Annotated in this window: 120 protein-coding genes and 3 pseudogenes (2 of these 123 only partly in view); 66 read left to right on the top strand and 57 right to left on the bottom strand. The window is 65.6% G+C overall.

Annotated elements, in window-relative coordinates; translation table 11 throughout:
* A protein-coding gene (locus tag MAAFP003_RS14810; RefSeq protein WP_096288073.1) for a class I SAM-dependent methyltransferase crosses the window boundary here: on the top strand, positions 1–616 show its 3' portion. 428 nt of this gene lie to the left of the window's left edge; 616 of the gene's 1044 nt are visible here — the last part of the coding sequence; the start codon falls outside the window, past its left edge; its stop codon occupies positions 614–616.
* Positions 617–635: 19 nt separating this feature from the next.
* On the opposite strand, the gene MAAFP003_RS14805 is transcribed toward MAAFP003_RS14810, so the two are convergent.
* Complete coding sequence (locus tag MAAFP003_RS14805) at positions 636–2147, bottom strand: FAD-dependent oxidoreductase (RefSeq protein ID WP_096288071.1); 1512 nt, start codon at positions 2145–2147, stop codon at positions 636–638.
* Positions 2148–2205: 58 nt separating this feature from the next.
* A complete protein-coding gene (locus tag MAAFP003_RS14800) occupies positions 2206–2976 on the bottom strand; it encodes an ATP synthase subunit B family protein (RefSeq protein ID WP_096288069.1) in 771 nt (256 codons plus the stop codon).
* Positions 2977–3100: 124 nt separating this feature from the next.
* On the opposite strand from MAAFP003_RS14800, the gene MAAFP003_RS14795 reads away from it, so the two are divergent.
* From MAAFP003_RS14795 to katG, 3 genes are all read left to right on the top strand, one after another.
* Positions 3101–4360, top strand: a complete 1260-nt coding sequence (locus tag MAAFP003_RS14795) for a L,D-transpeptidase (RefSeq protein ID WP_096291165.1) — start codon at positions 3101–3103, stop codon at positions 4358–4360.
* 72 nt (positions 4361–4432) lie between these two features.
* Positions 4433–4873 (top strand): Fur family transcriptional regulator, encoded by a 441-nt coding sequence (locus tag MAAFP003_RS14790; RefSeq protein ID WP_103175410.1) that lies wholly within the window; start codon positions 4433–4435, stop codon positions 4871–4873.
* Positions 4874–4922: 49 nt separating this feature from the next.
* Positions 4923–7163 (top strand): catalase/peroxidase HPI, encoded by a 2241-nt coding sequence (gene katG / locus MAAFP003_RS14785; RefSeq protein ID WP_096288065.1) that lies wholly within the window; start codon positions 4923–4925, stop codon positions 7161–7163.
* Positions 7164–7243: 80 nt separating this feature from the next.
* Here the strand turns inward: katG and MAAFP003_RS14780 are convergent, their stop codons facing one another.
* A complete protein-coding gene (locus tag MAAFP003_RS14780; RefSeq protein WP_096288063.1) occupies positions 7244–7804 on the bottom strand; it encodes a carboxymuconolactone decarboxylase family protein in 561 nt (186 codons plus the stop codon).
* A 38-nt stretch (positions 7805–7842) separates the two neighbouring features.
* On the opposite strand from MAAFP003_RS14780, the gene MAAFP003_RS14775 reads away from it, so the two are divergent.
* Positions 7843–8178: a winged helix-turn-helix transcriptional regulator gene (locus MAAFP003_RS14775; RefSeq protein WP_096288061.1), complete on the top strand. Its 336-nt coding sequence runs from the start codon at positions 7843–7845 to the stop codon at positions 8176–8178.
* Between the two features lie 110 nt (positions 8179–8288).
* Positions 8289–9164 (top strand): alpha/beta fold hydrolase, encoded by an 876-nt coding sequence (locus MAAFP003_RS14770; RefSeq protein ID WP_096288059.1) that lies wholly within the window; start codon positions 8289–8291, stop codon positions 9162–9164.
* Positions 9165–9171: 7 nt separating this feature from the next.
* Here MAAFP003_RS14770 and MAAFP003_RS14765 read toward each other — a convergent pair whose 3' ends face one another.
* From MAAFP003_RS14765 to MAAFP003_RS14745, 6 genes and pseudogenes are all read right to left on the bottom strand, one after another.
* On the bottom strand, positions 9172–9963 hold the full coding sequence (locus tag MAAFP003_RS14765; RefSeq protein WP_096288057.1) for a DUF1906 domain-containing protein: 792 nt from the start codon (positions 9961–9963) through the stop codon (positions 9172–9174).
* 22 nt (positions 9964–9985) lie between these two features.
* Entirely contained in the window at positions 9986–10393 is a 408-nt protein-coding gene (locus MAAFP003_RS29635) for an alpha/beta hydrolase (protein ID WP_243394046.1), read from the bottom strand.
* 87 nt (positions 10394–10480) lie between these two features.
* A complete protein-coding gene (locus MAAFP003_RS29630) occupies positions 10481–10777 on the bottom strand; it encodes an alpha/beta hydrolase (protein WP_243394044.1) in 297 nt (98 codons plus the stop codon).
* A gap of 90 nt (positions 10778–10867) precedes the next feature.
* Positions 10868–12421 carry a GMC family oxidoreductase gene (locus tag MAAFP003_RS14755; RefSeq protein ID WP_096288055.1) on the bottom strand — a complete coding sequence of 518 codons (1554 nt, stop codon included), beginning with the start codon at positions 12419–12421 and terminating at the stop codon, positions 10868–10870.
* A gap of 145 nt (positions 12422–12566) precedes the next feature.
* Positions 12567–12989, bottom strand: a pseudogene (locus MAAFP003_RS14750) (SRPBCC family protein).
* A gap of 1 nt (position 12990) precedes the next feature.
* On the bottom strand, positions 12991–13803 hold the full coding sequence (locus tag MAAFP003_RS14745; RefSeq protein ID WP_096288053.1) for an SDR family NAD(P)-dependent oxidoreductase: 813 nt from the start codon (positions 13801–13803) through the stop codon (positions 12991–12993).
* A 66-nt stretch (positions 13804–13869) separates the two neighbouring features.
* Between MAAFP003_RS14745 and MAAFP003_RS14740 the strand changes: the two genes are divergently transcribed.
* The 4 genes from MAAFP003_RS14740 (at position 13870) to MAAFP003_RS14725 (ending at position 17882) form a co-directional block, all read left to right on the top strand.
* On the top strand, positions 13870–14493 hold the full coding sequence (locus MAAFP003_RS14740; protein ID WP_096288051.1) for a TetR/AcrR family transcriptional regulator: 624 nt from the start codon (positions 13870–13872) through the stop codon (positions 14491–14493).
* A 317-nt stretch (positions 14494–14810) separates the two neighbouring features.
* Positions 14811–16067: an MMP alpha-(1->4)-mannosyltransferase gene (locus MAAFP003_RS14735; RefSeq protein ID WP_096288049.1), complete on the top strand. Its 1257-nt coding sequence runs from the start codon at positions 14811–14813 to the stop codon at positions 16065–16067.
* Complete coding sequence (locus MAAFP003_RS14730) at positions 16061–16819, top strand: class I SAM-dependent methyltransferase (protein ID WP_096288047.1); 759 nt, start codon at positions 16061–16063, stop codon at positions 16817–16819. Before MAAFP003_RS14735 ends, MAAFP003_RS14730 begins: the two co-directional genes overlap by 7 nt.
* A complete protein-coding gene (locus MAAFP003_RS14725) occupies positions 16806–17882 on the top strand; it encodes an MMP endo-(1,4)-3-O-methyl-alpha-D-mannosidase (RefSeq protein WP_096288045.1) in 1077 nt (358 codons plus the stop codon). Before MAAFP003_RS14730 ends, MAAFP003_RS14725 begins: the two co-directional genes overlap by 14 nt.
* Here the strand turns inward: MAAFP003_RS14725 and MAAFP003_RS14720 are convergent.
* Positions 17863–18546 carry a class I SAM-dependent methyltransferase gene (locus tag MAAFP003_RS14720; RefSeq protein ID WP_096288043.1) on the bottom strand — a complete coding sequence of 228 codons (684 nt, stop codon included), beginning with the start codon at positions 18544–18546 and terminating at the stop codon, positions 17863–17865. The genes MAAFP003_RS14725 and MAAFP003_RS14720 overlap by 20 nt on opposite strands.
* Before the next feature lie 161 nt (positions 18547–18707).
* On the opposite strand from MAAFP003_RS14720, the gene MAAFP003_RS14715 reads away from it, so the two are divergent.
* Entirely contained in the window at positions 18708–19352 is a 645-nt protein-coding gene (locus MAAFP003_RS14715) for a cutinase family protein (protein ID WP_096291164.1), read from the top strand.
* Here the strand turns inward: MAAFP003_RS14715 and MAAFP003_RS14710 are convergent.
* Positions 19349–20137: a glycerophosphodiester phosphodiesterase family protein gene (locus MAAFP003_RS14710; protein ID WP_096288041.1), complete on the bottom strand. Its 789-nt coding sequence runs from the start codon at positions 20135–20137 to the stop codon at positions 19349–19351. The genes MAAFP003_RS14715 and MAAFP003_RS14710 overlap by 4 nt on opposite strands.
* Before the next feature lie 159 nt (positions 20138–20296).
* On the opposite strand from MAAFP003_RS14710, the gene MAAFP003_RS14705 reads away from it, so the two are divergent.
* Both MAAFP003_RS14705 and MAAFP003_RS14700 read left to right on the top strand, forming a co-directional pair.
* Complete coding sequence (locus MAAFP003_RS14705) at positions 20297–20935, top strand: carboxymuconolactone decarboxylase family protein (protein WP_096288039.1); 639 nt, start codon at positions 20297–20299, stop codon at positions 20933–20935.
* A gap of 5 nt (positions 20936–20940) precedes the next feature.
* Positions 20941–21630 (top strand): GntR family transcriptional regulator, encoded by a 690-nt coding sequence (locus MAAFP003_RS14700; protein WP_096288037.1) that lies wholly within the window; start codon positions 20941–20943, stop codon positions 21628–21630.
* Between the two features lie 29 nt (positions 21631–21659).
* On the opposite strand, the gene MAAFP003_RS14695 is transcribed toward MAAFP003_RS14700, so the two are convergent.
* Positions 21660–21860 carry a hypothetical protein gene (locus tag MAAFP003_RS14695; protein ID WP_096288035.1) on the bottom strand — a complete coding sequence of 67 codons (201 nt, stop codon included), beginning with the start codon at positions 21858–21860 and terminating at the stop codon, positions 21660–21662.
* Between the two features lie 8 nt (positions 21861–21868).
* Complete coding sequence (locus MAAFP003_RS14690) at positions 21869–22246, bottom strand: hypothetical protein (protein ID WP_096288033.1); 378 nt, start codon at positions 22244–22246, stop codon at positions 21869–21871.
* Between the two features lie 80 nt (positions 22247–22326).
* Here MAAFP003_RS14690 and MAAFP003_RS29385 point away from each other — a divergent pair, with 80 nt between their 5' ends.
* Both MAAFP003_RS29385 and MAAFP003_RS14680 read left to right on the top strand, forming a co-directional pair.
* On the top strand, positions 22327–22530 hold the full coding sequence (locus MAAFP003_RS29385) for a hypothetical protein (protein WP_207768536.1): 204 nt from the start codon (positions 22327–22329) through the stop codon (positions 22528–22530).
* Between the two features lie 366 nt (positions 22531–22896).
* Positions 22897–23724, top strand: a complete 828-nt coding sequence (locus MAAFP003_RS14680; RefSeq protein WP_096288029.1) for a glycoside hydrolase family 16 protein — start codon at positions 22897–22899, stop codon at positions 23722–23724.
* 9 nt (positions 23725–23733) lie between these two features.
* On the opposite strand, the gene MAAFP003_RS14675 is transcribed toward MAAFP003_RS14680, so the two are convergent.
* The 3 genes from MAAFP003_RS14675 to MAAFP003_RS14665 all read right to left on the bottom strand — a co-directional run bounded on the left by MAAFP003_RS14675 (position 23734) and on the right by MAAFP003_RS14665 (position 26289).
* Positions 23734–24393 (bottom strand): hypothetical protein, encoded by a 660-nt coding sequence (locus MAAFP003_RS14675; protein ID WP_096288027.1) that lies wholly within the window; start codon positions 24391–24393, stop codon positions 23734–23736.
* A gap of 46 nt (positions 24394–24439) precedes the next feature.
* Positions 24440–25291, bottom strand: coding sequence for a TIGR03619 family F420-dependent LLM class oxidoreductase (locus MAAFP003_RS14670; RefSeq protein WP_096288025.1), 852 nt, complete (start codon positions 25289–25291; stop codon positions 24440–24442).
* A gap of 158 nt (positions 25292–25449) precedes the next feature.
* Complete coding sequence (locus MAAFP003_RS14665; RefSeq protein ID WP_096288023.1) at positions 25450–26289, bottom strand: class I SAM-dependent methyltransferase; 840 nt, start codon at positions 26287–26289, stop codon at positions 25450–25452.
* A gap of 44 nt (positions 26290–26333) precedes the next feature.
* Here MAAFP003_RS14665 and MAAFP003_RS14660 point away from each other — a divergent pair, with 44 nt between their 5' ends.
* Positions 26334–27347, top strand: coding sequence for an NADP-dependent oxidoreductase (locus MAAFP003_RS14660; protein WP_096288021.1), 1014 nt, complete (start codon positions 26334–26336; stop codon positions 27345–27347).
* Here the strand turns inward: MAAFP003_RS14660 and MAAFP003_RS14655 are convergent.
* Positions 27331–27546 carry a hypothetical protein gene (locus tag MAAFP003_RS14655; protein ID WP_096288019.1) on the bottom strand — a complete coding sequence of 72 codons (216 nt, stop codon included), beginning with the start codon at positions 27544–27546 and terminating at the stop codon, positions 27331–27333. The genes MAAFP003_RS14660 and MAAFP003_RS14655 overlap by 17 nt on opposite strands.
* Before the next feature lie 131 nt (positions 27547–27677).
* Here MAAFP003_RS14655 and MAAFP003_RS14650 point away from each other — a divergent pair, with 131 nt between their 5' ends.
* Together MAAFP003_RS14650 and MAAFP003_RS14645 are read left to right on the top strand one after the other, a co-directional pair.
* On the top strand, positions 27678–29144 hold the full coding sequence (locus MAAFP003_RS14650) for an amino acid permease (protein WP_096288017.1): 1467 nt from the start codon (positions 27678–27680) through the stop codon (positions 29142–29144).
* 99 nt (positions 29145–29243) lie between these two features.
* Positions 29244–29498 carry a hypothetical protein gene (locus tag MAAFP003_RS14645; RefSeq protein WP_096291163.1) on the top strand — a complete coding sequence of 85 codons (255 nt, stop codon included), beginning with the start codon at positions 29244–29246 and terminating at the stop codon, positions 29496–29498.
* Positions 29499–29562: 64 nt separating this feature from the next.
* On the opposite strand, the gene MAAFP003_RS14640 is transcribed toward MAAFP003_RS14645, so the two are convergent.
* The 4 genes from MAAFP003_RS14640 to MAAFP003_RS14625 all read right to left on the bottom strand — a co-directional run bounded on the left by MAAFP003_RS14640 (position 29563) and on the right by MAAFP003_RS14625 (position 33355).
* Positions 29563–31017, bottom strand: coding sequence for an aldehyde dehydrogenase family protein (locus MAAFP003_RS14640; protein WP_096288015.1), 1455 nt, complete (start codon positions 31015–31017; stop codon positions 29563–29565).
* 124 nt (positions 31018–31141) lie between these two features.
* Positions 31142–31612, bottom strand: coding sequence for a hypothetical protein (locus MAAFP003_RS14635; RefSeq protein WP_096288013.1), 471 nt, complete (start codon positions 31610–31612; stop codon positions 31142–31144).
* An 83-nt stretch (positions 31613–31695) separates the two neighbouring features.
* Positions 31696–32556 carry a lysophospholipid acyltransferase family protein gene (locus MAAFP003_RS14630; protein ID WP_096288011.1) on the bottom strand — a complete coding sequence of 287 codons (861 nt, stop codon included), beginning with the start codon at positions 32554–32556 and terminating at the stop codon, positions 31696–31698.
* On the bottom strand, positions 32549–33355 hold the full coding sequence (locus MAAFP003_RS14625; protein ID WP_096288009.1) for a class I SAM-dependent methyltransferase: 807 nt from the start codon (positions 33353–33355) through the stop codon (positions 32549–32551). Before MAAFP003_RS14625 ends, MAAFP003_RS14630 begins: the two co-directional genes overlap by 8 nt.
* 70 nt (positions 33356–33425) lie before the next feature.
* Between MAAFP003_RS14625 and MAAFP003_RS14620 the strand changes: the two genes are divergently transcribed.
* Both MAAFP003_RS14620 and MAAFP003_RS14615 read left to right on the top strand, forming a co-directional pair.
* Entirely contained in the window at positions 33426–33992 is a 567-nt protein-coding gene (locus MAAFP003_RS14620; RefSeq protein WP_096291162.1) for a TetR/AcrR family transcriptional regulator, read from the top strand.
* Positions 33993–34011: 19 nt separating this feature from the next.
* Positions 34012–35319, top strand: a complete 1308-nt coding sequence (locus MAAFP003_RS14615) for a hydroxyacid-oxoacid transhydrogenase (protein ID WP_096288007.1) — start codon at positions 34012–34014, stop codon at positions 35317–35319.
* 6 nt (positions 35320–35325) lie between these two features.
* On the opposite strand, the gene MAAFP003_RS14610 is transcribed toward MAAFP003_RS14615, so the two are convergent.
* Positions 35326–36228 carry an NAD-dependent epimerase/dehydratase family protein gene (locus tag MAAFP003_RS14610; RefSeq protein ID WP_096288005.1) on the bottom strand — a complete coding sequence of 301 codons (903 nt, stop codon included), beginning with the start codon at positions 36226–36228 and terminating at the stop codon, positions 35326–35328.
* Between the two features lie 59 nt (positions 36229–36287).
* Here MAAFP003_RS14610 and MAAFP003_RS14605 point away from each other — a divergent pair, with 59 nt between their 5' ends.
* Positions 36288–37109 carry an alpha/beta fold hydrolase gene (locus MAAFP003_RS14605; protein ID WP_096288002.1) on the top strand — a complete coding sequence of 274 codons (822 nt, stop codon included), beginning with the start codon at positions 36288–36290 and terminating at the stop codon, positions 37107–37109.
* A 118-nt stretch (positions 37110–37227) separates the two neighbouring features.
* Positions 37228–38016: a PE domain-containing protein gene (locus MAAFP003_RS14600; RefSeq protein ID WP_096288000.1), complete on the top strand. Its 789-nt coding sequence runs from the start codon at positions 37228–37230 to the stop codon at positions 38014–38016.
* 11 nt (positions 38017–38027) lie between these two features.
* On the opposite strand, the gene MAAFP003_RS14595 is transcribed toward MAAFP003_RS14600, so the two are convergent.
* Both MAAFP003_RS14595 and MAAFP003_RS14590 read right to left on the bottom strand, forming a co-directional pair.
* Positions 38028–39212: an acyl-CoA dehydrogenase family protein gene (locus tag MAAFP003_RS14595; protein ID WP_096287998.1), complete on the bottom strand. Its 1185-nt coding sequence runs from the start codon at positions 39210–39212 to the stop codon at positions 38028–38030.
* Between the two features lie 101 nt (positions 39213–39313).
* Complete coding sequence (locus tag MAAFP003_RS14590; protein WP_096287996.1) at positions 39314–39760, bottom strand: winged helix-turn-helix transcriptional regulator; 447 nt, start codon at positions 39758–39760, stop codon at positions 39314–39316.
* A gap of 88 nt (positions 39761–39848) precedes the next feature.
* Between MAAFP003_RS14590 and MAAFP003_RS14585 the strand changes: the two genes are divergently transcribed.
* The 3 genes from MAAFP003_RS14585 to MAAFP003_RS14575 all read left to right on the top strand — a co-directional run bounded on the left by MAAFP003_RS14585 (position 39849) and on the right by MAAFP003_RS14575 (position 42073).
* On the top strand, positions 39849–40724 hold the full coding sequence (locus tag MAAFP003_RS14585; protein ID WP_096287994.1) for an alpha/beta fold hydrolase: 876 nt from the start codon (positions 39849–39851) through the stop codon (positions 40722–40724).
* Between the two features lie 21 nt (positions 40725–40745).
* On the top strand, positions 40746–41126 hold the full coding sequence (locus tag MAAFP003_RS14580; protein ID WP_096287992.1) for an NYN domain-containing protein: 381 nt from the start codon (positions 40746–40748) through the stop codon (positions 41124–41126).
* Positions 41127–41203: 77 nt separating this feature from the next.
* Positions 41204–42073: an NAD(P)H-dependent flavin oxidoreductase gene (locus MAAFP003_RS14575; RefSeq protein WP_243394138.1), complete on the top strand. Its 870-nt coding sequence runs from the start codon at positions 41204–41206 to the stop codon at positions 42071–42073.
* On the opposite strand, the gene MAAFP003_RS14570 is transcribed toward MAAFP003_RS14575, so the two are convergent.
* Together MAAFP003_RS14570 and tpx are read right to left on the bottom strand one after the other, a co-directional pair.
* Positions 42070–42381 carry a DUF4333 domain-containing protein gene (locus MAAFP003_RS14570; protein WP_243394041.1) on the bottom strand — a complete coding sequence of 104 codons (312 nt, stop codon included), beginning with the start codon at positions 42379–42381 and terminating at the stop codon, positions 42070–42072. The two genes, MAAFP003_RS14575 and MAAFP003_RS14570, sit on opposite strands and share 4 nt — an antisense overlap.
* Before the next feature lie 170 nt (positions 42382–42551).
* Entirely contained in the window at positions 42552–43049 is a 498-nt protein-coding gene (gene tpx / locus MAAFP003_RS14565) for a thiol peroxidase (RefSeq protein ID WP_096287988.1), read from the bottom strand.
* A 109-nt stretch (positions 43050–43158) separates the two neighbouring features.
* Here tpx and MAAFP003_RS14560 point away from each other — a divergent pair, with 109 nt between their 5' ends.
* Together MAAFP003_RS14560 and MAAFP003_RS14555 are read left to right on the top strand one after the other, a co-directional pair.
* Positions 43159–44109, top strand: coding sequence for a GlxA family transcriptional regulator (locus MAAFP003_RS14560; protein WP_096287986.1), 951 nt, complete (start codon positions 43159–43161; stop codon positions 44107–44109).
* Between the two features lie 18 nt (positions 44110–44127).
* Positions 44128–44883 (top strand): DJ-1/PfpI family protein, encoded by a 756-nt coding sequence (locus MAAFP003_RS14555; RefSeq protein ID WP_096287985.1) that lies wholly within the window; start codon positions 44128–44130, stop codon positions 44881–44883.
* Here MAAFP003_RS14555 and MAAFP003_RS14550 read toward each other — a convergent pair.
* Positions 44880–45359 carry a nuclear transport factor 2 family protein gene (locus tag MAAFP003_RS14550; RefSeq protein ID WP_096287983.1) on the bottom strand — a complete coding sequence of 160 codons (480 nt, stop codon included), beginning with the start codon at positions 45357–45359 and terminating at the stop codon, positions 44880–44882. The two genes, MAAFP003_RS14555 and MAAFP003_RS14550, sit on opposite strands and share 4 nt — an antisense overlap.
* Positions 45360–45417: 58 nt before the next feature.
* On the opposite strand from MAAFP003_RS14550, the gene MAAFP003_RS14545 reads away from it, so the two are divergent.
* Complete coding sequence (locus MAAFP003_RS14545; RefSeq protein WP_096287981.1) at positions 45418–46185, top strand: SDR family oxidoreductase; 768 nt, start codon at positions 45418–45420, stop codon at positions 46183–46185.
* Positions 46186–46192: 7 nt separating this feature from the next.
* On the opposite strand, the gene MAAFP003_RS14540 is transcribed toward MAAFP003_RS14545, so the two are convergent.
* From MAAFP003_RS14540 to MAAFP003_RS14515, 6 genes are all read right to left on the bottom strand, one after another.
* On the bottom strand, positions 46193–46870 hold the full coding sequence (locus tag MAAFP003_RS14540) for a YqjF family protein (protein WP_423790917.1): 678 nt from the start codon (positions 46868–46870) through the stop codon (positions 46193–46195).
* 108 nt (positions 46871–46978) lie between these two features.
* Positions 46979–47341: a SpoIIAA family protein gene (locus tag MAAFP003_RS14535; protein WP_096291160.1), complete on the bottom strand. Its 363-nt coding sequence runs from the start codon at positions 47339–47341 to the stop codon at positions 46979–46981.
* Between the two features lie 117 nt (positions 47342–47458).
* Complete coding sequence (locus tag MAAFP003_RS14530; RefSeq protein ID WP_096287977.1) at positions 47459–48115, bottom strand: hypothetical protein; 657 nt, start codon at positions 48113–48115, stop codon at positions 47459–47461.
* 66 nt (positions 48116–48181) lie between these two features.
* Positions 48182–48919 carry a GAP family protein gene (locus MAAFP003_RS14525; RefSeq protein ID WP_243394040.1) on the bottom strand — a complete coding sequence of 246 codons (738 nt, stop codon included), beginning with the start codon at positions 48917–48919 and terminating at the stop codon, positions 48182–48184.
* Positions 48897–51224 (bottom strand): arylsulfatase, encoded by a 2328-nt coding sequence (locus MAAFP003_RS14520; protein ID WP_096287975.1) that lies wholly within the window; start codon positions 51222–51224, stop codon positions 48897–48899. Before MAAFP003_RS14520 ends, MAAFP003_RS14525 begins: the two co-directional genes overlap by 23 nt.
* Positions 51225–51357: 133 nt before the next feature.
* Positions 51358–53181, bottom strand: a complete 1824-nt coding sequence (locus tag MAAFP003_RS14515) for a fatty acyl-AMP ligase (RefSeq protein WP_096287973.1) — start codon at positions 53179–53181, stop codon at positions 51358–51360.
* A 95-nt stretch (positions 53182–53276) separates the two neighbouring features.
* Between MAAFP003_RS14515 and MAAFP003_RS14510 the strand changes: the two genes are divergently transcribed.
* The 3 genes from MAAFP003_RS14510 to MAAFP003_RS14500 all read left to right on the top strand — a co-directional run bounded on the left by MAAFP003_RS14510 (position 53277) and on the right by MAAFP003_RS14500 (position 56737).
* On the top strand, positions 53277–53654 hold the full coding sequence (locus tag MAAFP003_RS14510) for a hypothetical protein (RefSeq protein ID WP_096287971.1): 378 nt from the start codon (positions 53277–53279) through the stop codon (positions 53652–53654).
* Between the two features lie 96 nt (positions 53655–53750).
* Positions 53751–55157: a TIGR00366 family protein gene (locus MAAFP003_RS14505; protein ID WP_096287969.1), complete on the top strand. Its 1407-nt coding sequence runs from the start codon at positions 53751–53753 to the stop codon at positions 55155–55157.
* The gene (locus tag MAAFP003_RS14500) at positions 55154–56737 is read left to right on the top strand and encodes an allophanate hydrolase (protein ID WP_096287968.1); all 1584 of its coding nucleotides are present in this window, start codon (positions 55154–55156) and stop codon (positions 56735–56737) included. The genes MAAFP003_RS14505 and MAAFP003_RS14500 overlap by 4 nt, the downstream gene beginning before the upstream one ends.
* A 4-nt stretch (positions 56738–56741) precedes the next feature.
* On the opposite strand, the gene MAAFP003_RS14495 is transcribed toward MAAFP003_RS14500, so the two are convergent.
* Entirely contained in the window at positions 56742–57845 is a 1104-nt protein-coding gene (locus MAAFP003_RS14495) for a serine hydrolase domain-containing protein (protein ID WP_096287966.1), read from the bottom strand.
* Positions 57846–58020: 175 nt separating this feature from the next.
* Between MAAFP003_RS14495 and MAAFP003_RS14490 the strand changes: the two genes are divergently transcribed.
* Positions 58021–58467, top strand: coding sequence for an SRPBCC family protein (locus MAAFP003_RS14490; protein WP_096287964.1), 447 nt, complete (start codon positions 58021–58023; stop codon positions 58465–58467).
* A gap of 14 nt (positions 58468–58481) precedes the next feature.
* On the opposite strand, the gene MAAFP003_RS14485 is transcribed toward MAAFP003_RS14490, so the two are convergent.
* Complete coding sequence (locus MAAFP003_RS14485) at positions 58482–58778, bottom strand: hypothetical protein (RefSeq protein WP_096287962.1); 297 nt, start codon at positions 58776–58778, stop codon at positions 58482–58484.
* Positions 58779–58903: 125 nt separating this feature from the next.
* On the opposite strand from MAAFP003_RS14485, the gene MAAFP003_RS14480 reads away from it, so the two are divergent.
* Positions 58904–60478, top strand: coding sequence for an FAD-dependent monooxygenase (locus tag MAAFP003_RS14480; protein ID WP_096287960.1), 1575 nt, complete (start codon positions 58904–58906; stop codon positions 60476–60478).
* Here the strand turns inward: MAAFP003_RS14480 and MAAFP003_RS14475 are convergent.
* From MAAFP003_RS14475 to aceA, 4 genes are all read right to left on the bottom strand, one after another.
* The gene (locus MAAFP003_RS14475; RefSeq protein ID WP_096287958.1) at positions 60462–61628 is read right to left on the bottom strand and encodes an LLM class flavin-dependent oxidoreductase; all 1167 of its coding nucleotides are present in this window, start codon (positions 61626–61628) and stop codon (positions 60462–60464) included. The genes MAAFP003_RS14480 and MAAFP003_RS14475 overlap by 17 nt on opposite strands.
* Before the next feature lie 185 nt (positions 61629–61813).
* A complete protein-coding gene (locus tag MAAFP003_RS29165; protein ID WP_165796407.1) occupies positions 61814–62200 on the bottom strand; it encodes a hypothetical protein in 387 nt (128 codons plus the stop codon).
* A gap of 141 nt (positions 62201–62341) precedes the next feature.
* Positions 62342–62572 carry a hypothetical protein gene (locus MAAFP003_RS14465; RefSeq protein WP_133160860.1) on the bottom strand — a complete coding sequence of 77 codons (231 nt, stop codon included), beginning with the start codon at positions 62570–62572 and terminating at the stop codon, positions 62342–62344.
* 259 nt (positions 62573–62831) lie between these two features.
* Positions 62832–65132, bottom strand: a complete 2301-nt coding sequence (gene aceA, locus MAAFP003_RS14460) for an isocitrate lyase ICL2 (RefSeq protein WP_096287954.1) — start codon at positions 65130–65132, stop codon at positions 62832–62834.
* Positions 65133–65447: 315 nt separating this feature from the next.
* On the opposite strand from aceA, the gene MAAFP003_RS14455 reads away from it, so the two are divergent.
* A complete protein-coding gene (locus MAAFP003_RS14455; RefSeq protein WP_096287952.1) occupies positions 65448–65822 on the top strand; it encodes a hypothetical protein in 375 nt (124 codons plus the stop codon).
* Here MAAFP003_RS14455 and MAAFP003_RS14450 read toward each other — a convergent pair.
* Complete coding sequence (locus MAAFP003_RS14450; protein WP_096287950.1) at positions 65819–66529, bottom strand: MBL fold metallo-hydrolase; 711 nt, start codon at positions 66527–66529, stop codon at positions 65819–65821. The two genes, MAAFP003_RS14455 and MAAFP003_RS14450, sit on opposite strands and share 4 nt — an antisense overlap.
* 53 nt (positions 66530–66582) lie before the next feature.
* Here MAAFP003_RS14450 and MAAFP003_RS30020 point away from each other — a divergent pair.
* The 3 genes and pseudogenes from MAAFP003_RS30020 to MAAFP003_RS14435 all read left to right on the top strand — a co-directional run.
* Positions 66583–66693: pseudogene (locus MAAFP003_RS30020) on the top strand (transcriptional regulator); the annotation flags it as partial.
* A 91-nt stretch (positions 66694–66784) separates the two neighbouring features.
* Positions 66785–67228 carry an SRPBCC family protein gene (locus tag MAAFP003_RS14440; RefSeq protein WP_096287948.1) on the top strand — a complete coding sequence of 148 codons (444 nt, stop codon included), beginning with the start codon at positions 66785–66787 and terminating at the stop codon, positions 67226–67228.
* A gap of 45 nt (positions 67229–67273) precedes the next feature.
* Positions 67274–67819: a YbhB/YbcL family Raf kinase inhibitor-like protein gene (locus MAAFP003_RS14435; protein ID WP_096287946.1), complete on the top strand. Its 546-nt coding sequence runs from the start codon at positions 67274–67276 to the stop codon at positions 67817–67819.
* Positions 67820–67823: 4 nt separating this feature from the next.
* On the opposite strand, the gene MAAFP003_RS14430 is transcribed toward MAAFP003_RS14435, so the two are convergent.
* Positions 67824–69389, bottom strand: a complete 1566-nt coding sequence (locus MAAFP003_RS14430; RefSeq protein ID WP_096287944.1) for a phytoene desaturase family protein — start codon at positions 69387–69389, stop codon at positions 67824–67826.
* A 112-nt stretch (positions 69390–69501) separates the two neighbouring features.
* Between MAAFP003_RS14430 and MAAFP003_RS14425 the strand changes: the two genes are divergently transcribed.
* Positions 69502–70101, top strand: a complete 600-nt coding sequence (locus MAAFP003_RS14425) for a TetR/AcrR family transcriptional regulator (protein ID WP_096291158.1) — start codon at positions 69502–69504, stop codon at positions 70099–70101.
* 58 nt (positions 70102–70159) lie between these two features.
* Here MAAFP003_RS14425 and MAAFP003_RS14420 read toward each other — a convergent pair whose 3' ends face one another.
* Positions 70160–71035 (bottom strand): LysR family transcriptional regulator, encoded by an 876-nt coding sequence (locus MAAFP003_RS14420; protein WP_096287942.1) that lies wholly within the window; start codon positions 71033–71035, stop codon positions 70160–70162.
* A gap of 95 nt (positions 71036–71130) precedes the next feature.
* Between MAAFP003_RS14420 and MAAFP003_RS14415 the strand changes: the two genes are divergently transcribed.
* Together MAAFP003_RS14415 and MAAFP003_RS14410 are read left to right on the top strand one after the other, a co-directional pair.
* Complete coding sequence (locus MAAFP003_RS14415) at positions 71131–71523, top strand: tautomerase family protein (RefSeq protein ID WP_096287940.1); 393 nt, start codon at positions 71131–71133, stop codon at positions 71521–71523.
* On the top strand, positions 71520–72479 hold the full coding sequence (locus tag MAAFP003_RS14410; RefSeq protein WP_096287938.1) for an NAD(P)H-dependent flavin oxidoreductase: 960 nt from the start codon (positions 71520–71522) through the stop codon (positions 72477–72479). The genes MAAFP003_RS14415 and MAAFP003_RS14410 overlap by 4 nt, the downstream gene beginning before the upstream one ends.
* Here the strand turns inward: MAAFP003_RS14410 and MAAFP003_RS14405 are convergent.
* From MAAFP003_RS14405 to MAAFP003_RS14395, 3 genes are read right to left on the bottom strand one after another with little or no spacing between them, the layout of a single operon-like run.
* Complete coding sequence (locus MAAFP003_RS14405) at positions 72476–73189, bottom strand: hypothetical protein (RefSeq protein ID WP_096287936.1); 714 nt, start codon at positions 73187–73189, stop codon at positions 72476–72478. The two genes, MAAFP003_RS14410 and MAAFP003_RS14405, sit on opposite strands and share 4 nt — an antisense overlap.
* 8 nt (positions 73190–73197) lie before the next feature.
* Positions 73198–74643 (bottom strand): class I adenylate-forming enzyme family protein, encoded by a 1446-nt coding sequence (locus MAAFP003_RS14400; protein WP_096287934.1) that lies wholly within the window; start codon positions 74641–74643, stop codon positions 73198–73200.
* A 7-nt stretch (positions 74644–74650) separates the two neighbouring features.
* Entirely contained in the window at positions 74651–75340 is a 690-nt protein-coding gene (locus tag MAAFP003_RS14395; protein ID WP_243394137.1) for a hypothetical protein, read from the bottom strand.
* Positions 75341–75534: 194 nt separating this feature from the next.
* Between MAAFP003_RS14395 and MAAFP003_RS14390 the strand changes: the two genes are divergently transcribed.
* The 5 genes from MAAFP003_RS14390 (at position 75535) to MAAFP003_RS14370 (ending at position 78761) form a co-directional block, all read left to right on the top strand.
* The gene (locus MAAFP003_RS14390; protein WP_096287932.1) at positions 75535–76017 is read left to right on the top strand and encodes a carboxymuconolactone decarboxylase family protein; all 483 of its coding nucleotides are present in this window, start codon (positions 75535–75537) and stop codon (positions 76015–76017) included.
* An 18-nt stretch (positions 76018–76035) separates the two neighbouring features.
* The gene (locus MAAFP003_RS14385; RefSeq protein WP_096287930.1) at positions 76036–76665 is read left to right on the top strand and encodes a nitroreductase family protein; all 630 of its coding nucleotides are present in this window, start codon (positions 76036–76038) and stop codon (positions 76663–76665) included.
* A complete protein-coding gene (locus tag MAAFP003_RS14380; RefSeq protein WP_096287928.1) occupies positions 76665–77159 on the top strand; it encodes an SRPBCC family protein in 495 nt (164 codons plus the stop codon). Before MAAFP003_RS14385 ends, MAAFP003_RS14380 begins: the two co-directional genes overlap by 1 nt.
* 70 nt (positions 77160–77229) lie before the next feature.
* A complete protein-coding gene (locus tag MAAFP003_RS14375; protein WP_096287926.1) occupies positions 77230–77793 on the top strand; it encodes an Rv1352/Rv1906c domain-containing protein in 564 nt (187 codons plus the stop codon).
* Between the two features lie 2 nt (positions 77794–77795).
* A complete protein-coding gene (locus MAAFP003_RS14370; RefSeq protein WP_096287924.1) occupies positions 77796–78761 on the top strand; it encodes an FAD-dependent oxidoreductase in 966 nt (321 codons plus the stop codon).
* Here the strand turns inward: MAAFP003_RS14370 and MAAFP003_RS14365 are convergent.
* A complete protein-coding gene (locus MAAFP003_RS14365; RefSeq protein WP_096287922.1) occupies positions 78745–79164 on the bottom strand; it encodes an anti-sigma factor antagonist in 420 nt (139 codons plus the stop codon). The genes MAAFP003_RS14370 and MAAFP003_RS14365 overlap by 17 nt on opposite strands.
* A 251-nt stretch (positions 79165–79415) precedes the next feature.
* On the opposite strand from MAAFP003_RS14365, the gene MAAFP003_RS14360 reads away from it, so the two are divergent.
* A complete protein-coding gene (locus MAAFP003_RS14360; protein WP_096287920.1) occupies positions 79416–80198 on the top strand; it encodes an enoyl-CoA hydratase/isomerase family protein in 783 nt (260 codons plus the stop codon).
* Between the two features lie 4 nt (positions 80199–80202).
* Here MAAFP003_RS14360 and MAAFP003_RS14355 read toward each other — a convergent pair whose 3' ends face one another.
* Together MAAFP003_RS14355 and MAAFP003_RS14350 are read right to left on the bottom strand one after the other, a co-directional pair.
* A complete protein-coding gene (locus MAAFP003_RS14355) occupies positions 80203–80604 on the bottom strand; it encodes a phage holin family protein (RefSeq protein WP_096287918.1) in 402 nt (133 codons plus the stop codon).
* A gap of 71 nt (positions 80605–80675) precedes the next feature.
* Positions 80676–81743, bottom strand: coding sequence for an amidohydrolase family protein (locus tag MAAFP003_RS14350; protein ID WP_096287916.1), 1068 nt, complete (start codon positions 81741–81743; stop codon positions 80676–80678).
* Positions 81744–81799: 56 nt separating this feature from the next.
* On the opposite strand from MAAFP003_RS14350, the gene MAAFP003_RS14345 reads away from it, so the two are divergent.
* Positions 81800–83071 (top strand): MFS transporter, encoded by a 1272-nt coding sequence (locus MAAFP003_RS14345; protein WP_165796406.1) that lies wholly within the window; start codon positions 81800–81802, stop codon positions 83069–83071.
* A gap of 1 nt (position 83072) precedes the next feature.
* Here MAAFP003_RS14345 and MAAFP003_RS14340 read toward each other — a convergent pair whose 3' ends face one another.
* Together MAAFP003_RS14340 and MAAFP003_RS14335 are read right to left on the bottom strand one after the other, a co-directional pair.
* Positions 83073–84359 carry a competence/damage-inducible protein A gene (locus MAAFP003_RS14340; protein WP_480212826.1) on the bottom strand — a complete coding sequence of 429 codons (1287 nt, stop codon included), beginning with the start codon at positions 84357–84359 and terminating at the stop codon, positions 83073–83075.
* A gap of 54 nt (positions 84360–84413) precedes the next feature.
* The gene (locus tag MAAFP003_RS14335) at positions 84414–84719 is read right to left on the bottom strand and encodes an MTH1187 family thiamine-binding protein (protein ID WP_096287912.1); all 306 of its coding nucleotides are present in this window, start codon (positions 84717–84719) and stop codon (positions 84414–84416) included.
* Between the two features lie 38 nt (positions 84720–84757).
* Between MAAFP003_RS14335 and dtd the strand changes: the two genes are divergently transcribed.
* Genes dtd through MAAFP003_RS14320 form a run of 3 tightly spaced genes read left to right on the top strand, consistent with a single transcriptional unit; the run spans position 84758 to position 86967 of the window.
* Positions 84758–85189 carry a D-aminoacyl-tRNA deacylase gene (gene dtd / locus MAAFP003_RS14330; protein WP_096287911.1) on the top strand — a complete coding sequence of 144 codons (432 nt, stop codon included), beginning with the start codon at positions 84758–84760 and terminating at the stop codon, positions 85187–85189.
* Positions 85190–85243: 54 nt separating this feature from the next.
* Positions 85244–86167 (top strand): class I SAM-dependent methyltransferase, encoded by a 924-nt coding sequence (locus MAAFP003_RS14325; RefSeq protein ID WP_096287909.1) that lies wholly within the window; start codon positions 85244–85246, stop codon positions 86165–86167.
* A 23-nt stretch (positions 86168–86190) separates the two neighbouring features.
* Positions 86191–86967, top strand: coding sequence for an HAD-IB family hydrolase (locus tag MAAFP003_RS14320; RefSeq protein WP_096287907.1), 777 nt, complete (start codon positions 86191–86193; stop codon positions 86965–86967).
* On the opposite strand, the gene MAAFP003_RS14315 is transcribed toward MAAFP003_RS14320, so the two are convergent.
* Both MAAFP003_RS14315 and MAAFP003_RS14310 read right to left on the bottom strand, forming a co-directional pair.
* Positions 86964–87989 (bottom strand): alcohol dehydrogenase catalytic domain-containing protein, encoded by a 1026-nt coding sequence (locus MAAFP003_RS14315; RefSeq protein ID WP_096287905.1) that lies wholly within the window; start codon positions 87987–87989, stop codon positions 86964–86966. The two genes, MAAFP003_RS14320 and MAAFP003_RS14315, sit on opposite strands and share 4 nt — an antisense overlap.
* Before the next feature lie 27 nt (positions 87990–88016).
* A complete protein-coding gene (locus tag MAAFP003_RS14310) occupies positions 88017–89957 on the bottom strand; it encodes a flavin-containing monooxygenase (RefSeq protein WP_096287903.1) in 1941 nt (646 codons plus the stop codon).
* A 246-nt stretch (positions 89958–90203) separates the two neighbouring features.
* Here MAAFP003_RS14310 and pstS point away from each other — a divergent pair, with 246 nt between their 5' ends.
* The 3 genes from pstS to MAAFP003_RS14295 all read left to right on the top strand — a co-directional run bounded on the left by pstS (position 90204) and on the right by MAAFP003_RS14295 (position 93094).
* Positions 90204–91313, top strand: a complete 1110-nt coding sequence (gene pstS, locus MAAFP003_RS14305; protein ID WP_096287901.1) for a phosphate ABC transporter substrate-binding protein PstS — start codon at positions 90204–90206, stop codon at positions 91311–91313.
* A gap of 68 nt (positions 91314–91381) precedes the next feature.
* On the top strand, positions 91382–91846 hold the full coding sequence (locus tag MAAFP003_RS14300; protein WP_096291155.1) for a hypothetical protein: 465 nt from the start codon (positions 91382–91384) through the stop codon (positions 91844–91846).
* Between the two features lie 117 nt (positions 91847–91963).
* Positions 91964–93094 carry a nitronate monooxygenase gene (locus tag MAAFP003_RS14295; RefSeq protein ID WP_096287899.1) on the top strand — a complete coding sequence of 377 codons (1131 nt, stop codon included), beginning with the start codon at positions 91964–91966 and terminating at the stop codon, positions 93092–93094.
* A 17-nt stretch (positions 93095–93111) separates the two neighbouring features.
* On the opposite strand, the gene MAAFP003_RS14290 is transcribed toward MAAFP003_RS14295, so the two are convergent.
* On the bottom strand, positions 93112–93336 hold the full coding sequence (locus tag MAAFP003_RS14290; protein ID WP_096287897.1) for an Rv1893 family protein: 225 nt from the start codon (positions 93334–93336) through the stop codon (positions 93112–93114).
* 136 nt (positions 93337–93472) lie between these two features.
* Positions 93473–93871: a hypothetical protein gene (locus tag MAAFP003_RS14285; RefSeq protein WP_096287895.1), complete on the bottom strand. Its 399-nt coding sequence runs from the start codon at positions 93869–93871 to the stop codon at positions 93473–93475.
* 300 nt (positions 93872–94171) lie between these two features.
* Here MAAFP003_RS14285 and MAAFP003_RS14280 point away from each other — a divergent pair, with 300 nt between their 5' ends.
* The 4 genes from MAAFP003_RS14280 (at position 94172) to MAAFP003_RS14265 (ending at position 98077) form a co-directional block, all read left to right on the top strand.
* Positions 94172–95449 (top strand): cytochrome P450, encoded by a 1278-nt coding sequence (locus MAAFP003_RS14280; RefSeq protein ID WP_096287893.1) that lies wholly within the window; start codon positions 94172–94174, stop codon positions 95447–95449.
* A gap of 26 nt (positions 95450–95475) precedes the next feature.
* Positions 95476–96489: an alcohol dehydrogenase catalytic domain-containing protein gene (locus MAAFP003_RS14275; RefSeq protein ID WP_096287891.1), complete on the top strand. Its 1014-nt coding sequence runs from the start codon at positions 95476–95478 to the stop codon at positions 96487–96489.
* Positions 96490–96502: 13 nt separating this feature from the next.
* Positions 96503–97051, top strand: a complete 549-nt coding sequence (locus MAAFP003_RS14270) for a YceI family protein (protein WP_096287889.1) — start codon at positions 96503–96505, stop codon at positions 97049–97051.
* A 96-nt stretch (positions 97052–97147) separates the two neighbouring features.
* Positions 97148–98077 (top strand): class I SAM-dependent methyltransferase, encoded by a 930-nt coding sequence (locus tag MAAFP003_RS14265; protein ID WP_096287887.1) that lies wholly within the window; start codon positions 97148–97150, stop codon positions 98075–98077.
* 4 nt (positions 98078–98081) lie between these two features.
* Here the strand turns inward: MAAFP003_RS14265 and MAAFP003_RS14260 are convergent, their stop codons facing one another.
* On the bottom strand, positions 98082–99206 hold the full coding sequence (locus MAAFP003_RS14260; RefSeq protein WP_096291154.1) for a DUF7159 family protein: 1125 nt from the start codon (positions 99204–99206) through the stop codon (positions 98082–98084).
* A 638-nt stretch (positions 99207–99844) separates the two neighbouring features.
* On the opposite strand from MAAFP003_RS14260, the gene MAAFP003_RS14255 reads away from it, so the two are divergent.
* From MAAFP003_RS14255 to MAAFP003_RS14225, 7 genes are all read left to right on the top strand, one after another.
* Complete coding sequence (locus MAAFP003_RS14255; protein ID WP_096287885.1) at positions 99845–100834, top strand: esterase family protein; 990 nt, start codon at positions 99845–99847, stop codon at positions 100832–100834.
* A gap of 13 nt (positions 100835–100847) precedes the next feature.
* Positions 100848–101435: a chorismate mutase gene (locus MAAFP003_RS14250; protein ID WP_096287883.1), complete on the top strand. Its 588-nt coding sequence runs from the start codon at positions 100848–100850 to the stop codon at positions 101433–101435.
* A 133-nt stretch (positions 101436–101568) separates the two neighbouring features.
* On the top strand, positions 101569–101979 hold the full coding sequence (rpfC, locus tag MAAFP003_RS14245) for a resuscitation-promoting factor RpfC (RefSeq protein WP_165796405.1): 411 nt from the start codon (positions 101569–101571) through the stop codon (positions 101977–101979).
* 37 nt (positions 101980–102016) lie between these two features.
* On the top strand, positions 102017–102490 hold the full coding sequence (locus tag MAAFP003_RS14240; RefSeq protein WP_165796404.1) for an SRPBCC family protein: 474 nt from the start codon (positions 102017–102019) through the stop codon (positions 102488–102490).
* A complete protein-coding gene (locus tag MAAFP003_RS14235) occupies positions 102491–103324 on the top strand; it encodes an SDR family oxidoreductase (protein ID WP_096287881.1) in 834 nt (277 codons plus the stop codon). It begins immediately after the preceding gene.
* A 10-nt stretch (positions 103325–103334) separates the two neighbouring features.
* The gene (locus MAAFP003_RS14230) at positions 103335–103751 is read left to right on the top strand and encodes a lipoprotein LpqH (protein ID WP_096287879.1); all 417 of its coding nucleotides are present in this window, start codon (positions 103335–103337) and stop codon (positions 103749–103751) included.
* 53 nt (positions 103752–103804) lie between these two features.
* Positions 103805–105127, top strand: coding sequence for a cytochrome P450 (locus tag MAAFP003_RS14225; protein ID WP_096287877.1), 1323 nt, complete (start codon positions 103805–103807; stop codon positions 105125–105127).
* On the opposite strand, the pseudogene MAAFP003_RS14220 reads toward MAAFP003_RS14225, so the two are convergent.
* Positions 105124–105501: pseudogene (locus tag MAAFP003_RS14220) on the bottom strand (dienelactone hydrolase family protein); the annotation flags it as partial. The gene MAAFP003_RS14225 and the pseudogene MAAFP003_RS14220 sit on opposite strands and share 4 nt — an antisense overlap.
* Positions 105502–105641: 140 nt before the next feature.
* Between MAAFP003_RS14220 and MAAFP003_RS14215 the strand changes: the two are divergent.
* Positions 105642–106085 carry a limonene-1,2-epoxide hydrolase family protein gene (locus tag MAAFP003_RS14215; RefSeq protein ID WP_096287873.1) on the top strand — a complete coding sequence of 148 codons (444 nt, stop codon included), beginning with the start codon at positions 105642–105644 and terminating at the stop codon, positions 106083–106085.
* A gap of 1735 nt (positions 106086–107820) precedes the next feature.
* A complete protein-coding gene (locus MAAFP003_RS14210; RefSeq protein ID WP_096287871.1) occupies positions 107821–107994 on the top strand; it encodes a 5'-phosphate oxidase in 174 nt (57 codons plus the stop codon).
* A gap of 1022 nt (positions 107995–109016) precedes the next feature.
* Here MAAFP003_RS14210 and MAAFP003_RS28845 read toward each other — a convergent pair.
* A protein-coding gene (locus MAAFP003_RS28845) for an adenylate/guanylate cyclase domain-containing protein (protein WP_207768535.1) crosses the window boundary here: on the bottom strand, positions 109017–109915 show its end. The gene runs 1036 nt beyond the window's last position; only the last 899 of its 1935 coding nucleotides appear in the window; its start codon lies beyond the right edge, outside the window; its stop codon occupies positions 109017–109019.

Below are 109915 nucleotides of genomic sequence, written 5' to 3'. Positions count from 1 at the left end.
TCCCAGCACCTGTCGGATACTCGACGTTGGCGCCGGCACGGGGCGAAATGCCCTCGCCCTGGCCAAGCGCGGTCACCCGGTCGACGCGGTAGAGCTGGCCGGGAAATTCGCCGACATCATTCGTACCGAAGCCAAACGAATTTCGGTTGATATCAACGTCATCCAAAGCGATGTGTTCGTGGCGATGGAGGGCGTTAGCGGCGACTTTCAGCTGGTGGTGTTCTCCGAGGTGGTCCCGGACTTCCGGACGCCACAGGAGTTGGGCGGCATGTTCGAACTGGCCGCGCAGTGTCTGGCCGCCGGTGGATGTTTGGTGTTCAACGCGTTTCTGCCGCGCGAGGGCTACACGCCCGACGACGCCGCCCGACAACTCGGGCAGCAATGCCACACCATGATCTTCACCCGCGACGAGGTCAGCAAAGCCGCGGCCGGATTGTCGCTTGAACTCGTTTCCGACGAGTCGGCATACGAGTACGAGAAAGCCCATCTGCCGGAAGGCGCCTGGCCGCCCACGGCCTGGTTCGACGGATGGGCCAGTGGCCAAGACATTTTCGATGTCGAGCGGGAGGATTCCCCCATCGAATTGCGGTGGCTCGTATACCGGAAAGTGGGTTGAGCCAGTGTGACGAGCCGTGTCAATGCGATGCGGTCAAGTCTCTGGTGGCGGGCCCTTCCAGCAGCGTGCCGTCCGGCGCGAATCGCGACCCGTGCAGCGGGCACTCCCAGGCCTTGTCGGCGTCGTTCCAATTCACTATCCCGCCAAGGTGGGGGCAGACCGGCGAAACGCGGTGTTCGGTACCGTTGACGCGGCTCCTGGCCTCCAACTGCCATGGGAGTCCGCTTACCACGCCGCCCTCGTCGGGACCGGGGCTGCGCCGGCCGATCCGAGTAGCCGGGGTGATCCAGCCTTTCGCCAAATCGAATCCCACCTCGAGGTTGGCCTGTATGGCCGTGGGCAGGCCGGTCAGCTCGTGCGGGCTCCAGCTGGCGAACGCGCGCGCCCAGTCCATCCGGCCGCCCAAAATGCGGCTGGTCAGCGCCAGCGCCGCGGCGGCGCCGTTGGTCATGCCCCACTTGTTGAAACCCGTTGCGATATAGATGGATTCGTTATTCGGCAGGATCGGGCCTACGTATGGCAGATGGTCGATCGGCGTGTAATCCTGTGCCGACCAGAAATGAGTCTGCTCGGCGCCCGGAAAGTGTTTGAGTGTCCACGACGAGAGTTCGTCGAGGGCCTTGGCCGGACTCTTTTTGCGACCCACGGTGTGTCCGGCGCCCCCGACGATCAACAGCTCCCCGTCGGAGACGGGTGCGTACCGCACCGAACGTGTCGGTGAGTCGGTGGAAATCATCATCGGGCGGGTGATGTCGCCGGGCACCCTGAACGCCAGGCAGTACGACCGGCTGGGCTTCACTCGCGCGAAATATCCGCCGCGATCGAGGATGGGGATCCCGGTGGCGAGGATCAATTTCCCGGCCTCGAGTTCGATGTCGCGCTGTGCGGCGTCGTTCACCTGCACATGCCCCTTGCCGCCGCGACTCGACACCCGCCGGACCCTGGTGTGCTCTACCAGTCGTCCGCCGCGGTCGAGCAGCTCGGCGGCCAACGCGTCCAGGAACTCCATCGGATTGAACTGCACCTGGTTGGGCAGCCGCACCCCGCCGTGGTACGGAAACGGCACGTCGGCATCGTCGGCCCACTCGACAGGCAGGCCAACCGCCTGGCACGCCTCCAGTTCCAAACGCGCCGACGGCACCCCCTTGGCGGACTGGGCGTAGGTGTAGGCGTCCTCGCGTTGCACGGCGATGCCACGCGACCGGCAATGCTCGACTATCCAATCCTGGCCCTCCCGGTTGCCTTCCACGTAGGCGCGGGCCAGCTCCTTGCCGTGCCGGGGCAACGCCTTCGACAGATGGGTGCCCTGCAGCAGGCTGATCTTGGCGGTGGTGTTTCCGGTGGCGCAGGCGCCGACGCTGCGCGCCTCCACCACCATCACCTCTTTGCCGGCACGGGCCAGCAGGACACCCGTCATCAGACCGGTGATGCCGGCGCCCACCACGATGATGTCGGCGGAGCGGGACCCGTCGTCGAGTTGGCTCGCAGTCCACGGCGGTTGGGTTCGATCGGCAAGCCACAGAGAAGTCATGGCAGGCCTGATACCCGGCGTTGCCACCCGGAAACGCGGCCGCGGCTCGGAGTCGTGGCTAGCTTCGCTGCAGGTGCGCTTTCGCTTCGCGGAGTAGTTCGGCGGCATCGTGGCTGGCTTGTTGCGCTTTGTCGTAGTTCTTTTCGGCGCGGTCGAGTTCGCGTTCCGCCCGGCGGAGATCGGCAAGCACCTCGTCACGACGCTCGCGGGCCGTCTGCCGTTCGGATTTCGACTGCGCCAGCTTGTCGTCGGCGTCGGCCTTTTCGCGCTCGGCGGTGGCGACCGCCGCGGCGAGTTCCTCCCGTCGGCGGTCAACCCTTTTCTCGCGGCCCTTCTCGGGCGATTTGGCGGGTGACGGTTCTGCGTCATCGCCGTACGCACCGAATCCCGACCATTGTTCGGGGCGGTCCAGTCGCCCCAGTCGCGCCCTGACCTCGGGATCGGCGATCGCGGCCTGCAGTGTGCTCGTGACGTCCTCACGCACCGCGGCGGACGCGCTGACGCCGGCCTGGTCAAAGGCGGACCGAACCAGGCCCTGGATCAGCCGGTGTTGCTCGCCGGACAGCTCGCGGATGCGGTGGCCATCCATCGCGGCATGCGCGGAACGCAGCCTGTCGCCCAGGTCGGCAATGCGCCGCGCGACGTCCTTGTCGCGGATCGCAAGTTGATTGACCACCCAGGCCGCGGTGGTCGGTTTGCGGCTGGCCGAGATCCGTTTGGCGGCGGCCTCGTCGCCTCGGCGCCGAGCGGCGGCGGACAATTCGGTGCGCTGGGCCGTGAACCCACTGGGCCGCACCGAATACAGCGCGTCGAGTTCGTCGTCGGCCATCACGCCATGATCTCTCGCAGACGTTTCAGGACGCGCCGGTGGGGCTACTTGTTACGCAACGTTGTTTCCGCGCGGGTTCAACCTCGAGCCGGCTGATGAGTAAGCCCCAAGGATGCGCATCCAGATGAACCCCAGGAACGGTGCCGAATTTTTGCGGCGGCTTCGACCGGCGCACCGGATCTTGTTGTGCGTATTCGTCGTCGTTGGACTTTGCGCCACGATCCAGATCGCCGCCTCACCCCGATGCCCGAACTGCACTACGAAAGCTACTGATGCTCTGGCGATTTCGTTTACTCCGGGTGTCAACGCGCGAGATGTCGATCCGGTTTCTCCGGTGCAGGTGAAGGTCGAGAACGGGACGCTCACCGAGGTCCGCATGGTCAATGAAGCCGGCAGGTCCATCGCGGGAGTGATGACGCCGGACAACACCGTCTGGAAGCCGACCGCCCCGTTGGGCTACGGACGTACCTACACGCTCAATGCCAGCGGCCGCAGCCGGGGTGGCGTTGTGGCGAACCAGGTTTCGTCGTTCTCCACCCTGCGGCCGTCGAATCAGACAAAGGTCTCGTTCACCACCACCTCCGAGGCTGCGCTGCGCGACGGCGGTACCTACGGCGTCGGGACTGTCGTGGTCGCGCACTTCGACGAAAAGATCTCTGATCGCGCGGCTGCCGAGCGTCAGCTGAAAGTGACGACCAACCCGGCGGTTGCGGGCTCGTGGTACTGGATCGACGGGCAGCACGCCCATTGGCGGCCGGAACACTACTACGCACCTGGCACTACCGTCACCGCCGAAGCCAAGGTTTACGGAATCGCTTTGGGCGACGGCCTATTCGGGCAGGAAGACACCCGGGTGTCGTTCCGGATCGGTGACGCGCATGTGTCGATCGCCGATGACGCCACCAAAACGGTGAGCGTCTTCGACAACGGGGCACTGGTCCGCACGATGCCCACCTCCATGGGAATGGGTGGCGAGGAGAAGGTCGGAGCGCAAACAATTTCGCTGTGGACCCCACCGGGCACCTACACCGTGCTCGACAAGGGCAACCCCGTCGTGATGGACTCGTCAACCTTTGGGCTGCCGAAGAACTCACGTCTCGGTTATCGGGAGACCATCAACTACGCGACCCGAATCAGCATCGACGGCATCTATCTGCACCAGCTCGACGCCACGGTATGGGCCCAGGGGCACACCGATACCTCGCACGGATGCCTGAACCTCAACGGTGACAATGCGAAATGGTTCTACGACTTCTCCGTACCCGGGGACGTGGTGGAGATCCGCAACACCGGAGGGCCACCGTTGCAGCTGACTCAAAACGGCGATTGGACGCTGAGCTGGGACCAGTGGCGTGACGGCAGCGCCATCAAGCCGACTTCCTGACGTCAAATTTTTACGGGGTGTTGCCCCGAGAAACTCTTGACCGAATCCAGATAAGCGGGGCATATTGGCGGTGTGTCGTCAATGTCGGACTACGCGGAGCGGCTGCGTTCGGCCGAGCTGCGTGTGACCCGGCCCAGGATCGCCGTCCTGGAAGCGGTGCACGCCCATCCTCATGCCGACACCGAGACGATCTTCTCCTCGGTGCGGATCGGTCTTCCCGACGTCTCACGCCAAGCCGTGTACGACGTGCTCAATGCCCTGACGGCGGTGGGCCTGGTCCGGCGCATCCAGCCGTCGGGGCTGGTCGCTCGGTACGAATCCCGGGTCGGCGACAACCACCACCACGTCGTGTGCCGATCCTGCGGGGTGATCGCCGACGTCGACTGCGCGGTCGGTGATGCCCCGTGCCTGACGCCAACAGACGACGACAACGCTCTCGACGGCTTCGTGCTCGACGAAGCCGAAGTCATCTATTGGGGCCTGTGCCCCGACTGTTCGACCGCCGATTCCTGATCACAGGTCGTGATCACAGCCCAATCACCCACCACTGGAAAGGAATGCTGTGTCATCAGATATCTCCGAGAGTCGCCCGCCGCAGCCGGACGCCGATACGTCCAGCAAGAGCGAAAGCGAGAACCCGGCAATTCCCTCGCCCAAGCCCAAGGGCGACGCTCCCCTGACCAACCAGGACTGGTGGCCCAACCAGATCGACGTATCGAGGCTGCACCCGCACTCGCCTCAGGCCAACCCGCTCGGTGATGACTTCGACTACGCCGAGGAGTTCGCCAAGCTCGACGTCGAAGCGGTCAAGGCTGACCTGATCTCGGTGTTGACCACCTCTCAGGACTGGTGGCCCGCCGACTACGGCCACTACGGCGGCTTCTTCATCCGGATGAGTTGGCACGCCGCCGGTACCTACCGCATCTTCGACGGCCGCGGTGGTGGCGGTCAGGGCATGCAGCGCTTCGCCCCGCTGAACAGCTGGCCGGACAACGCAAGCCTGGACAAGGCCCGCCGGCTGCTATGGCCGGTCAAAAAGAAGCACGGCAACAAGATCTCGTGGGCGGACCTGCTGCTGCTGGCCGGCAACGTGGCTCTGGAATCCATGGGGTTCAAGACCTTTGGTTTTGCCTTCGGTCGTGAAGACGTGTGGGAGCCCGAAGAGATCCTGTTCGGTGAAGAGGACGAGTGGCTTGGCACCAATAAGCGCTACTCCGACAAGCGTGCCCTCGCGCAGCCCTACGGTGCCACCACGATGGGTCTCATCTATGTGAATCCCGAAGGGCCCGAGGGCAAGCCGGATCCGGTCGCCGCGGCGATCGACATCCGCGAGACCTTCGGCCGGATGGCGATGAACGACGAAGAGACGGCCGCGCTGATCGTCGGTGGCCACAGCTTCGGCAAGACCCACGGCGCCGGTGACGCCGACCTGGTCGGCCCCGAGCCGGAGGCCGCCCCGATCGAACAACAGGGCTTGGGCTGGAAGAGCTCCTACGGCAGCGGCGTGGGCAAGGACGCGATCACCAGTGGCCTGGAAGTCGTCTGGACGCCCACCCCGACCAAGTGGGACAACACATTCCTGGAGACGCTGTACGGCTACGAGTGGGAGCTGGTGAAGAGCCCGGCCGGAGCGTGGCAGTACCAGGCCAAGGACGGCGCCGGCGCGGGCACCATCCCCGACCCATTCGGCGGGCCGGGCCGGGCGCCGACGATGCTGGTCACCGACGTCTCGCTGCGTGAGGACCCGATCTACCGCGAGATCACCCAGCGGTGGCTGAAGAACCCCGACGAACTGGCCGAGGCGTTCGCCAAGGCCTGGTACAAACTGCTGCACCGCGACATGGGACCGATCTCGCGTTACCTCGGCCCCTGGATTCCCGAGCCACAGTTGTGGCAGGACCCGGTTCCGGAGGTTGACCACAAGCTCGTCGACGACAAGGACGTGGCCGGCCTGAAGAAGAAGGTGCTCGAATCAGGCCTGTCGGTGCCCCAGTTGGTCAAGACCGCCTGGGCGGCGGCCGGCAGCTACCGCAACACCGACAAGCGCGGTGGTGCCAATGGCGCGCGTATTCGCCTTGAGCCGCAACGGAATTGGGAAGTCAACGAGCCTTCAGAGCTGGGCCAGGTGTTGCCGGTGCTGGAAAAGATCCAGCAGGACTTCAACGCCTCAGCCTCGGGCGGCAAGAAGATCTCACTGGCTGACCTCATCGTGCTGGCCGGCTCCGCCGCGGTCGAGAAGGCGGCCAAGGAGGCCGGGTACGACATCGCGGTGCACTTCGCGCCGGGCCGCACCGACGCCACCCAGGAGAACACCGACGTGGAGTCGTTCGCGGTGCTCGAACCGCGTGCTGACGGGTTCCGCAACTATGCCCGGCCGGGCGAGAAGGCCCCGCTGGAGCAGCTTCTGCTGGAGCGGGCCTACCTGCTCGGTGTGACCGGTCCGGAGTTGACGGTGCTCGTCGGCGGCTTGCGGGCTCTTGGTGCCAACCACGGCGGCAACAAGCACGGCGTGTTCACCGACAAGCCGGGCGCGTTGACCAACGACTTCTTCGTCAACCTGCTCGACATGGGCACGGCGTGGAAGCCGTCGGAGACTCAGGAGAACGTCTACGAGGGCCGCGATCGGGCCTCGGGGGCGCTGAAGTGGACCGCAACCGCCAACGACCTGGTGTTCGGGTCGAACTCCGTGCTGCGCGCGCTGGTCGAGGTTTACGCCCAGGACGACAACGCGGGCAAGTTCGTCGAGGACTTCGTCGCCGCGTGGGTCAAGGTCATGAACAACGATCGGTACGACCTGAAGTGACCTGATCGTCAGCACGAAGCGACACCCCGCGGGCCGCCCAGCTCGCGGGGTGTCGTCATTTCCAACCCCGAAATGGGCGGCTACGTTGGAAAGGCGCGGGCACCGACTTCGAGCGGCAGACGCAGGGCATTCACGAGATAGCTGACCGTCCGGTAGGCGCCGGCGAGCATCAGCAGCTCCAAGATGGCCTCGTCGCTGTGGTAGCTGCTCAGCTCCGCCCACAAATCGTCGTCGACGGTGCAGTTGCGGTGCAGGCTGTCGCAGAGGCGGATCAGGACGCGATCGCCATCCTCCCAGCCCTCATCCTCGGGTGTCCCGGACGTCAGCGACGCGATCTGGCCCTCGGTCAGGCCCGCCTTGGCCGCGAACGTGGTCACGTGCACTCCCCACTCGTATTCGGCACCGCAGGCCGCGGTGACCCTGTCGATGACGATCTCGCGCTGCCGAATCGTCAGATGCCCGCGGTCAAGCAGGCCGGAGTTGAAGAATTTGAAGAAGAGTCGGTGGTCGCGGGCCAACGTGGTGAAGAGCACCAGCGGCGGCCTGCCGTGCATGATGGCGTCGATGGCCTGCTGGATGTCGGCTGGGAATGGCGGCGAGGCGGGCGCAATGCGTGCGCTACGATTTCTATAGCGAGTCATGCTGGCACTCTACGCGCGGGTGCTTCAAAATATGGAGCATGTCCACTCCGCGGTTCGGGTCGCCAGTGCGGGGGTCGTCCACCGGACGGCCAATCATGGTCGCCTTCGATGCCCTCGGCCGACGTGGCGCGCTGCGCATCTTGTGGGAATTGCGTTCCGGTCCGTTGACCTTTCGTGGCCTTCAGGCGGCGTCCGAGATGAATCCCGGCTCCCTCAATGCCCGCCTCAAGGAACTGCGGGCGCTGGACATCCTGGATCACTCCGGCGGCGGCTACCACCTCACCGATCAAGGGCTGTCACTCATGGCGGCGTTGAAACCGCTCCAAGCCTGGGCCGACGACTGGGCGCGGCGGACCGACATTTGCCCGCAGTGAGGCCTGCCACACTATTACCCGTCAGTAACCTACGAAGGCGTAAGTTGCGTATTCTTGGGTAATCGCCGGTGTATCCAACTACCACCAAGGCTGGGGCAAACGGTCTGATTATGAGCGAATTGAGCTACCTCGAACTTCACGGCGACCGGATCGCTTACCGCGAAGCCGGCCACGGCCACGCGCTGCTGCTGATCCACGGAATGGCGGGCAGCTCGGCCACCTGGCGGGCGATCATCCCGCAGCTCGCCAAAAAATACCGCGTCATCGCGCCTGACCTGCTGGGTCACGGCGAGTCGGCAAAGCCGCGCGGCGACTACTCGCTGGGCGCATTCGCGGTCTCGCTGCGTGATCTGCTCGACGAACTCGGCGTGTCTCGTGCCACCGTGGTCGGGCAGTCGCTCGGCGGCGGCATCGCGATGCAGTTCACCCATCAGCACCGCGACTACTGCGAGCGCCTGGCGCTGATCGGCAGCGGCGGCCTCGGCCCGGAACTCAGTCCGGTGCTGCGGATGCTGTCCGCGCCCGGTGCGGAGTTGCTGTTGCCCGTCGTGGCGCCGCGACCGGTGTTGAACCTTGGCAACAAGCTGGGGTCATGGCTGACCTCGGCCGGCATCCGCGCGCCGCGAGCCGGTGAGATGTGGCAGGCGTACTGCTCACTGTCGGATGCGCGGACCCGCCAGGCGTTCCTGCGTACTTTGCGCTCCGTCGTGGACTACCGCGGTCAGGCCGTCAGCGCGCTCAACAAGCTGCACGTCGCCGCCGGCTTGCCCACGGTGTTGATCTGGGGCGACCAGGACCGGATCATTCCCGTCGCGCACGCCTACGCCGCCCATGACGCGCTGGATGGCAGCCGTCTCGAGGTACTCGAAGGCGTCGGGCACTTCCCGCACGTCGAGGCGCCGGTGGCCGTGGCGGACATCCTGGAGAACTTCATCGCCTCGACGACGCCCCAGGCGACCAACAATTCGGTGCCGCTGGGCATGTAGGGACGGCTCAGCGGCCGAGATCCCACTGTCCGTAGTCGGCCGCGAGGACGTCGTCCACATCGACGTTGATCCCGCCCAGCAGCGGGCCGGGGTTCGAAGGGCTGTTGACGACCGCTTGGTACAGCACCGCCATCGGCTCGCGCTGGCCGTGCGACCATGACCGGGTTTGCCACGCCCAGCGGTGCCCCGCGCTGGACGAGTTGCCGATCACCCCGTCCCTGATAGCCCACCCACACGCGTTGTAGTGGCCGTAGATACCGGTGCGGCCCACGCCGAGGACCGAGTTGATTCCCCGAAACCATTCGACGGCAAGGCCATTCCAGGTGTTCTGGTCGATATCGTCGTCGACGCTGAAGAAGATCGGCGCCGAGTTCGGTCCCCCTGCCGCGGCATGCAGCTGCTGAGCCGTTTGAGCGTCCGCGACACCGCCGTCGTGTCCGCGGGTCAGATCCGACGGAGTCGCCGGCCATCCGGGCTTGCCGTATTGGAAGTTGCTGACGATGTGCAGGCCCGCGGCGCGCAACGAGTCCGCGTACTCGCGGGTGAGGGGCTTGGCCTCGAAATGGGCTCCCGGCCGCTCCGCGGAGACGTAGTTGATCACGCCGGCGTACCCCGCCGCCTTGATCTCCTCGGGTGCGATCCTTTTCTCCGCAAAGTCGATCAGCTGGATGTCGGCGGCTGACGCCTGCCGCACGCCGAACGGCGTTGCCAGCGGCGCCAGACTCAGCAGCGCCGGTGACAACGCGTACTTGAGGGCGTCGCGTCGTGAAAGAGATCGTGGCGCAGCCGAATCGGGCACGGCGCGATCGTAGCAAAGCCGGCTACAGTCCCTGTTCTTTCAGCCAGGACACGATGTGGCCGGCAAGGGTCGGCCACTCGGGTTCCAGCGTCACGCTGTGCCCCATGTCGGGGATGATCGTCGCTCGGGTGCCATAGGCCTTTGCCGTCTTGTGCACGACGGAGGGAGGATAAATCTCGTCGTGCTCTCCCCCGAGCACCAGCACGGGCGTCTTCACTCGTGTGGTCTTGACGAGGTTGAGGGCGACCATGTCGCCGATGATCGCACGCGTGCTGTCCGGCTGGAGACGCGCCACGCTTTCGGCTACCAGGGATTCCGGCGTCGTCGGCGCGAAGAGCAGCCCGCGCGCACCCGCCAGTGTCCCACCGTACATGTCGGCGGGCCGGCCGCTGACGGCGAATTTCTGGCAGCCCCAAGGGTGTTTGCGCATTGCCCGCAGCAGGGTGCGCAGGTGTCCGCGTGGCGGTGCGGCGGCCAGCAGGACACCCGCGGGGGCGTCGTTGTTTTCCAGGTACTTCTACACGATAAATCCACCCATCGAGTGCCCGATCAGGATCGCTTGCGGTGCAAGTCTTTTGGCAATCGAGGTGAGGTCTTCGACGTAGTCCGAGATCGAGCACAGGCGAAGGGGTTTGTCCGCTGGACTCGAGCCATGGCCCCGAAGGCTGGGTGCCAAGACGCGAAACCCGCGGTCGGCGAAGTAGTCCAGAAGGTGCACGTCCCAGCTCCATCCACCCTGGAATGCGCCATGCACGAAAAGCAACGGGTGAGGGTGCTCCTTGCTGGGCTGACCCTTGTCGATGACTTCTAACATGATTTCGAATTCCTATCGAGGCGTTGACGATTGGTCGTCAGGGATTCGTTGCAGTATGCGCGGCGGACTGGTTTGCGGCCCGACATGATGTCAGAGCCGATGTTCGGCCTTGATGAACTGCGCGGCGCGCTCGCCGATCACGACGCAGGGTGCCATCGTGTTGCCGGTGGTTATGCGCGGCATGATCGACGCGTCGGCGACGCGCAGATTCTCGAAGCCGTAGACGTGGAGCCGCCCGTCGACCACCGACATCGAGTCGCGGCCCATCTTCGCCGTTCCCGATTCGTGCCAATAAGTGGTCACCGCATTGCGCAAATACGTTTCCAGCTCGTCGCCGGTCAGGTTCCCCGGCATGACTTCCCTGGTCACAAACGGCCGCAGCTCAGCGGAATTGCCGATTTCGCGCAGGGTTTCGATGCAGGCGATCCCCGTCTTGACATCGTGTGGATCCGACAGCGCGTTCGCTTCGATCCGAATCGGGTCGTGCGGATCGGGCCCGGTGAGTCGCACCCGGCCGCGGCTTTTCGGATGCGTGAGTGAGCCGAACAGAGTCCATCCATTCTGCGGGACAACGTATTTCGTGGTGTTCTCTGGCGTGGCCATCGGCAACGCGCCCAGGCAAGCGAAGAGATCCGGTCCATCGACGTCGCCGAGTCCGGAGTTCCAGAACAATGCCGCCCCCGCCTGGGTGCTGGCTTGGTAGTCCTCGGGAAACTCCCATACGCAGCCGAACCCGTAGTGGTCTTGAAAGTTGTGTCCCACCCCGGGCAGGTGCTGACGGACCCTGACCCCGACGCGGTGCAGCTCGTCGGAGTCGCCTACACCGGACCGCATCAGCACCTTGGGGGTGTGCATCGCCCCGAGGGACAACACCACCTCGGTGTCCGCGGTGATGTGGTGGACGGCACCGTCGTGGATCACTTCGACGCCGGTGGCCCGCTCGTCCTGGAAGGTCACCCGCGTCACCAGGGCATGCGGCACGACGGTCAGGTTCGGCTTCTCAAGATGGGGCGCCGTGTAGGTGCGGTAAACGGAGAGGCGCTTTCCACCGCGGTATCTCACGTCGGAGATCGCGGCACCGCGCATTTCTTCCATCAGCCGGCCGTTGGGGCTCTGATAGGTCGGAATCCCCAGTGTCCTAGCGGCTTTCACGACCGTTGTCGCGACCGGATGGACGTCGGGCGTCGGCTGCACGAAGACCGGCCCTCCGATCCCGCGATAATTCGGCTCACCCGTGCCGTGCCAGTCCTCGAGGTGCCGATACAAATCCAGCACCGGCTCGTAACCCCAGGCCGGTTCCCCGGATTCGGACGCGAAAAGGTCCCAGTCGCTGCGGTGTCCGCGCGCCCAGATCATCACGTTGATGCTGGAACCGCCGCCGAGCACCTTGCCCATCGAAAACGGGATCGAGCGGCCGTTCAGCCCCGGATCGGGCTCCGAGGCAAATGCCCAGTCGCGATCGGTGCCCAGGTTCAGTGGCCACTGGTTGGCCTCGGTGACGCTGGGCGCGTCATCGCTGCCGCCGGCCTCCAAGAGCAAGACGGTCACATCGGGGTTCTCCGCCAATCGTGCGGCGATGACCGAACCCGACGATCCCGCCCCGCACACGATGAAGTGATAGCGCGGACCTAATACAGCATTCACGATGGCTCCTACCGGATCGCTGGGTATAGCTTCCAATGTCTAGCCACGCGCGGACGAAACGGATGGTTCACCCGTGTCGCGAATTACCGCGTGACTGAACCTGATTCGGAGCACTCGTCGATAAGGTTGCCTGGCGTGAGGTGAATTATCGGCGTTCAGCGGCTTTCACGAGGCGATTGGCAAGAAAGCCGACCACGCCGCGCAGCAATACGCGCACGATTTGTCCCGTGCCGTGCAAACGTTCAGCGAAGGATCCCGTCCGGCGGAGGTCGGTGCCCCCCCGCGAGGTTGGGTGTCAGCAGCATCTCGGCCTGCTAGCCGCGTGCGGGCAATGGTGGTCCGATCTGCAGGTAAACGTGCCGGCGGTCCTGTTCGTAGGCGATCGTTTCTTCTCGCATCAGCATCGGCCATCCACCCACTTTGCGCACCGCGCCGATGCCGGCCGGCGCCGGATCGCCTTGCCGTTGCCAACTCGATTGCACGATAAGCGGTTTCGCCCATTCAGACCAGTGGCGGCCGATGCGCTTGTCGTTCGGTTGATCTCGAATGTGAACACTTTGCCGGCGATCTCAGCGGTTCGCATGCGTCGTCGCGGCCGCGGGCCGCAGCATCCGGGCGCTGATCAAGGCCGAAAGCCAGCCGGGTGAGAAGCGGCCCCCGGCGGTCATGATCCGGTTGCGCCACCCGGGAACCGCGACGGCGCGGCCTCGGTCGAGCGCGCGCAGGCCGGCGGCCACCACCGGTTCGGGTTCGGCCAGGTGCCGGTAGATCGCGGTGTGCGAGACATCCGATCCCAGCGCATCGACGAATCCCGTCCGGGTCGGTCCAGGGCACAACGCGGTCACCGTGACGCCCGCCCCGCGGGTTTCGGCCCACAGGGCCTGGCTGAGTGACAGCACGAACGCCTTCGAGGCGCCGTAGGTCGCCTGATAGGTCCCGGGCTGAAACGCGATGGTGGAGGCGACGTTGAGAATGCCGCCGCGACCGCGCGCGACCATGCCGGGCAGCACCGCGTGGGTGAGCCGAACCAGCGCGTCGACATTCACCGCCACCAGCTCGTGCTCGCGGTCGGCGTGCAGTTCCGCGAAGCGGCCGTAGGTGCCGAACCCGGCGTTGTTGACCAGCACCTCGATCGTCCGCCCCGACAGGCGGGCCGCGAGGGCAGCGACGCCGGCCTCGGTGCCGAGGTCGCCGACGACCAGTTCGACCTCGACGGGGCCTGCCTGACGGACCCGCTGCGCGACCGCGTTGAGCCGGTCCTCGTCACGTCCGGCAAGTAGTAATGACAAGCCGCGCCTGGCCAGCTGGTCGGCGAAGACCGCGCCGAAACCGGAGCTTGCACCCGTGATCACCGCCCAGCCGGTTCTTGGTTGAGATGACATTTTCGCTCTCTCCTTTCGGAAATGTGAATGCAATTAACATAGATCAACCATGTTAATGTCGTCAACATGTCCGGAAAGAAGTCCCTCACGGTGGCCAAGGCGCGCCGGGACAGCTACCACCACGGTGACCTCAAACGAGCGCTGACCAGTGCCGCGCTGTCGCTGGTGGCCGAGCGGGGGCCGAAGGGTTTCACCTTGACCGAGGCGGCCCGGCGGGCGGGCGTCAGCGCCGCGGCGCCATACCGGCACTTCACCGACAAGGCCCACCTGCTGGCTACCGTTGCCGAGCAGGGGTTTATCGATCTCCACGCCACATTGACCGCCGGCGCCGATATCGCGTCAGGGCCAACCGACAGGCTGATCGAAATCGGTCGCGCTTACGTCCGCTGGGCAATCGGGCATCCGGACCAGTATCGGGTGATGTTCGGCGCGGATACCGACAAAACCAAGCATCCGAGCTTGGCTGTCGCCGCAGGTCAAGCGTTCGGAGTCCTGCTCGACGCGATCGCGGGATGCCAAGCGGCCGGGTTGCTGCGCGGCCGGGCGCCGCGCGAGGTGGCAGGACCGCTGTGGTCGCTCGTGCATGGCATCGCATCCCTTGCCATCGAGGGCGAGCTACGGAATGTCGAGATCGACCAAGACCCCGAGGACATGGTCGCCGACGCCCTGTCCGACCTGTTCGATCGCTGAACGACGGCGCCAGTGGCTGGCATCCCAGCAAACAAGGCCGCCGTCGGGTCCGGGACCGCGCCGACCATTGGCTCACAACATGTTCCGACTCTCGGTGGGCTCCACATGACCGGGAACAGTTATTCAGCGGACCTCGCCGTCGGGCGAAAATCGCCGCTACCTAGTATTGAAGGGCACCGATGGCGCGTTGCGTCGATTAGCTGATCGAACTATAGTCTGGACACATGTCCAGTTTGCTGTCACGGAGTTCGGGAGCCCGTTGATCGCAATGGATTCGGCGCCCTCCGCGTTCGTTAACCAGCAAAGAAGAGTTGAGTATGCGAATTGCCTTGCTGTCCTACCGTAGTAAGACCCATTGCGGCGGACAGGGCGTCTACATACGACATCTCAGCCACGGTCTTGTAGAACTCGGTCACGATGTCGAGATCTTCTCCGGGCCGCCGTATCCGGAACTGCTCGATCCGCGGGTGCGGCTGACCGAGGTGCCGAGCCTCGATATGTACCGAGAGCCCGACCCGTTCCGGATCCCCCGGCCCAGCGAGATCCACGATTCGATCGATCTCCGGGAACTTCTGACCGTGTGGACGGCGGGCTTTCCCGAACCGCGGACTTTCACGCTGCGCGTCGCGCGCCTGTTGGCCGAGCGCGCATCCGAATTCGACGTCGTTCACGACAATCAGAGTCTGGGAACCGGCCTGTTGACCATCGCGGCCACCGGAATGCCGGTGGTGGCCACGGTGCACCACCCCATCACCCGGGATCGGGTGCTCGACGTCGCCGCAGCCAAGTGGTGGCGAAAGCCGTTGGTACGCCGCTGGTACGGCTTCCTGGACATGCAGCAACAAGTGGCGCGTCGGATTCCGGAGCTCTTGACGGTCTCGTCGTCGTCGGCCGCCGACATCGTCTCCGATTTCGGTGTGTTGCCCGAGCAACTCCACGTGGTGCCGTTGGGCGTGAACACCGAGCTGTTCAAACCAGGTTCGGGTCCACGCCAGCGCGGCCGGGTGATCGCGATCGCCAGCGCCGACACGCCGCTGAAGGGCGTCAGCACCCTGCTGCACGCGGTCGCCAAGACTCGGGTGAACCGCGATGTCGAGCTGCGGCTCGTCGCCAAGGTGGAACCCAATGGGCCCACCCACAAGCTCATCGCAGAACTGGGGATCTCGGACATCGTCCACATCACCAGCGGGCTCACCGACGCCGAACTGGCCGCCCTGTTCGCCTCGGCCGAGGTCGCCTGCATACCGTCGCTCTACGAAGGGTTTTCGCTGCCCGCCGTAGAGGCGATGTCGAGTGGTCCCCCGATCGTCGCGAGCCGGGTAGGCGCGCTCCCCGGGGTGCTCGGGACCGACGGCGCCTGCGCCGAACTGGCCCCGCCCGCCGACGTCGACGCGCTGACCCGCGCACTCGGCGAGCTCCTCGACTCGCCGGAAAAGCGCCGTAGCCTTGGCAAGGCGGGGCGGGCACGCGCAGTCAGCGGGTTCAGCTGGGAAGCCGTCGCCGCACAGACCGTGCGGATCTATGAGCGCGCGATCGCACGAGGTGCCCTCACCGAAGGCGAACTGCAGTGCTGACAGTCGATTTCGATCGGCTCGGCATCGGGCCGTCCAGCAAGGTGATCGACGTAGGATGCGGGGCCGGTCGGCATGCGTTCGAGGCGTACCGCCGCGGTGCCGACATCATCGCGTTCGACCGCGACGAGGCGGAGTTGAAATCCGTGGAGACCATTCTTCGGGCGATGGCCGACAACGGCGAAGCGCCCGCCGCGACAACGGCGGAAGCGGTCGTCGGCGACGCGTTGAGCTTGCCGTATTCAGACGAGACATTCGACTGCGTCATCGCATCCGAGATTCTGGAACATGTCACCCAAGACGACGCGGCGATCGCGGAATTGGTCCGGGTGCTCAAAGTCGGTGGCACGCTGGCAGTCTCCGTGCCCCGCTGGCTTCCCGAACAAGTGTGCTGGCTGCTGTCCGACGAATATCACGCGAATCTGGGCGGCCACATTCGCATCTACCGGGCCAGTGAACTGCGGGACAAGATCGCCGCCAATGGCCTGGAGTTAACGCATTCGCATCATGCGCATGCGCTACATGCGCCGTTCTGGTGGCTGAAATGTGCTGTTGGAGTTGAAAATACCGACCATCCTGCGGTGACCGCCTACCACAAGCTTCTGGTGTGGGACCTGATGCAGCGCCCGAGGCTCACCCGGTTCGCGGAGTCGGTGCTCAACCCGCTCGTGGGCAAGAGCGTGGCGATGTACTTCATCAAAGCGCAGAAGTCGGGAACCGAAGCAACCCTGGGGTATTCAGTTGCGTCGATCTAGCCCGCCGGCCGTTCCGGGTGTGTTGAGTCCGGAGCAGTGTCGCCAGACAGCCCTGTCCATCGCCGCCGAGCAGGAGTCATCGGGTGCCCTCCCCTGGTTCCACGGCGGTCACACCGACCCGTGGGATCACGTCGAATCGGCCATGGCGCTCACCGCGGCCGGATTACTGGAACCGGCCCGAGCTGCCTATGAGTGGAGTCGGCGTAATCAGCGGCCGGACGGATCCTGGCCGCTGCAATTCCGTTCGGGAACGATCGAAGACGCCAACAGCGACAGCAATTTCTGCGCCTACATCGCCACCGGCGTCTGGCATTACGTGTTGGTCACCGGTGACAAGTCGTTCGCCACCTCGATGTGGCCGATGGTGCACAAGGCCATCGACTTCGTCATCGACCTGCAGGTCGGTTACGGCGAGATCTGTTGGGCGCGAAGCGAAACCGGCCCGGTGCGCGAAGCTCTGCTCACCGGTTGCGCCAGCGTTTATCACAGCATCCGCTGCGCATTGGCGCTGGCCGCTCTGGTGAGCGATCCCCAACCCGAATGGGAGCTGGCGTTAGGCCGGCTGGGCCATGCGCTGGTCGCGCATCCTGAGGCGTTCACCGAAAAAGACCGCTACTCGATGGACTGGTACTACCCGATCCTCGGCAGCGCGCTGCGGGGCCCGGCCGCCGCCGCCCGCATCAAGCACCGCTGGGACGACTTCGTCGTCGACGGCCTCGGCATCCGCTGCGTCGACGACCGGCCGTGGGTGACCGGCGCCGAGACCTGCGAGCTGGTCATGGCGCTCGAGGCGATGGGTCAACGATCGGTCGCGCACCGGCAATTCGCCGCAATGCAGCATCTGCGTGAAAAAGACGGCTCGTACTGGACGGGCTTGGTATTCGCCGACGGGAAGCGCTGGCCCGAGGAGCGCACGGCGTGGACGGGTGCGGCGGTGATCTTGGCGGCAGATGCGCTGTCGGACACCACCGGAGGTGCCGGGATCTTCCGCGGCCACAACCTGCCGCTGGGTCTGCAGACCGACTTCGATTGCGAGTGCGTGGTTACCGGCCCGGGTCGGTAATTTCGATCGGATCGCCCACCTGACCGCTGGTGCGTTCGAGGACCCGCAGCGAGCCCAGCGCGGAGATTTCTCGGAATTGACCGGAATCTATTGCGCGGCAATAGATGTAATATGGTGGCCGCCCGCCGTCCTTTGGATCGGGAAACACGTCGTGGATGACCAGGGCCCCGCCGACTTGCACCCACTTCGCCCATCCGTCGAAGTCCTCGGTGGCCGCGGCCTCGGAGTGGCCACCGTCGATGAACAAAAACCGCAGCGGTGACTGCCACCCGCGGGCCGCCACCGGCGACTTGCCCACGATGGCGACCACATGGTCGTCCAGTCCGGCGGCGTCGAGCGTGCGACGAAACGTCGGCAGCGTGTCGAACAGTCCGGTGACCTCGTCGACCAGGGAGGCATCGTGGTATTCCCAGCCGGCCTGATGTTCCTCGGAGCCATGATGATGGTCCACCGTGTACAGCACACCGGCCGTCTGCTGTGCCGCTGCACCGAGCAGCAAGGTGGATTTGCCGCAGTAGGTACCGATCTCGACACCGACACCGCCGTCCAGATACCGCAGCGCCGCGTCATAGAGGGCGCGCCCTTCGTCGTCTGGCATGAAGCCGGTGACCTGTTCGGCCAATGCGAACAAGCGCTCGGGCGCGCTTGTGTTGGTATTGCTCATCAGCTGAACCTATCGTCCGGCGTGCGTCGGCCCACAGCGTGGTCAGAGTCGGTATGCCGAGCCGTTCACCCTGCCAGGCGCAGGCGCCGAGTTCGTCTTAACATCGTGCTGTGCGCGCTTTACTTCCCTTCAAATCGTGTGGTGTGTGCCTGGCGGCGGTCATGATCGCGGGCGCACTGATATCGGCTCCGGCGGTGCTGCCCTTCCGGACGCCGGGTGCCGTGCCGTCGGCGGCGGCCAGCTGTCCTCAGGTTCAGGTGGTGTTCGCCCGCGGCCGCTACGAATCGCCGGGGCCGGGTCAACTCGGCAACGCGTTCATCAACGCGCTGCAATCCAAGGTCGGCAACAAGAGCTTCGGCTCGTATGCCGTCAAGTATCCCGCCGATACGCAGGTCGACATCGGCGCCAACGACATGAGCCACCACATCCAGGACATGGCCGGCAACTGCCCGGACACCCGGCTGGTCTTGGGCGGCTACTCGCTGGGTGCGGCGGTGACCGATGTGGTGCTGGCCGCGCCGATCGGCGCGTTCGGGTTCGACAGCCCACTGCCCGCCGGGATGGATCAGCACATCGCCGCCGTCGCGTTGTTCGGCAACGGCAGCCAGTGGGTGGGTCCGATCACGAACTTCAACCCGACCTACAACGACCGGACCATCGAGTTGTGCCACGGCGCCGACCCGATCTGCAATCCGGCCGACCCGAACACCTGGAAAGAGAACTGGCCGCAGCACTTGGCCGGCGCGTATATCGACGCCGGCATGGCCAACCAGGCCGCCGACTTCGTCGCGGGCAAGCTCAACTAGAGCCACTCGCCGCGGGCGATCAGCACGTCGCGCAGCAGGTCGGCGCGATCGGTGATGATGCCGTCCACGCCGATGTCGAGGAGGGCGTGCATGGCCGACGGGTCGTCGATCGTCCACGCGTGGATCTGTCGTCCCGAGGCGTGAGCGGCCCGGACCAGGGTCGGCGTGATCACCGGCAGCCGACCCAGTCGCGGCGGCAGTTGTAGGCAATCGCTGTCGTGCAGCAGCCGCCAGGCGTACGCGCGGCCGGCCGGTGTTTTCGCGGCCGTGAGTGCGGCGAACGCCAGCGTGCCCGCCGAACTCGCCACCCGTTTGGACAGCAGGCTCAGCGCCCGCCGCCTTCGCCGGTCGGAGAACGACGTCACCAGCACCCGGTCGTGTGCGTTCAGCCGCTCGATCACCTCGACTGTCGGTTCGATGGCCGACTCGGCTTTGATATCGATATTGACCCGCATCTGCGGCAGCGCGACCAGGAGCTCCTCCAGCGCCGGGATGGTCTGCCCCGCACCAAGGTCCGCCGTGCGGGCTTCCCGCCACGCAAGGCGGTCGATCGTTTCCGGTAGCCCGGACCGCGCCGGGAGTCGGCGGTCGTGCAGGATCACCGCCATACCGTCTCGGGTGGCACGCACGTCGGTCTCGATGTAGCGGAATCCGAGCTTGGCAGCCTCGTCAAACGCACCCATGGTGTTCATCGGAAACTTGAACGACGTGAATCCCCTGTGTGCCATGGCGATTCGCCCAGTGCTGCGAAGATACTCGCATGCTGGCCCGCCACCGTGACTCATGGCGCTAAGGCTACGTCGCACGACCGGGATGGGCCGGGGAAAGTTGCCGATCTGGGCTGGACTGTACGCAATCTGGGGTGCAGCCGAGCCGCGAAGTGCATTGACGTGGCCGCTGAGGCTGGGATTGAATGCAATCTGCCCCCGCCGAGAGGACCCGCAATGCCGCGCCTTAATCCCGTTCCCAGAGGTGAGGTCGATGACGAGTTCACGCTCAAGATGTACGACTTCATGTTCGGCGATCGTGACCCCGTGGCTCAACCGGGCGCCGTCGGCGGTACACCCGGGAATTGGTGGACGGTGATGGCGCAGTCCCCCGCCGCGCTGCGCCATGCGGTGCGGGGCTTTCGCCTGTACCGCGAAGAGGTCAGCATCCGGCCCGATCATCGTGAGCTGGGCCAGGTCAGGGCGGGCTGGGTGGTTGGTAGCCAGTTCGTTTACTCCCAGCATTGCAAGGCGTGCCGGTCGGCGGGGATATCCGAGGAGAAGATCGCTGCGATCCCGTCGTGGCAGACCGCCGACTGCTTTGATCACGCCGAGCGCCTGCTGCTTGCCTATACGGATTGCCTTGCGGGCCAGCAGGGTCGGGTGCCCGAGCAGTTGTTCACCCGACTGCGCGAAGTATTCACCGACACCGAGATTCTGGAATTTACTTACACCACAACCATGTACGTCATGCACGCGATCATGTCGCGGGCGCTGCGCCTGGAGTTCGACGACGTCGACGACCCGATTGTGGAGGTCGACGACCCCGAAGGTGGTGGCGTGCTCGACATCGGCGCCGCGACGTCCGGGGGGTGACTGAGATGACCGAGATCGACGGCCGGTCGGACGTGGCTTACCGGCTGATCCGTCGCGCGATCGCCGAAGGTGACTTCGAGCCCGGTTCCCGGCTGGTCGAACAGCGAATCGGCGAGATGTTCGATCTATCCCGTACCCCGGTACGAGAAGCATTGCGCGCCTTGGCCGCCGATGGCCTGGTTGTCATCGAGCGTAACCGGGGCGCGGTGGTGGCGACGATGTCCGAGGCCGACATCCGCGACCATTACGAGCTGCGCGCCAGGCTGGAATCGCTGGCTGCCGAGCGTGCCGCGGCCCGGATGGATGCCGAGGGAATCGCAGCCCTCGACGCGGCGATCGCGGACTTCGACGCGGGAATCGAGTTGGTGTCGAGCGGCTCGTTGGATACGGGTTTGCGCCGAATCACGACCGCCAACAGTGCGTTTCATCATTGCGTTGTCGAGGGTTCGGGCCATCGAAGGTTGTCCGTGCTGCTCGTGCACGCGGTCGATATTCCGTTGGTATATCAGGTGTTCCGTAACCAATCGCGGGGCGATATGGAACGCTCCAACCTGTTCCATCGAATGGTGCGCGACGCGATCGCGGCCGGCGAACCCGAGCGGGCCGGGGCGCTCATGGCCGAGCACATCATGCAGGGCCGCGACTGCGTTCTGGCGTTGACATCGCACGCGTATCCCGAAGCCCATGCCTTGTGATCGACATCAGGCGTGCGGTGACGCGCACCTCAGGCTTCGTAGGTGACGCGGTACCAGTGCCTGACCGGCTTGTGGCTCGTGTCGGCCTGGCCCGTGTCCGTCGCGCTCACCACGTTGACGTCGCTCGCGTCGGGATTATGGGCTTCGATGTAGCGCTCCAGCTCGTGAATGACGCCGCTGTGCGGCTGATGTGGATTGGCCAGCGCCCGGGCTCGGTGTGTTTGCGGCACACCGAGAATTATGCCGACGTACTCTTCGATGTGCAGTATTCTCTATTGCCTTGTCGTGCAAGCTGATTAGCGGCCTTGGGCACCCGAAGGCCGAGGTAACCGAGTGCCAGCCCGGCTCCGATTTCGCCGGCGGCGGTAAGCGCGGCACTGCCTAAACCAGCGCAGGACGCGAATCGGGTCGCCGATCGATGTTGTCGCAGAACCAGCACCAACGCGACAACGACGAAAACGCCCTGGATCATCCCGCCGACCATGACCGCGGGCGGAGATGCCGGCATCCCGCGTCGAAAACGATCGATGCCGTGCGGTCCGAATGCCGCAACGAACGCAATCATCGCGACAGTGAGGGCGCGGTCCGCTTGCGGCGGATTCGAGTTGTCGGACATCTTTGTCTCCCAAAACTGTCTACTACAGATGGTAGTAGATCGGGCCACGCAGGTAAATAGGTTGGGGTCAAAGAAAGGCAATGCCGACGGTTTCGGCATCGATTTACGGATCCCGCGGCGGTGACGTGTTCGTGATTGCGCTGCGGGCCCCGCCCGATCATTCGGTATTGGGCCGCCCGAATGATTTACGCGGGAGTATCGCCGCTGGAATAAACCGTGAAGTGACGGCCACCGACCGCGACTGCGTGGTCGATCTCGGCCGCACCTCGGCGGGCCCGAAATGACGGGTGACGACGCATGGATTCGGCGCGTTCGCGCTCACGTCGCCGAGCTGCGATCCAAGCGGGGTGTGACTGCAGAAAAATAACCGTCGAACCTGGTGCATTCGCCATGATCGCCAGCTCCTCTCAGCGCCACCGACTCAACCGCAAAGCGACGGATGTGTTATGTGTTCGTGTCCAGGATGCCCAGGCAATCCTGAGACCAAACCAAGCGTGATCATGAGAATTGGCCGTGAATTCATCCCAAATCCTGAGCTGCTGCCGTTCCGCCGTCCGTTTCGGGCGACAGCTATCCAAATGCTAACGACGGCCACCGACACAATTCCTGTTTCGACCCGGTACCACCCGGGCTGCTATCGTCGCTTGCTTATGCCTGAGATGGACCGTCGCCGGATGATGCTGACGACCGGGATCGGCGTGCTTGCCGCCGCGCTCCCCATCCCTGAGGCCAGGGCTTATTCGGGGCGGACCCGACCGCCCAACGCGCCCAGTGGGCAGGCCGGAAACTACATCTTCTCCGACGAGTTCGATGGTCCGGCCGGTTCGGCCCCCGACCCGTCGAAGTGGGCTGTCGCGAAAGCCCGCGAGACGATCAAAGACCCGACGTATTGGGAGCTGCCCGAGCACATCGGGCAGTACCGCGACGACCGCAAAAACGTGTTCGTCGACGGCAACTCCAACCTGGTCCTGCGTGCCGCGAAAGATGGCCCCACCTACTTCAGCGGCAAGGTGCAAAGCCTGTGGCGTGGCGGCGTCGGCCACACCTGGGAAACCCGGGTCAAACTCAACTGCCTGACCCCCGGCGCCTGGCCCGCTTACTGGCTGGGCAATGACGATCAGGGCGAGATCGACGTGATGGAGTGGTACGGCAACGGCAGCTGGCCGTCTGCGACCACCGTCCACGCCAAGGCGAACGGCGGCGAGTGGAAGACCCATAACATCGCGGTCGACAGCGCCTGGCATACCTGGCGATGCCAGTGGGACGAGGCCGGCATCAGGTTCTGGAAGGACTATTCCGACGGAGCCCAGCCGTATTTCGACGTGCCCGCCAGCTCGCTGCCGGATTGGCCGTTCAACGGTCCTGGATACACGGTGTATCCAGTGTTCAACCTCGCCGTTGCCGGCTCCGGCGGTGGCGATCCCGGGCCCGGCAGCTACCCCGCCGACATGCTCGTCGACTACATACGCGTCTGGTAGCCGGGCGCGTCAGCCGGGGATGCGGTCCCCGGCGAACCATGCGCTCGCGACCGCGCGGGTCTGTGGTGGCGGAAGGTGCGGGTTTCCCGCGCCCAGCTGACCGATTTTGACCGTCCACGTCGGTCCGGTGCGGTCGTCGATACAGGACTTTGCGTCCGGGAGGCACAGCACCGCGGGATTGGGGCCGCCGTTGCTGCACCCGTAGCCGGCGACGTAGCCGTCGTCGCGCCCACCCCAGGCCCCGCCGTTGCGCAGCAAGCAGCGGGTGCCGTCGTCGAGAACGAGCGCATACGGTTCCGGTGAGGCAGGCGGGTGCACCGGCGGGAGTTGGCCGTTATAGGCGACCCGATGCAAAAGCTGTTCCCAGGGATCGTCCACGCACAGCAGCGATCCCGGCGTCGACGGCCAACAGGTTGCGGCACCGGCCACGCTCGGTGAGCACGCGTAGACGTCGTCCGCCATTGCCGCGGGTGACGCCACGCAGTCGCTCACCACTGCGAGGTTCCCGTCGGGCGGGGTCTCGTGAAAGCCGTTGACGGGCTGCCCCTTGGACCCGACGGCCACCGTGGTGATCTGCTGGGTGGGTGGCGGATCGGCAGCTGCCGGTCCGGCGAACCCGAACATCGCCAGGACGGCGATCGGCACCACAGCAACTCGAGATGCGGTCATCCGGCTAACAATCCCCTACGCGCGCCGCCATGGAAAGGGTGGCGCGCTAGATTGCCGCGATCGGCCGGATGCCGGAATCGAAAGCCAGGCAGCGTTGTAGCAATGCTTCGGTTGGCGGCTGGCGGAAGGCCAGCACCATCTGCTCGCAACCGAGCGAGTCGAACTCCGGCAACAACGCCAGCTGTTCATCCACCTGCCCGGCTTCGGCCGGATGCAGCGACAGCTGTGCCGAGCGCAGGATCTCGGCCGGCGCGCGCTGCATTTCGGCACACGCCTCGTCGAGCTGGGCGTTGACCGCACCCCATCGCTGCGGCCCCTCGTGTCCGGGCATGTTCCACATGTCGGCGTGACGCGCGACCACGCGCAGCATCTTCGGCTCGCTCCCGCCGATCACGATCGGCGGGTGTGGCTGCTGAACAGGTTTGGGCTCGCACAGCGCGTCCTCGAGGGTGAAGAACTGCCCGTTGAAGGTGACCGAGTCCTGCGTCCAGAGCATGCGAAGTACGGTCAGTGCCTCGTCGACCATCGCGACGCGGGTGCCGGGGCCGGGGAACTCGATTCCGTACGCGCGATGTTCGTCCGCGATCCAGCCGGCGCCAATCCCGAAATAGAGGCGTCCACCCGAAATGTGGTCGACGGTGACCGCCATGTTGGCCATCACCGCCAGGTTCCGGAACGTCACGCTGGACACCAGGCAGCCGATTCGCGCCCGCTTGGTGACCGCGGCCATCGCGGCGAGGGAGGTCCAGCCCTCGTAATTCGGATCGGTGTTTTCCCGTGGTCCGTAGAAATGGTCGTAATCCCAAACTGCTTCGAAACCCAGGCGATCCGCCGTGCGCCACAACTGCTCGAGCTCGCAGTATTGGAAGCTCAGGTCGAATTTGACCGCGATCTGCATATGGCGATCCTAAGATCGGCGGCGCACTTTGGCAGGGCGAACAGTTCGCATTCCGTTCTTGTCCCCCGCTCGTAAGATGCCAGACGGGCTGGATTAATGAGATGCCCGATCGGTGCGCCAGAAACGCGCCGAATCGGTTGCGCAGGTGGCTCGTTGGTTCAGTGCGTCAGCAGGGCCGCGGCACTCCACGGCCTGCTGCCGGGGTGGCGCGGATCTGGTTGGGGCAGCCGTGCCGCCAGACGCATGATCATCGGCAAGCGGCGGAAGCGGTGGGCGGCAACAAGCAGCGATTCCACTTCGACGGTGCGCCAGCCCAGCTCTTCGAAATAGGCCACGCCATTTTCCGGGGCGAATAGGAACGGCGCATTTTCCAGGATGCCCGGCATCTTCTTGTTCATCATCTTTCGCAGACCGGGACCGGCGAAGTCGAGCATCCACCAGGCCACCTCGGGCCGGGAGATCGCCTGCGACAGCGAGACGACGTCGGCCTCGTCGAGATACACCACGAGGCCCTCGGTCAGCACCAAAGCCTTCCGCGCGCCGTCGAGCGCGTCATCGAGGAATGCGTCCCGGGCTCGCGGGTCGGCGAGGTCGACCGCCGTACGGCTCAACCGGCATCGCGGTGTCTGATCGGCGAGCACTTGTGTCTTCTCCGCGAGCAACGCCGGTAAATCCGCCTCAACCCACCCGAAATCGGCGGGAAGATCCAACCGATATGGCCGGGTGTCCAAGCCGGCCGCCAGATTCAACACCCGGTCGCAACCGTTGGCGATGGCCTCGGTGATCGCGTCGTCGATCAGTTTGGTGCGCGCGACCAGCCACCACCCATTGCGCGTCGACCGGGGCAGGTTGGCGACGATTGCGCGGCCGTGTTCACCGGCCAGCATCCCGGCGAGCGAGTCATGAAACAGCGCGTCAGGGCGAGCCGACTCGGTCGCCCGATGCAATGCCGTCCACCGAGCGGTATCGGAAACGTGAGTAATCGTGTGTTCCGCCATAGGTTGGGTTATAGCAGCCACCGCCGTCGGCGTAGCGTGCGCTCATGCCTGATCGAAATCGCCGCTTCCTATTGCGTGAGCGCCCTACCGGACGTATCGGCCCCAACACGTTTGAGCTCAGTGAGGAGGCGATCCCCGGTATCGGGGACGGCGAGGCGCTGGTGCGCGTCGAATGGATCTCGCTCGATCCGACCAACCGGACCTGGATCAATGACACGCCGACCTACCTGCCTCCGGTCGGTATCGGCGAGGTCATGCGTGCGGGCGGGCTCGGCCGCGTCGTCGAATCGAAGAACCCCAACTATTCGGTCGGCCAGATCGTGCAGGGTCTCGTCGGTTGGCAGGACTACGTCGTCGTGTCGGACACAAACCCGTTGTTCGCGGTCGACGTCGCCGAAGGCATCTCCCCCAGCGCCTACATGGGTGCGCTCGGGACGACCGGACTCACCGCATGGGTCGGGATCCGCGATATCGGCAAGCCGCAGCCCGGTGAGACCGTGGTCGTGTCGGCCGCGGCGGGCGCGGTGGGCTCGGTTGCCGGCCAGCTCGCCAAGGCCGACGGCGCGCGTGTGGTCGGGATCGCCGGCGGCCCGGACAAGTGCCGGCTGCTCACCGAGGAACTCGGCTTCGACGCGGCCGTCGACTACCGCGCCGACGACTGGCTCACCCAGCTGCGGGCGGCCACGCCCAACGGCATCGACGTCGACTTCGAGAACGTCGGGGGCGTCATCATGGACGCGGTCTTCGCGCGCCTCAACATTCGCGCGCGGGTGGCGTTGTGCGGCTTGATCTCCGGCTACAACGAGGCAGACCCACCGCCCGGACCGCGCGCATTCGGCAACCTGCTGATCCAGCGCGCGAAGCTGGAGGGCTTCATCGTGCTGGACCACTTGGGCCGCGCACCCGAGGCAACAAGCGAAATCGCCGGGCTGATCGCCGCGGGCAAGCTGACGCCGCTCGAGACCGTGGTGGAGGGTTTCGAACAGCTGCCGACGGCGATCAACATGCTCTTCGACGGCAAAAACGTCGGCAAGCTCATGGTCAAGACGTCGAGTTAGGCCCTAGTGATATCCGGCGGGTGGCGCGGTACGTGTCGTGTGCGGGTAACTGCACGTCCAGCAGGCCGTCGCGCATCAGCGGTTCGCCATCGGCGCCCAGCTCGTTGAGTTCGGCGACGGCGTCGATGGCATGCTGCTGGTCAGACCTCGTGACCCGCTGTCCTGCAACGGTTTTCTTTGCTCGCTGGAACCAGCTCATGCAGCGCAGCGTACGTCAATTGACAATCGGGATGGTCAGGAGCGGGGCGAGACGACAAGAACTATCGTGTTTGGCTACAACATTGGTTAGCTGGTGGCTACCAACAGCTTGGAACCACTAGGACGTGACACATGGCCGAGGACGTCGCCGAGCTCAATTCTGTTGTGCCCCAGCTCCACCGAGGCCTGTCCAACCGTCACATTCAGCTGATCGCGATCGGGGGCACGATCGGGACCGGTCTCTTCATGGGCGCCGGGCGCACCATCTCCCGGGCCGGCCCGTCGGTGGTCTTGGTGTACGCGATCATCGGTTTCTTCCTGTTTTTCGTGCTGCGCGCGATGGGCGAGCTGCTGTTGTCGAACCTGAACTACAAGTCCTTCGTCGACTTCGCGGCCGACCTATTGGGGCCCGCGGCCGGGTTTTTCGTCGGGTGGTCGTACTGGTTCGCTTGGATCGTCACGGGCATCGCGGAACTCGTTGCGATCGCGGGCTACCTACAGTTCTGGTGGCCTGGTCTCCCGGCATGGCTACCGGCGCTGATCGCGTGTGTGCTGATCCTGCTCACCAACCTGTTCAGTGTGCGCAACTTCGGGGAAATCGAATTCTGGTTCGCTCTAATCAAAGTCGCCGCGATCATCGGCGTCATTGTCGTCGGGTCCATCCTGCTGGCCACCAATTTCGTCTCGGCGCAGGGACATCCCGCGACGATCGAAAACCTTTGGAACAACGGCGGATTCTTCGCCACCGGCCTTGCGGGCATGGTCGGCGGATTCCAGATCGCGTTTTTTGCGTTCGTCGGCGTGGAACTCGTCGGTGCCGCGGCGGCCGAAACAGCCAACCCGCGTCGCACCCTGCCGCGCGCGATCAACGCGGTGCCGCTGCGCGTGGCGATCTTCTATATCGCCGGGCTGCTGGTGATCCTCACCGTCGTCGAATGGCGGCGGTTCGACAGCAACCAGTCCCCGTTTGTCGCGATGTTCTCGCTGGCCGGTCTTGGCGGTGCGGCGTCGATCATCAACTTCGTCGTGATCACCGCGGCCTCCTCCTCGGCCAATTCCGGGATGTACTCCACCGGCCGCATGCTCTACGGTCTGGCCGACGAAGGAAGCGCGCCGGCGATTTTCCGCCGTCTGAACCGCGGCGGCGTGCCGGCGTCCGCCCTGTTCGTGACGGCCGCACTGCTGCTGACCGCTATCCCCGTGCTGCACGTCGGCGGCTCGGTGATCGGTGCGTTCACGCTGGTGACAACCATTTCGGCGCTCCTGTTCATGTTCGTCTGGGCGATGATCCTGGTCAGCTACCTGGTCTATCGCCGCCGGCACGCACAGCGGCACGCGGACTCCGCCTTCAAGATGCCCGGAGGGCGGGTGATGTGCTGGGTCGTTCTCGCCTTCTTTGCTTTCGTCACGTGGACGCTGACGACGGAAAAGGACACCGTGATCGCCCTGGCATGGTTTCCCGCGTGGCTCGTGCTGCTCGCTGCCGGATGGCTGGTCATCCGACGCCGCCCGGCCCATGCCGAGCGTTATCGCCAGTTCCTGGTCGAGATGAACGGGCCCGATCGAGGAAGCGGCGCAGGCCGCCTTGGCTGCGCGTGACCGGTGGACCTGTTGTTGGGATCGGTAGCCGGTGTGGGCGGCTGTACTTGCCGCATCGACGCCGCCAAGGAGGCGGCGCCCCACGAAAGGAAGAAGCAAATGAACATCGTGCCGACCGGCATCCAAGAGCAGATCAACCGCGTCGATCGCCAACGGAGCCTGTACATCGGGATCAGCACCGGCCTGGTCGCGGTCTGGAGCCTGTACCGGCTGGTCTGGATGCTCTACATCGGAATGACGTTTGGCTGGTTCTTCGCAGCGATGGCCTTCCAGCTGGTGCTGTGGGGTGTGATCGGCACCGCCGCGGCGGTGACGTCTATCGGATTCCTGACCCGGTACCACAGAGGTTCTTGAAGCTGAGGGGCAGATAGCTCCGAACCCGTCAGGGTTCGGAGCTATCTTGTTGTGGCGCAGTGATTTACAGCTGGGCCCAGACCGACTTCGTCTTGAGGTAGATCTCGAGACCCTCCCTGCCGAACTCGTGGCCCCAGCCGGACTGCTTGTACCCGCCGAACGGTACGTCGTGGTCGAAGACCAACTGGCAGTTCACCTGAACGCTGCCGGCCTGCAGTCTCTTCATGATCCGGTGAGCCCGGCCCAGGTTTTCCGTCCACGCGGTAGCCGCCAGACCGTAGGTCGTGTCGTTGGCCATCGCCACGGCCTCGTCCTCGTCGTCGAACGGCAGGATGCTGACCACCGGCCCGAAGATCTCCTCCTGGTACAACCGCATGGCAGGGTCGACGTTGGTGAGCACCGTCGGGTGCACGAAGTAGCCTTTGCGATCCAGCCGATGGCCGCCGGTGACCACCTCTACGCCGTCCTTGCGGCCCTCCTCGATGTAGCCCATCACCCGGGTCAGCTGCTTCTGGCTGATCAGCGGGCCGCTGACGCAGCCCTCCTCGCTCGGAGCGCCCAGCTTGAACGAGTCAGCCATCATCGAGATTCCTTCCACGACGCGGTCGAACACGCCGCGCTGCACGAAGATTCGCGACCCGCACACGCAACCCTGGCCGGAGTGCACGAAGATGCCGAGCGAGGCCATCATGATCGCCTTGTCGAGATCGGCGTCGTCGAAGATCAGCACCGGCGACTTGCCGCCGAGTTCCAGCGTCACCTTTTTCAGGTTGTCGGCCGACGCCCGCACGATGGCCTTGCCGACCTCCGTCGAGCCGGTGAAGGCGACCTTCTGCACGTCGGGATGCGCGGTGATCGCCGCACCCGCGGTGTGGCCGTATCCGGTCAGCAGGTTGACGACACCGTCGGGCACGCCGGCCTCGTGGATGAGCCTGTCCAGCAGCACCGCCGATAGCGGCGTCTCCTCGGCGGGCTTGACGAGCAGGCTGCCGCCCGCGGCCAGGGCCGGCGCCAGCTTCGCGCACGCATTGAAGATTGGACCGTTCCACGGGAAGATCAGGCCCACCACGCTGTAGGGCTCTTTGAGCGTGTACGCGTGCATGTTGACGTAGGTGTCGGTCGCGATGCCGTCCGTCTTCACGTCGTACGCGACGCCGTTGATCTTCGAACACCAACCGGCGTAATAGCGGAAGAACTCCGAGCAGGTCGACATCTGCAACTGCGCCTGCATCAGCGGCATACCGGTGTTGAGCGAATCGAGTTGGGCGAACTCCTCTGCGTGCTCGTCGATCAATTCGCCGATCCGCCACAGCACTTTCGCCCGTTCGCGGCCCGGAAGGTCGGACCACACACCCGACTCGAACGATGCCTTCGCCCGCCCTGCCGCCTCACCGACCGCGTCTTCGCCGCAGTCGGTGAATTCGGTGATGGTCTCCTCGGTCGCGGGATTGATGATCGCAATGACCTCACCCGATCCGGGGCGCTTGCCCAGGTCGTCCAGTACTGCCTGCAGAGTCATCTGTTCCCTTCCCGATCAACCCTGATCGAGCCCGGCGCTCCCGTGCCCGTGAATGCTGAGCACCTGCTTAGCATTGTGATCGTGGCCCGGTCAAGATTGCGCCGTTTCACCCCCTCGCCGGGGTCTAGCGGTTGGCTGCGCTGATCGCCTCGCGCACCGCCGAAACGCAGCGCAGCGCATCGGGTTCGGGTCCCAGCCCGACGTAGTAACTACCGGCTTGCTCGCCGCCGAAGCCGGTGATCGTGAATCCGGCGGCATCGTCGGAGACCGCCTCGGTGGCCATCGACGTCCGCGACAACGGCAGGGAAATGACCGTGGTCCCGCGCTTAGCCCCTTCGGTGGCCACCAGCAGCTGGGTCGGATGCAGCACCACCGCGGTCCAGTGCTCCTCGTCGGGATCGGCCGGATTGGCGCGTCGCCGCAGCAGCTTGCCGAATGCCGAACTGGCCGGCGGGTTTTCGCTATGCGTCAGCCACACCTGCACATCGTTGAGGTCGACTTGGTGGGAGGCGGCGTGCTCGGCCAACTTGCCGCAAATCGGGCGAGGCAGTTCGACGATTCGCGCCGACCGGGTGTGACGCACATAGAGCGGCATGGGTGCATCATGCCCGTGGGCCAACCCGGTCGCCATTCGCGCCGCGCAGTGTTTCGGGTCGTCTGGACTTCGCCGGGCACGGTTCAGGGTCCGGGTGCGACCGCTTTGCGCCACGCCAGCGGGTTGAGTCCGCGATAGGGATCGCCTTCTCGAAGCTGTCGCAACTCCACCAGGATTTGGTTGAGCGCACGTTGCGTCTGCTTCTTGACGACCTCCACCCAATCGGCCGCACCGATGCCCAGGGGTCTGCTGGTATCGATCGGTGCGCCGAAACGTAGGTACATGCGCTGCGGTCGGGGGATCAGCGTCGGGCCGATCCCCCGCACCAACGGCATCGCCATGTCCGACCGACCGTTGAGCCTACGGCTCAGTGCCGCAGCGAGTTTCGCATAGGCACTATCCCGAGTCGTCAAACTGCGGTAGACGTCGTCGCCGCCGACCAGACCGGCCGGCACGATCGGATAGCCGTTTTCCACGCAGACCCGCGCGAATCCGGAACGTCCCTGCCAGCGCAGCGTGTACTCCTCGCCCTTGAACTTACCGATCTCGCGACCCCCGCCGGGAAACACCAGAACGGTCTGGTCGTGCGTCATCAGTTCGCGGGCGGTGTCGGGTGCGCCCACCACACCCCCGAATGCCGCGATCAGATCGGCGGGTAGCCCACGCATACGGCCGAATTGTCGATCGGCCAGCGGCCGCACCCGGGTGCCGATCGTGCGCCGCACCGCATCGGAGATCAGAAATACTTCGGTGCCCGCCTGAGTGTGGTTGCCTGCCAACAGAAATCGTCCGTCAGCGATCAGGTTTTCGGTGCCGTCGACGTAAGGACGGGAAAGGTCGACGACGGGACGCAGGCGTTCGGTCATCGAATCGAGCACGGTGCGCAGCGTCTGCACCCGCCGATTCGGCGCCATGATGGCCGCCAGGTCGATGTCGTCAGTCATGGTCGGCTGAGCGGGAGAAAACGACGTTGTGTGATGGTGGGCCGAACCGCCTTGGCGAGGGCAGTGTTTGCAGTCTCATGCCGGGATCGGCGGCGAGGCCGAGCTCCTCGAGGGCAGACAGGCTGTACGCGCGCAGAACGCTGATGAAGCCATCGTGCAGGCCGGGCCAAATCCAGGACCATGGCATTAGCGTCAGGTTGACCGGCAGGGCCAGTGCCGGGAAGAGCAGGGTACGCACGGGCGACTGGCGTTTGAGGTCGATCACCAAGAACCGCCCGCCAACCCGCGTCGCCTCGGCGATCGCACGGCACGCGATCGGCGGCGGCAAGTGGTGAAATGCGAGCGCGAATACCACCAGGTCGTAGCTGGCGTCGGGCGCGTCGATCGCGGTGGCGTCGACGACCTTGACGTCGGCTCGCGGGTGGCTGCCCAGCTCCCCGGCGGCGATGTTGTCCACCGAATCAGGATTCACGTCGCTGACGGTGACGGTGGCCGTTGGATGCAGTTCCAAAATCTTTGCCGACAGCTTGCCGTGGCCGGCGCCGAGTTCCAGAATCCGTGGATTCTTGATGTCGGCGACAACCTTCAACGCCGTGCGGGCGTGCTCCTCGTGCTGGTTGCTCAGCGTCCCCAACCGGTCGAGCATCCCGATGACCTTCTGCTTGACGGCGTCCGGCACGTCGTCGCGGTCGAGATACTCCAGCGCATTGGTCTGAAACCGCCGATCCAGCCAAGATGCCCGTGAACCTCCCCTCGGCATCGTCGCAATCGCCTGCTGAAGAACATTCGCCGTTTCCATGGTCGCTCCCTTTCTGGTTCGCTGCGACCACTATAACAAACGAACCGGTTCGTCTGCGTATGATGTTTTCGTGCGCACCAGGACCGAACTCCGCGACGAGATCCTCGCCGCAGCCCGCGCCGAGTTCGCGCAGTACGGGTTGGCCGGTGCGCGCGTCGACCGCATCGCCCGCGCGGCCAGCGCGAGCAAGGAGCGCCTTTACGCGCATTTCGGCGACAAGGAAACCCTCTTCCGGGACGTGGTTGCCACCGACGGTGCCGAGTTCTTCCGGGCCGTCGAGTTACGCCCGGATGCGGTGCCCGAGTTCGTCGGCGGGGTTTTCGATCTCGCCCAGCGCCGGCCCGAACACATCCGGATGATCACCTGGGCACAAATGGAAGGTTTCACGCTCGACAATCCTGAGGTGGACGGCGTACATCCGCCCGAGAAGGCCATCGCCGCCCTGCGGCAAGCGCAGGCCGACGGACACGTCGACCCGGTGTGGGAACCCGAACAGCTCATCGTCCTGTTGTTCGCTATTGGCTTGAGCTGGGCGCACTTTCCGGATCCCGCAGCCGCTACGACGGATCCGGACGTCATCGCCGGGCGCCGCGCCGCCGCCGTCGAAGCGGCCGCCCGCGTCGTCGAACCCAGATAGCGAGTAGATTTCCCTCCCGATGGGATGCTGCGATTTTCCCGCTGTAGCCGACGGCTGCGATTCGGCCTTCACCGTCGACTCTTCCCGCATCACGTTCGGACGCGGCTGTCTCGCGGAGTTGGGCGAGCGGGCCGGGGCGCTGGGCATGCGGCGGGTGGCGCTCTTCTCCGATGCGAGCGTGGCCGGCCTGCCCATCTTCGCCACGGCGCGCGACTCGCTGGTCGCGGCCGGCGTGGACGTGATCACCTACACCGACGTACACGTGGAACCGACGGACGCATCCTTCGCCGAGGCGACCGGTTTCGCCCAGGAGGCCAGGCCCGACGGTTATGTCTCGCTCGGTGGTGGTTCGGTCATCGACACGTGCAAAGCCGCCAACCTCTACGCCACCTACCCCGCGGACTTCCTGGCTTACGTCAACGCCCCGATAGGCGAAGCAACGCCGGTACCCGGACCGCTCAAGCCGCACATCGCCTGCCCCACCACCGCCGGCACCGGCAGCGAGGTCACCGGCATCGCGATCTTCGATCTGCTGTCGCTCACGGTCAAGACCGGAATCGCCTCCCCCGCGTTGCGGCCCACCGAGGCGCTCGTCGACCCCGATTGCACGGCCAGCCTGCCCGCCGGAGTCGTCGCCGCGGCGGGCCTCGACGTGCTGTCGCACGCCTTGGAGTCCTACACCGCGCGTCCCTACGTGCACCGGCCCGCCCCCCCGCGGCCCAGCCTGCGGCCGATGAGTCAGGGCGCCAATCCTTGGAGCGACCTGGGCTGCAGCGAGGCGTTACGAGTGCTGGGCGCCAATTTGGAGCCGGCGGTTCGAGACGCCTCGGACAGCGCGGCGCGTGAGCAGATGATGTGGGCCGCGACGCTGGCAGGGATCGCCTTCGGCAACGCGGGCGTGCACGCGCCGCACGGCATGGCCTACGCGGTTGCCGGGCTGGTGCGTGACTTTCACCCCGCGGGCTACCCGGACGACGAGCCGCTGGTGCCGCACGGCATGTCCGTGATCGTCAACGCGCCCGCGGTATTTCGGTTCACCGCACCGGCCAGCCCGCGACGGCACATCGAGGCGGCCCGGCTGCTGGGCGCCGACACCCGAGACGCCGGAGCCGACGACGCGGGTGAGGTGCTCGCGACCGAACTCATCCGCATCATGCGCGCGGTCGGCATGCCCAACGGGCTTGGTGGGGTGGGCTACACGCCCGCCGACATCACCGCCCTCACTGAAGGCGCCTTCCCGCAGCAGCGCCTGCTGCAGAACGCGCCGCGCGAGATGAGCAAGCCGGTTCTGGCCGATTTATTCGGCTCCGCGATGCGCTACTGGTAGCCGCTCTTACGCGCTGACGAGCTCCGGATGGAACTTGATTGCCATGCGCCGCATGCCGTCACGCCAGTCGACCGTCGCGGCGCCGACGAGCTCGCGCATCCGGCCGGCGTCGGTGGGGTTGCCGCGCAGCGCCTGCTCGCTCTCCTCGAACACCGGCTCCTTGCCGACCAGTGACCCGAGGTAGGCGCACCACTCCTGCAGGCTGACGTTCTGTTCACCGCACCAGTTGAGGGTGGTGGCCGGCACCGATGCCACCTCGAATAGCTTCGGGATGGTGGCGATGATGTCGTCCTCGTGGATCGGGGTGTAACGGGCCGGATCGCCGGCCGGGACCGGAATCGGGATGCCGGCCAGCATCATCTCCATGTGATAGAACGGCCACCCGCCGTTGTCGCCATAGGGGACGTTGAGGCGGGCGATCGTGGTGGGGACATTCAGGGCGCGCGCCATCGTCCGGGCGACGACCTCGCCCGCGATTTTCGAGATGGAATAGGTGGGGAATAACGGCTTGTGGTTGTCACCCAACGCGGCGTCCTCGGTCCGGACTTCGTCGTCCGGTGGGTCGTACACAGCCCCAGATGAGCAGTGCACGAAAGCTTTTGCGCTACTGCAATGCGCCATCAGAAGCCCGACGGATTCGGCGTTGGCGGCCAGATCCGTGTCCCAGTGGCCACTCTTGGCCACCGCGAGATTCAGGACGTAGTCGAAGTCATCTGGCAGACCGGCGAAGTCGCCGGCGGCCAGATTGACCGTCTGGCACCGCACGCCCGCCTTCTCGAGATCCTCGCGGACCGCGGGATTGGTGAACCGGGCGATGCCCCATACTTCGTTGTCGGCTGCCAGCGCCTTGGCGACGGGGGTGGCAACTTGTCCGGTCGGACCGGTGATCAGGATCTTTGAGCCGCGCATGCGCTGATGGTAAGCGACGCTCGCCGGGCCGCGACCATCGGCGTAACGTCGCGCTCGTCATGGCAGATTCGGTGCGGTTCGTCGACGCGAATGGGCTCAGATTCGCCTGTCTCGAGGAGGGCTCAGGCCCCCTCGTGCTGATGCTGCACGGTTTCCCCGACACCGCACATTCGTGGGACCAGCTGCGCCCGGCGATCGCGGCGAAGGGCTATCGCGCGGTGAGTCCGTTCATGCGTGGCTATGACCCCAGCGGGATCCCGGACCGCGACCCCGATCAAGAGACCCTGGCCCGCGATCCGCTGGCATTGATCGAAGCGCTCGGGGCGCGCGACGCCGTCGTGATCGGCCACGATTGGGGAGCCTGCGCTGCCTACGGCGCGGCCGCGCTCGGCCCGGATCGCGTGAAAAAGCTTTTCGTGATCGGTATTCCACATCCGGGCGCGCTCAAACCGACGCTTCGGAAAGTCTGGGGCGTCCGCCATTTCGTGGCCTACAAGCTGCCGGGGGCACCGAACCGCTTCGCGCGCAACGACTTCGCGGCGCTACCCGCCATTTACCGGCGATGGTCTCCGACCTGGAGCCCGGATCCGAGCGAATTCGAGGCCGTGCGCGCCGGCTTCGCGAATCCGGCGAGTCTCAATGCCGCGTTCGGTTACTACCGAAAGCTCTCCCCCATTCCGAGCCCGTCGCTGAAGGCGCGGATCAAGGTGCCGACGGTTGTCTTTGCCGGACTGGATGATCCGGTCGCCGAGCCCTCGGATTATCGGGGTGCCGCCCGGATGTTCGAGGCCGACTACGTCGTCGAGGAGGTTCCCGGCGGGCATTTCATGCACCGAGAACATCCCGAGGAATTCACCGAGCGGTTGTTGACACACCTTTGACCGGATCGCCCTTCGTTGTGTCGGCGAGAATTTGTGCCTTTGGCGGCCGTTCGCCTCGGTAGAATCAATGCAATCCGCCACGGTGCCGGGCGCACACACACCTAGGAGCACGACGCACATGACATCCATGTCGCACGATCCGGCGGTTGCCATCATCGGCGGGCAGTTGACGGCGATGGGCGCCAGCGCCTTGGCTTCCGGAGCCGCCACGGCACCGATGGTGACCGCACTGGTGCCCGCGGGCGCCGAGGAAGTCTCGATGCAGGCCGCGATGGCGTTTGCCGCCGAGGCCAGCAAGACGTTGGCCGCTCACGCCGCCGCCCACCAAGAGATTTCACGGACCGGCGCGGCGCTGGTGAACATCACCCGGATGTATGCCCAGACCGACGCGACCGCCGCAGGTGCCCTACAGACCAACGCGGCGCGCACCACCGCCGTCGAATTCCAAAGCGCCGGCGCGCCCATGTCGAGGTCGTTGGCCAGTCCGGCTCCGGCCACCCGGCTGCTGCGCGCCGAAACTGTGCCCGGCGCGGCCGGGACGCCGGCCCGCACACCGGCATTGGCGAACCTGGTCGAAGGCGCGGCGGTCGCGCCGACCCCCGCGGCCGGCGCGGCCTCGATGCCTACCACGATGAGTGCGGCATCAACACTGCTCAGCGCCGGCAGCGCGCCGCTGAGCACCCTCAGTTCGCTCGGCTCGTCGCTGGGGTCGGTCGGCCAGGGCGGCCTGGGCGGCGCTACCGCCGGCGGTGCATCGACCGGCGGAGCGGCCGCGAGTGCGGCCGGGGCGAGTGGCGCCGCCGCGGGTGGGACCGGGCCGGCACTGGCGTCGTCGTTGACGAACGATGACGGCACCCCGGAGTCCAAAGACGCCGACGGCAAGCAGACGGGTGAGCAGCTGCTCTGAGGCGCCGCCCCTCAGAGCCCCGGCTGATCCTCGATGATGCCCAGCCAGATCTGGGCGGCGTCGATGGCCACCTTCTCGCTGATAAAGGCGTGTTGAGTGCCGGTATAGATGTCGCGGAACGCGCGCTCGAGGCGAGTGCCCTCGCGGATCGAGCTGGTCCCCGCGACGAGGTGGGCCCATTCGGCACACGCTCGGGCCGTATCGGTGGCGTAGACGGCGGCCACCCGCATATCGGCGCGCAACGCCGGGGTGAGGTCGTCGCCCGCGGCCACCGCGGCCTCGGCGGCGGTGAAGGCGTCGAGCACCAGAAGGCGCGCCGCGCGCCAGGCAGCGCGATGGTGCGCCAGGCCCTTCTGGAAGGTGGGGCGGCTGGCCAGAGACGCCGTGTCGCTCATCCGGAATTTGGTGGCGGCAAGTTCCTGCACGTCGTCGAGCATGCTCTTGGCCACGCCCAGCGCCCACGATGCGTGGCCGGCGGCGGTGACCGGCATCAGGCCCATCCGGGTGGCCGGCGACGTCCCGCGGTGCGGCCGCCGGGCGAAGAGCTCGAAGGTGCGGCCGGCCGGCACGAACACGTCGGTAACGCTGTAGTCGTAGGACCCTGTTCCCTTGAGCCCCTGGACATGCCACCCGTCGTTGAAGCTGACCTGGTTTCGTGGCAGCACGGCGACGTGCATCTCGGGCAGGCCTTCGCTGATCCAACGCATCTCGCCGTTGTCCAGCGGCATAAATCCGGCCGCCACGTACTCGGAATGGCCGATGCCGGAACCGAAGCTCCACGAGCCGCTGAGCTGATAGCCGCCGTCGACGACGATCCCCTGCCCGTTGGGAAAGAACTGGCCGCCCATCGTCACGCGGTTGTCGTGGGCGGTGAACACCTCGGCGAAGCCCTCGTCGGGCAGATAGGCCGCCGCGGCGAACGACGACGGCAGGTTGGCGATGCCAATCCACCCGAATGAGCCGTCCTGCCAAGCCATTTCGATCCAGGTATCGATCATCTCGGTAAACGACGGCTCGAGGCCCCCGGCCACCTCGGGGTTAAACGACGACATCAGCCCGCTGGCCCACATCTGGTCCACGATCGGAGTCGAAAGAGTGCGGATTCGCTCGGACTCGGCGGCTTGCTCGGCCACCAGGTCGCGCATGCCGCGAGCCAGCGAAACCACGCGGTCGCTCGTATCGGCTAACGACGTCATCGGCGCTCTCCTGTCGATCCCGGGAACTGATACCGGTGACCGTACCAATTACTCAAAGTGTCTAGCCATCGAAATCGCGTGTTAATGGCGCCGTTAGCGTTTCAGCTAAGCCCGGGGCCCGGGACGGGGTCGACATCGCGCGCGGTCAGGGGGTTGCCGCACACGTCGCAGGCGAGGCTGACGTGCGCCTCGCCCGGGCAGTCGCGATGGCGGAAGTGCACGGGCGGGCCGTCCGGGGCCATGTACCGATCGCCCCAGTCGCGCAGCGCCATCAACACCGGATAGACATCGTGGCCTTTCGGGGTGAGCCGGTACTCCTCGTAATTGCCGTCGCCGGACTTCGTCTTGGCCAAGATCTCGTGCTCGACGAGACGGTCGAGCCGGTCCTGCAGCCTGCTCCGCGAAATACCCAGAGCCGCCTGGAAAGCGTTGAAGCGACGGACCCCGTTGAAGGCTGTCTTGAGGACCAGCAATGTCCACCGATCTCCCAAAACCACCAGCGGCCTGGTGATCGAGCAGGGGAAATCGGCGAGTTCCTCGTAGCGCATGGCACTGATGTTACCCGCGGTGGTTTCAAAAAGAGACCACTCCTGCTAGCGTTTGGTCTCGAATTGAGACTGATCCTCGGGAGGGCGTGTGACCACCGCACTGGAAGATTGGCGGCACGGCGGGCAGACGGTGGTGATGACGCTGCGCGGTGCGCCGCGAAGGGTTTTCGTCCGTCGGGTCGGCCAGGGCACGCCGTTGGTTCTGCTGCATGGGTTTCCCGCGTCGTCGTTCGAATGGTCGGCCATCGAGCCGGCGTTGGCACGACACCACGAGGTGATCAGTTTCGACTTTCTCGGCTACGGCGCGAGCGACAAGCCGCTCGGGCACCGCTACAGCGTGTTCGAACAGGCCGACCTGGCCGAGGCGGTCATCGCCGCATACGCCCCGTCCGCGCCGACGGTGGTCGCCTACGACTACGGCGCGATCGTGGCAACCGAGCTGCTCGCCCGCCGGGACGAAGGGGGCGCCGACATCAAGCGCTGCATCCTTCTCAACGCCGGCCTGTTCGCCGATCGATACCGGCCACGAATCGCGCAGCGCGCCAGCTTGATTCCCGTGGTGGGCGCACTGCTGGCACGTTTGTTCACCGAGTCGCTGTTTGTTCGCACCTGGGGTGAGGTGTTCTCCCCCGCACATCCGCTTGACCGCGAGCGCGCCGTGCTGCACTATCGCGCGTTCCGGGAAAACGATCCCGGACGCGATATTCAGCGAAAGCTGTTGCGTTACATACCAGAACGTGCCGCCAATAAGGTTCGCTTCGAAAGCGCACTCACCCGCACCACCATTCCACTGTCGTTCCTTTGGGGCATGTGTGATCCGGTGTCCGGCGCCGCGATCGCCGAGGAGCTTCGCAGCCGCATGCCGGCGGCCGATCTGATCGAGTACGACGACGCCGGACACTGCCCTCACATCGAGATCCCCGAGACAGTCGCCGCCGACATCCTGGTGCGGAGCACAGATTAGCGACCGCCCTACTGTGGGCTGGTGCGCTGGATCGTCGACGGTATGAACGTCATCGGCGCTCGCCCCGACGGTTGGTGGCGGGATCGTGACGGTGCGATGGCCGCTTTGGTAGACAGATTGGACAGCTGGGCCCGCGCACGAGGAGACACGGTGACGGTGGTGTTTGAGCGGCCGCCTTCGACGGCCATCACATCGACGGCGATCGAGATCGCGCATGCGCCTAAAGCGGCCGCGAACTCGGCCGACGACGAGATCGTCCGACTGGTTCACGCCGACTCCAGACCGGACGAGATCCGGGTCGTCACGTCCGATCGGGCGCTGACCGACCGGGTGCGAAGCCTCGGCGCGTCCGTCTTCGGCGCGCAACGCTTCCGCGAGCTCGTCGATCCGCGGGACCGATGACCGCCGGCCGGGCCGAGCCCGCGACCAACCGAGTCTGCGAACTCGCACGAATCGACATCCCGATCATCCAGGCGCCGATGACCTACATCGCCGGCGCCCAGCTCGCCGCCGCGGTATCCAACGCGGGCGGGCTGGGAATCATCGAGACCACCTCCGATCAGGGGCGGGCCGACATTGCGCGGGTGCACACCCTCACCCGCGGCTCGGTGGGCGCAAACATCGCACTGCTGTTCAACCGTGACCTGACGGTTGTCGACCTGCTCGTCGCCAACGGCATTCGGTTCGTCACCACCTCGGCCGGGAGTCCCAAGCTGTTCACCGAGCGGCTGCACGACGCGGGCATCACCGTGTTCCACGTGGTGGGCACGCTGGAAGCGGCCAAGAAAGCCGTCGACGCCGGCGTGGACGGCCTCGTTGTCGAGGGAGTCGAGGGCGGCGGGTTCAAGAACCGGTTCGGGGCGTCGACGATGGTGCTGCTGCCCTTGGTGGCCGCGCACGTCGATGTCCCGATCGTGGCCGCCGGCGGAATCTGCGACGCCCGATCGATGGCCGCGGCGTTCGTGCTCGGCGCCGAAGCCGTCCAGATGGGCACGCGGTTGCTGGCCTCGGCGGATTCGCCGGTACACGGCAATCTCAAACAAGCCGTCGTGGCGGCCGACGAGACCGGCACCGTGCTGCTGCCGCTCGACGGCAAACGAATGATGCGTGTGATCCGCACTCCGGCCGCCGAAAAGCTGGATGCCTCAGCTTCTTTGGAAGAAGGCGGCGCGGCGTTGCAACGCGTGCAGCGACTGTATTTCGAGGGCGACATGGACGCCAGTGTCGCCAACACCGGTCAGGTCGCCGGCCGGATCGACGACCTGCCACCGGCCGCTGAGATCATCACGCAAATGTGGACCGGATGCCGCGAGGTGCTGACCGCCACCGCCGATCGGCTGCGGCCCTAGCTCGGGTGGGTGTTGACAGCGAAGTCGACCTGCTCGCCGTTGACCTTGGTGATCTTCATGTCGGCGGTGTACTCCTTGCCCTCCGGGCCGGTGAAGTGACAGTCGAACTGGACGCCGACTTTGGCCTCTACACCGTCCGGGCAGTGCACGTCGGCGGGATGAAAGCCGGTCTGCTTGGAGACGACGTCGACCACCGATTGCGCTGCGCCATCGGGTTTGACGGTCGACTTGCTGCTACACCCGGCCAGCGGCACCGCAATCGCGCTGACGAGCACGGCCGCGGACGCGGCTTGGACGAAACGCATCATTGCGCGGTTACTCCCCTGGGTGCCGAGTTTGTGTGCCGAGCCCGCGGCTAACGCGACGGGAATCGACAGGCTAACACGCATCGGTGTCGACACCACTGCTCAGAAGCGGCGAAAGTTCGTCACCGCAACGAATATCCGCAGTACCGGGCAACCCGGAATGCGACCCGAGGCTAGGCGCCCAGCGCTGCCAGCGCGGCGTCGTAGTCCGGCTCCTCGGCGATCTCCGGCACCAGCTGCGCGTAGGCGACATTGCCGTCAGCGCCGATCACCACGACGGCCCGGCCCAACAGGCCGGCCATCGGACCGTCGGCGATCGTGATGCCGTAGTCCTCGCCGAAGCTGTCGCGGAATGCCGAGGCCGTGGTGACGTTCTCGATGCCCTCTGCGCCGCAGAACCGCTTCTGCGCGAACGGCAGGTCCTTGGACACGTTCACCACGGTCGCACCGCCGCCCGCGGCACGCTCGTTGAACTTCCGCACGCTGGTCGCGCACACCGGGGTGTCCACCGACGGAAAGATGTTCAGCAGCACGGACTTACCGCTGAACTGGTCGCTGCTCACGGCGCTCAGGTCGGCGCCGGTCAAGTTGAAGGCCGGGGCTTTGGATCCGACGGCGGGAAGCTCGCCGACAGTGTTGATCGCGTTTCCTCGCAGGGTTATCTGTGCCATGGTCACAGTCTGCCAAGGCCGCTCGGGCGGGGTTGGGTCAGGTCCGATGTCCTAATTCGTGGGGTACTAGGCCTAGACGACATACCTCGGTTCGGCCAACACTGAAGCCATGGTTCGCAAGGTCGTTATCGTCGGCTTTCCGGGTGTGCAGGCACTCGACGTCGTCGGACCCTACGACGTGTTCACCGGCGCGGCGCTGCTGACCGACGGCGGATACGACGTCGTCTTGGCCTCGGTGCGCGGCCGGCCGATCACCACCGGAACCGGCCTCGCGTTCGTCGGTGCCCCGCTGCCCGACCCGGACGACCAGATCGACACGGTCGTGCTGCCCGGCGGCGGTGGCGTCGATGCCGCTCGGCAAGACGCGGACCTGGTGGCCTGGATCAGAGCCGCCGCGGGCAGCGCCCGCCGCGTCGTCACCGTCTGCACAGGCGCCTTCCTCGCCGCCGAGGCCGGGCTGCTGGACGGCTGCCGCGCCACCACCCACTGGGCCTTCGCCGACCGGCTGGCCAGTGAGTTCCCCGCCGTCGTGGTCGACCCCGACCCGATCTTCGTCCGGAGCTCCGAGGTGGTGTGGACGGCCGCGGGTGTAGCCGCGGGTATCGACCTCGCGCTGTCCCTGGTCGAGGATGACCACGGAACCGAGACCGCGCAGACCGTTGCCCGCTGGATGGTGCTGTATCTGCGCCGCCCCGGCGGGCAGACCCAATTCGCGGCGCCGGTATGGGTGCCGCGGGCCAAACGCGTCTGCATCCGCGAGGTGCAGGAGGCCATCGAGGCGCAGCCGGGAGCCGCGCACAGCATCGGCGATCTGGCTCGCCGGGCGACGATGAGCCCGCGGCACTTCACCCGGGTGTTCACCGATGAGGTCGGCGAGGCGCCGGGCCACTACGTCGAACGGGTCCGCACCGAAGCCGCGCGCCGACAGTTGGAAGAAACCGACGACACCGTCGTGGCGATTGCGGCCCGGTGCGGCTTCGGCACCGCAGAAACCATGCGGCGCAACTTTATTCGTCGTATCGGTGTTTCGCCGGACCAGTACCGCAAGACATTCGCGTAATCAGAAAGGACCGCATCGATGACTCAGATCGCCTTCGTGGCTTACCCCGGATTCACCGCGCTGGACATGATCGGCCCGTATGAGGTGCTGCGCAATCTGCCGGGCGCCCAGGTGCGCTTCGTCTGGCACGAATCCGGGCCGATCACCGCGGACTCCGGCGTACTGGTCATCGGTGCCACGCATTCGCTGGCCGAAACGCCCTGGCCCGACGTCATTGTCGTGCCCGGTGGTCCGTCGACTCCGGTGCACGCCCGCGACGAAGTGCTGCTGGACTGGCTGCGCGCGGCACATCAAACCGCGAGCTGGACGGCGTCGGTGTGCTCGGGCTCGGTGATCCTGGCCGCGGCCGGCCTGCTCGAGGGCCGGCGAGCGACATCGCATTGGCTGGCGATCCCGATGCTGAAGGGATTCGGCGCGATCCCGGTCGGCGACGAGCGGGTGGTGCGCCAGGACAACGTCATCACCAGTGCCGGCGTGTCCGCGGGACTCGACCTCGCGTTCTGGCTGGCCGGCGAGATCGGGGGCGAGGGCCGCGCCAGGGCGATCCAGCTCGCGATCGAATACGACCCGCAGCCACCGTTCGACTCCGGTCACCTGTCGAAGGCGTCGCCAACCACGAAAGCCGCTGCCACCGCGCTGCTTTCGAAGGACAGCGCCAAGCCGGCCAACCTCAAGGCGACGACGATGATCGCCTGGGATCAGGCGCTGTCGGCGGTCCGGTCACGCCGGCGCAAGCGACAGCGCGACCTCGCCGCGATTTCCCCGAAGGCCTAGTGCGCGTTGGGTTGCAAGAACTCGGTTGACGCGAACTGCCCGCCCGCTTCCATCCAGGCCGCGACGACACCCGGCGCATCGCGGTTGGGGTTGTAGATGTCTTCCTCGCTGGAGAACAGGCCGTTGCCGGCGTAGACCAGTCGCGTCCAGTTCGGGAACCAGAACGGTTCCCCGTCCGGGTCGGTCGGGTGGTCGAGCAGATTCTTGATCATAATGACGACGGCGTCATTGTCCTCGTCGTAAGCGATCCAGTCGCTGGGAAAGCGCATGTGCGGGAACGGCGCCATCACGGCGACAATCCATTCCCTGACCGCCTCGCGGCCGTGAAAGACGCCGTAGTGGTGTTCGATGTAGACAACGTCCTCAGTGAACAAATCCGCAAAAGGCGCCCAGTCGCCGGACGCGCTGCACCCTTCCGCCACGGTTGTGTAGTGCTCGACGGCTTGCTCGATTTCGGCCCTGCTGAAGTTGCCCATAGCGGACACACTAGAACGGGTTCTGGTTTTACGTGGCTCGTCTGAATAGGGATATCGAATGAGCGTGTTGGAGTTGTTTGATTTGCGCGGCAGGACGGCTCTGGTGACCGGGGCGTCCACCGGTATCGGCAAAAAGGTGGCCGAGGCCTACCTGCAGGCCGGTGCGCAAGTCGCCATTGCGGCACGGCATACCGACGTCTTGGAGACGGTCGCCGGCGAGCTCGCTGCGGCCGGCGACACGGTCGTGCCGATCACCTGTGACGTGACCCGGCCCGATCAGGTGAACCGAATGGTCGACCAGGTGGTCGCGGAGTTGGGCGGCATCGACATCGCCGTCTGCAATGCCGGGATCATCAATCTGAAAGCGATGCTGGACATGTCGCCGGAGGAGTTCCAGGCCATCCAGGATACGAATGTGAACGGTGTATTCCTCACCGCGCAGGCGGCGGCGCGCGCGATGGTCAGCCAGGGCCGTGGCGGCGCCATCATCAACACCGCCTCGATGTCGGGCCACATCATCAACATCCCGCAGCAAGCGGGCCACTACTGCACCTCCAAGGCCGCGGTCATCCACCTGACCAAAGCGATGGCCGTCGAGCTCGCGCCGCACAACATCCGGGTGAACAGCGTCAGCCCGGGCTACATCCTCACCGAGCTCGTCGAACCGATGGCGGAGTATCACCGGCTGTGGGAGCCCAAGATTCCGCTCGGCCGCATCGGCCGGCCGGAGGAACTAGTCGGCCTCTACGTCTACCTGGCCAGCGACGCGTCCAGCTACATGACCGGTTCGGACGTCGTGATCGATGGCGGCTACACGATCCCCTGAGACCTCGTCACCGAACGACGCAGGGACGGCCGAAGCGGGTTCGTACACCTGATGAGTACAGGCCGCGCAATCGGTCGCCGGCGCGCGGCACCGCACTGGCGTCGACCAGTTCGTCGCTGCACTCCAGGATTTGCGCCGCGCGCAGCGGCCACGGTCCGTGCTCGTTGGGCACCCACCAGGTCCGGCCGGCGCGGCGGGTGTGTGCGCCCCAACGGGCGGTGAGCCAGACCTCCAGCGGCGTGGGCTCCACCTCGTCACCGACGGCGACGGTCAGTCGGCTGCGCAGGCCGCGGCGCGGCCACCGCCGCACGCTGTCATAGGTGAGGTGGTTGCCGGCGCGGGTCAACCGCATCCTGGCCCAGGTGTAAGGGACGCCGAGGCCGATCCGGGTGACGGGAACGACGGCCAGTCGAGCGGTTTCCAGCGACCGGAACAGGACGCCGTGGCGACCGGCGTCGTCGATCGAATAGAGCCGGACGTTGGTCTCGGCGAAGCTGCCAAAGTACGGAAGCGGCAGGGCGACACCGACTTTGGTACTCGTCATCATGAACGGGACCAACGCCACATAGGTCAACCCGTCGGCGAATACGTCGGGACGCGTCCCCGGTGGATACAGGCGTGCGACGCTGTCGGGTTTGACCGGCCAGTGCACGAACGTCAGATCGCTCCACTGCTGGTCGAACATGACCGGGCCGGGCAGCGGCGGTGGGTTGACCGGGTAACCGGCCAGCGCGTCGTCGGGCTGCCCGGGTGCGGTCACTTCATCATCGTGACACGCCCGCGGGTCAACGCATCAGGATCCGATCCATTGGCGCGCTTCGTCCGGCTGTCCCGCGGGAAAATGCCGGATCTCGGCTGACACAAAATGCGAGGCCAGACGCTCGGCGACATCCCCCAGGTGCGAATCGGTCACCACCGCAACTTTTTTGACGTGCCGATGATGATCCCGAACGAAGCGGAAGTGGGTGACCATCGACCCAAAACTGTCCCAACCCGGGAACGACGCCGCGTTGACAATCAGGCCGGCCAGGTCGCCATGGGCCTCGATCAGGGGGTCAACGGCTTGCGCCAGGTCGACGAAATCTTGCTTGTCGAGCGCGGCCTTCGGTCGCACCTCCAAGATGGAATTCTCTTTGTCCAGATCGTATTCGATCATGCCCGGCTCCTCGATGATCGTGATGTTGGTCGCCGACGATGGCGATGCCGTCATGATGCCGACCACCGACAGTTGCCGATAAGGGCCCAAAGGCATCACGCTGCCCCTAGAAAGGCCCTATCTCTCAATCTCACCGGAGATTCCGCGCTCGATGCTGGCCTGTGTGGTGGCGGGCAACACGATCAGCCCGTCGAGTTCTTTGCGGGCCGACTCGTAGGCGCTTTGCCGCTCCTGCGGCGCGGCGGCAGCGTCTGAGGCCATCCGCAGCAGGCGCTGGGCGCGTGTGATGCGTTGTTGTTCGTCGCGGGAGAAGTCGTTGCGGCGTCTGCGTATTGCCTCGGCCTCGGCGACGTTGAACGCGGTCACGTAATCCTCGACGGCGACTTGATAGCGCGCGGCGGATTCGCGGTCATCGAGCAGATCCTCGGCCTTGACGGGCCGCAACAGGTCCGCACGCAGCTTGGCCTTGTGAAAAGCGACGGTCAGCGGATCGCGCAGATCCGTCATCAGCGGGAAGTCGAGCAGCTTGGCGACGTCGAGTTCGTACTCCAGCCATCGGGTGTCGGTGCGGTGGTGCTCGTCGAGGATGCGTCGCAGCGATCGCCACTGCGCGGCTTGACTGTTGGCGGTGGGTTCGGGCGGCGGCGCCGTCGGCTCAAGCGCTTCGGGGGCTCGCCGCTTGTTCGCGCCGAAGGCGCGTACCGCGCCCACGGCCAGGCCTACCAGCGGCAGCAGCAGAATGAGGAACTCCGCCAGCCGGATGATCAGACCCATACGGCCAGGATGCCACCACCGGACCGGCGCGGCGGGGACTCCGGCGTCGGTTCTCGGCGTGGCCAGCTACAGAATCCCGAAGCCGTGCAGGGCTTTGATCCCGAACCAGACTCCGAACACCAACCCGACCACGATCATGATGGGCCGGTCGTTGTGTTGAAGCCAGGCCAGCGTCCGGTCCAACACGGGGCGTGACCGTCCCGGGAAGATCGCCGCCAGGCCGACGATGAGCAGGTTGCCGATCGCGGCAAGCGCGACGAACAGGATGTACGAAACGACGTGAGCCGCCCGGCTCAATTCGGCATTGCCGATGACGCTGATCGCGGCCAGGGTGAAGACCCACGCTTTTATCGAGACTGTCACGATCGCTGCCCCGATGAGGAACGCTTGTGTGGGCGATGCCGATGTCAGCATGGTCATCCATTTCGGTGAAGGCGCGTCGGGATCGTCGGCACCAAAGATCGCTCGCGCCATAGTGACCAGGAAAAGCACCGCCACCACCAAAAGGACGGTCGAGACAATCCAGTGGTGGGCGTGATTCGATCCCGCGTCGCGCTTCCCCCAATGCAGGATCGTGCCGAAGATCAGCCCTTGCAGCAGCCGGGTACTGACATGCCCTCCTACCCAGGCTCCGGCAGCCCGGGCGCGGGAAGGGGTGCCCAGCAGCATGATTGTGATGATGAGTTCGATCGGCTCGAAAGCGCTTCCGGCAATCAGCGGAAGAAGACTGCTCCACATGTCGGTCACCGGCGCAGGATAACGAGCGGTCTTAGCGGTACGGCTACTGTGCGCCCAGCGCGGCACGCATTTCCGCCTCCGCGATCGCCTCGGCCAGGTCGGCGGGGTGCGGGCGCACGGTTACGTCGACCCGGTGGATACCGCCGGTGAACTGGAAGCCGTGCCCGTACGGCGCGACCGGTGAGCCGGTGTCGGTGCCCACATCCAGCGTCTCGCCACTCATCGAGAAACGAAACGGCACGGTTTGCTCGACCCGGCCGCCGGCCACCGTGGTCTCGTTGACGAGCAGCGACACCGATGCTCCTCTGCCGAACCCGCCGCCGTCGTAGTCGAAGGAAAGTCCCAGCGTGACTGGACCTTCCGGCAACGGAGCCTGCGCGGCGACCGTCGTCAGCGCATGACCCAGATAGTTGTAGGCGAACTGCGGAATGCCGTCCCGCAGGTACAGCGTCCACCCGCCCATCGCCCCGCCGAGACTGATCACCACCCCGCGCGCGCCGCCCGGCGGGATCTGCAACTGCGCGCGCAGTTCGAACGACGTGCTGGTGTAGCTCAGCGTCGCTGTTTCGGGAATACGCACCTGACCGGCGTAGTACGTGACGGACGTACGATCCGCGAGCAGGCTGGGCCGGTTGGCGGGCAGCGCGCGGGTCAGTGTCGCGTCGTTCAGCGGGTAGACGTCGTATTTGCGCGCTTCGGAGTCGAACACGGCTTTGAGTTCGCTGAGCTTCTCCGGGTATTGCGCGGCCAGGTCGACACCTTGGCTGAAGTCTTCGGTGAGGTCGTAGAGCTCCCAGCGTTCGCCGTCACCAAACTCTCGCTGGCGCTGGGTACGGATCCAAGGAAGCCGCCCATGGAAGCACGACGCGATCCAACCGTGGTGGTACACAGCACGATTGCCGAAGATCTCGAAATACTGCGTAGTGCGCCGGCTTGCCGCGGCGGCGTCGTCGAACGAGTACCGCATGCTGACACCCTCTATCGGCTTCTGCTCGACGCCGTTGACGCGCGTGGGCATGTCGATGCCGGCGGCGTCCAGGATGGTGGGGACGATGTCGATCACGTGATGGAACTGGCTGCGCTGCTCCCCCGCCGCGCTGATCCCTCGTGGCCAGGAGATGGCGAGCCCGTTGCGGGTCCCGCCGAAGTGTGATGCCACTTGCTTCATCCACTGAAACGGCGCGTCGAGCGCCCAGGCCCAGCCGACGTTGTAGTGGTTTTCGCAACGGGGCGTGCCGAAGTCGGCCAGGTGCTGCAGCAGCCATTCGGGGTCTTCGGGCAGGCCGTTCTGGAATGCCGGCGAGCTCCACGCGCCGTGCAACGTCCCCTCCGCCGACGCGCCATTGTCGCCGCACACGTAGATGAATAACGTGTTCTCCCACTGGCCTAACTCGTCGATAGCGTCGACCAGCCGGCCGACTTGGGCATCGGTGTGCGCCAGGAAGCCGGCATAGACCTCCATCAGGCGCCGGGCCACCGGCTTGTACCGGTCGTCATAGTCCGCCCAGGCCGGTATCTGCTCGGGCCGCGGTGTCAGTTTCGCGGTCGCCGGAACGATGCCCATCTCGACCTGGCGGGCAAAAATGCTTTCCCGCAGCGCATCCCAGCCGTCGTCGAATTGGCCCGCGAATCTTTGCGACCATTCCGGCCATACCTGGTGAGGGCTGTGCGTGGCACCAGGCGCGAAGTAGACGAAGAACGGCTTAGACGGGGCGGAGCTGCTCTGTAGCCGGATCCAGTCGATCGCCTTCGCCGCAAGGTCCTCGGTCAGGTGGTAATCGGCACGGCCGAGGTAGGGCTCGACGGGCGTGGTCTGGTCGTAGAGGGCCGGCTCATATTGAGACGTATCACCGCCGAGAAAGCCGTAGAAGCGTTCAAATCCGAGTCCGGTGGGCCAGCGGTCGAACGGACCGGCTGGGCCGGTCTCCCATGTCGGCGTGAAATGCGCCTTACCGAACAGTGCGGTGCCGTAGCCGTTCATCCGCAGAATTTGCGCGATTGTGGCCGTGCTCAGCGGGATTACGCTGTCGTAGCCGGGAAACCCGTAGGCGATCTCGCAGATGGTGCCCATGTGCGCGCTGTGATGGTTTCGACCGGTCAACAGCGCTGCGCGGGTCGGTGAGCATAGGGCGGTGGTGTGAAATTGGTTGTACCGCAACCCGGTATTGGCGACACGATCAAGCGATGGCGTCGGAATCGGGCCGCCGAATGTGGATGCGGCGCCAAATCCGACGTCGTCGAGCAGCACCACGACGACGTTCGGAGCGCCGGGCGGTGGATAGGCGATCGATGGCCGGACGGCGGTGGATTCCGCTATCGATGGATTGACGATTCCGGCGAATTCGTCTTCCACCCGCGGTAGGTCGACCATCGTGCCTCCCTGACTCGCGCCTCGCCGGCGATCATCGAAGTGAGTGAGTTATCGGTCGGGCGAATTGACCGTAATGGGATGCGGGGGCGACCACAATTCCGATGGCAGAATTCACCGGAATTCGGCCCAGTCGTTAACGCCAGGCCCCACCGAGGTATTGAGCGCGGCAGGCCAGGCGTGCCAGCTTCCCACTGGTTGTGCGGGGAATGGCACCGGCCGGCAACAAGCGCACGTCGGAAACGGTCAGGCCATGGCGGTGCGATACCGCGGCCTTGATCGCCTCGATCGCCGGCTGCGGATCGTCGCGGCTGGTGCCCGCCGCGCGCTCGGCGATGATCACCACGCCACCGTCGTCCGGCAGCGCGAAAGCCGTCACGTAGCCGCGTCGCACCATCGGCGACGCCTCGGCGGTGGTGGCCTCGATGTCCTGCGGGTAGTGATTGCGGCCGCCGACGACAACCAGGTCCGCGATGCGGCCGGCGACGTAGAGCTCGCCGTCCAAATACACGGCCAAGTCGCCGGTCCGCAGCCACGAGCGCTCGGCCGCCGACCCTTCGGCGCGGCTGCCCTCGGCCAGCCGCGACCGCAGGTGCGCGTGGAAAGTCCGCTCGGTTTCTTCGGGGCGCCGCCAATAGCCCCGGCCGATATTGTCGCCCTGCAACCAGACTTCGCCGACCATGCCGTCGGGCAATTCGTCGGCGGTGTCGGGGTCGACGATCACCGCCCGCAGGCTACGAGCGGGCCGACCGCACGAAACGTGCGCCACCGCACCCGGCGCGTCCGCGCCGACCTGCACCGCGCGACCCGCGCCCAGCTGTTCACGGTCGAGGTAGACCACCTTCGCCTCGGCGCTCGGCTCGATCGTGGAGATCAACAGAGTCGCCTCCGCGATGCCATACGACGGCTTGAATGCGGTGCGCGGCAACCCGTACGGCGCGAACGTCTTGTTGAACGTCGCGATCGCCTCGATGCTGACCGGTTCGGAGCCGATGATCAACACGACATTGCTCAGATCGATGTCGTCGCCGGCCGCCGGCAGGCCGCGCTGTGCCGTCCACTCGTAGGCGAAGTTGGGTGCGGCGGTGACCACGTTGCCCTCCCTCGACCCCGCGGACAACGCCTGGATCCACCGCTGCGGCCGGCGCACGAACGCGGTCGGCGACATCAGCGTGGAATGCCCGCCGTACACCGCGGGAAAGCCGATCATCGACAGCCCCATGTCGTGGTACAGCGGCAGCCAGCTCACCCCGTGGGTGTTCCGGTTCAGCAGATCGATCGACAGAATCATTTGGGTCAGATTGGTGCCCACGGCCCGGTGGGTGATCTCGACGCCGACCGGCGGCCGGGTCGAACCCGAGGTGTACTGCAAGTGGGAAACCCGGTCGATGTCCAGCTCGACGGGCACGAACGACTCCCGCGCCGAGTCGGGGATCTGATCGATGACGACGACCTGCGGCTGGCGCAGCTGGGCGCATTCGGCCAGGAAGTCTTCGACTGCGTTTTTCGCCGCGGAGGTCGTCAACACCGCGGTCGGCTCGGAATCGCGCAGTGCCGTCTCCAGGCGCTCGGCGTGGCCCGGCAGCTCGGGCGCGAACAACGGCACCGTGATGGTGCCCGCCTTGACCGCGGCGTAGAAGCCGGCGACGTAGTCGAGGCCCTGCGGCGCCAGAATCGCCACCCGGTCGCCGTCGCCCGCGAACTGCTGGATGCTTCCGGCGATGGCCTCCAATCGGACACCCAGTTGGGCCCAGGTCACTTCGAGGGTGTGGCCTTGCGCGCGGGCATGGTCCAGGTAGCGGTACGCGATGGAATCGCCGACATTTCGGACGTTGCGCTCGATCAGAGAAATCAACGTGGTTCCCGGCGGCAACGAGATCTCGCCGTTGGCGTCCAGGCAATCCTCTATTCGTAGCAGGCCTTTTGGAGCCACGGAGTCCTGTCGGGAACCGTCATCCATACCCGCAGTCTAGGTGGGCCGCGATACCGCGCTTCGGATCCGGCCGTCGGCTAGAGTCCGAGTCGACACCGCCGCGGGGGCCTTGAGGAGCAACCGTGGACTCTCCCGATCAGCACCCCGAAACGCGCGACGACGCACTGGCCCGAGTGCTGGCTTATCGCGCTCGGTGGCGGGCCAAGGCGATGCCGGTTCGGGTGAGCCTTGCCGTGCTGGGCGGCGTGCTGCTCGTCGCGTCCATTCCGCTGATCGTGTTACTCCCCGAAGTCGGGATCCCCGGGCTGCTGGTCGCGTTCCGCTTGCTCGCGGTCGAAGCGCTGTGGGCCGCGCGTGCCTATGCGTGGACGGATTGGCGCTTTTCCCAACTGCAGCACTGGTTCCATCGCCAGTCCCGCGGTGTCCGCGCCGTCATCGTCGTGAGCTTGATTCTGCTGGCGGTGGCAATCGTCGTTGTCTTTGTCTACGAGTTCATTTAAGGCCACGCGGCGGCAACCAATCTAGAGTTACCTAAGCGTTTCCACTATTCAACAAGCGCACGACGCGGGCGCAGCAGCGCGGTTAAGGGCGGGCCGATGACGACCACGAAAGAACAACATGTCGGGCGTCGCGGCCTCATGCAGCGACTCACGATGCTGTGCGTCCGCTATGTCGAACGCTTGATGCCGGACCCGTATTTGTTCGCCGTCATTCTGACGCTGATCGTGGTCGGACTTGTCGCGCTGCTCGTCCGGGGTGCGACGCCCACCGGGGTGCTCAAAGCGTGGTACGGCGGAGTGTGGGGCGCGCAGAACATCTTCACCTTCGCGTTCCAAATGGTGCTGATTCTGGTCACGGGTTACACACTGGCCGAGGCGCCCGTCGTGAAACGGGCCATCATCGCACTGGCCAGTAAACCGAAGACACAGGTGCAGGGAGCCTTGCTGTGCTTCGGTGTCAGTAGCCTCTTCTCGCTGTTGAACTGGGGACTGGGCCTGGTGGCAGGTGCATTGGTCGCGCGACAGGTCGCAAAGCGGCTCCCCAACGTGCATTTCGGCTACCTGATCGCGACCGGGTTTATGGGCTACCTGGTTTGGACGCAGGGCTTGTCATCATCGATCGCGTTGGCCAACACCGATACGACCAGCCCCATCAACGTGATTCACAAGATGACCGGACTGATCGTGCCGCTGAAGTTGACGATCTTTCAGCCCTACAGCTGGGTCGCCGTCATCGCGATGGTCGCGCTGGTCGCCGTCACGATCTGGCGGATGGAACCCGATGAAAGTCTCGAACCCGACCCGGCGGTGTTCGACGAAGAGCCGGTACCGGACCCGCCGCAGGGTCCACCGACGTTCGCCGAGCGGCTGGAGAGCCTCTGGATTCTCAATGTCCTCGTATTCGCTTCTGGCATAATGTATTTCGTGTTGAGCGGTTTCGCGCTGAACATCTCGTCGATGATCATGTTGTTCACCGTCACCAGTGCGTTGCTGCATGGCACGCCGATCCGCTTTATTCGCGCATTTTCCGGCGCCGCGAAAGTGTCCGGCCCATTACTGCTGCAATACCCCCTCTACGGCGGAATCGCCGGCCTGCTGGGCTATTTGCCGGTGGGATCCGGTCGCGCGCTGCAGACGGTGCTCGCCGAGGCCCTGGTGCGCGGCGCCGATCAGTACACGCTACCGTTCTTGACATTCATTGGCTCCGTTATTATTTCGCTGTTCGTCCCGTCGGGCGGCGGGCACTGGGCGGTGCAGGGGCCGATCGCGGTGGGCTCGGCGCTGGCCATCGGCCAGCACTCGCCGGCATACCTGGGACTGATCTCGATGTCGGTCGCCGTCGGCGAGGGTGTCGCCAACATGATTCAGCCGTTCTGGCTATTGCCGGTGCTGGCGATCGCGAAGCTCAACGTGCGTCAGGTGATGGGCTTTACGGTGATCGCGTTTCTGATCGGTTTCGCGGTGGCCGGTGCCGCGGTCCTGATCGCGCCGCACGTCTTGTGAAGCCCACGCGTCTTTCACCGACCGCGCGGGTGGCCGCCGCGTATCGAACGATCGCCGAGGCCGACCGGCCCGAGGTCTGGATCACGCTGCGCGATCAGGCCGACGTGCACAACGATGCCGTGGCCGTCGAACACCGCCTCGCCGCGGGCGAGCCGTTGCCCCTGGCGGGGCTGATGGTCGCCGTCAAGGACAACATCGACGTGGCGGGTCTACCGACCACCGCGGGATGCCGCGAGTTCTCCTACCTGCCGGCGACCACCGCGGTCGCCATCGAACGACTCCACGAAGCCGGGGCCGTCGTGCTCGGTAAGACGAATCTCGACCAATTCGGTTGCGGGTTGGCGGGTACCCGCAGTCCCTATGGCGCCGTGCGTAATTCGGGTCATCCCGACCTGGTCTCGGGCGGGTCGAGTTCCGGTTCTGCCGTCGCCGTGGCGTTAGGCATCGCCGATATCGGCATCGGCACCGACACGGCCGGGTCGGTTCGAGTCCCCGCCGCGCTCAACGGCCTGGTCGGCATCAAACCCACCCTCGGGATCATCCCCACCCTCGGGATCATCCCCACCCATGGGGTTGTCCCGGCTTGCGTGAGCTACGACGCCGTCTGCGTGCTGGCGGCCGACCTCGCCCTGGCCGGGACAGCGGTGGCCGTAATGGCCGGACCCGACCCGCGAGACCCGCGCAGCCGCCCGTGGCCCGCCGACGTTCGCCTCGGGGCGCCGGATGCCCCGCGCCTGGCGATCCCGGAAGCCGCGAACCTGACCGCGCTGCGCCCCGGCTACCGCGAGGCGTTCGCGCAGTCGGTGCGTCGTGCGATCGACGCCGGATGCAGCGTCGCGCCCGTCGACATCTCCCTCCTGCTGGATGCCGCGTTGCTGCTCTATGACGGCGCGATCGTCGCCGAACGCTACGCGGCGGTCGGCGAATTCCTCGACACCGCACCAGCGAGCGCGGATCCCGTTGTCGTGTCAATCATTACCTCGGCGCGCGAAGTCACCGGCCCCGCGTTCGCCGCCGACCTGGACGCGTTGGTGCGTGCGCGGGCCGATGCCGCTTGCCTGCTCGACGGCTTCGACGCACTGCTGCTGCCCACCACCACCGAACATCCCACGCTGATCGAGGTGAGCGCTGATCCCGTCGGGATCAGCCGTCGCATGGGCACCTATACCAATTTCTGCAATCTGCTCGACATGGCCGCGGTCACCGTGCCCGTCGCGCCGACTCCTGCGGGCACTCCGTTCGGCGTGACGATCGTGGTCCCCTCCTTCAATGACCAGATCGCTGCCGACATCGGCGCCCGATTGACCGGCACCCTGTCGGAACTGTTGGTGCGCAGCGGCGTTGAGCTGGCGGTATTCGGAGCGCCACTGTACCGCCGGCTCCGGCGACTCGGCGCCCGGTTCGTCGAACACCTCCGGACACCTGAGGGCCGGACTGGTGAATTGTTCCGGATCTCCGAGGCCGGCCTGGGTAGTTTGGCTGCGGCCCTGCCCGCGTCGATGGCCTTGACCAATCTCGAGCTCGAGGACGGCCGCACGGTCACCGGTGTGACCGCTGAGGCTGGCGAAAGACGTTGGTAGCGAGCTACATCCAGAGTTTCGCCAACGAGTCGGTCAGGGCTTCCGGGATCTGGTCGTCGGTGTTGCAGCTGACGGCGATGGCTGTCTGCCGGTCCTTGCTGACGCGGAATGCGGTGACGAAGCCGGGCGACGCGCCGTCGTGGTCGAGCGTGCCGTCGGCCTTGATGTAGATCCCGGCGCCGTAGTGCACGGGGATGCCGGGCCCGATCTCCACCGCCCCCGCCAGCTGCGCCTGCAGCAGCTTGGGCCCACCCACGCGACCGGTGCGGTAATTGTCGCCCCACTGCACCAGCTGGCTGGGTGAGGCTTCGACCGCCCCGTCGCCGATCTGCTCCCACGCCGAAGTGGTCATCCGGTATCCGTCGCTGCCGCCGGCGTAGGAGACGGCCTTGTGCGGAACTTTCCCGACGGGATCCATCACCATCCCCAGGCCGAGCGGACGGAAGATTTCCGTGCTGAGGAACTGCGGCAGCGGCTGCCCCGACACCCGGTGGACGATCTCGCCGAGCAACAAATAGTTGGAGTCGGAGTACCGGAATTGGCTGCCCGGCTGGTAATTCAGCTTCGGCACCCTCGCCACCGCCTGCAGCGCTTGTTCCTGCGTGGTCCGGTCACCGACCGCGAACCCCTGCTTTGCCAGCAGCCCTTCGTATTCGGGGATGCCGCTGGTTTGGTGGATCAATTGGGTGATCGTGACGGTGCTGGCCCAGCTCGGGAATTCCGGCAGGTGCTGGGCGAGTGTGTCGTCGAGGGCCAGCTTTCCCGCATCGGCGAGTAACAGGGCGGCGGTGGCGGTGAACTGCTTGGACACCGAGCCGACGTCGAACACGGTGTCGGGTGTGATCTTGTCGCCGGTCGCGGTGTCGGCGAGGCCGCGCACTCCGGTCCACACGACGGTGCCACTGGAACCCACGGCGGCCGAGCAGCCGGGCGCTGTGGCGTTGACCGCGTCGTCGAGCACCCGCTGACTGTTGGCCTTGATCAGCGGGTTGTCCTTCGAGTTGAGGGTGGCGCTGCTGGTAGACGTGGGCGCTTTCGACGCGGGGGTGACCGTCTCCTTGTCGCAGCTGCACAGCGATAACACGACCGCGCACCACACCAGCGTCACTCGGGTGTGCCGACGGGGTTGCCGCGCTACACCGCGACCACCCGGAACCCGCACACGGTGAGTATGCACGTGAGGCGGCCGGTGTGTGCCGGATTGCGCCGGCCTTGACACCCGCGTCGCCCCAGGTCCGCCCCGCGGGGCCGGGTCTACCGCGGTGGCGGTAGGGTACGCGGCTATGTCAGGTCGCAAATTTTCGTTCGAGGTCAATCGGACCTGTAGTGCGCCTGCCGCAACCGTGTTCCGGCTGCTGGCGGACGGGGCCGATTGGTCGAGCTGGGCCAAGCCGGTCGTGCTGCGCTCGAGTTGGGCGCGCCAAGGTGATCCGGCGCCGGGTGGGGTCGGCGCGATTCGTCAGGTCGGGGTGCCTCCGATCCTGGCGCGTGAGGAGATTGTCGAGTACGAGCAGGATCGCCGGCAGGTCTACAAGCTGGTGGGGCCGTCGCCGGCAAAGGATTACCGGGGCGAGGTGGTGCTGACGCCCAACGCGGACGGCGGAACCGACATCCGCTGGTCGGGATCGTTCGTCGAGAGGATTCGCGGAACCGGGCCGGCGACGCGCGCGGCCCTGGGCGGCGCGGTCAAGCTTCTTGCGGATCGCCTTGTGAAGGCGGCCGAGCGCTGACCTGACGGTGCAGGCTAGGGGTTGTTGGCCTGTTGCTCGGTCAGCTGCGCCTGCTGCATGTCTTGCTCGAACTGCTGTTGGGCCGCTTCGTTTTGTTGCTCGGCTTGCTGCTCGGACAACAACAACTGCTGCTGGGCCAGTTGCTGCTGTAGTTGCGCCTGGTCGTCGTTGTCGTCGGCGGTGACGCGCACGTGGCCGAATGTGCCGTAGCCGGCCGGCACGTGCGCCGCGTCGACGAATGCCAGCATCGCGATGCCCGCGACCCCGGCGAAGACGACTCGCGTGAACTGGTGGTGCCCAGGGGTGCTCATGCTCCAGGTATGCGCCCCGTCGTTAGCTGTGAGCTGGGAAGCGGCTGGTGCCGCATTATGAAATCCCGCGCTGTCAGCTGCGCCGACGTTTGTCGGCCCGCTGCCCAACAATTAAGCTGGGCTAAGTGATTGACGTCGTCATCGCCGGTGGCGGTCCCAACGGGCTGATGCTGGCCGGCGAACTGGCATTGAACGGGATCCGTCCGGTGGTGCTGGACCCGATGCCCGGCCCCAACCCCATGCGGCGTGCCAACGGCGTTATCGGGCAAGGGGTCCGGATCCTCGACCATCGCGGCCTCTACGGCGCACTGGCGGGAACCGCGGACCCGCCCCGGCTCAACCCTCGCCCGATGTTCGCGGCCTTCCCGTTGGATCTCACGTCGATGACCGACTCGCAGGTCTTCCTGCTGCCCGTCCAGCAACCCAAGCTGGTTCAGGTGCTCGCCGATCGGGCGCTCCAACACGGTGTCGACATTCGATGGGGTCACGCGCTGACCGGTTTCGACCAGGACGGCGCCGCTGTCACGGTCGACGTCGCCGGGCCCGGCGGCACCTATCAGCTGCGCAGCAAGTACTTGATCGGCGCCGACGGCGGCACCAGCCTGACGCGCAAGCTGGCCGGCATCGCTTTTCCCGGGATGTCGTCGTATGACCTTGTCGTCCGGATGGGATTCGACGTGCTGCCGCCCGCGGAGTGGATCGACCCGGTCAGCGGCGGGCTGGACATCCCCGGGTTCGGCCGGGTGCCGCCGCTGCAGTTCCATCGGGCCGATCAGGGTGTCTTCGCCTACGGCGCGCTTGGCGGCCGCGCGGCGACGATCGTCTTCGAGCTGGACAGAGCGGCCCGCGAGGAACCCGTGGACGGCATCGACGACCAACCACCGATGAGCCTCGCCGAACTCGAAGCCAGCGCCAAGCGGGTGCTGGGTGCCGACGTGCCGCTGCGGGCCGTGTCACCCGACGTGCCGCCCGATCTGCGCAGGTTCTGCGGGATCAACTCCAGAATCGCGTCACGGTATCGGGCGGGACGGGTCATCCTGGTCGGCGACGCCGCGCACGTCCACTCCCCGATGGGCGGCCCGGGGCTCAACCTAGGCCTGCAGGATGCGGTGAATCTCGGCTGGAAGCTCGCCGCGGTCCTGCGTGGGCGCGTCGAGCCCGAATTGCTGACGACCTACGAAGCCGAGCGCCGGCCCGCGGCCGAGCGCGTCATCATGCACAGCCGCGCGCAGCTGGCACTCGTGCGGCCCGGGCCCGAGGTCACCGCCCTGCGGCAACTGTTTTCCGAACTGCTCACCGATTCCGACATCGCCCGCCGCCTGAGCAACCTGATATCCGGGGCCGAAAACCGTTACAGCACAGACCCGGACGCGCATCCGCTGACCGGACACTGGGTGCCCGAGTTCGGTGTGACGGACGGCGGCGAGACGAGACGCGTGGCGGAGCTGGCCCGCACCGGACTCCCCCTGCTGATCGATCTCACCGAGGCCGGCTGCGTGGCCGCCGCGGTCACCGACGCCGCCGACCAGCTCACCGTCGCCGTCGGACGGCCCGATAGCGAGGTGCCGGCCACCGCACTACTGGTGCGCCCCGACGGCTACGTGGCGTGGGCATCGTCGGCGGCGTCGCCCGATGTCTCCGAGCTTCGCCGGGCGCTCGCGCGCTGGTTCGGGCTGGGCGCGACTACGCCTTCGAGTTGAGCTCGTCCTGGTACTTCTTGGTCATGTGCTCGACGGCCTGGTTCTGCGACTCCGCCAGCCCTTCGCGCGCTTCGCTGGCCCGCGCGGCCGCATCCAGCGTCGGCTGTGCCTGACCCTGGAAGTGCGGCATCACCTCGGCGGCGAACAATTCGGCCGACCGTTTGGTGGCCGCCGGGTTGGCCCACTCGTGGCCCATCTGCAACATGCAGCCGAAGCCGCCGGACTGGTCCCACATCCGCTGCACCTGCGCCCGAGCCCGCTCCGGGGTGCCGATCACGCCCGCCCCGTTCTCGTTGATGACGTCGATCATCTCGTCGATCTGCTCGCCTGGCATGGTCATCTGCGGGAACGCGGCCACTTTCTGGAAGTACCGGAACCACGGCTCGAGGCCGAACTTCACGTCCTCGCGCGCCTGCTTGTCGGTTTCGGCAACATGGAACGGCCCGACCAGGCTCCAGTTCCGGCGATCGACCTCGGTGCCGAACACCGCGGCGCGTTCTTCGACGATGTCCCAGTGATATTGCAGCGCGTTGAAGCCCTCGATGGTCAGCGTCGCACCGATGGACAGCAGGCCGATGCCGTGCCGGCCGGCCAGCCGTGCGCCGGTCGGGGAAGCGACCGCGGCCACCGCCAGTGGCACCCCACCGTCGGAGTACGGGGCAAGCTGCAGCTTGGCGTTGTGGAGTTCATGCGTGGGGGTCTTGGCGCTCACCGTCTCCCCCCGCAGCAGCCGGACCACGATGTCGAGGTTGGTGTCCAACAACTCCCGGGTGTCGGTCGGGGTCAGCCCGATCATCGACGAATCGCTGGGCAGCGAGCCGGGGCCCACCCCGCCGATCACTCGGCCATGGGTGAGGTGGTCCAGCATCATCAGCCGGTCGGCGACCCACAGCGGGTTGTGATACGAGAGCGAGATGACCCCGGTACACAGCTTGATCCGCTTGGTTCGTTCCGCGGCGGCGGCGATGAAGATCTCCGGCGACGCGATGATTTCGCTGCCGGCCGAGTGATGTTCGCCGATCCACGCTTCATCGAAGCCCAGGGCGTCGAGGTGCTGGACGAACGCGAGGTCGCGCTGGATGGCCAATGTCGGGTTGGTGCCCGCGCGGTGGAACGGCGCGATGAAGTATCCGAACCTGAGCTTCGCCATCGAAGGTCTCCTTGCTGACGCGTTGCGGAGAACCATAACTCAGGCCGGCGAGCCTCAAAATAGCTCAGCGGCGCGACGGCGTGGATTGTCTCAACCGCCGCGTGTTCGGGTTGCTCAGCCGAGGGGGCCAGATCGACACGGCCCCCTCGGCTACCCCGAGCAAGTCCTAGTGAGGCAGGGCGCGATCAGGTGCCGCCGCAGATGTTGCCGACGCAACCGCCGCCACCACCGGGTCCGCCGCCGCCGCCACCAACGCCGGGGATGCTGCCGCTACCGCCGCCGGGCCCGCCACCACCGGTGGGACCGCCGGGAATGCTGCCGCCTCCCCCGCCCGGTCCGCCACCGCCGGTCGGGCCACCGGGCACGGTGCCACCGCCGCCGCCCGGCCCGCCGGTGCCGCTCGGGCTGCCGGTATCCGGGGCGGTCGACGGCGCGACGCTGGACGTCGTCGTGGTCGTCGTAGTTGTGGTGCTACTAGGCGCTTTGTTGCCGCCTCCGCCGCAGCCAACCGTCAAAACGAGCATGGCCGCGCCGCCGAACAGCGCGACCGCGGTCCGAGCTTCCGTTCTCATCAGACTCCTCCCGACATTCAGCAAAACTCACTCCTTCGTACCCGTTGGTGCCGGTCGCAAACCGCGCGACGAGGAGCAGACAAGCCGATGGCCCATCTCGTAGTCGAGATGGGCCGCCGGTTGCTTGATGCGGGTTGGCGCCTATCCGCAGTTGAGGCCCGAGATGCAGGCGACGAGAACGGCCTTATGCACTTTGCCGGGGGCGGCGGCGGCGACCTGCTGGCTCGCCGGCGCGGCGCTGGACGAAGCGTGGGTCACCGGGGCGGGCGCGGCTGCGGCCAGGCTGGGCCCGACGCCGCCGACTCCGACGACGAGAGCGAGTGCGCTCGCCGCACCGAAGGTGGTGATCGTCATCTTGGTTGAAGACTTCATCGAAGTGTCCTTTCGCCGTTCTAGGTCTGCTGCACGTCTGTTCAATAGATAATGTACACCTATGCAACTATTGCAGGACGCGAAAGTAGCCATTGTGATCGCTTTCACGTTTGGGGCGGGTAGCGGCGTTACGCGTGCGTTGTGCGACAGCACAATGACGGCCTCGTCCGCCAGGACACGAACCATCGCGCGGTGTAACCGCGGCATCACGAAATGCCAAGCCCACCAAGCAATTTCGCGAACAGGTTGGCGGTGACGACTAGTCTTCCTTGGTGATCAACTTGCGCAGCGCCACCCGATCCTGCTTGAGCAGCTCGGCGATGCGCGGCTTGTTCACCTCGGCGACGATGATCTCGCCGACCTCGGGGTAGACCTGGCTGAAGATCCCGTGGGACTTCATCTTCTCGGTCTGGTACAGGTTGTCTTCGGTCGGCGTCACGTAGTAGACCGCATCGGCCTTGAAGCGATGCACCAACCAAAGGTGGATCAGCGTCATCAGCCGCTTCTGGCGCAGCTTCTCGCTGAAGGTGTTCTGGTCGCGCACCTGAAGGATGCTGCGGCCGTGCCGGTCCTTGATCGGGTCGACGACGACGTTGGCCAGCTGCTCTTGCGGGTCAGAGCCCTCGCCGACGATCCCGAGCTCCAGCACATCCGAGCCGGCGCGGCGCGGCCGCAGCGTGACCCGAAGTTTCTCGCCCAGCTGGTAGTGCTCGCTCCACAGCGCCAGCCACTCCTCCAGCAGCTTCTTGGGCACCTCGGTCTGCACCAGATGCTGATGCTGGGTCGATCCCTTGCCCATCGCCTTGGTGGTCGCGGTGCGCCCCGATGATGCGGCCAGCGCGGCGTCGCTACGCGGACCGCCGACCAGTGTCTGCGGCGTCCGGTAGGGCGACTCGACCAGACGCATCTTGCGCTGCAGCCGGGCCAGGGCCAGCATGCCGTCCTGGCGCAGGTTGGTGGCGAACTCCTCGGCGGCGACGCCATCGATCTGATGCCCGCCGTAGGTGATGAAGTTGAAGACGAAGCCCATCTTGCCCAGCTCCACCGGGAACTGCTTCATCTCTTCGTCGGTCATGCCGGTGGTGTCCCAGTTGAACGACGGCGAGAGGTTGTAAGCCAGCATCTGGTCGGGGAACTCGGCGTGAATCGCGTCGGCGAATTGCTTGGCGTCGGCCAGGTCCGCGGTCTTGGTCTCCATCCAGAGGATGTCGGCGAACGGCGCCGCCGCGAGCGATTTGGCGATCGCGTACGGAATGCCGCCGCGCACTTGGTAGTAACCCTCGGGCGTCCTGGCCAGCTCGGGGCTCCAGTCCGGCGCGGCACCCAGCTCTCGGGCCTTTTCGCGAGCCGCGTAATGCGACGCCCGAGCGGCGAACTTGCGCCACTCGTCGGAGCTCATGGTCGCCGGTTCGTCGTGCTCGCGTTCGCCGAATGCCAGCACTTCCGCCACGGCATCGGCGTAGGTCATCAGCCCGGCGTCGTCCTCCCACGCCGCAACGAACCGCGACTCGACCTGGTCGAAGAGGTCGTCGATCGAGTGTTGACCGTCCTGCCGCCACTGCGTGACCGCATCGGAGACCAGGCCCAGGATGCCCTGACGCTCGAGCCACGCGTTGGCGATGCCGTACTCGCCGTCGGCGAGCGCGTAGAGAAGATGACCGTTGAGCTCCTTGACGCCCAGCTCGTAGAAGCGCCGCATCAGCGCCAGGAAACAGGCCTTGTACGACGGAATGTCCAAGTTGGTCGCGCCGAGCAGGAACGCTTGGTCGCGCTCATCGGAGTTGCTGTCGATAAGGTTGGCCGCCTCGGCGTCGGTCCGCGCGACGATGATGCCCGGCACCCGCATGATGTCGAGCTGGAAGCGGGCGGCGTTGAGGCGCTTGATCTGTTCGTCGGACGGCACCAAAACCTTGCCGCCCTGGTGACCGCACTTCTTGGTGCCCGGACGCTGGTCCTCGATGTGGTAGCCGGGCACGCCGGCTTCCACGAAGCGGCGGATCAGGTTGCGCACATGCGGGTCACCGCCGTGACCGGTGTCGGCGTCGGCGATGATGAACGGCCGGTAGTCGTACTCCTTGGCCGCCGCGCGCTGCTGATCGCTCATGTGCAGCCGCTGGTACTGCTGGTTTCGGTCCGCGGTCAGCAACGCGCGCACCAGCACCGCCGCATCCTCGGGCACCTGGCTCAGCGGGTAGCTCGCCAGGTCCGGACCCGGGTCTTCGGTGGTGGACCCCTTGGCGGAGGTAGCCCAGCCGCCGAGGTAGATCCCCTCGATGCCCATTCGCTTCATGCTCACGGCCTGCCCGGGTGAGTACGGGCCGAAGGTGGTGATGCTCTTCTTGGCCGCGAAAAGCTCGCGCAGGCGGGGATAGAAGGCCGCCGCGGCTTCCCGCGCGACGGTGTAGTCGGTCGGTATCGTGCCGCGTTGCTCTACTACTTGGCGGGCCGTATAGAGGCGTATCTTCCCGGCGAACCGTGGATCGTCGAAGTATCGCTGCACGGCGGCGACGTCTTCGTCGAACGGGGCGGGGACCTCAGTGTCCGCGTCGATGATGGCCATGGTTTTACGCTCCCCTTCCAGCACGAGTCCGCTGAACGTGAGTCTATCCCTGGTCCTGGGATTTCCATCATGGGTAATTCGCCGATTGCCGAGCCGGGCCAAAACTGTTGTCACACGGCGTACTCCGGATGGCTGCGCAGCGTGTCGCTGGTGCTGTGGTAACTCTAAAGGATTGTGGCGCAATGCTTTTGGGTAGGGACCGCGCCGTGGCGGTTCCTCGGACTCCTGTTCGGCCACCCCACTCAGCAAACTGCACAGACGGATAGACGAAACGACGACCCGCCGCGCCAGCAAACTACGAGTAAGGTCGGTTCGGTGCAGACGGAATTGCGGTACGAGCGTTGGTATGTGCTGTTATCCACGCCGCTGGGACTCGGGCCCAGCACGAGTGAGGTGCGCGTCGTTGACGGGACTCTCCACGTCAAGATGGGGTGGGCGTTCGAGGCCCACATCCCGATCGCGTCGATCACCCACGCCGAAGCCTCCGATGAGCGGACGTTCACCGCGGGCGTGCACTACTCGAATGGCCGCTGGCTGGTCAACGGCTCGGGCAAAGGATTGGTGGCATTGACGATAGAGCCGCCGGTACAGGCGAAAGTGCCGCTCAGGTCGGCCGCGCTGCGTTCGCTGGTGCTCAGCGTGACCGATCCGGACGCACTCATCGCCGCATGTACGGTAGCGACCGCCTAACCCGAACATTGCTGCAGCCAAGCTCGTTGGCGGCGGATGAACTCCGCGTCGACTACCTTTCCGTGGCCGGGGACGTAGATGGTTTCTCGCCCACCGATCGCCCGCAGTCGATCGAGCGTTGCGGGCCAGGCCGCCAGATCGGAGTCGGCATCGATGAACGGGTCGGCAGACTCTTCGACGAGGTCACCGGTGAACATCACGACGCGGTGATCGTGCTCGTCCAACCCGGGGACCACCACGATCAGGTCCGATGTGGTATGGCCACGCCCCGGGTGGGTGATTCTCACATCGCGGTCGCCGAGGTCGATAACGGCGTCGTAGAGGCCGTGCTGGGGCACCCGCAGCGCCGCGAGTGCCCGGTCGATCTCGGCGGCGTCCGCACCGTAACTGAGGGCGTGAGCGCGAATCTGGTCATGGGCTGACGCGAGGTAATCGACAACGTCGGGCGCGCAGTAGATCTCGGCGTCGCTGAAATACGAGGAACCCAGTACATGGTCGAAATGCTTGTGCGTCAACACAATATGGGTCACCGGGCCTCCGGTCAGCTGCCGGACGTCCTCTTCGATCGCGGCGGCCTCGGTCATCGTGGTTCCGCTGTCGATCAGTAATGCGCCAGCGCGCCCGCGCACTAAGCCCACGGTGACGTCGCAGAACGGAAGCCGACAGCGGTGCACGCTGGTGGTCAGTCGTTCCCAGGTGAATCGCATAACAGCAATTTAACGGGCGAACGGGCGGTTGACGTGTCGGGAATTTCGAACATATGGTGCCGGGCGTGGGAACTCCGGACCGCGTTTTTCTCGCTCTGGCGAATCCGGTGCGACGCGAGCTTCTGGAAATTTTGACGCGGCAGCAACTTTGCGTGGGGGAACTGTGCCGCGCGACGCGGGCCTGGTCGCCGACGAGCCGCGGGTGCCCTGAGTCGACGCGTTTGGGCAGCCGCGGCGCCGGGTTATCTTCCGAGGATGGCTGTCTCCGATTCGCGCGAACTCGTCATCGAGGCGACTCCCGACGAGATCATGGACGTGCTCTTCGACATCGAATCCTTGCCCGAGTGGTCGTCGGCTCATCAGAAAGTCGACGTTCTGGAGCGCGATGACCAGGGTCATCCGCTCCGGTCCCGGCAGGTCGTCAAGATCGTGGGAATCACCGAAGAACAGGAGCTCGCCTACACCGTGCACGACGACGGGGTGAGCTGGACGCTGGTCAGTGCTAAACAGCAACGGGCGCAGGATGCCCGCTATACGCTCACCCCCGACGGCGATTCCACCAGGGTCCGGTTCGACTTGACCGTGGATCTCACCGTACCGGTGCCCGGATTCCTGATCAGGAAGGGAACCAAGGGTCTGATGGACACCGCGACCAAGGGGCTCCGCGAGCGAGTGATCGAAGTCAAAAAGGGCGGGTAGCCAGACGACTATCTTCTGGGGCCGCAGTTGGCGACACTGTTCGGTATGGGTCGCACTGCTGCTCGGCGCGTTGGCTTCGCCATCGGCGCACTGGCATTGACGCTCGCGGCGGCCGGCAATGCCGGCACCGGCGTCGTGACGGCGGCGCCGGACGCGCCATTGACGATCAGCAGTCCGGCCTTCGCCAATGGCGCGCCGATACCGGCGCAATACACCTGCAAAGGGGCCGACGTCGCGCCGCCGTTGACGTGGTCGGCGCCGCTGGGGGCGGCACTGGTGGTCGATGATCCGGATGCGGTCAACGGGGTGTACATCCACTGGGTCGTGACCGGGATACCGTTCGGGTCCGGCAGCACCTCGGCCGGTCAGAATCCCGGCGGCGGGAGCACGCTGCCGAATACGGCCGGCCAGTCCGCCTATAAGGGACCCTGTCCGCCCGCCGGCACCGGAACCCATCACTACCGCTTCACGCTCTACCAGCTTCCGAACGACTACCAGCTCCCCGGCGGACTGGCCGGTGCGCGCGCCGCGCAGACCATCGCCGGGGCCGCCACCGCGCAGGCGCAGCTGATCGGAACGTTCGGGGGCTGATCGGCTACCGGTCGTCCAGAATCTGATAAGCCGCGTTGTAGCCGGGCGTGAACGTAATGCCTGGGCCGCCATGGCATCCCGCGCCGCCCAGGTACAGGCCATCGATCGGGATCGGCATGTCCAGAAAGCCCTTCGGGCCGGGCCGGTTGGGTCCCATCAAATCCGGGTGCAACAGGCCGTGACAGAAGTCGCCGGCGGGGGCACCGAACATCGTGTTCATGTGATACGGCGCGAACGTGATATGACGGATCAGGATGTCGGAGAAGTTCGGCGCGAATTTCGTGATTTTGTCGATAACGCGCTGTGCCATTTCGTTTTTCAGGTGGCCGTGCTGGTCGCGGTCGACTTCGACCGGGAACGCGTAGGCGTATGCGCTGGCCGCGTGTTTGCCCGGTGGCGCCATCGCGGGATCGTGCACCGACGGGATTTGCATGCCCATCGACGGGTTGTCTGGAACGAGGCCGCGCCGGCACATCTCCCACTGCTCCTGTTGGGTTTCCGGTGAGCCGAAGATCCCCACCGACTGCTGCATGCCCTCCTCGTTGAGGAACTCATACGGTGGTGCGAACTCGGGCAGCCCGTCAAGTGCGAAATGAAGCTGCACGAATGAGGCGCGGTGGTCGCGTCCGGACACACGTGAGACCAACTCCGCCGGAACATGTTCGGGTGCAATCAGTTCGGTGAGCGTCACGTCGGGCGACAGATTGGACACCACGATCGGCGCCGAAATCGTCGAGCCGTCGCGCAGTCGGACACCGGTTGTCTTGCCGTTCTCGACGAGGATCTCTTCGACCCTGGTGCGGAAGCGGATCTCTCCGCCATGGGAGACGAAAAGCTCGCGCAGGTGTTCGGTGAGCGCGCCGATACCACCCTTGAGTTTGGTCATCATCGCGGTGCTGTCGTCGGGGACCGCCAGCGCGAATGCCAGGCACGCGGCGCTGCCCGGTGTGTAAGGGCCGCGGTAGGTGGAGTTAACCGCCAGAAACGCCAGCATTCCGCGCATCACCGCGTGCTTGTCCTTGTCCGGCAGGTAACGGTCGATCACGTCCATCGCCGAGCCGAACAGCATCTCGTGAATCGCCCGGCGTTCGGCGACATTGGTTGCGCAGTCGTACATTTCGTCGATCGTCTTGGGCTGCTGGCACACATCGAAGCGGCCGAGCGCCCGTGCGGGCGCCTGACTCCAGCCGATCAGCTCGGCCATACCCATGACGGCTTCCATGCCGTGCTTCTCGTTCAAGTGACCCATCAGTTGCATCGGGTCGCGGTAGAAGACCATCGGCTCTTCGCCGTTTTCGCCGATGTTGATCGACATCACTTCGGGTTCTATCGCGGGCAGCGTGTCGAGCCCGAGGTCCTTGGTGAGCTGGCTCGCCGTCGGGAACTGCACCGAGCCCGCGATCTCGTAGCGGAAGCCGTCGATCAATTCAACCGTCGCCGCCATGCCGCCGGCGTAGGTATTGGCTTCCAGGCACACGGTTCGCAGGCCGGCGCGCTGCAGGATCGCCGCGGCGGTCAGCCCGTTGTGCCCGGCGCCGACCACGATCGCGTCGTATTTCGTCGTGCTCATGGTCTCGGCCCTGCCTTCCGTCGGTGGTGTGCGCGTGACAAGAATATGTCAGTACTGACATAATTGGAAGATGTCAGTTCTGACACAAATGGTGCGATACGATCGGCCCGACATGACCGCTCCGATGAATCGCCACGAGCAGCGCCGCCGCTCGACACACGAGGCGCTGCGCCAAGCCGCGCTAAAGAGCTTCGCCCGCAAAGGCTTTGCGAACGTGACGGTCACGGAGTTGGCGGCCGAGGCCGGCGTTACCGAACGCACCTTTTTCCGGCACTTCCCGACCAAGGAGTCGGTGCTGTTCCAGGACTACGAGTCGCAGCTGGAATGGCTGGCCGAGGCGCTTGCGCAACGGCCGGCCTCCGAGTCGCTGTTCGACGCGGTGCTGGCCAGTGTCGCGGCCTTCCCGCACGACCTCGAAGTGGTCCGGCAGGCCGCGACGGCGCGCGCCGAGTTGATCTCCGCCGAACGGATCGCCGGCCACTTGCGGGTCGTGCAGTCCTCGTTCGCCGCCGTGCTGACGGATTTCGTCAGCAAGCGGAATGCGGACGCGCCCGACATCGAACTGGCTGCCGAGGTCGCGGGTTCGGCCCTGGCGGCGGCTCTCGTTGTGGCAGTGGAGTATTGGGGTCGCAACGGCTGTACCGGCGACCTCGGCGAGCTGGTGGCGGCCAGTATCGATGTGGTCCGCTCCGGTCTGGCGTTGCTCGACTGATCCGCCGTTGGCGTTCGCGACGAGAGCCGCAGCGCGATCCGGGAGCGACTCGCCGAGTTCAGGTAGCGCAAGCAGCGGCACTGGCCACCGCGGCCTCCACGAAGCGACGTAGCTCGGCATTGCGGGCACGCGGCAGGAAAGCCAGGGCGACCGGGCTCTGCGGTGCCCCCCGCAGCGGGATGAACCGGACGCCGGGATGAACGTTGCGCCGGACGGCGACGTCCGGGATCACTCCGATGCCTCGATCGGCGGCAACAGATTCGATCCACTCGTCGAAATTCGATGTCTGGACCACAGTCTGCGGGCCCTGGCCCGCCGGCCACGACCAGGGTCCGGTGGTGCCGCTGGCGACGTTGACGACCAGCGGCCATTGCGGGACGTCGGCCCAGTCCAGCGCCGGCTGCTGTGCCAGGCGGGAACGCACCGAACACACCGCCACCCGTGCCTCGTCGAACAGGTGCACGACCCGCACGGCGGTCGAGGTCACCTGGCCGCGCACCACCGCGACGTTCACTTTCCCCTGCTGGACGGCGGCCAGCGCATCGTCGGTGCGGATCAAACTGACCGTCGTTGCGTTGGCCCGCTCAAATCGGGCAACGGTGTCTTGGGCCCACGGGTCGGGCAACAGCCAACTGAATCCGAGACGAATACTGGCCTGCCGCCGCACGGCATCCACGCCGCGTTCGAGTTCGGACAGCACCCGTTCGACGTGCTCGAAGAACGTCCTTCCGGCGTCAGTCATCTCGACGTGGCGGGAGCTGCGATCGAGCAGGGTGACGCCGAGCGCGTCTTCCAATTGTTGAATAGTGCGGCTCAGCGCGGGTTGGGTGATCGTGAGCGCCTCGGATGCGTGGGTGAAGGACTGCAATCGCGCCACCGCGTCGAACGCGCGCAGGTGTCGCAACTCCACTCGGCCGCTGTCCAGCACGCCCATGCCTGACAAGCATAGATGTCGTGCGACAGGCATTTCACTCCTGTTTGCGGTGGCCCTAACGTCGTACTCGAGACGAATGGATCAGAGGAGAGATAATGCCGTTGTTGTACATCGACCTGATCGAAGGGCGCACCCCCTCGGAGGTCCAGGCGTTGCTGGACGCCGCGCATGATGCCGTCATCGGAGCGTTTGCGGTCCCGCCCGGTGACCGCTACCAGGTGGTGCGCACCCATCCCGCGCACGAGATCGTGGCCTGGGACACCGGTCTGGGCATCGACCGCTCGGCGCGGCTGGTGATCGTGCACGTGGTCAGTCGCCAGCGCACCCGCGCCATGAAGGAACGGTTCTACGAGTTGCTGGCGGCCAACCTCGCCGAGCGGTGTGGCGTCGATCCGGCCGATCTGATCGTATCGATCACCGAAAATAGCGACGAGGACTGGTCTTTCGGCCACGGTCGGGCGCAGTTCCTCACCGGGGAACTCCAATGAACACCCGGCTGACTGAGCTGTTCGGCATCGAACACCCGATCATCTCGGCGCCGATGGCCATGGCGTCCGGCGGCCGGCTCGCCGCGGCGGTGACGGCGGCCGGCGGGCTCGGCCTGATCGGCGGTGGGTACGGCAACACCGACTGGCTCCGGCGCGAGTTCGACGAGGCCGGCGCCGCGTTGGTCGGGTGCGGATTCATCACCTGGAGCCTGGCGCGGGCGCCCGAGCTGCTCGACGAAGCCCTGGAACGGGAACCCGCCGCAATCATGTTGTCATTCGGCGACTTTGGGCCGTTCGCCGAGCACATCCGCGAGGCAGGCGTTCCGTTGATGGCCCAGGTGCAGAACCTCGAACACGCCCGGCAGGCCCTGGACAGTGGCGCCGATGTCGTCGTCGCGCAGGGCGGTGAGGCCGGCGGCCACGGCATGACCGTCCGGTCCACCTTCACGTTGGTGCCCGATGTCGTCGACCTCGTCGGCGCGCGCTCTCCCGCAACACTGGTCGTGGCCGCCGGTGGTATCGCCGACGGCCGTGGGCTGGCTGCGGCATTGGCGCTGGGCGCCGACGGCGCGCTGGTCGGCACCCGATTGTGGGCCAGCGCCGAGGCGTTGGTGTCACCTCGGGCTCACCAGCGGGTGGTGGCGGCCAGCGGCGACGATACCTTTCGGACGCGGGTGTACGACGTTGTGCGACAGCTTGATTGGCCCGCCGACTACAATGCGCGAGCGCTGGGCAACCGATTCCTGGACACCTGGCACGGAAACGAGGACCAGCTGGCGGTTGCCCTTCCCGAAGCAGTGGAGGCCTTCGAGAAGGCCTCGGCCACAGAGGATTTCGATGCCGCCGCCATACTCGTCGGCGAGGCGATCGGACTCGTCCGTGATATTCGGCCGGCCGGCGACATCGTAGCCGACATGGCGCGTGACGCCGCCCGGATTCTGGGCCGGCAGGCCTAGTACAACGGCGACCAGTCCGACGTACGCAGCAACCGGCTCTCCCACTGATCGCGATACTTGAGCGCTTCGAACATGTAGCTGCCGGGCCCGCGGTACTCGGGAGGTACCTCTTTGGTCAGCAGATGCACGAGCGCCGCGTAGTTGTTGGAGTCGTCGATCTTCTGCCACAGCACGGCTTCTCGTCGCTGATAGCTTCCGTGCGCGACTTGAAAACAGGCCTGGATGTCCAGGATGCGCATGCGTGCCGGAGCCCGCGACAGCGGCCGGTAGTAGATGTCATTCCAAGAACGGATGTAGTCGTCGAGCGGCGCGTACGGCCAGCCGGTGTCTTCCATGAAGAGGCTGAGCGGGTGAGTTCCAGCATCGGTGGGCACGGCCGAAAGATCGACCGACTGCAACGGCGACCACTCCACCGGCAACAGCAGCTTGCCCGTCACCTCGTGGCGCAGGTTGTCCAGTTCGCGCATCCACGGCTGCAGATCGCCGTGCTGGACGCGCCGCGCCAGCCTCTCCCAGGCGGCACCGTCGGCGATGCCCGTGATCGTGACGACGGTGTAGGAAGGCCCGGTGCCGTGTGCGTGGTTGGTGTACCAGAGCAGGCGGGCATTGTCGTCGTTGGCCAGCGTGGGCATCCAGCCCTCGCGATAAGCAGCCTCGAATTCGTCTTCCCGGGTGCCCACCACTTTGTGGGTCTCATGCAGAAACAGCACCTGGACTCCTAGGTGTCATCGGCGATCAGCGTGGCGAGCTGATCGCGGTTGACCTTGCCGGTTGCGCTGTACGGGATGTTCTCCACGATCGCCAATCGCTCGGGGAACTTGAAGTGTGCGATCAATCCGCGACAGTGTGCGCGCAACTCGTCGAGGGTCACCGGGGCGCACACCACGACGGCCGCACCGACACGTTGCCCCAACTCGTCGTCGGCAATCCCGGCGACCGCGGCGTCTTCGACTGCCGGGTGTGAGCGCAATGCTTCCTCGACCTCGACCGGTCCGAATTTCTCTCCCCCGCGATTGATCGTGTCCTTCAGTCGACCGCTAGGGAAGATGTAACCGTCGGCGTCTTGGCTGGCGAGGTCGCCGGTGCGCAGCCAGCCCTCGGTGACGTTCTGAGCGCAGTTCACCCACAACTCGCCGACCGCGCCGGCCTCGACGTCGTTACCCGTATCGGGGTCTACTACGCGCACTTCGACTCCGGGTAAGGCGCGGCCGACCGACCCGGCGCGCGCCGGGTCGCGGTGATCGTCGGGCAGCAAAGTCGTGTAAGCGCCCAGAGTTTCGGTCTGGCCGAATACGTTGGCCAGCGCCACGTGCGGCAGCGCCGCCATCGCCCGGCGCACCAGACTCAGCGGCGCGGCGGCGGCTCCGTAGGCAAGGGCGATCAGCGACGACAGATCCGTGTTCGGAAAGTCGGGATGGTCGATGATCCGCTGCAGCATCGTCGGCACCATGAACGTTGTGCTGACGCGGTGCTCGGCCACCAGGCGTAGCCATTCGCCGGCGTCGAAACGCGTTTGCACGACCGCGGTGTTGCCCGAATACAGGCTGCCGAGCAGGCCCAGCGCGCCGCCGACGTGGAATAGCGGGACGCTCAGCATGCTCACCAAGGGTTTCGCGCCAGCCCGGAAGGGGCGCGACATCCCAGTGATGCGGCGGGCGAGTTGCTGGCCGCTGATGCTGACGGTTTTCGGGAGTCCCGTTGTGCCGCTGGTGAATAGGATCAACGCGTCACGGTCGTCGGCATCGCCGGCGACCGCATCGTCGGCGGGTTCGGGCCGGCCCAGCAGATCGGTCAGTGTCAATGCCGTGGGGACACCGGCTTCCCGGACCCGCTCGACGTAGTCCTTCCCCGCGACAGCCACGTCGGCGCAGGCGGCATCCTTGTGCAATCCCCGCAATTCCGGCGGCGTCAGTGCGGGATTCATCAGCGCGGGTGCGGCGCCGATGCGTGCCGCGCCGAGCAATGCGGCGATCGACAGCAGGCTGGCCCCGTCGACGACGGCGACGCGCTGTCCGGGCGTGACGCCGTGGGCGGCCAGACTCGACGCGCACTGCCTTACTGCCGTTGCAAGCTCGCCGTAACTGACGGTGTGCCCGCCGACGATCAGGGCGGCCCGGGCGTGATCCCCGCTGGCGGCGGCGTCGTGGATCGTCCCGAAGTTCATACGCGGCTTAGTACAGGGGTGACCACTCGGAGGTGCGCAGCAACCGGCTGGTCCACTGGTCGCGCAGGTCCAGGGCGTCGTACATCCAGGTGCCCGGCGCGCGGTACTCGGCGGGGATGTGGCTGCGGAGCAGGTCAAGCAGCGCGTCGGGACGGCTGATGCGCTGCATCAGGATGACCTCGCGTCGAACATGGCTGCCGAGGGCGGGCTGGAATGCCGCATGCATCGTCAGCATGGAGGACGGCTCCTGGAGGCTCCTGGCGTACACCTCGCCGCAGCGGACGATGTACTCCTCGAACTTGTCCTCGTAGGGCCACATGGTGTCTTCCATGTAGAGAGTCATCTCGTGCTCTCGCCCGTCGACCGGCACCTCGTTGAATTCGATGTCCAGCAGCGGTGACCAGGGCAGCGGCATCAGCAACTTTGCGACGACCTCGTGGCGGAGCTCGTCGAGCCCGCGCATCCAGTCCTGAAGGTCGCCCTTCTGCACTCGCAGCGTCAGCTTCTCCCACGCCGCGCCGTCGCGGACGGCGGTCACCGTCACGACCGTGTACGCGGGGCCGCTGCCGTGCGCCTGGTTGGCGTACCAAAGCAACCGGGCATCGTCGCCGCGCCCGAGCATCGGCATCCAGCCGTCACGGAAGGCGGCTTCGAACTCGTCCTCTTTACGGCCGCGGACCGTGTGCAGCTCGTGCATGAACAGCACGCACAAACCTCCCATTCGCGGCGGTGGGCTCAACGCCGCTCAACGGACGGTAACTCCGGCAGATTGCCACGTCCAGGCCGGGTTAGTCGTATGCACAATTGCGCCCAGTCGCCCGACCTAGACAGCCGAGTTGAGAATCTGGTTTGCTCAACTCGGTACCGTCCTTACCGGGCAGGAGTTCTCCTATGGCAAGGCTCGACGTACCGGAGGGCCCGGGTGGCGAAGCCGCCATGATCTGGACGCTGCGGCCACAGCTCGGCGGCATGGTCGAACGGATGATCCGCGGCGCCTATCAGCAGAGCATCCTGCCGGCCGACGAGCGCGAGTTGGCGAGAATGCGGATCGCGCAGATCAACGATTGCGTGGCGTGCTCGGGTTTTCGCGCGCAGTCGGTGCTCGACGCCGGTGTGGCACCCGAGTTGTACGACAACGTCGCCGCATACGCCGGCTACCTCGGCTATACGCCACGCCAACGCCTCGCCATCGAGTTCGCGGAGCGGTTCGCCAACGACCATGCGTCGATGGATGACGCGTTCTTCCAACGACTTCGGGAATCGTTCTCCGACGAGGAGATCCTGGATCTCACGCTGTGCGTCGCGGTATTTCTGGGCCTGGGTCGTTCCCTGACCGTGCTGGGCGTCGACCAGTCGTGCGCCATCGACCTCTGACAAAACCGGAAGGAACCAATGGACATCGCCACCGTCGACGAATTGCTGAGCACCACGCGGTCGGTTCGTAAGCGTCTCGACCTGACCCGGCCGGTCGGTCGCGAGGTGATTCTGGAGTGCATCCGGCTGGCGATGCAGGCGCCGACGGCCAGCAACACACAGGACTGGCGCTGGCTGGTGGTGACCGACGCGGACAAGCGCGCGGCGATCGCCGAGATCTACCGCAGCATCGGGTCGCAGTATCTGGCGTACGCGGTCGACAACGCGACCGACCCGCAGACCCAGCGGGTGTATCAGAGCGCGATGAGTCTGACCGACACGCTGGGACATGTTCCGGTGCACGTCATCCCCTGTCTGAACCAGCGCATCGACACGGCGGAGCCGGGCATCGCCGCGGCGGCCTGGGCTTCGATCATCCCGGCCGGCTGGAGCTTTCTGCTGGCGCTTCGCTCGCGCGGGCTGGGCTCGGTGTGGACGACGATGCATCTGTTCAAGGAGAAAGAAGTGGCCGAGCTGCTCGGCATTCCGCCGACCGTCACGCAGGCCGCGCTGTTCCCTGTCGCCTACACGATCGGCACCGACTTCCGCCCGGCCACGCGGCCGCCGGCGGAGACCATCACGTTCTGGGACGCCTGGGGAGATAGCTGATGCAGTCCTACACCGTGCGATTCCACGTCGACGCGCCGCCGAAAAAGGTGTGGCGGGTGCTGCATCCCCCGGTGCCACCGAACGCGCCGCGCCCGCGAGTGCTCAAGTGGCCGACCGGCAGCATGGAAATCCTGAACGAGGGCAACGAGGCCGGTGAGGGCCTGGTCCGCACCTGTGTCTTCCCGGTCCCCCGGTACCTGCTGTCGGGCGGCAGGGCGCGGTCGTGGGAGACGGTGACCGAAGCCGAGCTGAACAAGCTGTCGCGCTACATCGCCGTCGGCGCGCCGCTGTGGTCGCGCGCCGAGGGATATCACCAGCTCGAGGAGCAGCCCGACGGCACTACCGTGCTGACGTTTCACGAGACATATCACGCCTACAACCCGGTGCTGCGCTTCTTTCTCGAGCGCCCGGTGCACGCCAGGATTTCGCGGGACAACCTCGACACCTACCAGCACGCGCTCGGCTACGCCGGCAAGGTCCGACGGCTGCCCTAACCGTTCGACGCGCTCCGCCGATCTCACAGAGATGTGAATTAGGTTCTTGACCCCGGTACCCTCGATCTCTATGGGTGGAGTACCTACCGCAGCACGGTTGGCTGCGGCGAGTCTGATGGTCGCGGGCTGGGCCGCCGCGTCCACCGTGGCGGCCAGCGCCGACCCGGACGACACACGTGGTCCGGCGCCGGGGCCGGCACCGGGGCAATCAGCGTCGCCATCACCGGCATCACCCGCGGCGTCGCCGTCGGCGTCACCCTCGCCCGCACCGCCCGGGGGCGCACCGAAGACGGTCATGGACAAAGACGGCCTGTACGCGGTGGGTACCGACATCGTGCCGGGCATCTACAGCAGCGGTGGCCCGGTCGGCAACGGCACTTGCTACTGGAAGCGGACCGCCAACCCGGACGGCGCCCTGATCGATAACTCGCTCACCAAGAAGCCGCAGGTGGTCAAGATCGAGCCGACGGACAAGGCGTTCAAGACGGATGGCTGTCAGCCCTGGCAGTTGACGCCGGACGCTCCCGCGCCCGCCGACGTCCCCGGGCCGGTTGCGGGGGCCCAACTGCAGGGCACCCTGGGCACGCTCAATGGGCTGCTGGGGCCGAACGGAATGCGCGTTCCCGGCACCTGACCGTGGCCAGTCCCCAACAGATTGTCGTCGTTGGTGCGGGAGTCAGCGGACTGACGTCGGCCCTGTGCCTGGCCGAAGCCGGGTGGCCGGTGCGGGTGTGGAGCGCCGCACCGCCCGAGCGGACAACATCGGTAGTGGCCGGTGCGGTCTGGGCCCCGCCCCGACCGGCCGAACGCGCCGCCGAGACAATCGCGTGGATCCGGCATTCGCTGGAAGTTTTTCGCGAACTGGCCGCCGATCCCGACTCCGGGGTGCAGCTTTCGCCGGCGCTGGCTGTCGGCGAATTGACCGCGACCGAATCGATGTCGTCGGCGGCGCAGTTGATTCCCGCGTTGCGGCCGGCCCATCCAACCGATCTGCCCGAGGGGTTCCGGGTCGGGTTTCGCGCGACCCTGCCGATGATCGACATGCCGCACTACCTCGGCTACCTCACGCACCGCCTTGCCGCGGCCGGCTGCGAGATCGAGGAACACCCGGTGCGGTCACTGGCCGAGGCCGCCGATGCAGCGCCGATCGTGATCAACTGCTCCGGTCTCGGCGCCCGTGCACTGGTGGGCGACGACACGGTCCGGCCACTGTTCGGCCAGCATGTCATCCTCGCCAATCCTGGTCTGCGACAACCATTTCTAGAGATCAACAACGGCCCGGAATGGGTGTGCTACTTCCCGCACCCACAACGCGTGGTGTGTGGCGGGATCAGCATCCCGGACCGTTGGGACACCACCGCCGAACCCGACATCACCGAACGCATCCTGGCGCGCTGTCGCCGGATCGAGCCGAGGCTGGGCGAGGCCGAGGTGCTGGAGACGATTACCGGGCTACGGCCCGATCGTCCCTCGGTGCGGCTCGAAGCCGAGCCACTCGGAAAGGCGCGCTGCATCCACAACTACGGACACGGTGGCAATGGCGTGACGTTGTCCTGGGGTTGCGCGCGCGATGTAGTGCGGCTGGTCAGTCCTGATCGCTGACCGGCACCAGCGCTGTCTCCACCGACGCGTACGTCGGCAGCAACGGGTGCAGTCCGCAGGCGGCGATGGTTCGGGCCACGATGGGCTGGCTGGTAACGAGTCGCAATGCGACGCCGCGACTGCGGCACTCGGCTGCCTCGTGTGCCAGCGCGGCATAACCGCATGAGCCCATGAAATCGAGGTCGCACACGTCGATGACGAACGGACCGGGCGCGACGGTTTCGGCGGCCCCGCGGCTCAGCACGTTCTGCCACGCGGTCTCGTTGCTGGCATCGATGTCGCCGCCGACATGGACGACTACTGACGAACCGGTGCGCCTGGTAACCGTGCGCAAGCCGCTTGGCGCGCAGCCACGGTACGACCCGTTGTGGGGCCGCGCTATGCCGATCGAGGCAGTGTCCATCTCTGCGACATCCCGTCGTCGTGGGCAGTATCGGGCGACGCCGTCCGTCTCCCGAAAAGGCCGGCAGGGCTGGCGTCAAACCGACCCCCGCCGGTTTTCGCGTCGTTGCTGAGCATATGTGCAATTGAGATTTGCCGAGTGCATTTGCGCAAATCGACCGGGTTTACTCGCCGGGCTACGGCCGAAGGTCACTGAAAGCCTTACCATTTCAGAAACGGTAGCCAACGACGAACCGAAACGGTGGAAAACCCGTGAGCATCGATTACGCGCTTCACGCTCACATCGCCACCATTACGATCAACCGCCCCGACACGCGCAACTCGCTGGATATGGAACATTTCCGCGATTTGGCTCAGGCGTGGGCCGACTTCCGTGACGACGACGGCGCCTGGGTTGCTGTGGTCACCGGCGTAGGGCCGGATTTCTGCACCGGAGCAGATCTGAAGAAATTCATTCCCGAACTGACCGGCGACCTTCCCAAGCCTGACTGCTGGGACGCACTCGACGCCATCCACGCCGTGTTGCATCGTTTCCCGGTGTATAAGCCGATCATCGCGGCGGTGAACGGAACGTGTGTCGCGGGTGGCTTTGAAATGTTGGGCTGCACCGACATCCGCGTCGCGGTGCCCGAAGCGCGGTTCGCCTTGATGGAACCCAAGCGCGGCCTTTTCGCCGGCGGCGGCAGCACGGTGCGGCTGCCGCGCCAGATCCCCTACGCCCTGGCGATGGAGCTGCTGCTGACCGCCGACATGGTGGACGCGCCGCGCGCCCTGGCCATGGGGCTGCTGAACCAGGTCGTGCCGGGCGAGCGGCTGATGGACACCGCCTATGACTACGCGCAGCGCATCGCCGCCAACGCGCCGCTCGCGGTCTATGCGACCAAACGGTCTGCGGTTGAAGGGCTGACGCTCGATCTCGAAGCGGCCTACGACAACGAGACTCGGCACAGCGACCGGGTTTTCGCGACCGAGGACGCCAAGGAAGGGCCGCGTGCCTTCACCGAGAAGCGACCGCCGCGGTGGCAGGCGCGCTGAGAGATCAGCCGCGGGTGCGCCGGTCGACGTCGCCGACCACCAGCGACAGCAACCAGCTCACGATCGACAACAGGATCGCGGCCCAGATCGCCGTCCACCAGAAGTGGTCGATCGCCAGTCCCCAGTGCGTGGTGTGTTCGGTGATCCACGCCGTGAGCCAGAGCATCAACGCGTTGACGACGATGTGGAACAGTCCCAGGGTCACGATGTACAGCGGAATGGACAGGAACGTAACGATCGGCTTGATGAACGCGTTGACCAGCCCGAAGACCACGGCCACGACGAAGATGATGCCGATGCGTTCCAGCGGCGTCTTGCCGCCGACGAAGCTCAGCCCGTGAACGAAGTGGGTGACGATCCACATGGCAAAACCCGTCAAGGCGGCGCGAAGCAGAAAGGAGCCCATGCCGCAAGATCCTGCCATCCGAATTGAATGCCCGGCAGGGCCATTCGGCCCATGCCGCTAGGCGGTCAGATTCAGTTGAGCGCGTAAAAGCGTTGCGCGTTGCGGCTGGCGATCTTCTCGCGCGCCTGCTCGCTGATGTCCGCGCGGGTGCGCAGGTGCTTGGTGCTCTCCGGCCACTCGCCGTCCCAGTGCGGGTAGTCGCTGGCGAACATGATGAAGTCGGCGCCCAGCACGTCGATCACGCCGGGCAGGATCGGTTCCTCCGGCTCACACGTCACGAAGATGTTGCCCGCAGCCAGATATTCGTGCGGGTCGCGCCGCCAGCCGCGTTCGACCCAGTCGCCTCGCTTCGCGTAGTGCTCGTGCAGGCGGTCCATGAAGAACGGAACCCAGCCGGCGCCCGCTTCCAGGAAGGCAACCCGCAAGGCGGGGTGGCGCTCGAAGACGCCGCCGGAAACCATCGCCGTCATCGCCGTCATCTGGTCGAACGGAAAGCTGATGCAGTGCACCTGGATGTAATTGGTGAAGCGGTCCACGCCGATCTTCGGCAGATGAATTCCGGGGGCGCCGTGAATGCCCAGCGGCATCTCGAGTTCCACCGCGGCGGCGTAGAACGCGTCGAGATCGGGATGATCCAGGTTGCGGGTCTTCAGCGCCGGTGGGACCAGAGTCGCCACCAGGCCGAGTTCCTTGGCTTCGGTCATGACGTCGACGGCCGGCTGTCCGTGCTCGATCGGGGTCACGGCCACGCCGCGCAACCGGCCGCCCGACGAGGCGCAGTAATCCGCGATCCACTGGTTGTAGAGCCGCGCGAATCCCGCAGCGAATTCCGGGTCTTCGAGGCTGGGCGCGCAGAGTCCCAGGCTCGGGTACAGGACCATCGTGTCGATGTGGTCGCGGTCGGCGTCGCCCAGCACGCCGTCGGGTGACGAGCAGTTGATGTTGGGCGACTTGCTGATTCCGTGTTCGGGCGGACAGCCGGCACCCGGGCCGCGATCCTCCGGATAGTTTCGGCCTTCGATCATCAGCCGGAGGCGTCGGTCGGTGCTGGGCTTGACGTGATCGGGCCACCGCTTGATCGCTTCGATCGCCAGCGAGGAATTCTCGGCGACATGTCCATCGGCATCGATGATTCGCATATTCCCGGAACTTACTCCGGCGCCGTGGATGGTCAAACGGCTCGCGGTGCGCCACGATGCTTCACGTGACAACTCAACGGATCAACGCCGATCAGCGAAATTCGTTCATTGCCGCGATGCTGGGCTGGACGATGGACGCCTTCGACTACTTCATCGTCGTGTTCGTCTATGCCGACATCGCAAAGACTTTCCACCACAGCAAGGCCGAGGTCGCCTTCATCACGACGGCGACTCTGGCCATGCGCCCGGTGGGTGCCTTGTTGTTCGGGCTGTGGGCCGACCGGGTCGGCCGGCGCACGCCGCTGATGGTGGACGTGATCTTCTACTCCATCGTCGGTTTCCTTTGCGCATTCGCGCCCAACTTCACCGTCCTGGTCATCCTGCGGCTGTTGTACGGCCTTGGCATGGGGGGTGAATGGGGGCTGGGTGCGGCCCTGGCCATGGAGAAGGTTCCCGTCGAGAGGCGCGGCTTTTTCTCCGGCCTGCTGCAGGAGGGCTACGCCTTCGGCTACCTACTGGCCAGCATCGGATCGCTGGTGGTGATGGACTGGTTGGGGCTGTCGTGGCGTTGGCTGTTCGGTCTGTCGATCATCCCGGCGTTGATCAGCCTGATCATCCGGTACCGGGTGCAAGAGTCCGAGGTGTGGGAAGCAGCCCAGGATCAGATGAAACTGACCAACACCAAAGTCACCGACGTGCTGCGCGACGGAAAGATCGTCCGCCGGTTCTTCTATCTGGTGGCGCTGATGACGGCCTTCAACTGGATGAGCCACGGCACGCAGGACGTCTACCCGACGTTCTTGGGTTCGACGGCCAACCACGGCGCCGGCCTGGACAGCGTGACGGTGAAATGGATCGTGGTGGTGTACAACATCGGTGCCATCCTCGGCGGTCTGTTCTTCGGCTCGATGTCACAACGGTTCAGCCGCCGCTACACCGTGATCTTCTGCGCGATCCTGGGGTTGCCGATCGTGCCGCTGTTCGCGTTCTCCCGTACCGCGGCGATGCTGTGTCTCGGTTCGTTTTTGATGCAGGTCTGCGTGCAAGGCGCGTGGGGTGTGATCCCGGCACACCTGACCGAGTTGTCGCCGGATGCCATCCGCGGCCTCTACCCCGGGGTGACGTACCAGCTGGGCAATCTGCTGGCCGCGTTCAACCTGCCGATCCAGGAACGACTGGCCGAGACGCACGGCTATCCGTTCGCGCTGGCCGCCACGATTGTGCCGGTGCTATGTGTCGTGGCGTTCCTGACGTTTATCGGTAAGGACGCGACGGGACTTCGCTTCGGTACCGCCGAAACCGCTTTTCTGCCAACGGAAGCCAAATGATCTAAAGGGGCGCTTGCTCGCTGAGCGCGCGTCGCAGCATGTGCATCGCAACCGTAGCCGAGCGTTCGCGGACATCGGAACGGTTGCCGGGCAGTCGCAGTGTCCGGGTGACAATCTGGTCCGCGGCGCCGGGGGCGCCAAGTCGAACGGTGAAACAGACCGTGCCCACCGGCTTCTCCGGCGTGCCCCCGCCGGGGCCGGCGATGCCGGTGATCGCGACGGCGGTATCGGCGCCGAAACGGCGTAACGCGCCGGCGGCCATCGCCTCGGCCACCGGCTCCGACACCGCGCCGTGTGCGTCGATCAGTGCCGCATCCACGCCGAGTAGCTGCACCTTCGCGTCGTTGGAGTAGCTCACCACGCCGCCCATCACGTAGTCCGACGATCCGGGCCGGTCGGTCAGCCGAGCGGCCACCAGCCCCGCGGTGCAGGATTCCGCGGTGGCTATCCGGCGCCCGGCCAGAAGCCGCGCGACCACATCGTCGACGTGTGATCCGTCTTCGGAGTACAGCTGCTGACCGTGCCGGTCACGCAGCAACTTTGTCAGTTGGGCGTAGACCTGCGCCGCGTCGGGCTCGTACCGGGTGACCATTTCGATCTCGCCCCGCCGCAGACAGGTGGTGATCTCCAGCGCGTCGAATCCGGCGACGGAATTCCGCGCATCACGCAGTGTTTCGGCCAGCCCCGACTCGGGCAGCCCGAACATCCGGATGGTGTCCTGGCGGTAGATCGTGCGGCCGGCGATCGCGTCGCGCGCCGCCGGGGTCTCGATGGCCGTGTGCCACATCGGCTGAAGCTCGCGCGGAGGGCCGGGAAGCACGATCACCGTAGGCTTTCCGGGCACCACGACGCCCGGGGCGGTGCCCACCGGGTCGAGCACCTGAGCACCGGCGGGAACCATGGCCTGTTTGCGGTTGGCCGCGCGCACCGCGTCGAAGCTTTCCGAATCAAAGTGCGCCATAAGCTTTTTGAGAATGTTGGCGATCTTGTCTTCGACAACTTGATCGAGCAGCAGCTCGCGTTCACAGAACCGTGCCACCACCTCGACGGTCATGTCGTCAGCCGTCGGGCCCAGTCCCCCGCTGGTGACTATCAGGTCCACGCCCTGTTCGGCCATGAAGCGCAGTTGTGCCTCGATATCGGAGGGACGATCGCCGCAGATGGTGATGTGGGCCAGCTCCACGCCCAATTCGAGCAGCCGGTCGGCGATCCACGGGCCGTTTCGGTCCTGGACGCGTCCGGTGAGGACTTCGGTTCCAGTGACGACGATGCCTGCGCGTGCGCTCACCGGCATGAGCCTACTGGCGCGGGAACGCGGTAATGGCGCCGAGTGTGCATCGCGTCAGCCCTCGGCGAGGTAGCGCTCGACCGTCGCGACTTTCCGGGTCATCGCGTCCGCGACGCCGGCGCGCATGTCCACCTTGATCACCGTGCTGACCCTGGGGGCGCGAGCGGCCACGGCCTCGACGGCGCGCTGCACGACCGCCATCACTTCCTCCCAGGTATCGCCCTCGATCACGGTGAACATCGAATCGGTCTTGTTGGGCAACCCGGAGTCGCGCACCACCCGCACCGCTTCGGCGACGATCTCGCCCACGCCCTCGCCGACGCCGAGCGGGGTGACCGAGAACGCGACAAGGACAGACACCCGTCGAGCCTACCCATCGCGCCTGGCAGCATCGAACCATGCGGGTTCTGGTGCAACGGGTCTCGTCGGCAGCGGTGGCCGTCGACGGCCGGGTGGTCGGTGCCATCCGGCCCGAAGGTCAGGGCCTGCTGGCATTCGTCGGCGTCACACACACCGACGATGCCGACAAGGCGCGCCGTCTTGCCGAGAAGCTGTGGAACCTCCGCATTCTCGCCGACGAACGTTCGGCGGCCGACATCGATGCCCCGATCCTGGTGGTCATCCAATTCACGCTTTATGCCGACACCGCGAAGGGCCGCCGGCCGTCCTGGAACGCGGCGGCTCCCGGGGCGATCGCCGAGCCACTGGTCGCGGCGTTCGCGGAGGAGTTGCGCGGCTTGGGCGCCCGCGTCGAAACCGGCGTGTTCGGAGCGAATATGCAGGTCGAATTGGTCAACGAGGGGCCAGTAACGGTGTTTCTTGAACTCTGAAGACGCCCTCGCAGGTACCGTGGATCTCGGTTGATCCACATAGGAGGGGCGATCGTGAGCACTGCGCCTGAATCTGGGCCCGCATTCGGCTCGCTCCGTTCCGATGACGACCAATGGGACATCGTCAGCAGCGTGGGCTACACCGCTCTCCTGGTGGCGGGATGGCGCGCTGTGCACGCCCTGAGCGCACAACCGCTGGTCCGCGACGAATACGCGAAGCTATTCGTCGAGGCCTCGCAGGACCCGTATTTGGCCGGTGCGCTTGCCAATCCGGGAAGTACCGACGACGAGACCGCGTTTCCGCGTCTCTACGGTGTGCAAACGCGGTTTTTCGATGACTTCTTCAGCTCCGCGGCCGACGCGGGCATCCGGCAAGCGGTGATCGTCGCCGCCGGATTGGACTCCCGCGCGTATCGCCTCCAATGGCCTTCCGGAACAAGCATTTTCGAAGTCGACCTGCCAAAAGTCCTGGAATTCAAGGCTCGTGTGCTGAGCGAGCACGGCGCGGTGCCCAAGGCGTCGCGGGTTGAAGTCGCAGCCGACTTGCGCACCGACTGGTCCAGGCCACTGGAAGCGGCCGGCTTCGACACCGAAAGGCCGAGCGCGTGGTCGGTCGAGGGGATATTGCCCTACCTGACCGACGAAGCCCAGAACACCCTGTTCACCCGGATCAGCGGACTCAGCGCACCCGGCAGCCGAATCGCCATCGGCGCACTGGGATCGCGACTGGACCACGATCAGCTCGAAGCGCTGGAAACCAACCACCCCGGGGTCAACCTGTCCGGCGATGTGGACTTCTCCGCCCTGACGTATGAGCCCCAGGGCGAACCGGCCGAATGGCTGGCCGCACACGGCTGGAGCGTCGAGCCCGTCCGCAACACCCTGGACCTACAGGCCGGCTACGGGATGACGCCCCCCGCCGTCGACGTGAAGATCGACAGTTTCATGCATTCGCAGTACATAACGGCTACCAGGTGACGGATGGAGTCGACGTGGTGACTATGACGATGCTCTCGCCCGCCGACGCCATTGCCGAGATCGCGGCCAGTGCACCAGGACCGCGAGTCGGCGCCTTCTTCGATCTCGACGGCACCCTGGTGGACGGCTTCACGGCCGCGGTTCATGTCGGCGACCGGATCCGGCGCCGGCAGGTCGGGCTCGGCGAGCTGGTCGGCGTATTCGATGCCGCCCTGCGCTATCGATTCGGCCGCCTGGAATTCGAGCGCCTCATCGTCCGGGCCGCGGGATATCTGCGAGGCGAATCACTGCTCGAGCTCGATGAGCTGGGCGAGCGGTTGTTCGTCGAACGTGTTGCCTCACGCCTGTATTCGCACATGCACGACATCGTGCACGCGCATCAGCAGCGCGGGCATACCGTGGTGCTGAGTTCCTCGGCGCTGTCGATCCAGGCGCTGCCGGTCGCGCGTTTTCTCGGCATCTCCAACGTGCAGTGCAACCGTTTCGAGCTGGACGCGCTCGGACGCCTCACCGGCGGAATCGTCAGACCGATCGTCTGGGGAACGACGAAAGCGGCCGCGGTGCAACAGTTCTGCACCGAAAACGATGTCGCGGTGCAACACAGCTACTTCTATGCCGACGGCGACGAGGACGCCGCGTCGATGTCGGTGGTCGGCTATCCGCGACCGGTGAATCCTCGCTCGGGCCTGGCCGCCGCGGCGGCAGCGCACGGCTGGCCGGTGATGTGCCTCGCCTCGGTGCGGCGCCGGCCGATGCGGACGCTGCGGTACCTGACGAACCACGTCCGCCGCGAATCCTAGGGTTTCAGCAGAATCTTCACGTCGTCACCGGATCGCGACTCCGCGGTCGCGTAGCCCTTGGCGGCTTCGTCCAAAGGCATCGATGTGGTGAAGATGCCGTCGACGTCGAGTCGGCCCGATTGCAGCAGCGGTATCAACTCCGGCCAGGTGCGCTGGACCGGCGCCGTGGTGAATCGGAGGCTGGTGCTGCGAATCAGGCAGCCCAAGGCGTTGAGCGGGAACGGATTCATATCGTGCACACCGACAACCGAGACGGTGCCCCCGGGCCGGACGAGGTTGATCGCGTCTGTCAGAGAGGAATCCGTGGCGACGGCGTCGATCACCGCGTCGGCGCCCCGTCCGCCGGTGGCCGTCATGATCGCCTCGAGCGCCGGCGCTTTGAGCGGCGTCGCACCCCACCCCGCCGCGCGGTTCAAGCGGCCATCGACCATATCGATTGCGAAAACCGTTGCAGCACCCTGAAAAAACGCACTGCGCAGCGCGCACAAACCAACAGCGCCCAATCCGACGACCGCGACGGCGCCGCCGAACGGAATGTCGGCACGCTGCGCCGCCGCCCAGCCGGTGGCCAGGTTGTCGGTGAGCAGCAGAGCCTGTTCGGTGCTGATGCCGTCGGGCATCTTCAGCAACTGGAAATCGGCGGCCGGCACGGCCAGCAGATCGGCTTGCGCACCACCGAGCAGGCCCCCGCCGAAGATCTGAAAACCGGAGTAGCACAAGACCGGATCGCGGGTCGCGCACCCCGGGCACTTTCCGCAGCCGGTGACCGACGACACCATGACTTGATCTCCGGCTCGGACAGTGCGCACCTCGGGCCCGACTTCCACCACGGTGCCGACCGCCTCGTGGCCCAGCGCGACCGGGTCGGGCATCGGAAAGTCGGCCTCGTAGAAATGCAGGTCGGATCCGCAGATGCCGGCGGCGGTGACCTCGACAACCGCTCCGTCGGGGCCCGGAAGGACAGGATCGGGACGGGTGTCGACCCGGATGTTGCGGGGGCCGTCGACGACTACCGTGCGCATAGTGCTGTGCTCACTTTCCTGGTCGGATTAGGAACTGCGTTGTCGCACAACAAATTGAGACCAGTCGGGCTCGCGTACCGCGGTCCAGTATTCGTTGAGGCGCCACGGGCTGACCGTGTGGATTTCGCCGTCGGCGTTCTTGAAGTAGGAGTGTTTGACCGCGGGATGGGACCACACCATTTTCTTGATCTGGGTCTGCGTCCGTCGGTGCCAGTCGGTCGCGGCTTCGGCCCTGGGTTCCATCGAGTGCACGTCGACGTCGGCCAGTCGCGCGAGACACTGGTCGATGTAGCGCATCTGCAGTTCGGACTGGAAGATCAGGCTGCCGCCGTGGGCGAGGTGGGTGCCGGGTCCGTAGATGATGAAGAAGTTGGGGAAATCGGGAACTGTGATGCCCAGGTAGGCGTACGGGCGGCTCCCCCACATCTGGTGTAAGTCAATTCCGTTGCGGCCGGTCACTTTCAGCGGCCACAACACGTCGGTGTGCCGGAACCCGGTGGCGTAGACGATGATGTCGACTTCGTGCTCGACACCATCTTCGGTGACGACGCCGCGGGGTGTGATCTTCTGGATCGCGGTGCGCACCAGTTCGACGTTGTCGCGCTGCAAGGTCTGCAGCCAGCTGCCGTTGTCTTGTAGCGTGCGTTTGCCGCAGGCGGGATAGTCGGGCATCACCTTGGCCAACAGTTCTTGGGAGTCTGGGCCGTCGCCGACCTGGCTGGTGATCCACTGCGAGAACATCATCGCCGCGGCGGCGTTGATGTCGCTGACGGCATCCTCGCCCGCGTAGTTCGGGTCGCCTTCGGCGGCGTCGAGGCCCTTGTCCGAGCCGGGCCACAGGACGAGGAAGCGGTACCACCGTCCGTAGAACGGCAGGTTCGTCATCGCCCAGCGCACGCCGTCGCCGACTTCGTCGTGGTACATCGCGTTCGGGAACATCCACTGCGCGGTCCGCTGGAACACGGTGAGGTGCCCGACGTCCCCGGCGACCGCAGGTGCGATCTGAAAGCCGCTGGCGCCGGCCCCGATCAAGGCAACCCGCTTGCCGCGGAGATCGACTGAGTGATCCCAGGCCGCGGAGTGAAAAGACGGTCCCGCAAAGCTTTCGGCCCCGTCGAACTCGGGGATCTGCGGCCGGTTCAGCTGGCCGACCGCGGTGATGAGGGCCCGGGCGCGCAGGGTCTCGGTTTCGCCGTCGACACCGCGCAGCGACACTGTCCACGCGCCGGCGTCGTCGTTCCACTCGGCCGCGACGACCTCGGTGTTCCACCGGACATGCTCATTCAGGTCGTGCTTGGCCATGACCTTGGTGAAGTAGTGCTGCAGCTCGTGCTGCTCGGCGAAGAAGTGCGTCCAGTCGTTGTTGGGTTCGAAGCTGTAGCAATAGAAGTGATTCGCCACGTCCACGCGAGCTCCGGGATAGCTGTTCTCCCACCATGTTCCGCCGGGGCCGGCGTTCTTCTCCACGATGGTGAAGGCAATGTTGGCTTGTTGAAGACGCACGCCGGCCAAGATGCCGGATTCGCCGCACCCGATGACCAGGACCGGGAGGTCGGCGCCTCGCCCGGCCGGTAGTGGCGCCGGGCGGCGAGGGTCGGTGCCGTCAAGGTCGAGTTCCTCGGCGACCAGGGATTGGTAGTCGTCGGGAACATGTTCGCAGGCGGCCCAGTCCATCATCTCCCGGATGAGTTCCGGGCTCAGTGGCTCCGGCTCGGGGCACCCGCGGTCGCGGTATTCGCTGATGACGGTCAGCGCCTCGGCGCGGGCACGGGCTTTGTCCTCCTCCGACATGAACCCCTGCACCTCGTTGAGGAAGATGCCCATCTGCTTGTAGTCGCGGATGAAGCGGGGGTCGCCGGTGATGTGGACGAGCGACAACAGCAGCGTGGGAACGCTGACGTCCTCCAAAGCCGCCGCGATTTCCGGCGTTGACGTGGTGAAAGGGCGGCCGGAGTAGGGGCTTCGCATCGAGCCGTTCCTTTCGGTGGAGCCGGGGATCCTATTACGCTACTCTGCGTTTCGTAATTGGCAGCACTACGGTACCCGCTGGCGGCGGAGCGGATCAAGGGTCGGCACCGCGTCGTCCGCGGATGGCAAATTTTGGTGGGTGTGACCCTTGTTAATATTTGCTTCGTGACTGCCAGAGATGGCTGGCCAGTGCGCCGCGGACAGCGCGGCGGCGCTCCCGTTTCGTCGCGACAGGTAGGAACGGATTTGAAGCGCAACCGATTTGGCGCCGCGCTCAGTGTCGCGGTCACCAGTGCACTGCTGTTATCCGGATGCGGCGCCGACAACAATGCCGCGGGGAACTCCACGACGCCGACCTCGCCGGTGAAGGTGAATTGCGGCGGCAAGGCGAAGCTGAAAGCCAGTGGATCGACGGCACAGGCCAACGCGATGACGCGGTTCATCAAGGCGTTCGAACAGGCGTGCCCCGGCCAGACCCTGGACTACACCGCGAACGGCTCGGGTGCCGGGATCAGTGAATTCACGGGCAACCAAACCGATTTCGGTGGCTCGGACTCACCGCTGGCAGGCAATGAGTACGCGGCGGCCCAGGACCGTTGCGGTTCGCCGGCCTGGGACCTGCCGGTGGTATTCGGGCCGATCGCGATCACCTTCAACGTCAAGGGCACCGCATCGCTGAACCTCGATGCCCAGACGGCCGCGAAGATCTTCAAGGGAGCGATCACCACGTGGAACGATCCCGCGATCCAGGCGCTCAATAAGGGCGTGACGCTGCCCGCCGAACCGATTCGGGTCGTGTTCCGCAGCGATATGTCCGGGACCACGGACAACTTCCAGAAGTACCTCGACGCGGCGTCGGGGGGCGTGTGGGGCAAAGGCGCCGGCAAGGCGTTCAACGGCGGTGTCGGGGAGGGCGCCAAAGGCAACGACGGCACCTCGTCGGCGGTCAAGGCCACCGAAGGGGCGATCACCTATAACGAGTGGTCGTTCGCCGAGGCGAAGAACCTGAACATGGCGAAGATCGTCACTGCGGCCGGTCCGGACCCGGTATCGATCAGCGCCGACTCGGTGAGCAAGACGATCGCGGGTGCGGCCGTCATCGGCCGGGACAACGACATGGTGCTCGACACCGTGTCGTTCTATAACCCCACCCAGTCCGGCGCCTATCCGATCGTGATGGCGACCTATGAGATCGTCTGCTCGAAGTATGCGGATCCGCAGGTCGGTACCGCCGTGCGCGCATTCTTGGAGAGCGCTCTCGGGGCCGGCCAGGAAGGCCTGGCGGACAACGGATACATACCGATTCCCACCGAATGGAAGTCCTGGTTGTTGGCTTCGGTCAACGCGGTCGCCTGACGTAGTAGTGAAACCTGTTCCAATCGGCGGATGGCCGCTATATTCGGGCGAACCGGAGGTGGATGAGTGTGGCTGCATTGCTCACCGCCTGCAGCGGCTTCCTCTTCGCCGTGTTGTGGATGGACCTGATGTTCGATGTCCAGGTTCTGGTGCATCGGTCGGCCGGCGAGGAATTGCCCGAGCCGGTGCTCGCGTCCATCGCGACGTATTACCACCGCGCGACCACCGCGTCGCGCCCGATGAGCCGGCTGATCGCGCTGGTGATGCTGATTTTGTTGGGCGCGTTCGGGTTTCAGGCAACGCTGGGTCGCGATCCCGCCTGGCTACTGGTGCTGTCGGCCGGGCTGGCCGGCATCCCGACGATGCTGGCACTGACGCAGACGGTTCCTGACGCGATTCGGCTCGGGCAGCGCACCGACAGCGTGGCCGAGCAGAGCCGGCTGGCCCGGTCGGTCTGCCGCGATCACCTGGTCTGCGCGGGGTGCATGCTCGCGTTCCTGCTCCTGTGGGTGGCCCGCGCCCTGGTCATCTGACCGCTTTCGGCGACACGTCGTAGTCGTGGCGCGCTAGTAAGGGGCCCCTGGCCACGTCATGGACGCGGGTATTAAACTAGAACACGTTCCAATTCGGCCAGCATCCCAGGAGTTGTAATGCACACCCCTATTTGCGACGAGCTCGGTATCGAGTTCCCGATCTTCGCCTTCACGCACTGTCGCGATGTCGTGGTGGCGGTCAGCAAGGCCGGGGGCTTCGGCGTGCTCGGCGCGGTGGGCTTCACGCCCGAGCAGCTGGAGATCGAGCTCAACTGGATTGACGAGAACATCGGCGACCACCCGTACGGCGTCGACATCGTGATCCCGAACAAGTACGAGGGCATGGACTCGAACCTGTCCGCCGAAGAACTGACCAAACAGCTTCAGGCGATGGTTCCGCAGGAGCACCTGGACTTCGGTAAGAAGATCCTCGCCGACCACGGCGTGCCGGTCGAGGACAGCGACGGCGACACCTTGCAGCTGCTCGGGTGGACCGAGGCAACGGCCACGCCGCAGGTCGAGGTGGCACTCAAGCACCCGAAGGTGAAGATGATCGCCAATGCGCTGGGCACCCCGCCGGCCGACATGATCAAGCACATCCACGAGGCCGGGCTCAAGGTGGCCGCGCTGTGTGGCTCCCCCTCGCAGGCGCGCAAGCACGCCGATGCCGGCGTCGACATCATCATCGCCCAGGGCGGCGAGGCCGGCGGACACTGCGGCGAGGTCGGCTCGATCGTGCTGTGGCCGCAGGTCGTCAAGGAGGTGGCCCCGGTCCCCGTTCTCGGCGCCGGCGGCATCGGCAGCGGCCAGCAGATCGCCGCGGCCCTGGCGCTGGGCTGCCAGGGCGCGTGGACCGGCTCGCAATGGCTGATGGTCGAGGAATCCTCGAACACGCCGGTGCAGCAGGCGGCCTACGTCAGGGCCGGCAGCCGCGACACCGTGCGCAGCCGCTCGTTCACCGGCAAGCCGGCCCGGATGCTGCGCAACGACTGGACCGAGGCGTGGGAGAAGCCGGACAACCCCAAGCCGCTCGGAATGCCGCTGCAGTACATGGTTTCCGGCATGGCCGTGCGCGCCACGAACCGCTACCCCAACGAATCCGTCGACGTGGCCTTCAACCCCGTCGGTCAGGTGGTCGGGCAGTTCAGCAAGGTGGAGAAGACGTCGACCGTCATCGAGCGCTGGGTGCAGGAATACCTGGAGGCGACCAACAAGCTCGACGAGCTCAATGAGGCCGCCAGCGTCTGATCGAGGCCAGTCTTCGGCTAATCCTCGCCTACGTCGTACTTGCCGCCGGTGAAGACTTCCTTGGTTCGCTCGACCGCGTGAGTCGCGATGTCGATCGAATTCTCGACGATGCCGCTGACCCCGCCCTTGAGGTCGCCGCGGATAATGTCGCCGGCGTTTTCGACGATGTCCGAAGCCTTTTCGACGGCATTGGTCGCGATGTCCTTGACCGCGTCCACGGCGTCTCTGGGGTTGACCGCCACCGGAGTCTCCTATCGTTGCGGGACTTGAAAGGAACTTTGGTACGACTCTAGAGGGTCGGTAATTGACCAGCGAGCGCACGAAGCGCAGCCACCGGGGAATTGGGCTCCGCGTCGGCCGACGTTTCGGCCGTGTCGGTTATCCCGAAGGCGGGAAGAACCCGGCCCCGGTGAACCAACCCTCCTGCCAGCCTTGAGCGCCCAGGCACAACATCGGCAGTCCGCGATCGGACTGTGCCGCGCTCTGCGGGCCGGGGCACTTCGCGCCGGCCTGCTGGACTCCGTACAGCGGATAGGAAATCACCCAGTAGCCGGTGGTCGCGGCGGGGAACTGGTTGGGCGGCGGGAAGTGGCACGCTTCGGCCTGGCCACTGGGCCCGCGTCCGAAAATGAAGCGCTCGTAGTTGTCGCACGGCGCGCCCAGCGAGGCCTGATAGTTCATGTTCGGGACGTCGCCTTCGTAACCGGCCGCCGCGCAGGGCGCGACGCTGATGGCCCCACCCGTGATCGCAGCGACGGCGAGTACCTCGCGAATCATGCGCCTCCCACCCTTCCGTTCCCGTCACCCGGCCCTCGGTGCGCCGGTGACCTGGACAAAAGCATATCGATTGTGTCGCGGGCCACAAGGGTTGGCTGACCGACCGTCCATCGGCCAACCCGCCACCGGTGTCCCGGCTGGGCCGGGCAGAGGTTGGCCGACGTCGTCACCCCTCATCGCCGCTGAACATGTTGCAATTTGGCCGGTCGATGTTGCGTCAATCCTTCCCAACGGTGGTGTTGCAGTGGTTTATTTGGCACAAGACATACGACTAGAAGACTTCGTATCGAGGAGTGGGCCTTGTCAACTAACGAGACGACCACCAAGCCGATCCCGAATTTGCCTCCGGGCTTCGATTTCACCGATCCGGACATCCACGCCGAGCGATTGCCGGTGGAGGAATTGGCCGAGCTGCGACGCACCGTGCCGATCTGGTGGAACGAACAGCCCAGCGGTTGCGGCGGGTTCGACGACGGCGGCTTCTGGGTGGTCTCCAAGCACAAGGACGTCAAAGAGATTTCGTTGCGCAGCGATGTGTTCTCCAGCCTGGAGAACACCGCCCTGCCCCGCTACCGCGAGGGCACGGTCCGCGAGCAGCGCGAGACGGGCAAGTACGTGTTGCTCAACATGGACGCCCCGCAGCACACCCACCTTCGCAAAATCATCTCCCGCGGCTTTACGCCCCGCGCCGTCGAACGGCTGCGGGAGGACCTGAACGCGCGCGCCCGGCAGATCGTTGCGAACGCGGCCGCCGAAGGCTCCGGCGATTTCGTCGAGCAGGTGTCGTGCGAGCTTCCGCTGCAGGCCATCGCCGGGCTGATGGGCGTGCCCCAGGAGGAACGCATGAAGCTGTTCCACTGGTCCAACCAGATGGTCGGCGACCAGGACCCCGAATTCGCCCGCAACGATGCGATGGGCGCCTCGGTCGAACTGATCACCTACGCGATGCAGATGGCCGCGGACCGGGCGCAAAACCCCGGCGACGACATCGTCACCAAGCTGGTCCAGGCCGACGTCGACGGCCACAAGCTCTCCGACGACGAGTTCGGCTTCTTCGTCATCCTGCTGGCGGTAGCCGGCAACGAGACGACCAGAAACTCCATCACCCAGGGCATGATGGCCTTCACCGATTTCCCCGACCAATGGGAGTTGTACAAGCGGGAACGCCCCGCCACCACGGCCGACGAGATCGTCCGATGGGCCACCCCGGTCACGTCATTCCAGCGCACCGCCCTCGAGGACTACGAGCTGTCCGGAGTGCAGATCAAGAAGGGCCAACGGGTGGTAATGGTCTACCGCTCGGCCAACTTCGACGAGGACGTCTTCGAGGACCCGTTCACCTTCAACATCCTGCGCAACCCGAACCCGCACGTGGGATTCGGCGGGACCGGCGCCCACTACTGCATCGGCGCGAACCTGGCGCGCATGACCATCGACCTGATGTTCAACGCGATCGCCGACGCCATGCCCGACATCAAGTCCGCCGGCAAGCCGCAGCGGTTGCGATCGGGCTGGCTCAACGGCATCAAGCACTGGCAGGTGGACTACGGGTCCGGGGAATGTCCTGTCGCCCATTGAGGCACCAATTCGACCGGGGGTAACGCATGCCGACACATCACGCCGTCCAGATGCAGTCCCCTGGCGGGTCTTTGGAGCTGACCGAAGTTGAGACGAAACCGCCCGGCCGTGACGAAGTACGGCTGACCGTCACGGCCTGCGGTGTGTGCGGGACCGACCGCGCATTCGCCAACGGCGGCTTTCCGAACATGACGTGGCCGCTGACGTTGGGGCATGAAATCGCCGGAACCATAGCCGAACTCGGCGATGAGGTCGAGGGCTTCGCGGTTGGTGATCGCGTCGCCGTCGGCTGGTTCGGCGGAAACTGCAACCGCTGCGATCCCTGTCGCAGGGGCATTTTCATCCACTGCGCCAACATGAAGGTTCCGAGCTGGCAGTATCCCGGCGGCTATGCGCAGTCCGTGACGGTACCGGCCAATGCGCTGGCCCGCGTCCCGGCCGAGCTGTCGCATGTGGAAGCGGCACCGATGGGCTGTGCCGGCGTGACGACCTACAACGCGTTGCGCCACACCAAGGCGCTGCCGGGTGACCGGGTCGCGATTCTCGGTGTCGGTGGGCTCGGCCATCTCGGCGTGCAGTTCTCCCGGGCGATGGGCTTCGAGACCATCGCGATCGCGCGCGGCGCCGGCAAGGAAGCCGATGCCCGGAAACTGGGTGCCCACCATTACATCGATTCCACCAGTGGTGACGTCGCCCGCGCGCTGCAGGACTTGGGTGGCGCGACGGTCGTGCTGGGCACGGCGGGAAACTCCGCCGCCATGGCCGACACGGTTGGCGGGCTGGCGCCCCGGGGCGAATTGATCACCATCGGCGTGACCACCGACCCGCTGCCGATCAGCCCGGTACAGCTGATCACGCCGGGTGTGAGCATCGTCGGCCACCCGTCGGGCACCGCGAAAGATGTCGAAGACACAATGCATTTCGCCGTGCTGTCAGGCGTGCGGGCCTGGATCGAGGAGTTGCCGCTGGCCCAGGCCGCCGAGGGCTACGCGGCGATGGAGCAAGGACGGGCGCACTACCGCACCGTTTTGACCATGTGAATACAGTCGGTTTGTGACCGACTTATGGACGCTTGACGCCGCTGACGGCGAACTGCAGCTTCGTACCGGGGTCAAGGGCCGGGCCGCGCGGATGGGCCATCGCCTCACGATCGAGATGACGCGCTGGCGGGCGACGGTGCGATGGACCGGGGCCGATCCGGTTGCGGCCGAGCTTGTGGTCGAGACGGACTCGTTCGAGGTGATCGGCAGCCGCGGTGGCGTCAAGGGCCTCTCGGGTCCCGAGAAGGCGCTGGTGCGGTCGAACGCGTTGAGCTCGCTGGGTGCCGATCGCTTCCCCGAAATCCGCTTCGGTGCCGACGTCATCGAACAAAGCGAGCGTGGCTACCTCCTCACCGGCACGCTTGAGATTCGCGGGAACCGGCACGAGCACGTAATCGATTTGCACACTGAGGATCTCGGCGAATCCTGGAGAATCTCCGCCGAGTCCACGGTGCGTCAGTCCGACTTCGGCATCAAGCCGTACTCGCTGCTGATGGGCTCGGTACAGGTTGCCGACGAGGTGACGCTGACTTTCACCGCGGTTCACGCCAAGGACGATTGAGCTCCACTGGCGGTACCCATCGGCGCGTGTATCCTCGATGAGGATTAGTTACCGCCGCTAAGTATCTATTACCTTGTCTCGCTGAAAGGGATCAAAATGCCTCGTACAGAAAACGATTCGTGGGACCTCGCGACCAGCGTCGGGGCGACAGCCACCATGGTGGCCGCCGGCCGGGCCGTCGCCACCAGGGCCGGCAAGCCGCTGATGAACGACCCTTTCGCCGAGCCCCTGGTGCGGGCCGTGGGAATCGAATTCCTCGCGCGCTGGGCCAACGGGGAGATCGACGCGGCCGACATCGACGTCGCCGACGAGGCGTGGGGTTTGCAGCGGATGGCCGACCTGATGGGTGTCCGGACCCCGTACTTCGACGCGTTTTTCCGGGACGCGATGGACGCGGGCATCCGCCAGGCCGTCATCCTCGCGTCGGGACTGGATGCGCGGGCCTACCGACTGTCTTGGCCGGCCGGGGCCACGGTGTTCGAGATCGATCAGCCCGAGGTGATGCAGTTCAAAGACTCCACGCTGGCGGGTTTGGACGTGCGGCCGACGGTCGAACTGCGAGTGGTACCGATCGATCTGCGGCACGATTGGCCAACGGCGTTGCGCGATAAGGGCTTTGACGCTGACCAGCCCAGTGCTTGGATCGCCGAGGGGCTGCTTGCGTTCCTGCCGCCGGATGCGCAGGATCGCTTGCTGGACAACATCACCGATCTCAGCACACCCGGAAGCCGGCTTGCTGCCGAGATTTTCGGTAACCGGCCGGACGAAAACGGTGAGCCGGCGCCGGACATGGTCGCCATCGCCGGCGAGCGTTGGCGTGCGCACGGATTCGATGTGGAACTCGCCGACTTGCGCTACGACGTTGAGCGCAACGACGTCGCCGCATACCTGAATCGCCACGGCTGGCAGACGGAATCCAAGACGCTCAATGAACTGTTCGCGGCCAACGGCCTAGCCGAAATACCGGCGACCGCTGGAAGTTTGGCCGACGGGACTTACTATTGCACCGCGATTCGGCAGCGCTAGGGCCTTACGGCTGCGACGGCGCGGACGGCATCGCCGGATCGCCGGTGTCGCCGGGGATGTGTTCGAGCACCCTGGTCAGGTACGGCTGCGGGCCATTCGGGTCGGGCTGTTGCTCGGCCGGGGCGCCCTCGTCCAGTGGGCCGGGGTTTGAAACCGGTTCGCCGGCGGCAGCCGGGCGCGGCGCGGGGGGTTCCGCGGCCGGCGGCGCCACCGCGGGGGGCGTGACGGCTTCGGCAACCGGTGGCGTCTGCCCGTGCACGACATGTTTGCCCGCCGCGCGGGTGGCGTCGGGAGCAAGCTGAATGCCCACGGCCACCGCCAGGGATGAGACGAAAGTGACGGCGCCGGCGGCCAGCGCGGTCACCGCGCCGGCATAGGACAAGTGCCCGGGCCGGCGCGGTGGCGCGGCCGGCGTGGGTTCGCTGATCTGTGGGATCAGTTGCTCGTCGGTGAACTCGGTGCTTCGAGCCGCGGCCAGCGCCGCGCCGCGTGCGACTGTCACCTGCGCCATGGTCTGCGCGAACACCGGTACCGGCAAAGCCTTTTCGAGCTGCCAGGAGAATCCGTCGATGTCGCTGTCCGCGCCGACGACGACTACGGCGCCCGGGCGCCAGCCGCTGCGGTCGAACATCCCGGTCAGCCAGGAGCGCAGCCCGTCGAAGCCGCCGGTGATGTGCTTGACGACGGTTTGGGTGTCGCCGTCATGGGTGTCGACCATGACGACCGTCGCCCATTCGTGTTCGAGCACGCAGACCGCGGTCTGCTCGTAGCCGATGACGGGCGCGATCGCCCGGGCCAGGGTCTCGACCGCCTCGAGCAGCCGAACCGGCACCACGTTGTCGAATCCGGCGTCGGTCAACGCCTCCAGCAGCAGTGCGGCCTGGGCGGCCGCCTCATCGGTCCAGGTCACCCCGACGACGCGCAGATGGTGATCGCTCGAGCTGGCCTGCGCGTCGACCCGCAAGACCTCTTGTGCCACCTGCTCCGCGGTACCCACGGCGGCGACGCCGTCCTCGGCCTGACACACCGATTCCTGGTGGTCCAGGATGGTGCCGTCTGCGCCGTGCCCCTCAGCGAGCACCCACCCGAAGGTGGTCGGCGTCAGTGATAGCCCTAGTACCGTGTCCAAAATTTGCACCTCAATCGTCCCGGACTCCGCGGCCCCTGCCGAACCGTCACGCGCCATCACGTCCGCGGTGCGGTGATTCGTAGGGCCGGAACGGACCGGCTTAGCGTTCGGTCTCCATCGGCTTGCTCCGAGAGAGCCTACGCGGTCGGAAAGGGTTCGGCTGCACCGATCTCAGATCCCGGGAAAACTCGCGCGGATCCGACATCGACGACGGAATCGACCTAATTGCCGACCGCGTCAAGTGGCCCGGCGCCGGCTCACCGCGGCGGTCCCCCGTCGTACCACGTGTCATTGCGACTAACCGGCCGGCCGATTGGCGGGAGCCGCGGGGCGTGTCGAAAACGATGGACCGCCACCAATTGACAGCGTTTGTAGCCCGTGTTGTCGCACTCCGCTCCCCTGGCGCCTCGCCGTTGCCACGGGCCCGCTACCTGGCGGTTTGTCGGGCCAGGGCGCCGAATGAGGGCGTAAAACCGGGTGAAAGCTATCGCGATCAGTTATCGCACCGGGACTATTTTTCGCGGCAGCCGAAACAAAACCGGGATGACAACGCGTCCCAATCGACATTTCAGCTATTTACACGGTAAATTCTGCCGAGGGCACCACGCGACGACATACGACCGACAAGGGGCACAGGTATGACAGACGTGAGCGAGAAGATCCGGGCCTGGGGGCGCCGGCTTTTGGTCGGTGTGGCAGCGGCAGTGACGCTGCCGGGTCTGATCGGTCTTGCCGGAGGCGGAGCCACCGCGAGTGCATTCTCGCGACCTGGTCTGCCCGTCGAATACCTGCAGGTGCCGTCGGCAGGAATGGGCCGCAGCATCAAGGTCCAATTCCAGAGTGGCGGCGACGGGTCGCCCGCGGTGTACCTGCTTGACGGGTTGCGCGCCCAGGACGACTACAACGGCTGGGACATCAACACCCCCGCGTTCGAGTGGTACTACAAGTCGGGCCTGTCCGTCGTGATGCCGGTCGGTGGCCAGTCCAGCTTCTACACCGACTGGTACCGCCCCGCGTGCGGGAAGGCCGGCTGCTCGACCTACAAGTGGGAGACGTTCCTGACCAGCGAGCTGCCCGGATACCTGTCGTCGCAGAAGGGCGTCAAGGCGAATGGCAGCGCCGCGGTGGGCATCTCGATGGCCGGGGCTTCGGCCATGAACCTGGCGATCTACCACCCCGCTCAGTTCGTCTACGCCGGTTCGCTGTCCGGCTACCTCAGCCCCTCGACCGGGCAGAGCTGGATCGGCCTGGCGATGGGTGACGCCGGGGGTTACAAGAAGGAAGACATGTGGGGCCCGGATAACGACCCGGCATGGCAACGCAACGACCCGTTGGTCAACGTCGGCCAACTCGTCGCCAACAACACCCGCCTCTGGGTGTACTGCGGCAACGGAACTCCGAACGAACTGGGCGGCGCCAACCTCCCGGCCACGTTCCTCGAGAGCAACTTCATGATCGGCGTCAACAAGAAGTTCCAAGACGCCTACAACGCCGCGGGCGGCCACAACGCCGTGTTCAACTTCCCCAACTACGGAACCCACAGCTGGGAATACTGGGGCGCGCAGCTGAACGCGATGAAGGGTGACCTGCAGACCACCTTGGGCGCCACCCCCGGCGGCGGCGGATAAACCCTATCGTCGGATGTCACTACTGCGCTTGACGGCAATCGTCAGGCGCAGTAGTGCGTTAAAGGCTCTGCTGGCCGCGCTGCCGGCCGCGACGCTGCTGGCTACCCAGGCGCGAGCCGACACCAGCGCGCTGACTGAGCTGGTCGATGCGGCCGCGCAGCGTTTGCAGGTCGCCGAGGCCGTGGCTGCCTACAAATGGAATGCGCACGTTGCCGTCGAAGATCCGGACCGCGTCCAGCAGCAACTCGCCAAACTCAGCGCCGATGCCGCCGGTGAACACATTGATCCGAGCTACGTCAGCCGGGTGTTCGGGGACCAGATCAACGCCACCGAGGCGATCGAGCACACCCGCTTCGCGGAGTGGAAGCTCAACCCGGCAAATGCGCCCGCCGGTGCGCCCGACCTGTCCGTGTCACGGTCGACGATCGACGGCCTCAACCAGACGATGCTGAACCAGATGGTGATCCACTGGGACCTGCTCCACTCGCCGTCCTGCGTCCCGCAACTCGACGCCGCGCGGGCCGCCGTGACCCGCGCGCGGCTGTTAGACAGGCTCTACCAGCAGGCCCTGGCTCTGGCGACTCAGTCTTATTGCACTTAGCCATTCGACCTGCGACAAGCCGCCGTCGGCGGGTGACGTATCGATTTCATTGCCATAGAAATGCCATAAAATTCTTATCTCGTGAATCAATCAAAACGGTAACGCTTTCTACACACGTGCCGAATTGCTTGACATGAGAAACTTGGGGAAGCCTCTCGTGAAGTACGCCGTTGTCGGCGGATTCATCGCGGCGACGCTAGGTCCGGCGACCGCCGAGGCCGGCGCGGCGCCCACGCCCAACTGGGACGCGATCGCGCAGTGCGAGTCCGGCGGCAACTGGCACGCCAACACCGGAAACGGTGCCTACGGCGGGCTGCAATTCAAGCCTGCCACCTGGGCCAGTTATGGCGGCGTCGGCAATCCTGCCGCGGCCTCTCGTGAGCAGCAAATCGCAGTTGCCAACCGGCTTTTCGCCGACCAGGGCGTGGAGCCCTGGCCGAAGTGCGGTGCCAACTCGGGCTTGCCGATCGGGTGGTACTCGCACCCCGCGCAGGGCATCAAGGAAATCATCAACGGTCTCATCCAGGCGGCCGTCCCGCACTGATGATCAATTCGGGCGCGGCCTAGGTTCACGCCCAGCCATGTGTTTGGATCGGGCCATGGAAGGTTCGGCGACAGTACATATGGCGGCACCGGCGGACAAGATCTGGAACTTGATTTCCGATGTCCGTAACACCGGGAAGTTCTCGCCGGAGGTCTTTGAAGCCGAGTGGCTGGGTGATGCCACCGGCCCGGCCCTCGGCGCCGAATTCCGCGGCCATGTCAAAAGAAATGAAATCGGCCCGGTTTATTGGACTGTCTGCAAAGTAACCGCGTGCGAGCCTGGCCGTGAATTCGGCTTCGCGGTCTATCTCGGCGACAAGCCGGTCAACAACTGGCACTACCGCCTGGCGCCATCGGGCAACGGCACCGACGTGACCGAATCGTTCCGGCTCAGCCCCGCGCCGTGGCTGGGGATCTACTGGTTGTTCGGCGGCTTTCTGCGTAAACGCCGCAATGTCCGCGATATGACCAAGACGCTGAACCGCATCAAAGATGTGGTCGAGGCGGGCTAAGTGAAATCCGTCTTCATCACCGGCGCGGGCAGTGGGATGGGCCGTGAAGGAGTCAGGCTCTTCCACGCCAACGGATGGCGGGTCGGTGCGGTCGACCGCAACGCCGACGGCCTGACCGGGCTCCTCGGCGAGCTCGGCGACGAGCGTTTGTGGAGTCGCACCGTCGACGTCACGGTCAAGGCCGATCTGGACAGCGCCTTGGCCGACTTCTGCGCCGGCAATGCCGGCGGCGGGCTGGACATGATGTGGAACAACGCCGGAATCGGTGAGTCCGGCTGGTTCGAAGACGTGCCCTACGAGGCCACGATGCGCGTCGTCGAGGTGAACTACAAGGCCGTGCTGACCGGCGCCTACGGGGCACTGCCCTATCTGAAGAAGATTCCCGGCAGCCTGATGTTCTCGACGTCTTCGTCGTCGGCCACCTACGGGATGCCGCGCATCGCGGTCTATTCGTCGACCAAGCACGCGGTCAAGGGACTGACCGAAGCGCTGAGCGTGGAATGGCAGCGCCACGGGGTGCGTGTCGCCGACGTGCTGCCCGGTTTGATCGACACCGCCATCCTGACCACGACGCCCAACCATTCCGCCGACGGCGGTGCCCCGATGACCGGTGAGCAGTTGCGCGCCACCGCGCCGAAGAAGGGCTTGATGCGGTTGATGCCGGCGACCAGCGTGGCCGAAGCTGCGTGGGAGGCTTACCACAACCCCAAGCGGCTGCATTGGTATGTGCCGAGGAGCATTCGGATGATCGACCTGCTCAAGGGCCTGAGCCCCGAGTTCGTCCGACGCCGCATCGCCAAATCGTTGCCCGGGCTGATGCCGAAGCCGCAGTAGAGGAGCTGGAATGGCGCAATACAGGTGGATCGTGGCCGCAGTTGTGCTGGCCGCCGGCCTCGCGGGCTGCGCGGAGCCCCAGACCACACCGCGTGCCGCCGCGCATCTGAGCATCAACGGGGCCGCCCACGCGGCGCGTCCGCCGGCGTGCACGCAGCTGCAGTCCTACCGAACCATCACCATTCCCGACCGCGACGGCCAGGTCGAAGCCGTGGTGCTGCTCAGTGCCGATCGGGCCATCCCGCAATGGGTGAAGATCCGCAACGTCGATGGATTTACCGGCAGCTTCTGGCAGGGCGGCGTGGGTGATGCGCACGTCGACGTGACGAACAGGGCGTACACCATCACCGGCAGCGCCTACGGCATCAGCACCAGCAACCCCGACAAGGTCATCACCACGGACTTCAAGATCACCGCGGAGTGCTGAGAAATCGGGCCTACGCTTTTGCACACACCACCTGTCTGCCCCGGGGAGGCGCCGTGAAGGAGTGGTTGCACTGGCTGGCGATGCACGGGTTCATTCGCGGCGTCGCGTCCCTCGGGCTTCGTCGCGGTGACATGCAGGCCAGGCTGATCGCGGACCCGACCGTTGCCGCCGACCCGGTGCCGTTCTGCGACGAACTGCATGCGATGGGCCCGCTGGTCCGCAGCCGCGTGGGCTATCTGGCCGTCGACCACGAGGTCATCCACGGTCTGCTGCGATCCGACGACTTCCGGGTCCTGGTGCTGGGATCGAATCTGCCGGCACCGGTGCGGTGGCTGGAGCGCCGTGCCCGCGACGATCTGCTGCATCCGCTGCGCGCCCCGTCGCTGCTGGCCACCGAGCCGCCGGAGCACACCCGCTATCGCAAGACCGTGTCCGCGGTGTTCACGTCGCGGGCGGTTGCCGCGCTGCGCGACCGGGTGGAGGCAACGGCCGCCAGCCTATTGGACGAGCTGGCCAACGAGTCCGGCGTGGTCGACGTTGTGGGGCGGTACTGCTCGCGACTTCCGGTCGCCATCATCAGCGACATCCTGGGTGTGCCCGAACAAGATCGGCCGCGCGTCCTGCAGTTCGGCGAACTGGCCGCTCCGAGTCTGGACGTCGGATTGCCGTGGCGCCAATACCGCACGGTGCAGCAAGGGATCGCCGGATTCAACGCGTGGCTCGTCGACCATCTGCAGCAGCTGCGGCGCTCGCCCGGCGACGACTTGATGAGCCAGCTGATTCAGACCGCCGAAAGTGGCGCGCCCGAAACACGGCTGGACGAAACCGAACTCACCGCGATTGCCGCGCTGGTGTTGGCCGCGGGCTTCGAAACCACGGTTAACCTGCTGGGCAACGGGATTCGGATGCTGCTCGACACACCCGAGCATCTGGAGACGTTGCGTGAGCGTCCCGAGTTATGGCCCAACGCCGTCGAAGAGATACTGCGCCTGGACTCACCGGTGCAACTCACCGTGCGCAGGGCCGTCAACGATGTCGAGCTGGTGGGCAGGCCGGTCAACCGCGGCGACGTGGTGTTGCTTTATCTGGCTGCCGCGAACCGGGATCCCGCCGTGTTCCCCGATCCGCATCGGTTCGACATCGAACGCTCCAATGCGGGTAGGCATCTCGCGTTCTCCGGAGGCCGGCACTTCTGCCTGGGTGCCGCTCTCGCCCGTGCCGAGGGCGAGGTGGGACTTCGGGCCTTTTTCGATCGCTTCCCCGAGGTGCGTGCGGCTGGTGCCGGGACCCGCCGGGACACCCGGGTGCTGCGGGGTTGGTCGAATCTGCCGGTGGCGCTCGGGCGGGCGCGGTCGATGGCTCCCGTCGACGCCTAGGGAGCCAGGTAGCGGTTCAGCCAGTCCAGCAGGCGCTGCCAGGCGTCCGCCGCGGCAGTGGCGTTGTAGCGGGGACCGGCGTCGTTGAAGAACGCATGGTCGGCGCCGGCTTCCACCACCAGCTCGTTGACCAGCCCGAACCGGTCGAGGGCGGCCTTGGCCGCCGCTTGCGAGCCGGTGACCCGGGTGTCCAGGGCACCGTAAATCCCCAGCACTGCCGCCTTGGCTCCGGTGAAGTCGGGTTGGGGCGGCAACGGCCCGTAGAACGGCACGGCGGCAGAGACGCCCAACGCGCCGGCGGACAGCAGTTGCCACACCAGTCCCCCACCGAAGCAGAAACCCACCACCCCGACCTGGCCTCGCGTCTGGTCAGCAGCCCGTCGAGGTGGTCGGTGGCGATCTCGTCGGCGATATAGCGCTGCAGCGGGTTCACCTTCGCGAGTATTCGCCTGCGGCATCGTGGTTGACACCCACGCGGCGAGCGAGTTTATTTGCCGCTATGACAGAAGTTTCTATGATCGCGGTCGAGGATGTAGTACTGGGGCTGTGGCGGGCGCTTTCGCGGCGCGACTGGGATGCGGTCAAGACGTTCTTGGCGGACGACTGCCTCTACGTCGACATGCCCGTTCCCGCGGTGTCGGCACGCGGGCCCGAAGACACCGTGAAACGCCTCAAAATCGGACTCGAGCACTTGGCGGGTTACGAGAACCACGACGGCGTGCTGCTCTCCAACGGCACCGACGTCATGTATGAACACTCCGAAACCTGGACGTTCGGTTCGGGGGAACAAGGCGTGCTGAGATTCGTCACGGTACATAAGGTCGTCGACGGCAAGATCACGGTCTGGAAAGACTATTGGGACATGAACAGCCTGGTCAGCTTCGCGCCTCCGAACCACTTCGAGGCGCTGGCGAATGCCGATACGTCCTGGGTTTTCGATGCTACGGGTTTGATCTGATCCATTTTTCATACGTCCGTGGATGAATAACGGGGCTAGTGGTTACCCGTGAGTATCGTCTAGCGTGACGTAGCAGATCTCGGTTATGATCTGCACCGGCCGAATCGGTCTGAATGCGGTGGTGGGCGCCTTCAAGCCAGCTATTTGTTTTCGGAGTCGGGAGCGGCCATTTTCTGTGCCTCCTGACGCCGCGACCCGGCTTGGCCAAAGCCGGTTGATACCTGGATGAATGGAGTGCAATGTCGCGCATAACCAGCAGAGTCGGTGTCGCCATGATCCTGGGCTTCACGGCCGTAACGGCTTCCGGATGTTCGCCGGTCCTATCGCTTTTCTCCTTCTGATGCCCTGACACGCGAGGAATCTTCGGCGCTCGGGACCTGATAAGAACGTCGATTCGCTCGCACAATGGCCGGTGCTCGGCGGTGATCAGCCGCCGCCGCCGCGGGGTGCGGTGAAGCCGCTATTTGGCGACTCCACATGTTTGCTGAAGACGGTGTTTCAGCGTGTTCGCTGAGACGCATCTGTTCCGTTCAGCGAAAGCCGCCGTTACTCGCGGATACCTGGCTTTGCCACCCAACCTCGGCTACCGTGGACACCGGTCCGGTCTGAATGTGGCGGTGGGCGCCTTCATGCCAGCTATTAATTATGGCGACGTCGGGAATCGGCTTGCTTGCGCCTCCTGACACCATCCAAACCCGGCTCCCTTTGAGGCGGGTGAGATCTCGACGAACGGAGTACCTCATGTCTCGCTTAGCTAGCAAAGTCAGTGTCGCTTTAATCCTCGGCCTTACCGCCGTTACGGCGTCCGGATGCACTCCAACCTTTTCGCTGTTCTCTTTTTGAGTTCTGGAAGACTTCTGGGTCTCGACTGAGCTTTCGGTGGGTTTGATCTGAGCTGAAGCTGCTTCATTTGCCGACTGTAACTGCATAAAACTGCACTGCAAGGCGTTTTTTGTCGAGGCCCGGCATCCGGGCATCGTTCGGCCTCGCCGACACGAGGACATTAATTGTTGGTAAAGCTGGCATGTCTGGTCGATCTCGGGTTAGTATCGGCACCGACCGAGTCGGGTCTGAATGCGATGGTGGGCGCCTTCATGCCAGCTAATTGTTGTTCGGAGTCGGGAGCGGTCGTTTTTTGCGACTCCTGACGCCATACGGCCGGCTCTCAATAGAGCCGGGCGCTAACCGGGACGAATGGAGTGCGTTATGTCGCGTGTGACCAGCAAAATCAGTGTTGCCGTAATCCTTGGCTTTACCGCTGTTGCGGCGAGCGGCTGCACGCCGGTCTTGTCGCTCATCAACATCTCGATGTAAGGCCGCGTAGGTTGTCGCGCTACGCGCCTCTCACGCGTCGGTGAGCACTCCCTCAAGCCGTTTGCTACGGTTCAGCGCCAGGCCCGGCATGACGCCCTCGGGTAGGCATCATGTGTGTCCGCACGGTGTGGGTGTTCGTTAACGAATCCGCTTAATGCAGTCGCTGCGCGCCACGTGCAGGGCTGATCGCCTGTGAGCGTCTGTCCGGGCCGGGGATGATCCGCGGCCCGGACAGACGGTGCGCTGTGCGCCCGCGGGCTGCCCTCAGATGGAAGACGAGGGGTTTCCATCTACCCCGTTTCCGAATGCACTTCTTCGGGATGGGCACCGGGCTGAACCGGGATCCAAACAGTGTCCATGGGTACACACCGCATGGTGATCTGGAACGCTTCAATTACTTCGCGACGGGGAGGAGGACCAGATGCCGCGTTTTGAAACTGAAATGGAAACCTGCCCTCATTGCCGGCGGGCAGCCGAGGCGACGGTTGAGTACATCCGGGACAGCGACGGCAAGGTCATCCGCAGACGGGTGCGCGACATTAACTGCCGATACGGCGACTGTCCGGGCAGTGAAGTGCCGCCGCACTGGGGCTAGCCGTCCTTGCTCGCCGTGAAACGGTCCAGCGACCGTGCGCGGTCGCGTCGCGGCGGCCCGGAGTAGCCCGCCCCAGCCGGGAATTGGGCCCTTGCGGTCGCGGACACGCGGTGCAGCCGGCCCGACATCTTGTCGCGCCCTGACCGCATCCCTTTGTGCCAGTCCATTTCCCGGTGATCTTGATTTGAAAAGCATTGTGCCGCAATGAATTTCGAAGCGACATACCGTATCCCTGGGACCCGGCTCAGAATCGTACCGATTGAATGCAAGAGGCGAAAAAACTTTGCGGCGATTTCGGGAAAATACTCGTGATCAAGCTCTTTCGCGTCGTATTGTACGTGTGTCTCGGGCAACAGAACGGCTCTCTGGAAACAGATTGTCCTTAGACGAACGGGGGTAACACCATGTCACGTCTCAGCAGTAAATTTGTCGTCGCCTTGATCCTCGGCTTTACCGCGCTTACGGCATCAGGGTGCACGATCCCGCTCACCATTGACCCAGGCGGCTCTGGCCTGGTCTTCACGCCGTAGTAAGGCGCTTATTAGTCGCGGGGTGACTCCGCGATAATCCCTGTGCCAGCAGGGATTATCGCGGAACCCTCGCTTTGGCCAGCTGCGCCCAGCCAACGTGTGCTGTGTGGGGCGGCTTTTTGGCGGGATGAATTCAGCGCAGAAGATATTCCGGATACATACTCGCCCAACGCGATTAAGCGTCTGAGCCGGTGTGCGGGACAAGTGTGTTCGTTGGCGCGTGGATGCGAATTCGTCCCCGCCCACGACGTGAATAGACGCCGAGAGCTCAGTAGCACGGTGGTGCAAACACTTTCGGCTTAAGGTTTATCGGCGACCGAATCGATCGCTCGTTAGCCTGGAATGCAGGTGAATTCGTGGTTCGGACAAACATCGCGCAAGATCGTGCCGGCGCCGCTAAGGGTGTGTTTTCCAGCAAGCCAACGAGTTTCGCGCCGACGGTGCCCTTCGTCCACTGGGCGAAACGTATAACAGACCCGCGAAAAGCCGTTGCTATGACGCTAATTCGTGCAGCACGCAGAGCCGGACCGGGTCGCGCTTGCCTTTGACCTTCACCCAGCCATGCCGGCTGACCCGGGCAGCCGTACCGAGCACTGCCGAGGTGCTTGGGCCGACCACCACCTGACCCGGCTCGGCCAGGTTCTGCAGCCGCGCAGCCAGATTCATCGTGTCCCCGATCGCGGTGAAGCTGCGCATCTGCTCCGCGCCGATGTTGCCCACCAGTGCCGGCCCGGTGTTGATGCCAACCCGAAAACGCGGCCAGTCGGCATGCCCGCCCGCAGCCTCCTCGACGACGGAATGCAGTGCGAGTGCAGCACCCGCGGCGCGTACCGCGTGATCCGCCTGCCTGGCCGGAGCGCCCCAGATTGCCATCACCGCGTCGCCGACGAACTGCAGGACGGTGCCACCCGCCTCGAGAATCACCGGAACGACCGCGCCGTAGTAGGTATTCAGCATGGTCACCACCTGATCCGGAGAGGTGGCTTCCGCGAACGGGGTGAAGCCATGCAGATCGGCCATCATCACCGTCACCTCGGTGATAGCGCCGCCCAGCCCAGCTTGCTCCGGGTCGGCGAGCAGCGCGGTCGCGACCGCCGGTGACATATAGCTGCGGAACAGGCCGTCCAGGTGGTGGTAGAGCCGGGCGTTCTCCAGTGCGATGGAGGATTGAGTGGCGAACGAGCGCAGCAGCGCGACATCGGCGTCATCGAAGGAGCCGTCGGGTCGATACGCCTCGATCACGCCGGCGATCTGGCCCTTGACCATCAGCGGGAGCTGCAGCGGGTCGTCGGAGGTCGCGTCGTCACCGAAGTCGATCTCGCCGTCGCGAACGATGCCCAGACGAAACCGGTCACCGGGGAAGGCGTCCGCGATAGCCGCCATCACCCGGC

The sequence above is a fragment of the Mycobacterium ahvazicum genome (assembly GCF_900176255.2).
GTDB lineage: Bacteria > Actinomycetota > Actinomycetes > Mycobacteriales > Mycobacteriaceae > Mycobacterium > Mycobacterium ahvazicum.
This window is presented reverse-complemented; position numbering and strand designations above follow the sequence as displayed.

Bases quoted from the DNA above. Each gene is read 5' to 3' on its own strand.
- MAAFP003_RS14805 (WP_096288071.1), bottom strand. From the start codon at position 2,147: ATGACTTCTCTGTGGCTTGCCGATCGAACCCAACCGCCGTGGACTGCG.
- MAAFP003_RS14800 (WP_096288069.1), bottom strand. From the start codon at position 2,976: ATGGCCGACGACGAACTCGACGCGCTGTATTCGGTGCGGCCCAGTGGG.
- MAAFP003_RS14795 (WP_096291165.1), top strand. From the start codon at position 3,101: ATGAACCCCAGGAACGGTGCCGAATTTTTGCGGCGGCTTCGACCGGCG.
- MAAFP003_RS14780 (WP_096288063.1), bottom strand. From the start codon at position 7,804: ATGACTCGCTATAGAAATCGTAGCGCACGCATTGCGCCCGCCTCGCCG.
- MAAFP003_RS14775 (WP_096288061.1), top strand. From the start codon at position 7,843: ATGTCCACTCCGCGGTTCGGGTCGCCAGTGCGGGGGTCGTCCACCGGA.
- MAAFP003_RS14770 (WP_096288059.1), top strand. From the start codon at position 8,289: ATGAGCGAATTGAGCTACCTCGAACTTCACGGCGACCGGATCGCTTAC.
- MAAFP003_RS29635 (WP_243394046.1), bottom strand. From the start codon at position 10,393: ATGCGCAAACACCCTTGGGGCTGCCAGAAATTCGCCGTCAGCGGCCGG.
- MAAFP003_RS29630 (WP_243394044.1), bottom strand. From the start codon at position 10,777: ATGTTAGAAGTCATCGACAAGGGTCAGCCCAGCAAGGAGCACCCTCAC.
- MAAFP003_RS14745 (WP_096288053.1), bottom strand. From the start codon at position 13,803: ATGTCATCTCAACCAAGAACCGGCTGGGCGGTGATCACGGGTGCAAGC.
- MAAFP003_RS14740 (WP_096288051.1), top strand. From the start codon at position 13,870: ATGTCCGGAAAGAAGTCCCTCACGGTGGCCAAGGCGCGCCGGGACAGC.
- MAAFP003_RS14735 (WP_096288049.1), top strand. From the start codon at position 14,811: ATGCGAATTGCCTTGCTGTCCTACCGTAGTAAGACCCATTGCGGCGGA.
- MAAFP003_RS14720 (WP_096288043.1), bottom strand. From the start codon at position 18,546: ATGAGCAATACCAACACAAGCGCGCCCGAGCGCTTGTTCGCATTGGCC.
- MAAFP003_RS14715 (WP_096291164.1), top strand. From the start codon at position 18,708: ATGATCGCGGGCGCACTGATATCGGCTCCGGCGGTGCTGCCCTTCCGG.
- MAAFP003_RS14710 (WP_096288041.1), bottom strand. From the start codon at position 20,137: ATGAGTCACGGTGGCGGGCCAGCATGCGAGTATCTTCGCAGCACTGGG.
- MAAFP003_RS14705 (WP_096288039.1), top strand. From the start codon at position 20,297: ATGCCGCGCCTTAATCCCGTTCCCAGAGGTGAGGTCGATGACGAGTTC.
- MAAFP003_RS14700 (WP_096288037.1), top strand. From the start codon at position 20,941: ATGACCGAGATCGACGGCCGGTCGGACGTGGCTTACCGGCTGATCCGT.
- MAAFP003_RS14690 (WP_096288033.1), bottom strand. From the start codon at position 22,246: ATGTCCGACAACTCGAATCCGCCGCAAGCGGACCGCGCCCTCACTGTC.
- MAAFP003_RS29385 (WP_207768536.1), top strand. From the start codon at position 22,327: ATGCCGACGGTTTCGGCATCGATTTACGGATCCCGCGGCGGTGACGTG.
- MAAFP003_RS14680 (WP_096288029.1), top strand. From the start codon at position 22,897: ATGCCTGAGATGGACCGTCGCCGGATGATGCTGACGACCGGGATCGGC.
- MAAFP003_RS14675 (WP_096288027.1), bottom strand. From the start codon at position 24,393: ATGACCGCATCTCGAGTTGCTGTGGTGCCGATCGCCGTCCTGGCGATG.
- MAAFP003_RS14670 (WP_096288025.1), bottom strand. From the start codon at position 25,291: ATGCAGATCGCGGTCAAATTCGACCTGAGCTTCCAATACTGCGAGCTC.
- MAAFP003_RS14665 (WP_096288023.1), bottom strand. From the start codon at position 26,289: ATGGCGGAACACACGATTACTCACGTTTCCGATACCGCTCGGTGGACG.
- MAAFP003_RS14660 (WP_096288021.1), top strand. From the start codon at position 26,334: ATGCCTGATCGAAATCGCCGCTTCCTATTGCGTGAGCGCCCTACCGGA.
- MAAFP003_RS14655 (WP_096288019.1), bottom strand. From the start codon at position 27,546: ATGAGCTGGTTCCAGCGAGCAAAGAAAACCGTTGCAGGACAGCGGGTC.
- MAAFP003_RS14650 (WP_096288017.1), top strand. From the start codon at position 27,678: ATGGCCGAGGACGTCGCCGAGCTCAATTCTGTTGTGCCCCAGCTCCAC.
- MAAFP003_RS14645 (WP_096291163.1), top strand. From the start codon at position 29,244: ATGAACATCGTGCCGACCGGCATCCAAGAGCAGATCAACCGCGTCGAT.
- MAAFP003_RS14640 (WP_096288015.1), bottom strand. From the start codon at position 31,017: ATGACTCTGCAGGCAGTACTGGACGACCTGGGCAAGCGCCCCGGATCG.
- MAAFP003_RS14635 (WP_096288013.1), bottom strand. From the start codon at position 31,612: ATGCCGCTCTATGTGCGTCACACCCGGTCGGCGCGAATCGTCGAACTG.
- MAAFP003_RS14630 (WP_096288011.1), bottom strand. From the start codon at position 32,556: ATGACTGACGACATCGACCTGGCGGCCATCATGGCGCCGAATCGGCGG.
- MAAFP003_RS14625 (WP_096288009.1), bottom strand. From the start codon at position 33,355: ATGGAAACGGCGAATGTTCTTCAGCAGGCGATTGCGACGATGCCGAGG.
- MAAFP003_RS14615 (WP_096288007.1), top strand. From the start codon at position 34,012: ATGGGATGCTGCGATTTTCCCGCTGTAGCCGACGGCTGCGATTCGGCC.
- MAAFP003_RS14610 (WP_096288005.1), bottom strand. From the start codon at position 36,228: ATGCGCGGCTCAAAGATCCTGATCACCGGTCCGACCGGACAAGTTGCC.
- MAAFP003_RS14605 (WP_096288002.1), top strand. From the start codon at position 36,288: ATGGCAGATTCGGTGCGGTTCGTCGACGCGAATGGGCTCAGATTCGCC.
- MAAFP003_RS14600 (WP_096288000.1), top strand. From the start codon at position 37,228: ATGACATCCATGTCGCACGATCCGGCGGTTGCCATCATCGGCGGGCAG.
- MAAFP003_RS14595 (WP_096287998.1), bottom strand. From the start codon at position 39,212: ATGACGTCGTTAGCCGATACGAGCGACCGCGTGGTTTCGCTGGCTCGC.
- MAAFP003_RS14590 (WP_096287996.1), bottom strand. From the start codon at position 39,760: ATGCGCTACGAGGAACTCGCCGATTTCCCCTGCTCGATCACCAGGCCG.
- MAAFP003_RS14575 (WP_243394138.1), top strand. From the start codon at position 41,204: ATGACCTACATCGCCGGCGCCCAGCTCGCCGCCGCGGTATCCAACGCG.
- MAAFP003_RS14570 (WP_243394041.1), bottom strand. From the start codon at position 42,381: ATGATGCGTTTCGTCCAAGCCGCGTCCGCGGCCGTGCTCGTCAGCGCG.
- tpx (WP_096287988.1), bottom strand. From the start codon at position 43,049: ATGGCACAGATAACCCTGCGAGGAAACGCGATCAACACTGTCGGCGAG.
- MAAFP003_RS14560 (WP_096287986.1), top strand. From the start codon at position 43,159: ATGGTTCGCAAGGTCGTTATCGTCGGCTTTCCGGGTGTGCAGGCACTC.
- MAAFP003_RS14555 (WP_096287985.1), top strand. From the start codon at position 44,128: ATGACTCAGATCGCCTTCGTGGCTTACCCCGGATTCACCGCGCTGGAC.
- MAAFP003_RS14550 (WP_096287983.1), bottom strand. From the start codon at position 45,359: ATGGGCAACTTCAGCAGGGCCGAAATCGAGCAAGCCGTCGAGCACTAC.
- MAAFP003_RS14545 (WP_096287981.1), top strand. From the start codon at position 45,418: ATGAGCGTGTTGGAGTTGTTTGATTTGCGCGGCAGGACGGCTCTGGTG.
- MAAFP003_RS14540 (WP_423790917.1), bottom strand. From the start codon at position 46,870: ATGTTCGACCAGCAGTGGAGCGATCTGACGTTCGTGCACTGGCCGGTC.
- MAAFP003_RS14535 (WP_096291160.1), bottom strand. From the start codon at position 47,341: ATGATCGAATACGATCTGGACAAAGAGAATTCCATCTTGGAGGTGCGA.
- MAAFP003_RS14530 (WP_096287977.1), bottom strand. From the start codon at position 48,115: ATGGGTCTGATCATCCGGCTGGCGGAGTTCCTCATTCTGCTGCTGCCG.
- MAAFP003_RS14520 (WP_096287975.1), bottom strand. From the start codon at position 51,224: ATGGTCGACCTACCGCGGGTGGAAGACGAATTCGCCGGAATCGTCAAT.
- MAAFP003_RS14515 (WP_096287973.1), bottom strand. From the start codon at position 53,181: ATGGATGACGGTTCCCGACAGGACTCCGTGGCTCCAAAAGGCCTGCTA.
- MAAFP003_RS14505 (WP_096287969.1), top strand. From the start codon at position 53,751: ATGACGACCACGAAAGAACAACATGTCGGGCGTCGCGGCCTCATGCAG.
- MAAFP003_RS14490 (WP_096287964.1), top strand. From the start codon at position 58,021: ATGTCAGGTCGCAAATTTTCGTTCGAGGTCAATCGGACCTGTAGTGCG.
- MAAFP003_RS14485 (WP_096287962.1), bottom strand. From the start codon at position 58,778: ATGAGCACCCCTGGGCACCACCAGTTCACGCGAGTCGTCTTCGCCGGG.
- MAAFP003_RS14475 (WP_096287958.1), bottom strand. From the start codon at position 61,628: ATGGCGAAGCTCAGGTTCGGATACTTCATCGCGCCGTTCCACCGCGCG.
- MAAFP003_RS29165 (WP_165796407.1), bottom strand. From the start codon at position 62,200: ATGAGAACGGAAGCTCGGACCGCGGTCGCGCTGTTCGGCGGCGCGGCC.
- MAAFP003_RS14465 (WP_133160860.1), bottom strand. From the start codon at position 62,572: ATGAAGTCTTCAACCAAGATGACGATCACCACCTTCGGTGCGGCGAGC.
- aceA (WP_096287954.1), bottom strand. From the start codon at position 65,132: ATGGCCATCATCGACGCGGACACTGAGGTCCCCGCCCCGTTCGACGAA.
- MAAFP003_RS14450 (WP_096287950.1), bottom strand. From the start codon at position 66,529: ATGCGATTCACCTGGGAACGACTGACCACCAGCGTGCACCGCTGTCGG.
- MAAFP003_RS14440 (WP_096287948.1), top strand. From the start codon at position 66,785: ATGGCTGTCTCCGATTCGCGCGAACTCGTCATCGAGGCGACTCCCGAC.
- MAAFP003_RS14435 (WP_096287946.1), top strand. From the start codon at position 67,274: ATGGGTCGCACTGCTGCTCGGCGCGTTGGCTTCGCCATCGGCGCACTG.
- MAAFP003_RS14430 (WP_096287944.1), bottom strand. From the start codon at position 69,389: ATGAGCACGACGAAATACGACGCGATCGTGGTCGGCGCCGGGCACAAC.
- MAAFP003_RS14425 (WP_096291158.1), top strand. From the start codon at position 69,502: ATGACCGCTCCGATGAATCGCCACGAGCAGCGCCGCCGCTCGACACAC.
- MAAFP003_RS14420 (WP_096287942.1), bottom strand. From the start codon at position 71,035: ATGGGCGTGCTGGACAGCGGCCGAGTGGAGTTGCGACACCTGCGCGCG.
- MAAFP003_RS14415 (WP_096287940.1), top strand. From the start codon at position 71,131: ATGCCGTTGTTGTACATCGACCTGATCGAAGGGCGCACCCCCTCGGAG.
- MAAFP003_RS14410 (WP_096287938.1), top strand. From the start codon at position 71,520: ATGAACACCCGGCTGACTGAGCTGTTCGGCATCGAACACCCGATCATC.
- MAAFP003_RS14400 (WP_096287934.1), bottom strand. From the start codon at position 74,643: ATGAACTTCGGGACGATCCACGACGCCGCCGCCAGCGGGGATCACGCC.
- MAAFP003_RS14395 (WP_243394137.1), bottom strand. From the start codon at position 75,340: ATGCACGAGCTGCACACGGTCCGCGGCCGTAAAGAGGACGAGTTCGAA.
- MAAFP003_RS14390 (WP_096287932.1), top strand. From the start codon at position 75,535: ATGGCAAGGCTCGACGTACCGGAGGGCCCGGGTGGCGAAGCCGCCATG.
- MAAFP003_RS14385 (WP_096287930.1), top strand. From the start codon at position 76,036: ATGGACATCGCCACCGTCGACGAATTGCTGAGCACCACGCGGTCGGTT.
- MAAFP003_RS14380 (WP_096287928.1), top strand. From the start codon at position 76,665: ATGCAGTCCTACACCGTGCGATTCCACGTCGACGCGCCGCCGAAAAAG.
- MAAFP003_RS14375 (WP_096287926.1), top strand. From the start codon at position 77,230: ATGGGTGGAGTACCTACCGCAGCACGGTTGGCTGCGGCGAGTCTGATG.
- MAAFP003_RS14365 (WP_096287922.1), bottom strand. From the start codon at position 79,164: ATGGACACTGCCTCGATCGGCATAGCGCGGCCCCACAACGGGTCGTAC.
- MAAFP003_RS14355 (WP_096287918.1), bottom strand. From the start codon at position 80,604: ATGGGCTCCTTTCTGCTTCGCGCCGCCTTGACGGGTTTTGCCATGTGG.
- MAAFP003_RS14350 (WP_096287916.1), bottom strand. From the start codon at position 81,743: ATGCGAATCATCGATGCCGATGGACATGTCGCCGAGAATTCCTCGCTG.
- MAAFP003_RS14345 (WP_165796406.1), top strand. From the start codon at position 81,800: ATGCTTCACGTGACAACTCAACGGATCAACGCCGATCAGCGAAATTCG.
- dtd (WP_096287911.1), top strand. From the start codon at position 84,758: ATGCGGGTTCTGGTGCAACGGGTCTCGTCGGCAGCGGTGGCCGTCGAC.
- MAAFP003_RS14320 (WP_096287907.1), top strand. From the start codon at position 86,191: ATGACGATGCTCTCGCCCGCCGACGCCATTGCCGAGATCGCGGCCAGT.
- MAAFP003_RS14315 (WP_096287905.1), bottom strand. From the start codon at position 87,989: ATGCGCACGGTAGTCGTCGACGGCCCCCGCAACATCCGGGTCGACACC.
- MAAFP003_RS14310 (WP_096287903.1), bottom strand. From the start codon at position 89,957: ATGCGAAGCCCCTACTCCGGCCGCCCTTTCACCACGTCAACGCCGGAA.
- MAAFP003_RS14295 (WP_096287899.1), top strand. From the start codon at position 91,964: ATGCACACCCCTATTTGCGACGAGCTCGGTATCGAGTTCCCGATCTTC.
- MAAFP003_RS14285 (WP_096287895.1), bottom strand. From the start codon at position 93,871: ATGATTCGCGAGGTACTCGCCGTCGCTGCGATCACGGGTGGGGCCATC.
- MAAFP003_RS14275 (WP_096287891.1), top strand. From the start codon at position 95,476: ATGCCGACACATCACGCCGTCCAGATGCAGTCCCCTGGCGGGTCTTTG.
- MAAFP003_RS14265 (WP_096287887.1), top strand. From the start codon at position 97,148: ATGCCTCGTACAGAAAACGATTCGTGGGACCTCGCGACCAGCGTCGGG.
- MAAFP003_RS14255 (WP_096287885.1), top strand. From the start codon at position 99,845: ATGACAGACGTGAGCGAGAAGATCCGGGCCTGGGGGCGCCGGCTTTTG.
- MAAFP003_RS14250 (WP_096287883.1), top strand. From the start codon at position 100,848: ATGTCACTACTGCGCTTGACGGCAATCGTCAGGCGCAGTAGTGCGTTA.
- rpfC (WP_165796405.1), top strand. From the start codon at position 101,569: ATGAGAAACTTGGGGAAGCCTCTCGTGAAGTACGCCGTTGTCGGCGGA.
- MAAFP003_RS14240 (WP_165796404.1), top strand. From the start codon at position 102,017: ATGTGTTTGGATCGGGCCATGGAAGGTTCGGCGACAGTACATATGGCG.
- MAAFP003_RS14230 (WP_096287879.1), top strand. From the start codon at position 103,335: ATGGCGCAATACAGGTGGATCGTGGCCGCAGTTGTGCTGGCCGCCGGC.
- MAAFP003_RS14215 (WP_096287873.1), top strand. From the start codon at position 105,642: ATGATCGCGGTCGAGGATGTAGTACTGGGGCTGTGGCGGGCGCTTTCG.
- MAAFP003_RS14210 (WP_096287871.1), top strand. From the start codon at position 107,821: ATGCCGCGTTTTGAAACTGAAATGGAAACCTGCCCTCATTGCCGGCGG.